The following is a 112,115-nucleotide window of genomic DNA, read 5'->3' as shown; positions in this document are numbered from 1 at the left end:
CCGAGGCCCAGGCGACGGCCGCGGCCCTCACCGGCTACGGCACGGTCGCCGGCGCCCGCGCGGACCTCATGCCCTTCGGGCCCGAGAGGGAAGCGATGCGGGCCGCGGCCATCAAGGCGCACTCCCTGGCCCAGGCGCTGGAGCGGGGCGAGCACTTCACCCCCGAGCGGTTCGAGCTGCTCGCCCGCCAGATCGACGACGAGATGGCCTTCGCGGGCGAGCAGCGCCTCCCCGAGCGCACGGGCGAGTGGCTGGCCATCTTCACCGGCTGAACCGCCCACGGCGCCCCGCCCGCCGGGCGGGGCGCCCCACCACCACCCACCCAGAGAGGTACCCCCGCCATGACCAACACGACCCCGGAAGTCGGCCAGCTCGAACTCGCCGGCGCCCTCGTCCTCGTGGCACAGGTCGTCCAGGGCCGCGCCATGCGCGACACCGGCGACCCGAGCGCCGCCGTCCGCGTCGACCGCAGGGTCTGCCTCCAGGTGGCCGCCGACATGCAGCCCACGCCCCGCTTCGACAGGCAAGCCTGGGTGAAGGCATGGCAGGACGCCCGCGAAGACGGCAGCCTCCCGTACCGCAAGGCGCTGTACCAGCAGCTCTGCCAGACGCTGGCCGACGAACTCGACTTCGACGGCGACAGCTGGGAGGGCGAGCACAGCCAGGCCGAGTTCCGCCGGATCGCCTCCCGCCTCCGCAGCGTCGATACGAAGGTCTGCATTGACGACATGCTCGGCCCGCTGGACGCCAAGGTCGACCCGCACAACCTGTGGAACGGCTTCGTCTCGCCCCGCTTCACCCTGGACGCCGCCCGCGAGCTGGCCGCCCAGACGCTGCGAGAGGCCGAGGAGCACGGCGCCGACGGCATGGACACGGTGCACGTCATCGATGTCGGCGGCAAAGGCCGGGACGGCAACCCGCTGGTGGTCGTCCTCAAGGTCTCCTGGATGTACCTGGAAGACGAGGGCGCACGGCAGGTCACCGACATCATCGAGCCCGACGACGACGGCCGGTACAGCATCGGCGGCTGGGAATGGTGCTGGAGCTACGCGGCCTGGTGGTGCCTATGCAGCACCGGCCACGACTGGCACGTCCCCCACTGCGAGGCCTGCGGCATGACCCGCGAGCAGTCCCAGGCGCTCAAGGAGGCCGCGCCCCGCGTCGGCGAGATCCTGCGCCGCCTCGCCCCCGAGGCGACCGCGGTCCTCTTCGAGGCCGACGGCGCACCCCGCATCGTCGGCGTGGTCGCCGGCGAGACCGAGCTGAACATCGGCGACGGCGGCCCGTTCGACACCGAGACGCTCGGCGAGGCCGACGCCGCCCTGCAGGCCGTCCTCGGCAGCGGCCTGACCGACAGCGGACCCCACTGGCTCCGCTTCACCGGCCAGACCGACCACTGACCCACCGCACGACGAGACAAGGACGTCACATGCAGAACCAGACCTCCCTTCCCCCCGCCCCCGAGGGCTTCCCGGCCGGAACGATGATCCTGACCCTGCGCGGCATCGTCCCCATCGAGACCGTCACCGCCGGGGACGAGGTGTTCACCCACGAGCGCCGGTGGCAGCCGGTCACCGAGACGATGAGCGCGATCGCCGACACCGTCCGCGTCCACTGCGCCTCGTTCACCTCCGGCCTCGTGACGACCGCCGACCACCCGTTCCACACGCGGACCGCGCCCGTCCTGCTGGACGGCGGCCCGGCCGGTGACCTGTCGGCCGCCGGCTGGACCAGGGCCCGCGACCTGACCGACCGCCACCGGCTGGCCTCACCGCTGCACTTCGGGGAGCCGCTGCCGATCCCCGACCTGCCCGCCCTGCTCGCCGACAGGGACCCCGTGGAGGTCTTCCGCATGGCCGGGGCCATGATCCGGCTCAAGGGCGCAGCGGCGGCAGCCGTCTGCCCCGAGCTGGTCGACTGGCTCGCCGAGCACTTCGGCGAGTACGGGGCCGGGCGCCGCTTCCCCGCCTGGGCGCTGACGATGCCCGAGTGGCTGCGGATCGCGTTCCTCGTGGGCCTCGTCAACGACGCACCGCACCGCCAGCAGAACGCGGTGCGCATGCACTCCAAGGCCTTCATGGTCGGCCTGCGCCTGCTCGTCTGCTCCCTCGGCTTCGCCGGCGGGTTCACCGACGGCCGCAAGCCGGGGAAGGCCGGGTGGCTGCTGTCCTGGAAGAACGAGGGCGGCCGACGGCCCGACTTCGACGGCTACCGCTGGCACCCCGCCCTGCGCGTCGAGCGCGGCCCCAAGGCCGAGGTATTCGCCCTGTGCGTGGCCGAAGACGGTTCATATCTGGCCGACGGCATCACGGCCTGACCAGCGGCTTTCCTGACGCTTCTTTGACCAACCTGACCGGGGTAACGAGGTTACCCCGGCAGGTGGGGTCAATGATCGAGGACGTAGCAACCACCCACACAGAACGGACACGGCATGACCCACCAGCCCCCTTCCCGCCCCGCCTACGAGCTGCCCGCCAGCAGCGCGCTCGGCGAAGCCGTCGACAAGGCCCTGAGCGACAACCGAACCGCCCACGAGCAACTCGGCCGCGTCATGCTCGTCGTCACCGCCGCAGGGGTCCGCGACATCCTCACCGGCCACCAGCCCGGCGCCCCGTTCGACGCCGCCAGGCTCGAACTGGTCGAAGGCGAGGACTCTCTGTTCCCCACCGGCCGCTACTGGACGACGGCGGGCGTCGAGCGCACCTTCGCCGAGGATGTCGGCCAGACCGAGGCCGGGAACGCCCTGCACGACCTCAGCGGCTGGACCGCGTACCTGGGCGAAAACACCCGGGGCCTCTGGCTCCCACTGTGCGAGGAGCGGCCCGACCGCGACGGCCGGCCAGTCTTCGCCCTCGACCTCCTGCGCGCGGCCTCCCTCACCCTCGACCCGCCCAGCCAGACCGCCGCGGACGCCGCCCCGGGCTCGATGGTCGAGGTTCTGGTGTGCGCCAACGACCGCGACCGCTACCCGGCCCTCGTGGACCCCGCCGACCAGCGAGACGGCTACGTGCGGCCCTGGTTCGACCTCCGCACCGTCCGCCGGATCGCCGCCAACACCCAGCGGGACGCCCGCAAGTACGGGCACGGCTCCATCGACACCGTTCACGTCCTGAGCGGCAAGGTCAACCGCACCAAGCACGCGGTCGTCATCGTCACCTGCTGGATGCACCTCGGCGGCGAGCAGCGCGAGCAGGCCGTCGAAGTCCTCCACCCGAACAAGGACGGCCGGTACGCCGTCGGCGGCCACGACTGGCAGTGGTACGCGCTCTCGCGGGACCTGAACCCGCTGATCCCGTTCCGGCCGGACGCCATCTGACCTGCGGCTTTAATGACGATTCTTTGACCAAACTCACCGGGATAACGAGGCTATCCCGGTGGATGTGGTCAATGAAAGAGGACGACACACCCACCCACCCAGAACGGAGCAGACCGAATGCCCTACATCTCCTCCACCACCCGGGCGATGGCCTCGGCCTCCAGCTCGGCCCAGACCTACGCCCTCCGCCGGCGAGCCAAGGTGTACAAACACGACGGCACCGAGCTGTCCGTCATGGACTGGTTCTGCGGGGCAGGCGGCTCTACCCAGGGCGCGGACGCCGTCCCGAACGTCAAGGTGACCCGGGCGGCGAACCACTGGAAGCGGGCGATCGAGAGCCACGAGCGGAACTTCCCGGGAGTCGCCCACTACATCGGCGACATCCGCAAGGCCCCGGTCTGGGCATGGCCGATCACCGACATCCACTGGGGCTCGCCCGAGTGCACCAAGTGGAGCATCGCCCAGGGCAAGAAGCGGGACTTCGCGAAGGCCGTCCAGGGCGACCTGCTCGACCTGTACGCGGAGCTGGAGGAGGGGAAGTTCCAGACCGAGGAGGAGCGCGACAGCGGCGGCCCCACCGAGGAGGAGCAGGCCAGCCGGGCGCTGATGGAGGAGATCCCGCTCTACCTGCGGGGTGTCCAGGAGCGCGGCGGGCTCGTCAAGGCGGGCGTGGTCGAGAACGTGGTCGACGTCCGACAGTGGGCCGAGTGGGACCGCTGGGTGGCGGAGTTCCACAAGCTGGGCTACCGGACAAAGCTGGTCGCGCTGAACTCGATGCACGCCGAGCCGCGCAGCGTCCACCGCGCCCCGCAGTCCCGTGACCGCCTGTACTTCGTCTACTGGCACGCGAGCCTCGGCCGGAACCCGAACTTCGAGAAGTGGCTCGCCCCCTCGGCGTTCTGCACCACCTGCGGCGAGATGGTCAAGGCCCGCCAGGTGTTCCGCAAGCCCGGCGTCGACATGGGCCGCTACAAGAGCCAGTACGACTACCGGTGCCCGAACACGAAGTGCGGCCACCAGATCGTGGAGCCCAAGACGCTCCCCGCGGCGGCTGCCATCGACTGGTCGATCCCGGGCGGCCGGATCGGCGACCGCAAGACCCCGCTGGCCGAGAAGACGATGAGGCGCATCCAGGCCGGACTGGACAAGTTCGCCCGCCCGCTGATGGTGCCCACCGGCGGCACCTGGCGGGACGCGGCCACCGACCTGCTGGAGCCCATGCCGACCCGCACCACCCGCGAGAACGACGCCCTGGCGGTGCCGCCGCTGCTGGTGCCCTGTGACGGCCGCGAAGGCAAGAACGCCCGCCCGATCTACGGGCCGATGCAGACCCAGACCGCCAGGGCCGAAGCGGGCCTGGCCTGGCTGCCGTTCATCACCGAGATCCGGGGCGGCAGCAGCGACGTCCGCGCGATCAGCGACCCGCTCGCGACGGTCTGCGCCAGCGGCAATCACCACGGCCTGGCCGCCGTTCCGATGCCGGGCATGATGATGCGGAACAACGGCAGCCGCGGCGATGGCGGGGAGCACTGCACCGACCTGGCCGAGCCGATGCGGGCCCTCACCACCACCGGCCACCAGTCCCTGGTCACGTGGGAACCGTTCCTGGCCCCGTACTACGGCAACGGGACGCCGCGCCCGGTCAGTGAGCCTGTCGGCGCCCTCTCCACCCGCGACCGGTTCGCGCTGGTCCAGGGTGACATCAAGATCGAAGACGTCCTGTTTCGGATGCTCCAGCCACACGAGATCCAGCGCGCGATGGCCTTCGCTGACGACTACGTGGTGCTGGGCTCGAAGCGCGACCGCGTGCGCCAGCTGGGGAACGCGGTCACCCCGAACGCCTCGGAGGTCTTGATCTGCATGCTCGCCGAGTGCATCACCGGCGAGGAAATCAGTCGCTACGACCTGGCCGCCTGACCTGCGGTTTCCTTGTCGTCCATTGACCAACTCGGCCGGGATAACGAGGTTATCCCGGCTGGTTGGCGGAAAGATGAAGGCGGGACACACCACCACTCACCAGGGACGGAGCGCAAGCCATGGACCAGACCCAGATCCCCCTCCTCCACCAGTACTGGGACCTGGAGGACAACGAGATCTCCGACGAGCTGTTCCAGGGTCCGTGGAACACCCGGACCCTGGCCTACGAACTGGCGGCCACGTTCAGCCCGAACGCGAGCAACCCGAAGCGGCGCCAGTTCCTCGCCGAGTACGAGTCGGACGGCTGGGGCGGGTGGGTGCGCGGCAACATCTGCCGGGCCCTGGCCGCCGAGGGCGTCATCCTCCACACCATCAACCGTCGGAAGTCCTGAGGTCGGGCGGCCAGCCGGCCGCCCCCGGAGCGGGCGGCGCGACGGGCCATCGGCCCGGTGCGCGCCGCCCGCCCTGGAACCGCCAGGCACGACACATCCCTCAACCCCCAGGGAGCAAGCCATGACCGCCACCCAGACCCCCGAGTTCATCATCGTCGGCCGCCAGGACGCCGCCAGCTACACCTTGTGGGACATCGCGCCCGCGCCGGCCGACCTCTCCCGCAGGCAGAGGGCGGTCGAGGAGCTGGAAGTCGAAGCGGGCGACGCCCTCGGTCAGGTCGACATCATCAAGGGCGCCACGGCGGCCGAGGCCCTCGACGGCTTCCTCGACGGCCTGCGGTGGGCGTCCGGCAACCCCGACTACGCACTCGCCCCGAACAGCAACACCAGCAACCTGGCCGCCGCCTCCGCTCACGCACACGGCGCCGCCAAGGCCGGGATGGTGCTGGTGGAGGCCACGGTCTGGCCCGGCACGGACAGCTTCCGCATCGCCGGATGGCACCACTACGACAGCACCCCGGACGCCCGGATTCGAGGCGCGATCGTGAGCAGCGGCTTCACCTTCCCCAGTGGCGGAGTGTCCGTCCAGATCGACAACCACCGCAACGTGTCGGGCACGCTCGACCTCGCGGCGGCCTGCACCATCCTCGCCGCCAGCGGCCAGCTCGACCCGCGCGTACTCGGCCAGGTCGTGCTCCTCGGCGAGCTGCGCGGCTTCGACGGGGCGATCGACAGCCTGCCTGGCATCACCGACGCGGCCACCACCGCGCACATCAACGGCCACCGCACCGTCCTCGTCCCCGCCCGCCAGGCCCACGACGTCCGCACCCTCGGCCTCGGCCTCAACGTCGTCGGCGTCCGCAACCTCACCGCGGCGGTCACCACCCTCCGGGCGCTGGCTGAGCTGGCCTGACTGGCGGCTTCACTGACGATTCTTTGACCAAACCTCCCGGTATAGGGAGGGTAAACCGGGAGGTTTGGTCAATGAATGAAGTGCGACACACCACTACAAACCCCCAGGGAGCACACGATGGCGATCCTCCTCATCAGCAACGCGAGCGGCTCGGTCACCGCGACGGTCAACGTCCGCCCCGCGCCCGTCCCGATCCCGGCGAAGCCGGTCGGCACCCCCCTCCCGGCGAACAACCTCGGCGAGTGCGAGGACTGCGGGTCGGAGCTGGCGGCGCTCACCAACAACAAGGGGGAGGTGCGGACCTCGTTCTGCGAGTACTGCGAGTTCGGAATCTGACCCGGCCGGGCGGCCCACCGGCCGCCCCCAGAGCGGGCAGCGCGACGGGCCCCAGCCCGGTGCGCGCCGCCCGCCCCGGAGCCGCCACCCAGCACTCCACTACCGATCGAAGGGACCGACCGTGAGCAGCATCCCGAACGCCGCCAACCACGACCACCGCGCCGTCCAGACCGACCCGATGACCGCAGCCCTCTCCCACGCAACCGCAGTCGCCCTCGGCCGAGCCCTCGACGCCCGCACCGTGCTTCACCGCATCACCGTCGACTACGCCGCCCGCCTCCTCCGAGAGGCCCTGCCCGAGGCGGCAGCCATCACCGCGGACACCGAATCCGGCGAACTGCACGAGGTCCGCGACGGCAACGGCAAGGCCATCTACCACGCTGAGAAAAGGTTCACCCAGGCCAGCCCGTTGAACGACAGCCTCGCCGACGACATCAGCGACCTGTTCCGGCAGGCGTTCCCGCTCGGCGGCCTGGTCGCGGCCGGCTGGGAAGTCGCCACCGAGGGCGAGCCGTACCGATCGATCCCCCTCCCCACCAACACCCAGCGCCGCACCGCGGCTTACCACTTCCCGCTGAGCCGGTCGCACGGCCAGATCATCGCCCAGTACACCCGGGGCGAGACCCCGGCATTCGAGCTCGACGGCCTGGACGACAAGTGCGTGCGGGAGACCCGCGACCGCATCCGCGCGGCCATCGCCAACAGCGACCTGGAATGGGAGCCGGGCCGCATGCGGATCACCGCCCACTGGACGGTCGCCTCCGGCTACAGCGCCGACCTCGCGCTCGCCTGCACGGCCCTCGCCGCGGCCGGCGCCTTCGCCCCGGCCGCACTGAACGGCGTGGCCCTCATCGGCGAGCTAGGGCTCGACGGCCGGGTCCGCCCCGTCTACAACGTCACCGCCGCCGTCCGCATGGCCCAGGCCGCCGGGTACCGGAAGGTCATCGTGGCCGCCGACGACTTCGACACGGCCAGCCGGAACGAGGACGTCACCGTGGTCGGAGCGAACAACCTCGCGGCGACGCTCGACTTCCTCGAGGAGATGCACGCCGACACCACCACCCCCGCAGCGGAGGCCCGGCCGCAGGGGACGCCGGGGGAGGACGCCGGAACCTGCGCCCAGTGTGACCGGCCGCTGATCTGGGACGCCAGCGGCCGGGGCGTAAACGACCGGATGGGCGAGAAGCTCTGCGCCGGGCCCCGCAGCGAGGGCGGCTCCTTCGTCCACGTCCTGGCCCAGTAGCAGCCGGCGGGCCGGGGAGCAGGCAGCGCTCCCCGGCCCGCCCTCATCCTCCACCCAACGCACGAGAAAGGGCGCCCCGATGGCCTGGGCACTGCGACCGATCCGCCTCCCCGACGAGCACCTTCCCAACGACCTGGACAGCGGCACGCCCACCTGCCGCCCCTGCGGCACCGCCTGGCCCTGCGAGACCGCGCGAGAGCACCTGCGGGAAAGCCGCTGCTCGTGCGGCGCCGCCAGCTGGTGGGAGAAGACCGGCCCCCGCAACTGGCACGTCGGCCTCCGCTGCTACACCCAACGCGACGTGATCAACGCCCAGGCCGCCGACCTCCGCGCCTACCGCGAGGCGCACCCCTTCTACCCGCCGAGCCACTACTACCCACCCAAGCCCGCCCGGCCGGTCCGCCAGCGCCCGCCCTACCGGCACTCCCCGGCCGGACCCGGCGACGTCGCCCTCGGCACGTGGGTCTGGGTCCGCCCAGGTGCACTGCACCCCGGATGGGGCGACATCACCCGGCTCGCGATGGTCACCGCGCTCGGCCTGCCCCGCTGCGAGGTCTGGCTGCACTGCGACGGCACCGTGCACACCGCCCCCGCTGACCTCCTCCTGCTCACGACGAACGGCGGCCAGCATGGCAGGACGGCGCTCGCCTGGACCAGGTGGACGGTCGCCGAGCACCTCGCCCATGCCCAGCCCGCCGCGCCCGAGGCGCCCGAGCCGGTACAGGCCGAGCTGTTCGGCACGCTGGAGGCCACCGGTGCCTGAGAACCCGGCCGGGCAGCTCGCCCTCTTCGGCGCCACACCCGTCTCCCCGCTGGCCACCCGGTTCGTGCCCGCGCCGGTGGGCGAGCTGATCCGCGATCAGCCGGCGAGGCCCCGCCGCAAGCCCCGCCGCAGGACGACGGCCGCCGACCTCCCGGCGCGGCTCGGTGGCGCCACCCACCTGGCGGTCACGTTCGCCCCCGGCATCCTGTGGCCGTGGCTGGAACGGCTGCGGCCCGAACTGGTGCGGGCCGACGGGGACCCGGCGCCCGTCCTGGAGCCTGGCACCCTCCACGTGCACGTCGGCCACCGTCCGCCCGAACCCGCTGACCTGCGGGTTTCCTGACGATCCTTTGACCAAATCTCTCAGTGCAGGGAGGGTAAACCGGGGGGTTTGGTCAATGAATGAAGTACGACAACAAACCACCAACCACCAGGGAGGGCCCAATGGCCACCATCTTCATCAGCAACGCGTCCGGCTCCTACACCGCGACGGCCACCATCAACCCCGCGCCCGCCCCGGCCCCGGCGAACCCCGGCCCCCTCGTGGCCATCGACTGCGGCACCTGCGAGTGCTGCGAGGGCCCCCTCGACATCCACTGCTCGCTCTGCAACTTCACCTGGTGCGAGAACTGCGAGCTCGGCTCCTGACCGGCGTGACCTGCGGGTTTCCTGCCGATCCTTTGACCAAATCCACCGGGGTAACGAGGTTGGCCAGGATGGTTGGCGGAATGATGAATGCACGACACACCACCACCCACCAGGGAGCGCACGATGGATCTCACCACCCTCCTCGAAGAGATCGAGCTGATCGCCGGCGCGGGCGACGCGGACGACGCCCTCAACCTCGTGAAGCGCCTGATCCGTACCGAGCAGGTCGCATGGGCGGTCGAGATCCGCCGGAGCGTCCACAAGGGGGAGCTGGACGCCGAGAAGCTGGTCGCGTCCGGTGAGAAGATCCGCCGGGAGGCCATCCAGCACCGCGTGCAGGCCCGCCGCGACCTGATGGCGGCCACCCGCGCTCTCCTGCGGACCGGCGAGGACAACGTCATCACCCGCGGGGCCCGCGAGCTGGCCCGCTTCATCTGACAGGCGCCCACCCGCCCGCGCCCCCGGGGCGCGGGCCCTCGGCAAGGCTCTGACCAGGGCATACTTGGCGATTCTTTGACCAAATCAACCGGGATAACGCGGATAATCCCGGATCGTGCGGTCAATGATGAATGCACGACACATCACCTACTCACCACCACGGAGCAGCCCATGACCGCCACCACCGCCACCGCCAAGGCCGCCAAGAAGGCCACCAGCAAGGCCCCCGCCCAGAAGGACGCGCCCAAGAAGCCGACCGCCCGCAAGGCCCCCGCCAAGAAGGCGGCAGCCCCGGCCCCGGCGGCGCCGGCCGAGATCAAGACGGTCTACAAGGTCATCGCCCTCGACCGCATCGACCGGGACGAGGCCCAGCCCCGCGAGATCTTCGACCAGGAGAAGCTGCAGGAGCTGGCCGACAGCATCAAGGAGATCGGCGTCCAGCAGGCGATCAGCGTGCGCTACAACGCGGCGACCAAGCGGTACACCATCATCGCGGGCGAGCGCCGGTGGAGGGCCTCCAAGCTGGCGGGCAAGGCCGACATCCCCGCGATCGTCACCCACGGCCTGGCGGGCGGCTCGGAGACGCTGGAAGGCTTCGAGCGGTCGGTGGCGGAGAACCTGAGCCGCGAGAACATGACCCCGCTGGAGGAGGCGCGGGCCTTCAAGAAGCTGATGGACTTCGGCCTGACCGCCGAAGACGTCGCCAAGCGGGTGGGCCGGTCCTGGAACTACGTGGACCTGCGGCTCTCCCTCCTCAGGCTCGTGCCCGCCGTGCAGGAGGCGCTGCTGAAGGGCCACCTGCCGGTCGGCCTGGCCTGGTACGCCTCGCAGATCAGCCCGGCCAACCAGAACGCGTTCATCGCCCGCTGGACTCGAGGCCAGTTCAACAGCCCCAGGGAGGCCGAGATGTTCTGCACGAGGGTCCGCAACGAGGAGCAGGAAGCGGCCAGCCAGAGCGTCATGTTCGTCCTGGCCGAGGACGCCCCCGGCGCCGACAAGGTGGACGACACGATGTTCCCCGAGCTGACCGTGGACGTCGACAAGCGCGAGCAGATCGTGGCCGACCGCAAGAAGCTCGTCAGCAAGATCGGCAGGCTGGAGGACGCGGGCAAGATCCTCCAGGAGATCGCCGACCTGGACCCGGACACCCTGGCGCTCCTCCTCTCCGGGGCGCACGGCGGCATCCCCGGCAACAAGATGCGCATCGACCACCTGCGGCAGGTCGCCACGAAGGCCGCCCAGAACCTGGCCAAGGCCGCCACCGCGGCCACCGTCCTCGCGGGAGCCCTCCGGGTCGCCCCCGAGGCCGAGGCCACCAACACCACCGAGACCAGCGCCTCCTGACCCGGGAGGCGCAGGGGTCCCGCACGGCGGGGCCCCATCGACCAAACCAATCGGGATTACGAGGGTAAACCCGGAGGCTTGGTGAAAGATGAAGGCAGGACACATCACCACAGAAGGGCAAGACCAGTGATCGACCTCAAGAGTCTCGGCCTCGACGGGCCCGAACCGCCCGTGGAACGGGTCGAAGTCCCGCAGCCGCTGCCGCTGGTGACCAGCCGTTACCAGAACTGGCGGGAAGACGCCGGAATCCCCATCGGGATCACCGTGGGACGGCCCCGCTTCGTCCGCTACAACTTCATTCAGATCAAGGCCCTGGCCCCGTGGGAGTTGATGAGGCCGCCGCTCAAGGGCATCGACGACATCCCCATCGAGCGCCGCGTGTACCGGCAGCGGCTCGTACGGCACGAGGCCGAGATCCTGGCCGCGCTGGACGAGGTGGCCCAGTCGTACCCGAACCTGCCGGGCGTCCTGATGTGCTTTGAGGACGTCAATGGCGGCGAGGCCTGCCATCGACGGTGGGCAGCCGAATGGTTCGACCAGCGCTACGGCTGGGAGGTCCTCGAACTCCCCAACCCGGCTGGGGCGGGAACGCGCCAGCCGACGGCCCCCCAGTCGAAGACGTCGGCACCGGAAACCCTGTTCTGACAGCCGGTCACCGCATCGGCCCGGGGGCCGGGGGAGCACCACCACCCCCCCGGCCCCCGGCCGCACCGCAGCCCAGAGCCCGCCAAGAGGGCATATCCGGCACACCGGTTGAACTGCTACCATCCCACCATCACCCGCGAGCAGCTCGATTGGATGGAGCACCGGTTCTCGTAGCCGGAGGTTGGAGGTTCGAGTCCTCCCTCGCGGTCCACCCCGCCCCCTATCCCCTGGGATAGGGGGCGTTCGCATACCCGGCAACATCCCAGCCTGGCGAACGGGCTCACCCCCGAGCCCTGACTGCAAGTCACATCCCCGCGGTTATCCACACGCAAGGACCGTACGCTGAACCTCAGCCCAGATACGAACGGGTGATTTCTGGAACGGCCAAAGGCCGCTGACCTGCGGCGAGTTGAAAAAGGCACGGTTACAACGGCTACCAACTACGGTCCCAAGTGGCGGATCGGTCCGGCCCGCGCTGTATCTTCTTGATTACTCCTTCAGGGGGACGGACCGCACCAACCACGTGGGGGCGCGACCGCGTTCCCTGTGGCGCGGGGTACGCCCCGCTTCATGGAAGGAGCCGGTCTTGAAGCTGCTGAAGTGGCTGACGGATCGGTGGCAGGAACACGTACGGCCACACGTCTCCTCGGAGCGTGTGAGCGCGAGCTGCGAGGTCTTCCTCGTGCTCGCGTGGCTCATCGAGCACCGTCCGTGAAACGCGTGAGCCCCAGCTGAGCGCTCAGCTCGGCCAGGGCCCACACCACCAAGCCAGGGCCTCGTCCTCGCGATCCGTAGGGTCGCAACCTGCGGGAGGGCGGGGCCTTGGTCGTTTCACCGATTACGCCATCGAAATACGTAACCAGGAAGCTGTTCCGAGACTACAGCAATCCTTGGAGTCATTGAATCAGACGTCTCGGATACATAGTTTGCAGCCAACTGCTGCACCGAAGACTGCGAACAGCATCGCGGATCTCATCTCGGAAACCATCGCGGACTGGACCAGCCGAAACAACGAAAACGACTGGAACACTCTGACGAAGCCCGGATGCAACATCGTCGCGAACCGTAGCCACCAGTCCCTAGCAGGTCAGCGACTACCCTTGCCCAACGCTGCTGGTTGTGGGCCGAGCGATCCGCCACCTTCCCCCAGGGACAGGCATGCCAGCAGGATTCGCCGCACCCGGAGTGCTGTTCGCCGGCAACTCCTCAGCGCCAGACCGCGCCTTCTACCGGCAGGTCTTCAACAAGCTCCCCCGCGACCAATACACCCGCTACGTCGAGGTCGGCGTCGGCTCGTTCGCCGCGGCCCTCGTCGCCGCCAACGCGGGCGTCCCGCCCTCGTGCATGGAGACCTCGGACGTCACCCTCTACACCGGCATCGTCGGCACCTGCGTGTCAGGCGGCGACCTCACGTCGCTGGGCATGACGCTCGACGGCGAGCCGGTCGAACTCCCCGACGCGCCGCTCGTGGAGCAGGCCGCACACATGCTGTACGTCCACTGGCTCGCCCGCATGCAGGCCAAGCCCGAGGTCGACTACTGGACGAACCTCGTCACCGACATGATCGAGCGGGAGGACGAGCACAAGGCCCGCCTGGTCGGCTCGCTCCAGCAGATCGCCGACCGGCTCCCCGGCGTCAAGTTCACCCCGAAGTGCATGTGGGACCACATCGCCGAGGCCGAAGACGACCCGCACGCGATCATCATCGCCGCGCCGCCGACGTACAAGGCCGGCTTCGAGAAGTTCTTCGACACCGGCGGCCGAGTCGAGTGGAACGAGCCCCCCTACTCGGTGTTCGACCCCGACGTCGACATGAAGCGGCTCGCCGACCACATGCGGGACAAGGCCGCCCTGCTGATGTTCCTGCAGGAGGAGCGGAGCGGCATCGCGGCCCACGAGACCCCGGTGTTCGCTCACCCGCTCGGCGACGTCGCCCGCGCCTTCGTCATCAGCAACCGCCCGGAGGAGATCTTCAAGCTCACCGGAGGCCCCAAGGTCGCCCTGGGCATGTCCCGGTCCACCGCGCCTACCTCCCTACCGATCATCCCCCCGGACCACCAGGTCACCGAACAGTCCCGCGTAGAGGTCGTCCCCGCCAAGGGAACCGAGGTCGACTACTACCGCGACCTGTGGATGCACCGCCTCGCTGCGGCGCCCGGCTCGTACAACATGCTCGTCATCGTGGACGGCTACGTCGCCGGCGTCATCGGCTACGGCGCCGAGACCATGACCCGCCCGTACCCGGGCGCGACGAAGTACACGACGCACCTGCTGATGCGGTTCGCGTTCGGCGCCCCCCACTACGAGCTCCGCCTGACCCGCCTGGCGACGATGCTCGCGCTGCGCCGCGACAGCGCCAAGCTCGTGTTCACAGGCGCCTCGGAGATCCTGCTGGCCGCATCGAACGGCCTCGTCACCGTCGAGTACACCCGGCACCCCGAAGCCAAGGGCCTACGCGGGCTCATGCAGCTGGAGTCGCGGGCGAAGCACCCGGACGGCTACAAGCTGTCGTACCGCGCCGACTGGTCCACCGACGACATCCCCACCACCCTCACCGCGTTCATCACCAAGGAGCAGGCATGGCGCGCCAGCCGCAGCAAGGCGAAGAAGAAGTGACCACCCCGGCCTCCCAGGACCAGGAGCCGGCGCAGGCCCCGGACCCCGGCCCGACAGGCATGTCCTGGAGCACCGAGAACCCGGCCCGCGACGTCATGCAGATCGGCGAGGACCTGTACATCCGCTGGGTCGACGTCGCCTCGCTCCGCGAGCAGGACATCAACGCCCAGGTCATGCAACCGCGGCACTTCGAGCGGCTCACCGGCAACATCCGCAAGCGGGGCATGGTCGAGTCCTTGCCGTACTGCCACCAGCCCGGCGGCACCGGCCCGATCGAGGTCATCTCCGGACATCACCGCTCCCGCGCCGCACGGGCCGCCGGCCTCCAGCAGATCCCCGCCATCATCGACACCCGCACCATGCGCCGCTCCGAGGTCATCGCCAAGCAGATCGCCCACAACGAACTGCACGGCGACCCCGACAAGGACGTCCTCGCACAGCTCGTCGCGATGATCGACAACGTGGACGACCTGATCGCCACCGGCCTGGACGAGGACCAGCTCCCCACCGTCGAACCGGACGACACCAAGCTGGCCATCCCGCACGGCGAGTTCGACTGGCGCTCCGCCACCCTCATGTTCCTCCCGCACCAGATGGAGGACTTCAAGGAGGCCATCACCGCCATCGCCAACGGCACCGACCTCGTCGGCGTCGCCCCCGTGGAGATGTTCGAGGACTTCGCATCAGCGGTGTACGCCTTCGGCCGCTGCAAGGACGTCCGCAACTTCACGACCATGATCGCCCTCCTCACCGACATCGCCCGCCGCGAAGTCCAGCAAGCAGCCGAGGAAGCCGCCAAGGCCGAGGCAGAAGCAGTCACCGCCTAGCCCACGCCCCACACGGCACCCACGCACGGCCACAGCCCGCAAAGCCCCCACACCGCTCACCAGCTTTGCGGGCTCAGGCCTACCCCCGGAGCACCCGCCCCCAGCCCACAGGGCGGAACGAAGGACCGTGAGCACCCATGAGCGACCGCATCACCCTCGACCCCACCCTCGACCCGTGGGAGCGACAGCCCGGCGAGACCCCCAAACGGCACTCCCGCTTCCTCGTCTTCCGCGACCTCGGCCTCACCAGAACCCTTGCAAAAGCGTCAGAGGGGCTAGCACTTTCGTACAGCCACGTACGGGCCCTCGCCGCCGAATACCGCTGGCAGGACCGTGCTGCGGCCTGGGACGCCCACCAGCAGCGCCAGTACACCGCCGAGATGGAGGAGGAGCGCCGCAAGTCCGCCCGCGATGACGCGAAGATCCTGCGGATCATGACCGGCATGGTCGGCCAGGCGCTGCCGCACATTCAGCAGCAGGTCGGCTCGATGACCGTCATGGAGTTCACGCGGTTCGTGGAGACGACGATGCGGCTGCGCAGGAACCTGTTCGGCGACCCGACGGAGACGATCGCGGTCACCGGGCCCGGCGGCGACCCGCTGACGGTCCAGGTGCAGGAGTTCGAGAAGCTGCCTCCGGAGCAGCGGCGCGTACGGCTCGCCGAGCTGGCCGCGACGGTCGCCCGCCGCGCGCAGGCCCTGGACGACAGCGACGACGAGGACGACGGCACGTACGACCTCGGCGACGACCAGGACGACGAGGAGGCCGGCGAGCGGGAGGCGGAGCCGGTGGACGAAGACAGCGGTGAGTCATGACCACGCTGACGCTCGCCCCGGAGTTGGGCCACCTGAACGACGCCGCGGTGTACGCGCGGCTGCAGGCCGCGAAGAGGGCAGCCGCCCGGGACCTGCTGCGGGACCCGGCGACGCTCGCTCGCGGCCTGGACTCCGGGTACCGGATGCGCCCGCACCTGAAGGTCATCAGCGATTCGCTCGTGGGCCTGGAGCGCGGCGAGTACGACCGGCTGCTGATCTACACCCCGGCCCAGGTGGGGAAGTCCACGACGGTGGCGGAGTGGTTTCCGTTCTGGTGGCTGCTGCTGCACGGCGAGGACCGTGTGGCCGTCGCCTCGTACTCCGATGACCTGGCGCTGCGGCGCGGTAAGGCGATCCGGCAGTACATCAACGAGTACGGCGGCGAGTTCGGGCTGTCGCTGCTGCCCGGGTCGGAGGCCGCGCAGGACTACGACACGAACCAGGGCGGCGGTGTCCGGTCGGTGCCGCTCGGCGGCTCGCTGACCGGCTTCCCGGTGAACCTGCTTGTGGTCGATGACCCGCACAAGGACCGCGCGGAGGCCGAGTCGAAGAAGATGCGCGACCGCGTGCACGACTGGTGGTCGTCGGCCGCGTTGAAGCGTCTGCAGCCGGACCGCAACGCCGTGGTGGCGATCCAGACCCGCTGGCATCCCGATGATTTCGCGGGCCGCCGGCTGGAGGAGGACGGCCGCCTGGAGGACGGTGGCCGGTGGAAGGTCGTCCACCTCCCGGCGATCGCCAACCCCAGCAAGTTCGGCCCGGATCCGCTCGGCCGCCAAGATGGCGATCCGCTGCCGCACCCGAAGATCCCGACGAGGAACCGGCGGGCGCTGCTGGCCTGGTGGAAGGACGTCAAGCGGACGTCGACGGTGCGGGACTGGCACGCCCTGTCGCAGGGTGACCCGCAGCCGTCCGAGGGCGCGCTTGTCTCCCGCGATCTGCTGCGCTCCATCCGCGACGGCGTGACCGTGGTGGAGCCGCAGAAGATCGCCGTGTCGATCGACCCGTCCGGCGGCGGCCGGGACACCGCGGGCGTCATCGGTGGCTTCCTCGGCTCCGACAACCGCGTCTGGATCACCCACGACAAGACGAAGGCCATGTCGTCGGCCGAGTGGTCCCGTACCGCGTGTCTGTTGGCGCACGAGACGAACGCCGGGGTGATCTACGTGGAGTGGAACTACGGCCGGGACATGTGCACGCTGGCGATCGGTACTGCCTGGCAGGCGCTGCAGGATGAGGGCCGCATCCCCAAGGGCAAGCTGATGCCGATGATCGACGCCGTCAGCGCCAAGCAAGGCAAGCTGCTCCGCGCGGAGCCGATCGCCCAGCAGATGGTCGAGGACCGCATCCGGCTGCGCGGAGCGTTCGTCGACCTGGAGAACGAGTGGGCGACGTGGCAGCCCACCGACTCCGACAGCCCCGGCCGGATCGACGCCTCCTGTGTCCTGGTGTACGGCCTGATCCCGGAGGTCAACCAGGGCGCTATCGTTCACGCCCCGCTGCCGACCGCGCCGCAGCCCGGCCAGTACGGGCGCGGCCGGCCACCCGGCGGCGCGGCCCAGGCGTACGGACGGAGGATCGGAAAGTGACCATAGACGGCAGCCCAGTCCGGCTGGATGAGGTGTGGGCGTTCTGCATGGCGCGGCTGGACGACGAGGACGCCGCAGCCCGCCGCGTCGGCTACGACCACATCGAAGCCGTCGAGTACCTGTGGGGAACCAAGCACCTCCTCCTACAGCGCGACGACGGCGGTGAGTCCAAGACGACCGCGGAGCTGGACGCCGACCTCGCCGACTACATCGGCCGGCACGACCCGGCCCGGGTCCTGGCCCGGACGGCGTTCCTGCGCAGCGTCGTTCTGGCAGAACACGAACCGGTGCTCGTCGCCGCTGACGACGGGCACGAGACGACGCCGATGGTCGTCTGCCGCATGGACGGCGACGATTGCCCTGTCACCCAGGGCTTCGCCGCTCTGTACGACAAGCACCCGGAGTACAAGGAGGCATGGCGCCCATAAGCGGCAGCACCTCCGGTCTGCCCCCACAGGTGGGCCACGATCAGCCCGGAGATGTCTCACCCATCTGCATCTGCCGGACCACCCCTGACTCGTAGGGGCTCGACAGACTGTGCTTCGAGTGCAGCCAATCGAGGGCAGCCTTGCTCGCGGCTTTGAGTGATGCCATAGCCGTAGCGAGGTCTGCCGCGCTGGGCACTGGAATATCCAGTGCCTCAAGTGTCTCTTCGCTGACCGGACGGGGCAGGGCCCAGCGTAGGACCGTCAGACTTGGGTTCTCGCGATTCAGACTGAACAGCACCGCCGTCGGCCAGCTGACGGCGCCTGAAATCGCCCCCAGCAGGTCGGTGTGGACGATTCCGGCGATGTGCCATTCGACGGAAGCAGTGCACCACTCGTGGTCACCGACGCGGTACGCCTGGATGTCTCGGACTGAGCCCAGATGTGCTGCGGCGGTGAGCCACGCCGACGCTGGAGCGACAATCGAGCGGTCGTCCGGCAGCGGGATGGTGCATTCGAATGCTGGGGCGAGGCCGATCGGAAAGGACGTCTCAGCCGTCTTCGCGATGTCCTGTAGGACAGTTGCGGACTTGAGGATCTCGATGACGAGTGCCTCATCCACCTCGGTCGGCTCGGTAAAGCGGCTCGCCACCTGGTCCAGGCTGGTGAAGTGCACGAACCGGTCGGCCACGTCGGCGACATCCTGGTCCATCGGGTAGGGGTACGAGGTGCCGTCGCCGAAGTCCCTCGTGTTGGCGCTGACGAAGTAGACCGTCTCATTGGGGTGCTCGTGCGCGTACTGCACCGCAGACAGCCAGATCGCCGCGTCCCGGGAACCGGTCTTCTGGCCCTTCGACTCCTTGCACGGCGGCAGGAGGTTCGCTTCCCGGAAGAGGGCCTCTCGCAGGGCTTCATCACTCGTGGGGATCGTGCCGAGGAACTGGCCCCACGTGTTCCGCCAGTGCTCCCGGACCAGATCGGTATCGCAGGGGTCGACCTCAACGTCCAGGCCCCACGGGCTGGCTTGTCGGAGCGCCTCGACGGCCTGTGTGGCCCGGTCGTGCAGCTCCTGGTACTTGATTGCCTGCTGAGCTGCCAACTCCTCCATCACCATCCACGGTGCCGCAATGCCCTCGTTGCAGGCGGTCCTGATGGTTCGTAGGAGGTCGGCGGTGCTGCTCTCCGGGCTGAACGACCGAAGAATGCTCGTGTCCAGAATGATCAACGAACTCAGCTCCCCCCCTGGCGCGCTGGTGCTCTGATCTTCAGGGTTTCAGCCAGTGCGCGCGCATGCACCCACTTTGATCAAACGACGTGGGGCAGTGATGCCGTAGCTGGCGCCACACTGGTCGGTGTGAAGCTGCCCCGAGTCCACTGCAAGGCGTGCACACGGTCCATCGCGGCCGGGATGGTCGCTGGAAGCCCTGGGAAGGGCCGGCTGTGGCGGCACGATCCGCCCGACCGGCGTGCTCGCTACGGCGACTCCCTGGTGTCCTGCCCCGGTTCGCTGGCCATCGTGGACCTGCCGCGCCCTGCCGAGCAGTTGGAGTTCGTGGAGGCCGGCGAGGGCCAGGAGCCGGAGGAGACGCCGCTCGGCCCGCTGGGCACCGTGGCGATGTTCTGATCCGGGCACTCCTGCTGCGTGATCAGTCCTTCTCTGCGCGGGTCTGGAGCGCAAGCACCTGCTTTTCGTGGCGGGTGAGGATGTTGTCCGCGAACTGCGAGGCGATCTTGACGTCGCCGTCGACGGTTATCTGCAGCACCTCGCCCACCTTCAGTTCGTTGCCCTCGGCGTAGTAGACCTTCTCGCCCTCATCGAAGATGTTCTGCGCGATATCGCTGGCGGCCATGCGTGGTCCTTCCGCTGCGGGTGGTACGTCGGAGTGCCAGTGTGAGGCAACGGTGACCGGCGGTGGTACCTGAGCCGGTCCCGGACGTACGCAACGCTGATGAAGGCAGACCCGGGCAGGTCGTTCCGCGCGTAGTCGCCCTTGACGAAGACCTCGCCGTGCATCAGCGGGGAGACGTCGACCTCGCCGTTGCCGACGTATCCCATCTCCCCGAATCTCCTCGCGAATGGAGGGCCGGCTGGGACTGCCTCGCACGTCCCAGCCGACACCGGGTCAGTGGTGCTCGACCCAGTAGGCCGCCGCCGCAACCAGGCCAGTTGTAGACGCCTTCACCGCCCATCGCACGAGTTCATCGCTCGCGGTGTCCAGCATCCGACGGGCTTGCGACCGGGCCGCACTCGGGTGCTCGCGCTGGGGCTTCTCCCCAAGAGGGGGGCCGTCGAGGTGCTGGTCAGAGTTGCTTTGACGGTGGGAGCCCGTAGGCTCGTGTTCGGTGGGAATCGTGACCTCCTTCGGTTGGCTGTTCCTGCTCCTGAAGTCGGTGGCCTCCTGTCTCGCACACAGGGGGCCGCCGCCATGTAGGCGGCGGGTCCCAACGGCCGCCGTGAAACATTGTGGTGGGTAGTGCTGACACACGCTGGGGTAGCCCCCGTGCAATGGGCCGCCCAAGTTGCGCATGTCACAGGCCCGGGTGCCGATAGAAGGGGCGTCCGGGCCGCGCTCGATTCCACCTGTAACAGGACGTAATGGGGCGGGTTCTCTAGCGGATCTCCTGCTCGCCCTTCGCTCTAGATCTCCACCTCGTAGAGGACCTCCGGGTCCCTGACCATGGGCGATGGGCGGGCTCGTTGGCTGGCTGTCGAAGGAGGTCGGGGTGTACGCGTCCGCCACCGAGGCTGTCTGTCCTCGACGTCGAAGTGCGGAACTTGTCGCCCTCGTACAGCTTGGAAGCCCGCGATGTACTTGCGTGCCCGCTTCCGGAAGACCTTCCCGAGCTTCTTGATCTGCGCGCCCCGCTCGGTGATGAACGCGATGACTCGCTTGCCCTTCGAACTTGGGCAGAGCTGGCGGGTCGCCGGCGGCTGGGGTTGCGCGACACCTGCCGTCCGGACGCTGTAGCGGCATAGCCGCCGGCGCCCCGCTCGTCACTCCGGGCCAAGGAGGACGGAGCCGGAACCGTAACAGAGCCGACAGACCAGGGCGAGCCACATAAGCCCGCCTGATGATCAAAACCTTGCTGTGGAAGATCAGTTCTGAAGCAGGATTTTCGGTGTGTGCCTATAGTGAGCCGCCGCATTCCGAAGGATCTTCAGCAAGGGGCTGGGAATGATCGGCGTTCCGGAGCTTGTCGTCCTCGCTGCCGCCGGGTATCGAGCGACCCAACTGGCCGTGCATGACTCCATCCTGGAGCCAGCGCGCGGCGCCGTCTTCGACTGGCAGACACGCAAGCCCGACAGCAAGCCCCGCGAGTGGGTGGTCTCCCTCATCTCCTGCGTGTACTGCATGGGCTGGTGGATCAGCGGCGCCATCCTCGCGACCTGGCTCCTCGCCTCCGGCCAGTGGGACCAGGCCCCGCTCGTCGTCCACGGCCTGGAGTGGCTCGCCGTCGCCGGCGCCTCCGTCTTCCTCAACCGCGTGGACGACACGCTCGGCGACCTCACGGCCCGCTGATGCGCGGCGAGATCGCAGCGGCAGCGTCCCGCTACATCGACCGGAAAGTCGGACGCGGCAAGGCCAGCGCCACCGACCAGGGATGGCAGAACCGCGCCTGGGACCTGTACCACCTCGTCCCCGAAGTCCGGTTCGCCGCCAACTACATCGGCAACGCCATGTCCGGCGCCGTCCTGTTCGCAGGCCGCCGCGCCGAAGACGGCTCGATCGAACGCGCCCCCGACAACCACCGCGCCTCGGAGATCGTCGCCCAGATCGCGGGTGGCCCCGACGGGCAGTCCAAGCTCCTCGGCGCGTTCGGCAAGCACTTGACCGTGCCCGGCGAGGGCTGGATCGTCATCCGCCCCAACTCGGAAGTACTCTCGCCGGACTCCCCGGAGGACGGGCACGACTGGCGGGTGCTGTCCACCCGCGAGGTACGCCCGCAGTCCGGCAAGCTCACCGCCGAGGTCGACGGCGACGACATCGTGATCCCGGCCGGCGACCCCGAGAACCTCGACCCCGACACCCCCGTGGCCCTGCGCGTGTGGGAGCCGGACCCCGAGCGCAGCATCGAAGCCGACAGCCCCGTCCGCTCCAGCATCGACCTGCTGGAAGAACTCCTGCTGCTGAACGCCGCGGTGAAGGCCATCGCCAGGAGTCGGCTCACCGGCCGCGGCATCCTCCTCGTCCCCAAGGGCACCAGGTTCCCGACCACCTCGACGCAGAACGACGCCGAGGACGACCTGATCGAGATCCTGATGACGGTCGCCGAGACCGCCATCCGCGAACCCGAATCGGCCGCAGCGACGGTGCCGATCGTTCTCGAGGTCCCCGCCGACAGCATCTCCGACTTCAAGCTCCTCACGTTCGAGAGCAGCTTTGACGAACTGGCGCTGAAGCTCCGCGAGGAGGCCATCAGGCGGTTCGCGAACTCGCTGGAGATCCCCGCCGAGATCCTCCTCGGCCTCGGCGACGCCAACCACTGGGGCGCCTGGATGCTCACCAGCGAGGCCATCCGCATGGGCATCGAGCCCAAGCTCGCCACCGTCTCGTACGCGCTCACACAGCAGTGGCTGCGCCCGCTCCTGCAGGCCGAGAACGTCGAGGACTGGCACCGCTGGCTCGTCTGGTTCGACACGGCCCCGCTGCGGGTGCGTACCAACCGGTCCGAGACCGCCCTGCAGGCGCACGACCGCGGCGTCATCTCCGACGAAGCCCTCCGCCGCGAGACCGGGTTCACCGAGGACGACGCACCCACCCCCGAGGAGATCGCCGAACGGCAGAAGAAGAACGCCGACCAGGCGCAGCAGAACCAGCCGCAGGACCAGCAGCAGGAGCAGAACCCGCCGACCAAGCCGGACCTGCCCGTGGACGAGACCGCCGACGAGCCGGCCACCCTGCCCGCCTCCGCCGCCACCAGGGCCAGCGACGGCCTCCTCGCCGCAGCGGACGGCCTGATCTGGGCCGCCCTGTCCTCGGCCGGCGACAAGCTGATGCGGACCCCAATCTGCCCGCGCCCCGAGCGAGCCAAGGCCCGCGAGATCCAGCCCGCCGCCCTCCACACCGTGTGGCGGGTCGAGCCCGGCCAAGTCGAGCAGTATCGGCTCCTGGACGGCGCATGGCGGCGCGTCCCCGAGATCGCCGAACGGTACGGCCTCAGCCCCGAGTGCCTGACCGCCTCGCTCGACTCCTACGCCCGGGAGCTGATCGCCGCCGGTATCGAGCACTCCTACGACGTCGTGCCCGGCGTCCTCACCTCGTGCCTGGGGCTGGCCGCATGACCGCCGCGCAGGGAGACCCGCCATGCCGCAACCAGCACCGCTCACCGTCGCCATCGACCCCGGCACGCCACGCGAGGACTGGTGCCCCGTCTGCAAGGCCTACACCCGGCTCGTCGGCCAGGTCGTGGTCCTCACTGCTGACGGTGTCTCCACGGTCGGCGACTGGGCGTGGTGCGAAATCTGTTCCGACCCGGACGACCGAGAGGTGAGCCGTGGCTGACCCCCAGTACCAGGCGCCCCTCGGGCACTCGGTGGCCTCCCACCGCGTGCACGGCTGGTGCTCCCACTGCCCGGACCGTTACCCGGTCGAGGAAATGGCGGCCTGGCGCCACCACGAGAACGACCGCTACGAGGTGGCGAAGCACGTTGTCACGCCCGCCCCGGAGACAGACGTCACCGTGGCCCACGAGCGGCTGTGCCCCGAGTGCGGCCGGGAAGCCCTCATGGTCGTCACCGCACGGGTCCGTGACGACGACGGCCCCAAGCCGGCCGGTGGCTGGGCGGTCTGCCTGCACTGCGACGCCCTGCCGCATCCGCGCTGGGAGCACGTGGGCCTGATCGCCGCCGTCGAGCGGCTGCGCGCCTTGCACACGGATGACTTCGGCGGCTGCGCCCACTGCACCCGCGACGAGTTCGTGCCGTACCCGTGCCCGACCATCACCGCCCTGGACGAGTTCAAGGAGTCCGACCGTGGCTGACCTGCATGCGCTCCTCGACCAGGCGGAGGAGGACGTCGCCCAGGAGGTGAGCGCCGTCCTCACCGAGGTGGCCGACGAGTTCGCCCAGCAGCTCGCCGACGCCACCGAGCTGGTCGCGGCCCGCTTCTCCGTCTCCCGGATCGCCCGCATGTTCACCGACCGGATGCCGCGCATCGTGCGCCGCCTCCTGCGGGTCTCCGAGACCGCCGCGCAGCAGGCCGCCGACGACTCGGGCGGCGAACTGCCCCCGGAGTGGAACGACCTGCCCGGCCGGTACGACGACGGCCGCGGCCTGCCCCCGCCCATGTCGAGCTACGTCACGACGACCGAGCACCTGATGCGGGCCGTCGGTGAGCGGCTCGCCGAGGCCGCCCGCCAGGAGCTGGCCGCCGGGGTCGACGCCGGCGACAGCATCGAGCAGCTGCGGGCCCGGCTTCGGGAGCGGTTCGCCCGCGAGGGGGCGCAGCTCGGCGACGCACGCGAGGAGCGCATCGCCCGCACCGAGGCAGGCCGGGCCTGGAACACGGCCACGCTGGAAGCAGCACGGGCAGTCACCGGCACGGACGCCCCGATCGTGAAGCAGTGGATCAGCCAGCGCGACGACCGCGTACGGCACGACCACAAGGAAGCCAACGGGCAGATCCGGCTCCTCGGCGAACACTTCACCGTCGGCGGCATCCCGATGGACGCCCCACACGACCCGACAGCCCCCGCCGACCAGGTCGTCAACTGCCGCTGCGTCCTTGCAGTCCACCCCGAAAGGCGGGCATCCGCCTTCGATCGTGACCAGGTCCCGCCGACCGGCGTCTTCGATCTGAAGGCCGTGGGCCGGATCGTGCAGGACGCGGTGCGCCGCGCACTGTCCACGACCCGCGCCGACTACCAGCTCGTACCTGCCAGCACCCCCGAGGCCGTCACCGCGGCGGGCGGGCACACCGGCGCGATGATCGCGCTCGTCCCGTCCGACGAGGACCTGGGCCGCCTCGCCGTCGACGGCGGCGAACCGGCCGACGAGCTGCACCTGACGATGTGGTTCCTCGGCAAGGCCGACGCCTTCCCCGCCCACCAGCGCGCCAGCCTCATCGACCTGCTCCGCCAGGAGCTACAAGACCGCGGGCTCGGGCCCGTGCCCGGCCGGATCTTCGGCGTGAACCGGTGGAACGGCAACGGCGACGAACCGTGCTGGGTGTGGGCCGTCAGCGACGACACCGGCGACGACCGGCTCGAGGCCAGCCCGTACCTGCACGAGCTGCGCAACGTGGCCAGGTACGCCATCCGCCAGAGCGAGCTGGACGACGAGCAGGTGCCCGACCAGCACTCCCCATGGGTTGCCCATGTCACCGCCACGTACGGCGACGGCGACCTCGCCGAGCTCGAAGACCGCCTCGGCCCCGTCCGCTTCGATCGCGTCCGCGTCGCCTTCGCCGGCGAGTACACGGACATCCCCCTCGGCCCCCAGCAGGAGGAAACCACCATGCCCGCAACCGCTCGGGCCGACGTCGTGGCCGAGCCGATCACGACGCGCGCGTGGTCGACGCCCGGCGATACGGCCATCGCGTTCGAGAACGAGCAGACCGGCGACGGCCGCGTGTTCACGCCCGGATCGCTGTACTGGGACCGCGACCCCAAGCCGCTGCAGTACGCCGAAGAGATGGGCATGGGCCACGACGGCGCCGAACTGTGCGGCGCCATCAACACGGTCATGCGCGACGGCAACCGGATCACCGCCAGCGGTGTGCTCTACCTGAACCGGCACACCGGGCAGGACGCGGTGATGCTGCTGGAGCAGGAAGCACCGCTCGGCGTGAGCGTCGACCTGGACGACGTCGACGTGGAGTTCGTGGACAAGACGCTCGACCCGGAAGACGCCGACTGGCTGTTCGCGTCCGCGCACCTCGCCGAGGCGAGCGTGATGCGCATGGAGGACGGCTCGATCATGCTGTCCGGCGCCACCCGCCCCGAGTGGACCGCCTCGACCGGCGGGCACATCGCCCGCAACCGGTTCGATCTGCAGGTCATCACCGGCCCCGGCGGCGTTGTTAACGCGGCCACGATCCGTACCGCGTTCGCCCGCTCCGGTGCGCTCACCGCGGCGGCCGGCGACCCGGACAACCTGGACGAGGGCCTGGTCGTCCACTCGGAGAAGTCCGGCGACTTCCTGATCCGCATCACCAAGGCGCGGCTGCGCGGCGCCACCCTCGTGGCGATGCCCGCCTACAACCGGGCCCGGATCGTCCTCGACCCCGCCGAACAGGCCGCGTCGGCGGCCCCGGCGGTCGTCCTCACCGCGGCCTCCGAGACGCACGAGCGGGTCGTCACCTACGTGTGCACGTCGCCCGTGGCGGTCGGTGCCCGGGAGGTCGCCAACGCCCTCGACATCAGCATGCAGTCGGCGCGCGGGCACCTCGGGCGCGCGGCGAAGAACGGCCGGATCGTCCGGCTCGCGCCCGGCCAGTACGTCGGCGCCTCCGACCTGCCCGAAGGCGAGGTAAGCGCGGCTGTCTCGGGCAGCACCGACCTGCCGGTCCACGAGGACCGCGAGGCGAAGTGGGACGGCGACAAGGCGCGCAGCCGCGTGCTGGACTGGGCCACCGACGACCAGGGCAACGTCGACCCGGACAAGCTCGGGTCCGCGTTCCTGTACCGCGACCCGGACGCCGACCCGGCCACCGCCGACGCGTACAAGCTGGGTTACGCCGACGTCTTCGACAACGGTGGCAGCCCGCGCCTGGAGATCGTCGCCAACGGTGTGTTCGCCGCCGCGGCGGTCCTGCAGGGCAGCATGGGCGGCGCCGACATCCCCGAGGACGAGATGCCGGATCTGCGCTCCCGCGCCGACGACCTGTACGCGGCGCTCGCCAAGGCCTACGAGGACGACTCGATCCGGCCTCCGTGGGCGGACGAGACCGCATCGCTCGGCTTGCCCCCGGAGATCGAGGCGTCCGCGTGGCACGCCCTGCAGCAGATGCCGCCCATGCCCGCCGCATGGTTCCAGGAGCCGACCGTCGAGGAGCTGCCCGACGGCTCCGGAGGCGTCCACTACAAGGACGGCCGCGTGTTCGGGTTCGTCGCCACCATGGACGAGCCGCACGCCGGCTACCCCGGCAAGAACCTGACCCTGCGCAAGCTGTCCGCCCACGGCCTGGACCTCACGCACTTCCTGCGCGCCAAGCGGCAACTGGACGACGGCACCACCGTGCGAGTCGGCGCGATGACGATGAACGTCGGCCACCACCGCGACGGCGCCGAATGCGAGACCGCGTCCTGCCAGTTCGATGACACAAGGACCGTCGGAGGGATCATCACCGTCGGCCTCAGCTCGCGCGGCCTGTGGTTCTCCGGCGCGGCAGCCCCGTGGCTGTCCGAGTGGGACCGGTCGGTGTTCGCGGCGTGCCAGCCCAGCTACCACCTGAAGCAGGGCCGAGACGGCAAGTGGCAGCTGCGGGCCGTCCTCACGGTGCCGGTGCCCGGTCACTCCTCGCCGCTCCTCGCCGCGATGCACGCCGTCGCCGAACGAGCCGAACTGGCCCTCGCCGCGTCGGCCGCCGGCCTCTTGCCCGCCCAGGACACCGTGTCCGGACAAGATCAGGACACCGCCCGGACAGCATCCGAGCCCGGCCCGGACACGGCCGTTGACCAGCCGGGACAGCGTACGGACAGCGTGTCCGGACAGCCGCCGGTCCCCGCTGCTGACGAGCTGGCCGCAGCCCTGCTGACCGACTCGTTCGTAGACCGGCTCCTCGACGCCATGACCCAGCGCGAGGCCGCCCGCCGCGCCGAGATCGAAGCCCTGCAGGCCTCCCTCGCCATCACTCCCGAAGAGATCACCGCAAGCGCCGCGACACCGAAGGAGAACAGCTGACATGGGATGCAACTGCGGCAAGAACCGCCAGGCCCGCCAGAACGGCGACACCACGAACCTGCCGAAGCCCGAGACGTTCGAGGCCGTCATCCCCGGCGACAAGGTGGTCTTCAAGCACTCCAACGTGGAGACGGTGAAGGCCATCGCCAACCGGTACGTGGACGCGAAGGTCCGTGAGCAGTCCAGCGGGCGCATCATCCACGAGTCCACGAAGAAGTCCGCCGCCGCCGGTCAGTAGCGAGAGGGGTCCTGGGGCGGTGTTGCTGCCCCAGGACCTCACCGCTGCCCTGCTACTTGTCGAGGCTGACTGCGCCGCTCTCGTCCGGGCCCGATCCAGGGTTCCGGCGGAGCACGAGAGCGACAACGGCCGTCGTGGCGCTGCTCACGGTGGACACGGCGGTCGCCTGGTCCGGGGTAACAGTGCCGGTCAGGACGCTGACGCCGAGGCCGAGACCGGCCACGGAGGCACCTCCAGCGAAGAGGAGATTCCGCTTCCGGGGCGTGAGCCTCGTCTCGTACGTCTTGCGCTCAGCGCGTCCACCACTACGGTTGAACACGGGTACCGACCTTTCAGGTCATCTACAGACACCCGGCGGCCCCCTGTTCCAGCAGGGGGCCGCAGTCATGACAGGGCACGACTGCGGCCAAAGGCCCGTGGGGGAACCCCGGTTGGGGTGCCGCAACAATTGGCGCACCCCTCACAGCGCAGAATCAAGGAAGGTGAAGTGGACCACAACTGTTCACGCGTGCCCCCGAAACCCCGTCCGACCAGGGGCCTCTGACGGTTCGCCGAGCCACCCCATGGCCTCCAACGTGCAGCGATATCCGGCGGGCGCACCTACACCATCTTGAGTTCGTTGTACAAGCCCGGTATTTTCCCGACCTGTACAAATGTGACGCAGGTCATGTGATCCAGGCGCCTGAGGGGGTACCGCACGCCCCCTTGCAGAGTTCTCCGCGCTGAACAGGTCCCGCCTCAATATGCGTGGTGAGGCTAAGATTCCGCTAGACGACCGCTGGTTTTGGGCCGGGTCTCCAAGATCGATCATTGGAGATCCGTCCCATGGAAGAGTTCTCCCTTCCCGAGGACATCACCGCCCTCACTGACGAGGAACTGGACAACCTTCTCGACGGAGCCGTCAAGGCCTTCGACGCCAAGGCGGGCAGTAGCACCGTCACCACCGACGACCTGGCCAAGCTCCGTGAGCTGGCCACCGCGGTCGAGAACATCCGCACCGAGAAGGCCGAGCGCATCGCCGCGGCCGAGCAGGCCGCCGCCGAGATCGAGCAGCTGGCCGCAGCGGTGCGCGGCGACGACCCGGAGGAGCCCACGGCCTCCGCCGACGAGCCGGGGGAGCCGGCCGAGCCCGAGCCGGTCGCCGAGCCCGAGCCCGAGAAGCCGGTCACCGCCTCCGGGGCGGTCGCCAAGGCCCGGGCCCTGGACCTGTCCCGCGTCCGTGTCCACCAGCCGCGCGTACTGCCTCCGGACCCGAACCCGCGCCCCGAGATCACCGCGTCCGTCGACGTGCCCGGCTACCAGCCCGGCCAGCCCCTCGACATGGAGGGCGTCACCGAGGGCATCATCCGCCGCGCCAACGCGCTCAAGACGGCCGGCGGCGGCGTCGGCCTGTGCGCCTCGTACCGGCTGCCGTTCGACAACAACCTCATCATCAACGACAGCTCGTCGGGCACCGAGGGCACCCGCGCGGTCCTGCTGGCCGCCGACCAGTCCCGCCTGCCGCAGGGCAACATCGTCGCCTCGGGCGGCTGGTGTGCGCCGTCGGAGACGGTGTACGAGCTGACCGACATCGCGTGCCCCGAGATGCTGTGGGACGCCCCCGAGATCCAGCTCGCCCGAGGCGGCCTGCGGTTCTTCAAGATCCCGTCGCTGGACGTCGGTTCGATGACGTTCGTCCACACCGAGGCCGACGACATCAGCGGCGCGGTGAAGCCCTGCTTCAAGATCCCCTGCCCGGAGCCGGACGAGATCCGCTGTGACGCGGTCGGCGTCTGCCTGGAGGCGGGCATCCTGACGCAGCGGCACTTCCCGGAGCTGGTCGCCTGGTACCAGCGCAACACGATGGTCGCCCACGAGCTGCGCGTCCGTCAGGTCCTCTTCGACCAGGCTGTGGCCGCGTCCACGCCGGTCACCATCGCCAAGACGTTCGGCGCGTTCTCCGCGATCTTCGCGGCGGTCGCCCTGCAGGCCGCCGACATGGTGGAGCGGCACTCCCTGTGTGAGTCGATCTCGATCGAGGTCGTCTTCCCGTGGTGGTCGAAGGCCATGTTCCTCGCCGACATCGCCCGCCGTAACGGCGTCGCCTGCGACGAGATCGACGAGTCCTGCATCGTCAACGCGTTCGCCACCCTGGGTGTCCGCGTTCAGTGGGCGCGTGGCCTGTCCCCGAACGTGCCGACCCAGATCGGCGGCCCGACCCCGGCCACCGACTGGCCGGACAGCATCCCGTTCCTGATCCACCCGGCGGGCACGTTCCAGATCGGCCGCGGCGGCGAGATCTCGCTGGGCGTGATCCACGACAGCACGAAGTTCCAGACCAACGACTACACCGCGGCCTTCTCCGAGGAGTGCGTGGCGCTCATCGCCCGCGGCCCCGAGTCCCGCGTCGTGACCGTCCCGGTCTGCCCGGACGGCCGCACCGGCGAGCAGCTCGGCATCGCCTGCCCGATCGCCTGACCAACCACCCACCCCAGCGCCGAGACCCGCCCCCGGCGGGCTCGGCGCGCACAGTATGAGGAGGTGGGCAGGTGCCACCCGCCGGCATGCGACGCCGCGTCGAGGCCATCCCGGGCCGCCCGTTGCCGTACGGGATCCTCGGCGGCTGTACCGAGGTCATCGACGTCACCGACGAGCACGAGCTGCTCGGTGTGGAGTGGATGGCACTCGGCTGCTCCCCAGTCCGTGACACCGACTGGTGCCCGCCCGACGAGTCGTTGGGCGACGAGAGCCCCGGAAGCCCGCCCACACAGAAGGAGTTCTTCCCGCCGATCCATGAAGAGGCCGACCCGGTCACGATCTACGCCGGGGTGAAGTGCTCCACGATCGGCTGGTCGTACCAGGAGGCCGTCGACCACGTCCGGGCGTCGCTGGAGCTGGGAGAGCAGCAGGCCGTCGAGTCGGCGTTCATGCGGTACACCCTCGGCCCACGCGCCATCGACCTGACCCCGTCGCAGGGGCCGGTGTCGATCGCGCAAGGCGTGGCCGCGCTGGAGGGCTGCCTCGCCGAGAACTACGGCGGCATCGGCACCCTGCACGTGCCCACCGGTGCCGCCGCCCTGCTGGGCTGCTGCAACATCGCCTACGTCAACGGCAACTCGCTGTCCACGCTCGCCGGGAACTGCGTCGTGGTCGGCTCCGGGTACAGCGCCGCCAACTCGGGCCCGGACGGTATGCCGGCCCCGCCCGGCACGGCATGGCTGTACATCTCCGGGCCGGTCGTCGTACGGCGCGGCCCGATCGACGTCATCCCCGACAACGCGGGCGCCTCCATCGACCGACGCGTCAACGACCGCCGGGTGCTCGCCGAGCGCACCTACGTGCCCGCAACCACCTGCACCGTGTGCGCGGTGCTCGTCACCACCTGCCCGTGAGGACCGCCATGCCACCCGAGCTGATCCGTGTCCAGCCTGCCGCCGCGCTGCGCCGCGAGTTCGCCGCCTGGGCGGTCGCCCAGCGTCCGAAGGTGCGCACCGCCTCGCACACCGAGTTCGCCGTACCCGCCAAGCAGTTCATCCACATGCCCGAGCACCTGCTGATCGGTTCGATCGTGGACGGCCACCGCTACGTAAGCCCCGACGAGGACGCCCAGGCTCAGGAGCCGGCCGACAGCGGCGGCGCCGAACTCCTCGGTGTCGGCCTGCCGGAGAGGGAGGGGATCCCCGGCGAGCCGCTGCACGAGGTGCCCGCCGAGGCGTACCCGGCCGACGCGCAGCCGATCCCGGCGCCGGACGCCGGGGCCCTCGAGGGCGCCCAGCCGGGCGAGGACAGCGACTCAAGCGACCAGGGCGACGGCAACGACGACCAGGGCGACGGCGGCGAGTTCACCTGCGACGTCTGCAGCCGCCCCTTCAAGTCCGAGCGCGGCCGGGACACCCACCGCCGCCAGGCACACCCGGAGGCGTAAGTGCCGGTCGAGCCGATCCCCTGCGCGCCCGGCGAGGGAGGCACGCCGGGCACCTGTGCCTGCGCGCCGTCGATCGCCTCCGCGCCGCTGTGCCGCGCCGACGGCACGACCGTTCTCCTCGTCATCCGTTCCGAATGCGCCGACTGCGGCAGTCCGGCCTCCGACCCGGCCGTGGTCGGCTGGATTGACCCAGCGAGCGGCGCGTACACGCCCGGCCCGGCCCCGGCCGACGCCGGGCCGTGCACGCTCGGCTGCAGCTGCTCGCCGTCGATCACGACGGCCACGCTGTGCCGGGCGGACGGGACGCCGATCCTGGTCGTGGTCCGCAACGACTGCGCCGACTGCGACACCCCGGCGCCAGACCCGTCGGTCATCGGCTGGATCGACCCGACAACTGGCATGTACACGTCGGGTGCGGTTCCGGCGGACGCCGGCCCCTGCACCACCAGCTGCGTCGACACCGTATGCCGCCAGCTCTGCGACGACACCGACGGCGACGGCCAAGCCGACGCCACCTACAGCGAACTGTGGTGCATCCGCGAGGACGGCACCGCCACCCTCGTCCTCACCTACCAGGACGACCCGTCGCAGCCCTACACGCCCACCAGCCCGGTGGACTGCACGTACGGCTGCCCCGAGACGGAAACGGTGACCCTGTGCGACGCAAGCGGCCCGTTCCTGCGCCGGTTCACCTGGCTCAATGGAGTCGGCACCTACGAGGACGTCGCCCTCGACGGGCAGACCCCGCACGTCGTCAACGGCACCGTCGGGGTGTGCACCGGCGGCAGTGGTAGCCCCACCACGCCGTGCGCCGAGCAGACCACCCCGGCCGCCACGCTCGGCCTGTGCCTCGCCGACGGCACACCGATCGCCGTCGTGGTCACCCGCGACTGCGACGGCACGATCACCCGGGACGGCTGGATCAACCTCACGACCGGCACCTACGCGGCCGGCGACCCGCCCGCCGGAACCACAGCCTGCGGCGACACCCGCTCCATCCAGGTGTCCGGCACCTTCTGCGACGTCGACCCGGCCACCGGCGACGTCCTCGGCCTGGTCCTGGTCGAGTACGCCTACGCCGCCGACGGCTCGATCGCCTCCGTCCGCCTGGTCGACGCCACCACCGGCACCACCTACACCCCGCAAGGCGAGGTGACGACCTGCCCGGCCGGAGTCGCCCAGCCCGAACACGACCTGGTGCAGCTCTGCGACATCGCAGCCAACGGTACTTCCACCCCGTTCGTGCGGGACTTCACCCGCGACGAGAACGGCACGATCACCGGACACAGCGACTACCGCCTCGACGGCACCCCGTACACCCCGGCCGGCACCGTCGGCGCGTGCGTCCCCCCAGCCGAGCCATGCCGCAACTCCAGCTCGCTCCTGCTGTGCGACCTGCCCGCCGACGGCAGCCCCGCCCCGACCATCACCGACACCCCCGGCGCGCCGTACTACCCCTACACCACGGGCGTGGCCACGGCCGGGGCTCAAACCCTGTGGGACGGTGGCACGCTGACCTTGCCGGACGCGGCGGGTCCGCAGCCAGGCACAGGAGGGACCGTACGCACCGCCGCGGCGATCCTCCAGGCTCCGCGGCCGGTCTGCGACGCCGGTACCGCGCACGTGACGGTCCACGTCGACGTCGCCCAGCTCGGCCCTGACGCAGGATGCCGCGTCACCGGCTTCCTCGGCCTCTACAACGGCCCCGGTGACGCGAACCGGGTGGCCCTCGCGCTCGCCCCGCCCAATACGCCTGTCGGGTGGAGCGGAACGCTCACCGCTGAGGCCGACGTCCCGGCCGCCGACCTCGCCGCCGGGAACATCGCCGTGCTGGTGGCGTTCGACGCCTACGACGACAGCGGCGCCGCCTGCCCGCCGCCGCGCCATACCAGGTGGCAGCTGTCCCAGTTCGGCGCCACGGTGGTCTACGACCAGACCGGATGCGCGCCGCAGTTCCTCCGCAACGTCACCACCGACTGTGAGACCGGCACCGTCACCTCCGTCACCGACACGACGCTGGACGGGCAGCCGTACACGGTCACCGGGCAGGCCGCCCAGTGCACGGCAACCGGAGGCGGCTCCTGCTGCCCCGAGCAGCCCTGCCCGGCGCAGAACGTCCTCGAGGCCTGCCGGTGCGACGACACCGACGGGGACGGCGTGCCGGACGTCGGCTACGTCGAACTCCTCGCCGTCGACTGCACCGGCGCCCTGACGAGCCTGGGCACCTACGGCGAAGACCTCGCCGCTCCGTACACGCCGGTCTCTCCGGTCGACTGCAGCACGCTGGACGACAGCGAAGGCGCTCCGCCCGCATTCGGTGTCCAGGCCCACCGCGTCGAGCTGACGGGCAGCGGCACCTGGACGGCCGACGCCTGGCCAACCCTCCAGTCCGTCACCGCCGTCGCCCACGGCGGCACCGGACGCATCACGACCACTGACGGCCCTTCGACCCTGCACCAGGGCGAGGCCGCCACCTGGAGCATCGCCCGCGACGAGGACGCGGCCCTGGTGGGCCCGCTCACCATCACCGCCGACACCGGCACCGTCACTGTCACGTGGACCCGAGGAGTAACGCTGTGAGTGGATGCTGCGGGCAGGGGCCCGTCATCGTCAGCGGAGCGGCGGCCACGCCCCGCGTGGACGTGGAGACCGTCTTGCTGTGCGACGTCCTCGCGGACGGCACGGTCGCCGGCGTCGCCCTGGTCGAGCCGGTCTACGACACGAGCAGCGGCGCACGGGTCGGCACGCGCACGGTCGACCCCACGACGGGCGCCGCCTACACGGTCCAGGGCACGCTGATGGACTGCGCTGCCGCAGGTGAAGACTGCGACCAGTTCATCGGGACGCTCTGCTACCAGGAGCCGACCACCCAGGACCCGGGCCTGACGCTGCACAAGTTCAACGACGCCGACCCGAACCATCCCGGCTGCCTGGTCGGGCTCGACGCCACGGACGGCGACCTCCCGTTCATCCAGTACACCGACCCGATCACCGCGTGGGAAGGCACCTACGAGTCGAACACGGGCACGGCGTCGAACGTCGAAGTATCCGCGCCCGAGCTCGGCGGATTCATCGACTGGAGCACGTTCAGCCCGCCGATCCCCTCAGTCCCCAACGCGGGCATCCCCGCCCCGTACACGGGCACCGCCGTTTTCAACGGCATCACGGTCACGCTGGAGGTCTTCACCGAGCAGGCACTCACCACCGGCACCCAGTACCTGCGGATGGGCGGCTCCCTGCACTTCAAGCTGTCGTTCTCGTCGCCGGTGACGATGAAGTTCGGCACCCAGGGCTTCGCTGACCCGGCCGCGGGCAACGACGAACGCTTCTGCGGCGTGACCGCGACCGGTGTCGTCACCGGGGCTGGTGAGATCCGGACGGCGTATGGGCTCCGCAACTGCAAGACCGGCGAGATGACATGGCGTGACCAGGTCAGCGGCGACGCAGTAGACCTCACACAGGCAGTGGTCGTTCCGTGCCCGCAGCCACAGCGGGACTGCGCCTCACCGACCGAGCCGACCGCCACGGTGGGCCTGTGCCTGGCGGACGGGACACCGATCGCGGTCACCGTGGTCCGCGACTGCGCGGGCGCCGTCACGTCCGAGGGCTGGCTCAACCTCACTACGGGCGCCTACAGCGCTGGCGCGCCCCCGGCCGGGACAGTCGCGTGCGGTGACAGCCGCTCGATTCAGGTCAGCGGGACGTTCTGCGACGTGGACGCCGCCGGCGACGTCCTCGGCCTGGTGCTCATCGAGTACACCTACGACGACGCCGGCGCGATCTCGTCGGTGCGCCTGGTCGACGCCACCACGGGCGGCACCTACACCCCGACCGGCACCATCACCACTTGCCCGGCCGGCGTCGAGCAGCCCGAGCAGGACATCGTCCAGCTCTGCGACGTCGCCGCCGACGGCACCACCACCGCGTTCATCCGGGACTACCGGCGCGACGAGGCTGGCGCCATCGTCGGTCACAGCGACTACACGCTCGACGGTGCCGCCTACACGCCGACCGGCACCGTGGGCCAGTGCGCGCCGGACGTGCCGGTTGACGTCGAGACGTACCCGCTGTGCGTGCTGAGCGCCACCGGCGCCGTCCTGCAGCGGGTACGGCGAGAGGTGGTGTACGACGCGGCCGGCACCGCCGTGAGTTCCCGTCTGGTGGACGCCGTCACCGGGACCGCGGTGTCCGTCCCGGCCGGGGCGAGCGTGGGCGTGTGCCCGAGTTGCCGGGACTGCGAGACGCTGCTCCTGTGCGATGACGGCGCCGACGACCCGGCCACCCTCACCGGCCTGGTCTCGGCTGGCACCCTGTCCAACGGCGTCGCCTGGACGGCGAAGGGCCCCGGCGCGTTCCCGGCGAAGGTGAGCAACGCGGACGGCGCCTGGTGGGGTCAGGGCACCTTCCCCAACCCCATCCTCGACAACACCACATGGACGTTTGACCGGCCGGTGGAGGTGGAGTTCAGCGTCGTCCTCCACTACTTCAACTTCACCGACGGCTCCCGGAACGCCGCTCAGCTTCCGGTCGGCGCGGTGCCGGTCTCCCTGCCGGCCGGGTACAGCTACAACGCGGCCACTGGCGTCCTCACGGGCGACAGCACCCTGACCGACTGTGCCGCCCTCACCGACCCCCATCAGGCGACGTCGGCGCGGTTCAGGCTCCCGAACCCGGTCACCACGTTCAGCCTCCAGTACCTCGGCGCGCGCGCCGCCGCTTGCGGCGTGTTCGACATGTGGCGGTTCGGCTCGATCACCGTCACCCCGGCCGGTCAGTTCCTCCGCACCATCTGCCGCTCCTGCGACGGCACGGTCACCAGCACCACGGACACCCGCCTGGACGGCGTCACCCCGTACACGCCGCTGGGCGCCGTCGGCCAGTGCACGCCCCCGGCCGAGGACCCCGAGCACCGGTATGACGTCGAGCCGCTGATCCTGTGTGACACGGCCCCAGACGGCACCGTGCGGCAGTTCCTCCGCCACTACGTCTACGACGACCTCACCGGCGCACAGAGCACCCACCGGGACACCGCCCTCGACGGCAGCACCCCGTACACGGTGAGCACGGGCGGAACGGTCGGCAAGTGCGGCGACTGCTGCCAGCCGGTCCAGGTCTGCATCCAGCAGGACCCCACCCAGAGCGTCGAGTTCATCTCGAATGAGGGTCACCGCAACGACAACTCGGTGGACCCGGTATGGAAGTGGACTCCGGACCTCAGCGTGGCCATTCCGCCCTGGTACGACATGTACGAGTACCAGTACTCGGCGGCCTGGTCGGTCACCGACTCCGACAGCGCACGCCCGGCCTGGTGGGTTTCCCCGCACCCGAACGGCACCTCGGCGCAGTCGAGCCCGGCGAAGCCGAACGAGGGCCCGTCGCTCCTCAACACCCACTGGTTCCCGCGCGCGTACTTCGACCTGCCGGACAACGCCGACCCAGCGACCATCCAGATCCAGGCCACGGTGTTCAACGCCGACCAGATCGGCAGGGCGTTCCGGCTGAACAACGGTGCCTGGCAGAGCCTGCCGGCGACGGCCACGCACAACGGGACCACGTACACCTTCGGCCCCGCCACCATCCCAGGCGCGCAGGCCGGCCGGAACTTCCTCTACCTCGACGTCGAGGAAACCGTGGGCGGCGGATCCGGCCTGATGGTGCACCTGAAGGTGTTCTACGAGGTCATCCCCGAGACTCGCTCGTGGACGCGGATGGTCTGCTGCGACAACTCGGTCTACTACCTGGACGAGGACGGGAAGCGCCAGGACGCCGTCCCGGACGGGTGGCATGTGGCGCCATGCGGCGGAGAGGCAGGAAGCAGCACCTCGTGCGCCAAGCAGGTGGTGGAGCGATGCGGCTGCGACGACACCGACGGCGACGGCATCGGTGACGTCCAGTACACCGAGCTGTGGGCCGTCGACCCCTGCGACGGTGCTGCCCCGACCCTGCTGGGCACCTACCTGGACGGCGACCTCACCAAGCCGTACACGCCGACCGCGCCCGTGGACTGCACCGCTGCCGAGGCGCTACCCGGGTCCCTGAGCACCGGCGTACGGGCCGTGACCGGCACCGCGGCGCAGAACATCGCCGGCACCTTTCCGGGCGTCCAGAGCGTCAGCCTCACCGTCCTCGCTGGCGCGGTCAACGTCACCATGTCGGACGGCGCGGCGGTGCCGATCCCGGCCGGGGTCACGATGACGTGGTCCGTCGCCCAGGACAGCGACACCGCCCTCGCCGTGGCCTCCTTCGCCGGGGCGACGTCAGCGGCGAGCTACCTCCTGAACTGGACGTACCGCTGATGGCCGCCCCCCTTCCCCAGACCGCCGACCAGGAGGCGCTGATGAGCGACGACACGACCGAGACCACGCCCGGCCCGGCGGCCGGTCCGCGCTACTTCACGAAGGAAGGCGAGGGCGTCCAGGTCGTCTACAACCTGAAGGACCCGGCACCGTACTTCGAGCTGGGCTACGAGGAGGTCGACGAAGCGGCCTACCTCGCGACCCTGCCGGACGTCCTTGCTTCGCCGCTCCCCACCGCCCCGGAAGGTGACTGATGGCCGGTAGCTGCTGCGGGTCCGTTCGTGTCCTGCCACGGCTGGACCCGGCGCCATGTAACGCCCTCGAACAGACAGCGTCAGGGCTGCTGGTGCCGCGCACCGCACTGACCGGCATCGCTCCCGGAACAGCAGTCGGCACGGAGCGCTCAGTCGACGTAGACGTGACCGCACCTGTGGCAGGGGCTTGCCCGGAGACATGGACGGTCGGCGCTCGGCTCACGCCCGTCTCCGGGCAGACGTCAGGGGCCGTGGCCCTTGACGCCGCCCCTGCCAACACGTGGGTGCCCGTCACCGGGGCGCAACTGGTGCTGCCGGAGGCCGGTGTCTACGAGGTGGTCGCCGACGTGCAGGGGTCCATCGGGTGGGCGGCCGGTGTCGGCAACGCGATCATCGACGCCCGAGTCTTCGACGTCACCGCTGGCGCCCAGGTCCCGCTGACTGCACGGCGAATCATCCTGTTCACCGATCAGACCGCCACGGGCACCACGGGCATCCAGGCCAACGCCTCGGCGGCAGCGCTGTACCAGGTGACCAGCCCGGCAACGATCCGCGTTGACGGGTCCTGGCGTACCGACGTCGGAACCACCTTTCAGAAGGTCGTCTGGGTCACGAATTTCCGGTTCAAAAAGATCTCGGACTGAGGGGGATCAGACCATGGCAGGCGGTTGCGGGCGCACGTACCGGGTCGACCCACGGCTGGACCCGGCGGCGTGCAACGCCCTGAAGGAGACGGCGGCCGGGCTGCTGGTGCCCGAGGTGCTGGTCGAGGTGGACCCGGGGCTGACGGTCACGCCTCCGGCCGCGGGCGACTGCCCGCAGGTGTGGCGGATCGGGGTGGACGCGGCATGGGTGCAGACGCCCGCACTCAACTTCCTGCACACGATCACCGGGGCAGTCCGGGCGTGGGAGGCCGTGCCCGAGGTGCCACTGCTGACCATCCCGCGTGCCGGCCTGTGGGAGGTCAACTACCAGGTGCGCGGCGTCGCGCTGCTCCCAGCACCGGGCGCAGCGAACATCGACACGGGCGTCGTCGCCGGCATGTACAAGAACGGGGCCGTCGTCCCTGGAACGGAAGCGATGGTGATCTACCACAGCGAACTCGCGGGCGACCAGGGCAAGCAGATCCAGGCGACGGCCTCGCGGCAGTTCATGCACCCCTTCGCCGCCGGGGACACGGTGGGCCTCGGCGCCTTCCGCCTGGGGGCGTCCGGCACCGCCTCGGTAGTCAGCAACGGCGACGGCCGCACGTACATCTCGGCCCACTGGGTCGCCCCGGAAGGAGATACCCCCGCATGACCGGAACCGCCGCCAGTCTCGACACCGGCGGTAGCGGCTTCGCCGTACTACCGGCAGGCGTTGACCTCGGGTCGGCCGCCTCTGGGGCATGGGTCAATCTCGGGCTGTCCCTCGCGCTGCCCACAGCGGGCACGTACCACCTGGACGCGGTGGTCCGGGGCAACTTGGGCAACATGTCCGCAGGTGAGAACGCGGTCGTCCTCGCCCGACTGTGGGATGTCACCGCGGGCGCCCTGGTCCCCAACAGTGAGGCCATCGTCGTACAGATCGCCGAGTACGCGCCGGGTGCAGCGACGGCCCTGCAGTGGAACAGCTCCACCGCGATCAGCGTCGAGTACAAGCCCACGTCGCCGAGGACAGTCCGGCTGGAAGCGGCCCGGGTCGACATCGCGGGCACCACCGAGGTGGCCGGGATCGGTTCCGACACTCTCCAGCGCACCACCCTGCGATACGCGCGCGTCGCGTAACCCCTCACCCCTCTCGGAGGTCTCCTCATGTCCGGTACCAGCGGCAGCGTTTCGGCGGCGGCAGCGGCCGATGCCGAGTACGAGATCCTGTGCGACGTCCAGGCCGACGGCACGAGCACGCCGTTCCTGCGGCACTACACGACCAGCGGCACCGGCGCCCCGTCCGTGTCTGACACCACGCTGGACGGCACCACGCCGTACGCGCCGACCGGCAGCGTCGTACGGTGCGGCACCAGCCCGAACCCGCAGATCGACTCGACGGTGCAGCGGCAGACCGGCGCAGGCACGGTCAACATCGCGGCCGGGGCCCGCTCGGTCACCGTCGTCGTCTACGCCGGGTCGCCGACCGTGGCGCTCAGCGGCGGCACGGCGGTTCCGATCGCGGCGGGCAGCTCTCTGACCTGGTCGGTGGACCAGGGCGGCAAGAACGGCGAGAAGCTGCAGGACTCCTTCGCGTTCACCGGCGTCGCCGGCTCGGACTTCGTGGTCCTGAGCACCCGGGAGCTGTAGGCGTGAGCGGAACCAACTCCGGGGTCTCCCTGGACTGTCCGACCACCCTGGCGAACGAGTGCTGGAAGATCCCCGGCTACCGGTACGTGACCTACGACAACAGCGCGGCCACCCCGTGCGGCGTCTCGAAGATCAACGGCACGGATGCCGGGATCTGCGGGCGCCCGAACGTCCGCGTCACGTCGTGGATCATCAACGGACGAAACGTGATCGCCGACCCGTTCACGGACGGCTGGGACAACTGCGGTGTCCCGTTCCTGTCCGACCTGGCCGCCACCCTCAACACGTGGGACCCGTTCGCCGGCGGGTGGACCGTCGCCGTCTCCGACTCGTGCGCCTACTTCATCCGCTCGCGGGCGCTGCCCCCCACTGGCACGAAGTACGGCGTGCTGACGGCCGTGGACATCGACAGCGGCGAGACGCTGACGTTCACGCCCGTCGACACTGTGGTGGCCGACCAGTTCTTCCGCCGGATCACAGAAGTCGACTGCTCGGGGACCTCATCCGTGCGGTGGGTGAACGACGCGGGCACCGCCGTGGCCGCCCCGGACCCCGCGCAGATCGTGGAGTGCTTGGTGCAGACCGCCCCGGGAGCCCGACCGACCCCGACTCAGCGGGTACGGCCGCGCATCCAGCGGTACACCGGCACCCAGAGCTCCATCGCCTTCGACAGCTACGGCGCCGACCCCCAGTCCGTCACCCTCACCGTCCTCGCCGGTGCCGTCCGCGTCCAGGCCGCAGGCTCCGGAGCGACGAGCACCAACGGCGGCCCGACCACGTACGCCGACGACGTCACCGTGCCCGCCGGGATCACCCTCACCTGGGCCGTGGACGGCGACACCACCGACCTCGCCCTGGACGGTGCCCTGCAGTTCACGGGGACGGCAGCGGGCGCGGACTTCCTCGTCCACTGGACCGAGCACATCTACACGGACTCCGACTGATGGCGACCTCCAGCAGTATCCGAATCCAAGAGGACGGCTTCGCCGTCCTCCCCGCGAACGTCGACCTCAACGCGTCCGCGTCGGGGACGTTCGTTGCCACCGGACTGGTCCTCACGCTGCCGAGCGCCGGCGCCTACCATCTCGACGCAACCGTTCGCGCATACCTCGGCACCATGACGACCGGCGAGGCCGCGTACATCGTCGCCCGCCTGTACGACGTCACCGCCAGGGCAGTCGTCCCCAATAGCGAGGTTCTCGCGCATCAGCTCGCCGTCGGGGCTGGCACTTCGGCGACGCTCCTGACCTGGAACCGCACAGCGTCCGTTCAGGTTCGGTACACGATCCCGGGCACGCGCACGATCCGGCTGGAAGCCGCCCGGTTCACTCAGACCGGCATCACCGACAGCGCATCGGTGGTCTCGGATGGCAACGGGCGTACGACGCTTCGGTACGAGCGGGTCGCATGAGCACGCGAGGCGCCTACGCGCAGCCCACGCCGCACGTCGAGCGCGCGACCGCCGTCACCGACTCCAACGGCGTGGCCACCTTCAACTGGCCAGCCGGTGCCTTCGCGGCGGCCCCAGTCGTCACCCTGTCCCTGGAAGCGGGTGCCGGGTTCCGGTCCTCCCGCATCTCGGCGAACACCGCGACTCAGACACAGGTCACAGTGCTCGCCTCGGCCGGGGTGACGGTCCTCGGCATCGGCGTCCTCGCCGCCGGCACCCCGGCCCCCGGGGTCACCGTCCACGCGCACGCCGTCGCCCCGTAGCGGGCCCGTCTGCGCCATAGACTCGATACGACGCCGCTGGTTGTGGGCCGGGCGCCTCCTCCCTCGCACCGAGCCAGGAGCGCCCTCATGAGCAAGTGCTGCGGCGTCAGCCCCTGCAACTGCCGCGTCACTGCCGGAACCGGGACCACCGTCACCGGCAACGGATCAGCGGCCAACCCCTACATCATCTCGGCGACCGGAGGCAGCGGCACGACCGCCCTCGCGGTCACCGACTCCGAGACCATCGACTTCGATCTCACCGGCACCGGCACGGCTGGTGACCCGTACGAGATCACCGGCAGTGCCATCCTGGACCCCACCCCGCCCGGCGGCGGCAGCAATCTCCTGCAGGCCGGTCCCGAGGGCCTGTTCATCGAGTGCGCGGACGTCCGGACGTGCTTCTCTGCCACGGACGGCGCGACGTACGACCCGGCCACGGGCCAGATCGGCGCGAAGGTGTCCACGGATGCCGGGAACCAGGTCAGTATCGGTACGGACGGCGGGCTGTACGCGCCGCCGGCCAGCAGCTCGTCGCCGACCGTCGTGCAGGCCGGGGACACCGACACGATCGACGCCACCGTGAGTGGCACAGGCACGGCGGCCGACCCGTACGTGGTGAGCGGCGCCGTGCGGCTGGACCCGACGCCGCCCCGGGGCGGCACGAACCTGATCGGCACGGGTCCGGAGGGCCTGTACCTCGAGTGCGCCGACGTGCGCGGCTGCTTCTCCGCGACCGGCCCGGCGACGTACGACCCGGCCACGGGCACGATCGGCGCGAAGATCTCGACGGACGCCGGGAACCAGACGAAGCTCGGCACCGACGGCGGGATCTACACCCCGGCCCCGCCCGGAACCGCCGTGCAGGCCGCCGACACGAACACTGTGGACACCACCATCACCGGCACAGGGGCCGCGGCGGATCCGTACGTCGTGAAGGCGGACGTCAAGGTCGCGCCGGGCTCGAACGGGCTTCAGGCCACTACGAACGGCCTCCTCGTCGCGCCGAGCGCAGACGCGGGCAACCGGCTCGCCTACGGCGCTGACGGCCGCCTGTTCGTGCCGCCCGTGCCCCCGCCCTCGGTCGGCTGCGGCCTCCAGGGCAACGGGACCGCGGCGTCACCGCTCGCGGCGTTCCCGATCGCCGGGTCCAAGGCATGGTCAACCGACTGGAGCTGTGACGCGGCGACGAACTCCACGCTGCACTGTGACCCCACGACGGGCGCCCTGTGGACCCCGCCCGAGCACACCAGCGCGGCCGTCACCGTCCAGCAGAACCACCCGGTGGGCACGCCGACGGTCGGCGTCACCGGCGGGTTCATCCTCGTGGACACCAACGCCTGGTCCGAGGGCGTCTACACCGCTGACAGCCTGTCCGCCTGCCGGGGCATCTCGTTCTCCACCCGGTTCACCGGGCACGTGGAACTCACCTGGCCGGCGAACGCCATCTTCGACCTCGGGTATGCCGTGCAGATCAACGGCGGCGGCCTGGCCGTGCGGCAGACCCACAGCGTCCTGGCCAACGGCCCGGCCCGTCACGAGCGGTATTCGTTCGGCGTCTCCCAGGCGACCGTGCTGGCCCCGCACACCGGCTACTCGGTGCGCGTCTACCCGGCGATCCGTGTGACGGCCGGCACCGTCACGATCAACCAGTGGATCACCGACACCGACCTGATCGCGATCACCCGGTAAGGAGTCACGAGCGTGAGCTACTACGTCAACGACAACGGCGGCTGGATGAGCGTCAGCGGTGACGCCGACGTGTTCCAGGTCGTTCCCGAGGGCTACCGCGAGGTCAGCGAGGCCGAGTTCAACCAGGTGGCCGGGGTCATCCTCCTCGACCCGCCCGAGCAGCCCGCCGACCCGGAGAAGTAGGCGGCATGCGGGTCCTCGCTCTGCTGCCGACGTGGGGGCCCAACCCGCCCACCGGAGCGCACGTCACCAGCCGTGAGTACCTCCACGGCCTGGTCGCGGCCGGGCACCAGGTCGACGTCGTCACCACCACCGCACAGGCGCCCGCCGCCGTCCGCACCGAGGACGGCGTGCGGGTGTGGCCGCTCGGCTACTGGTGGCGTGCCGTCCAGACGGCCAGGCCCGAGCTGGTCATCTCCCACCACGGCGACCGCCGCGCGCCCAGCATCCTCGGCCAGGTGCGCGGCGTGCCGCAGCTGCTCCTCGTGCACGGCATGTCCACCAACCGCCAGCTCGGCCGGCCCCGGCTCGCCTGGTTCCCGTCGCAGGCCTGCCGCGACCACTACGCGGCCTACCGCGGCCCGTCGCTCGTCCTGGCGCCGCCGATCGACCCCGGCCGGTATCTCACCAGGCCCGGCCAGCTCGTCACGTTGAACGGCTCCACCGTGGCGAAGGGCGCTGATGTCCTGGCCGCCGTCGCCGAGCAGCTGCCCGACATCCGGTTCCTCGTCGTACGCGCCGACGGCCGCCAAGTGCCGCTGCAGGAGCTGCCGAACGTCGAGCTGGTCGACCGGCAGGAGCCGCGCGACCTGTACGCGCGGACTCGGCTGCTGCTGATGCCGTCCGCGCGGGAGTCGTACGGCCGGGTCGGTGTCGAAGCGATGCTGTCCGGCATCCCCGTCATCGCCGCCCCGCTGCCCGGCATCCGGGAGGCGCTCGGCGACGCCGCGGTGTACGTGCCCCGCGAGGACCCCGCCCGGTGGGCCGCCGAGATCCGCCGCCTCACCGACCCCACCGCCTACACCGCGGCGGCGGCCACCGCCCGCGCCCACACCGCCGGCCTCGACCAGGCGGACAGCCTGCGCGCCTTCACCGAGGCGTGCGAGGGCTTGGGCCGCCCCTGGCCCGCCTCGCCCGCCCGCCGCCGACCAGCGCCGCCGCTGCCCGAACGGCCGGACGTCGTGGCTTGGGTGCACTACTCCGTCCCGTACCGGCGCGCGGGCTCGGAGACCATGCTGCAGACGATGATGCGGGCCCTGCAGACCGCCGGGCTGCGCGTCCTGGTCGTCGTCTCCCAGATGCCCGAGGCGCCCATGGCCTGGGACGTTGATGGAGTCCCGCACCGCAAGGCCGAACCACCCGTCGCGCGGGCCCTGATCCGCGCCGCGAGGCCGCGCGTCGTCGTCACGCACCACGGCTTCGCCGAGAGCGCGATCGTCCTCGCACGCGAGATCCATGCCCGGTCGCTGCTGCTCCTCCATTCCGACTTCGACCTCAACGCCCGCGCGCTGCGCCTGCGGCCGGACATGGTCGTCTACAACACCGAATGGGTCGTGCGGTCGTTGGCGCCCCGCTACGCGGAGGTCGACCGCATCCGCCGCCTGGTCGTGCACCCGCCGGTCGTCCCCGACGAGCACCGCGCCCAGGCAGCCGGCGGGCAGCACGTCACCCTCGTCAACCTCAGCCGGGAGAAAGGCGTCGAGACGTGGCGCGGCGCCGCCCGGCTCAGCAGGGAGCTGCCGTTCCTCGGCGTCACCGGCGCCCACGGGCAGCAGGTCCTCGGCCCGAATCCGCCGAACGCCCGGGTCATCGACCAGACGTCGGACATGCGCGGCGACGTCTGGGCCCGCACCCGCGTGCTGTTGGCGCCGAGCATCTACGAGTCGTACGGCATGGCCGCCGTCGAAGCGCTCGCCTCCGGCATCCCGGTCATCGCCCACCCGACGCCGGGCCTGCGCGAAGCCCTCGGCGGCGCCGCCACGTTCCTCGACCGCTCCGACGTGCCCGCCTGGGCCTCCACAGTCAAGGCGCTGCACCAGGACGGAGACCACCGCGACGAAGCCACCGCGGCGGCGCTCGCCCGCAGCGCCCTCCTCGCCGACCAGGCCCGCATGGAGCTGAAAGCGTGGACGGAGGCCGTGCAGGACCTGGTCAACGGCTGATCCGTGCCGCGCGGTAGGCCGGTGTTGCCGCGTGCCTCGTGGCTATGCTGGTGGAGTAGCGCCGCTGGTTGTGGGCCGGGCCTCTCTGCATCAGGGGAGGTTTGACGCCCATGACATGTCCGCTGATCAGTAACCTCGACACGGTTCGGGTTACCAGGGTGGACCAGTGTGGCCGTCCCGTCTGTGGCGACGACAACGGCTTCGTCTTCGACTGCCTGGCCAGCGTGGCCCTCAAGCCGGACACGGACGACGGCGACGACATCAAGTACAAGGCGGCGAACGGCAAGGTGTGCGGCTTCAAGAAGGGCTGCCCCACGCTGAACTCGTTCGGCGTGGAGATCAATTTCTTCTCCGTCAGCCCCGAGTTCCTGGAGATCACCACCGGCAACCCGGTCGTCTACGGGTTCGACGGCAAGCCGATCGGCTACGACGACTGCAGCGTGGCCTGCAAGAGTGGGTTCGCGCTGGAGTTCTGGGCGGAGGTCCTCGGTGACGACGTCTGCCAGACCGACGGCACGGGCGGCGCCTGGCTGTACTTCCTCCTGCCGTGGGTCACGAACGGGCTCCTCGGCGACCTGGAGATCGGCAGCGAGGCGGTCACGCTGCAGATGACCGGCAACACCCGGACCGGTGGCGGCTGGGGCGTCGGCCCGTACGACGTCATGCCGATCGACGCGGCAGGCACCGCGGGCCCGATGCTCACGCCGGTCGGCTCGAACTGCCACAAGCGCATGTTCCTGACGAACGTGGCACCGCCCGAGGCGACCTGCGAGTACACGACGGTCGCCGGCGACCTCTGCCTGGCGTCCTGACGGTGGAGGTCCTCGACCTGGTCGTGCCGGTGCGGGAGGGCGCGGTCAACCAGCAGCTCAGGTACGCCCTGCGCTCCTGGGAGGCCAACCTCCCGCACCGGCGCGTGTGGCTCATCGGCTACCGGCCGGCGTGGCTGGGCGGCGTCGGCCACATCGCGACCCAGCAGAAGGGCCGCACGAAGTTCGCGAACACCACGCTGGCGATGCGGTACGCGTGCACGAACCCGGAGATTTCCGACCCGTTCCTGTGGGCGAACGACGACATGTTCGTCATGGAACCGGTCGACGCCGTGCCGGTGCTGCACCGTGGCCCGGTCCGCGAGGTCGAGGACTACTACGCGGCCCGCGCGTCGGGCGCCTACCTGGACGGCATGCGCCGCACTCGCCAGCTGCTGGAGGAGCTGGGGCACCAGGACCCGGTGTCGTACGAGCTGCATGTCCCGCTCTCGGTCGGCAAGGCCGGGATGCTCCGCGCCCTGGAGGCCGGGCAGGGCGTGGAGGTGCTGCACAAGCGGACCGCGTACGGCGTGCTGAACCGGATCGGCGGCGAGCTGATCCGCGACGTGAAGGTGCTGCACCGCGGCCCGCGCTTCGACCGGTCGACGCCGTTCCTGTCGACCATGCCGGACTCCTTCACCAACGGCGAGGTCGGCCGGCTGATCCGCACACGGTTCGCGAAGCCGTCGGCGTACGAGACCACTCGGAGGCGCTGATGCCACTCCAGACAGGCCCGTGCCAGGCGTGGCCGACAGAACTGTGCTGCGACATCGAAGGCAAGGAACCCGAGGAGATCGCGCGCTGGACGCTCATCGCGTCACAGATCTTGTGGGCCTTGTCCGGCCGCCGGTATGGCCCGTGCCCGGTCACCGTGCGACCTTGTCACCGGGCCTGTCTGGAGTCTTCCCCGGTGAGCTTCCAGGCAGGTGTCGGCACCGGCCCGTGGATCCCGTACATCGGCGTAGACGGGGCATGGCGCAACGCCTCGGTGTGCGGCTGCAAGTCGGACTGCTCCTGCAGCGAGCTGTGCGAGGTGTACCTGCCGGGCCCGGTGTACGACGTCCAGGAGGTCAACGTCGACGGCCAGGTCCTCGCCCCCGGCTCGTACCGGGTCGACGCGTCCGGCATGCTCGTCCGGACCGACGGCCATTGCTGGCCGGACTGCCAGGACATGGCCGCCGCGCCGGGCCGGCCCGACACGTTCACGGTGACGTACCGGTGGGGGCTGGAGCTCGACGCTGCGGCGGTCGCCGCTGTGTCCGAGCTGACCTGCCACCTGATGAAGGGCTGCGGCAGCGGCTCGTGCGGCTGCAAGGCCACGCCGCGCGCCGCGACCCGGTTCATCCGCCAGGGCGTGGAGCTGGACTTCGGCGACCCGACCCTCATCTACAAGGACGGCCGGACCGGTCTGCCGCTGGTCGACATGTGGCTGATGGCCGTGAACCCGTACGGGCTGACCAGCCCGAGCCGGGTGTACTCGCCCGACTTCAAGCGGCCGAGGGTGCAGCAATGGCCCTGAGTCCTCTGATCGTTCACGACGTCGCCGAGCAGCTCCTGGCGTGCGTATGCGCCGAGCTGACCCTGACGGCCGCGAAGGTCGACGGGCAGCCCGGCTGCCCGTGCGTCGCGTGCGTGGTGCCGGGACGGCCCGCGTGGGACAACTGCACGGGGGACTGCTCGGGCGCGCAGACGCCGGGCCAGCTCACGGTGAACCTCGACCGGATCTACCCGACGTCGGCGTTCCCGACGGAGACGAAGGACGTCATCGGTAGCCGGAACTGCCTGCCGGTCAGGCAGGCCGCCGACTACGTCATCACGCTGCTGCGGTGCGCGCCGACGTACACCGAGAACGGCTGCCCGCCCTCCTGCGAGGAGCAGGCAGAGGCGGCCCGCATCCTGCACGTGGACGCCGTGAGCGTGATCAACGGGGTGATGTGCTGCTTCCCGCAGACCGGCGACGCCCGGCGCGGCCACCAGTTCCTGATGGGCGCGCTGCGCACCCTCGGCCCCGAGGGGCAGTGCGTCGGCATCGAGCAGCGGCTCACCGTGGCCCTGCCGTTCTGCGGCTGTACTGCTGGAGGCGAGTCGTGAGTGTTGACGTCCGAGTCGACCCGGGCCGTCTCGCCAGGCTGCTGCGGCTGCGCGGCGGCATCGTGGAACGCCGTCTGCGGGAGCGCACCAGCCGAGTGGCGGACATCGCCCGCTCGTTGGCTCCCGGCAGCATGCCGGCCTACATCAACTGGCACATCGAGGAGGGGCCGCGCGGCCTGCAGGGCGTCGTCACCTGCAACCACCCGGCGACGCTGTACGTCCTCGAGGGCACCCGCCCGCACATCATCCGGCCCCGGCGAGCCAAGGTGCTCCGTTTCGAGGTCGACGGCCGGGTGGTGTTCGCGAACGTCGTACACCACCCGGGCACCAGGGCGAACGACTTCCTCGGCAAGGCGCTGCGGCTTGGGCGGTAGCTGCCATACTGCTGTCCCTTTCACCATGGTCTTCGGGGGCGGACATGGATGCTGCCGTGGCGGGCATCTTGGGAGCTTTGGCGGGCGGCCTGCTGGGCGCTGGCGGAGCGATCGGCGCCAGCATCGTCGCCACACGGGGGCAGAGCAAAGGCACACACCTGCACTGGCTTCGCACCGTCAGACGAGACGCCTACCGGGAATTCCTCACGCACGCCGGCCAACTGCTGGACATCCTGATCGCCGCTGAGGCCGATCTCGCGAACCGTCGCCTCGCCGACGTCGAATCACGCCTGGCGGCGTACGACGACGAACAGCTCCGCAGGGCCTTGGCGCTTCTGCAACTTGAGGCGCCTCCCGAGGTAACCGACGAGGCGCTTCGCCTGCTGGGGACGTACAGGACGGCCCTCATGAATCTGCGCACGGAGGTCCGGAATGCCGGTGACCCCACCTACAGCATCGACCAGTCCGCCATGATGCGTTCGGACAGCAGGGCTGCGTGGTCGGCGTTCAAAAAGGCAGCGCAGCAGGACCTGCAGAGGTTCTGAGACTGGCAGGGGCGAGCGTTTGACTGTTGCGGCTACCCTTGCCCGGCACGCCGCTGGTGTTAGGCCGGGCGTAGCGCGGGAGATAGGGCACACCCGTGGCATCACGCGACTTCACAGTCCGCACCGAGAACCACGTCGCGAACCTCGGTGAGATGGGCAAGCTCGAATTCGTCCCCGAGGTCTTCGGAGACGAGTTCCTGGAGGGCTACAGCAAGGTCCAGGACGCACAGAAGGCGCTCGGCGAGGAGACCGACCTGACGAAGATGGACCCGGCCGTGCTGCGCGGCGTGTACGGGTCCATGCGCGAGTTCCTCGCCAGCCTGATGACCGCCGAGTCGGCCGACCGCTTCCTGCGGTTCGAGGTCATCAAGGGCGGCAAGGCTGTGGCGCACTTCCGCAGCCGGGCGGAGGCCGACGAGCACGCCGCCGAGCTGACCGGCGCGGTCCGCGTCGAGGACAAGAGCATGCGGCTGCCGGACCGGGTCCTGATGGAGCTGCTGGAGTGGACGACCGAGCTGTACGGGGGCGGCGACCGCCCTACTACGCCGTCCAGCGGATCCTCGCGAGCGTCGCGGAGGGCTGGGACGCCTGGGAAGGGCAGCTCGCGCTCCAAGGGGTCGACCTCCACCGCTGGACGCTCCGCACGCTGATCAACGCGGCGGAGCAGGCGATGTACATGAGCGCCGAGGACGAGACAGAGCGGAAGCGGATCGAGGCGCGGCTGTATGCCGTGCCGGTGGAGCTGCGCAGGCCCCGCCGAGCGCGCCGCACGGCCTCCCCTCCTCAGTCACAGCAGCCCCAGCAGTCTCAGGAGCCCCAGCGTGGGGTGATGACGATGGCGGACGCGCAGGCCCTGATGGCGCAGTGGGGCGCGGCGGACGCCCAGCTCGGGACGGGGTGAAGCGGCTAACCTGAGATCGCCGATGGTTTTGGGCCTGGCAACCGCACTCTTCCGTGAGGTTGCCCGGTGGCCGGCGAAGACGTGGACTTCGGGTCCGCCCACATCACCATCGACATCAACTCCGGCAACGCGGATGCCGAATCGCGCGCCGCCGGTATCCGCATCCAGCGTGCGTTGCTGCGGGCGACGCGGAACATCGGCGACCAGATGCGTCGCCAGATCCAACGTGGTCTGGCCGCATCGGCGGTCACTGTCAGGGTCGAGCCGGACCTGCGCCGGTTCGACGCGCAGTTGCTGGCCGGGTTCCGGGGGCTGGAGTCCATCAACATCCCGGTGGCGCCCGACGTCACCGGATTCGAGGAGCGGCTGCGGGCCCTCCTGGCGGACATTGAGATCCCGATCCGGGTCGTCCCGGACCTGGACGAACTCGACCGCCGTATCCGGGCGCACAACGCCCCGGACGTTCGGGTCAACGCGAACGTCAACGTCGACAACAACCGGCTGACCCGGTCCCTGGCCGGGCTCGCTGGCGCCGCTGGCCGCGTCGGCAGGGTCCTCGCGACGGGCCTGAAGTTTGGTGCGTACGGCATCGCCGCGGCGGGTGCAGCGCAGGGCGTTACGAAGTTCCTGGCCGCACTCGCCCCGGCGGCTGGCATCGTCGCCGCGGTCCCGGCGGCGATCGCCGGCGCGCAGGTTGCGCTCGGCACGTTCAAGCTGGCCGTCCTCGGCGTCGATGACGCCCTGAAGGCCGCGCTGTCCGGGAATGCCAAGGCGTTCAGCAAGGCGATCGAGAACTTGTCGCCGGCCGCGCAGAAGGCCGTCACGGCGATCCGGGATCTGCAGCCGGAGCTGAAGAAGGTCCAGCAGTCGGTCCAGCAGTCGTTCTTCAAGCAGTTCTCGGGCGACGTCACCGCGGCCGTCAAGAACCTGCTGCCGCTCGGCTCGGGACTCGACAAGATCGCTGTCGGGTTCGGCAGGGCGGCCGACCAGGCGCTGAAGTTTGGGACGTCGAAGACGGCGTTCAACGGCCTGCAGGGCATCGTCCAGGGCACCTCGGCCGCGGTCGGCGGCCTCTCTACGGCCGTCCAGCCGCTGGCGCGGGGCCTGCTGTCGGTCGCGAGCAGCGTCGCCACGGCGTTCGGTGCGCAGCTCGGCACGGCGATCGGGAACACCGGCACGCGGATCGGGAACTTCCTGACCCAGCTCGGCGACAGCGGCCGGGCGGTGTCCCTGGTCCAGGGCGCCCTCACGGTCTTCCAACAGCTCGGCGCCATCGCGCTGAACGTCGGCCGCATCCTCGGCAACGTCTGGAGGGCCGCCAACGTCAACGGCGGGGGGCTCCTCAACAACCTCAAGCAGATCACCGGGGCGTTCGCCCAGTTCACGGCGTCCGCCGCTGGGCAGACCGCCATCGGCAACATTTTCAAGACGGTCGCTCAGATCGCGGCGCAGCTCGGGCCGATCCTGTCCGCGCTGGTCACGCAGATCGGCGCCATCGCCCCCGCCCTGGGCCCGGTCTTCGTCGCCTTGGGTCCGGCGATCACCGGTCTGATCAACGCCTTGGGCCCTGCCCTGGCGGCGATCGCTCCGGTCCTGCAGACGGTCGCGACCGCCCTGGCGTCCGCCTTCCAGGTCATCGGCCCATCGCTCGCGCCAGTCGGCGCCGCGGTCGCCCAGGTCCTGTCTGCGCTGACGCCGCTGCTCCCGCTGGCCGGACAGCTGGTGTCCGTCCTGGCCCAGGCCCTGGCACCGGTGCTGTCGCTGCTGGCCGGCCTGTTCGCGCCGATCATTGAGGAGCTGGTCGGCGCGCTGATGCCGGTGCTGCCGGTGCTGGCGCAGGCCTTCGTGACGCTGGTGCAGGCGCTCACCCCGCTGGCAACCGGCATCGGTCAAGCCCTCGCCCAGCTCATCGCCGGGCTGGCGCCGGTCCTCGGCGTCCTGGGGCAGGCCCTGGCCCAAGTCGCCGCCGCCCTGGCCCCTGTCATCACGGCGCTGGTCAACGCCCTGCTGCCCATCCTGCCGCCGCTGATTCAGGCGTTCACGGCGATCCTGCAGGCGGTCATCCCGCTCCTGCCGTCCCTGGCCGGGCTGGTCGCCGCCGTCGCACCGCTCGCCGTCCTGCTGATCCGGATCCTGGCGCCGATCGTGCAGATCGCGGCGGCGTTCGTGTCGTGGCTGGCGATCAACGCCGTCGTGCCGATCATTCAGGGCGTCGTCGCCGTCCTGACCGGGCTGATCACCGGGGTATCGGCTGTCGTCTCGTTCATCGCCCAACTGCCAGGGCTGATCCTCGCGGGGCTGTCGGCGCTGGGCTCACTGCTGGCCACGTTCTTCACGAATCTGTTTACGTCCATCGGCCAGTTCGTGGTGTCCGGCTTCCAGACGGTCGTCGGGTTCTTCACCCAGCTGCCAGGGATGATCGTTTCCGGGCTGGCGGCGCTGCCAGGGCTGCTGCTGAACGCGTTCACCAGCGCCGTCGCCTACGTGGCGATCGGCCTGCTGACGGTCCTCGCGGGCATCGTCTTCACGTTCACCGAGCTGCCAGGGCGGATCGCGAGCGGGCTGGCCTCGCTGGGCTCCACCCTGCTCAACGCCTTCCAGTCCGGGTTCAACGCGGCCGTCTCGGCGATCTCGTCGTTCCTGTCGTCGGCGGCGACGTTCTTCTCCCAGCTCCCCGGCCGGATCGGCTCCGCACTCGCCGCCCTGCCAGGTCAGATCTCCGGCCTGTTCCGGTCGGCCGGTTCCCAGGCGCTGAGCGCGGCCAGTTCCGCCGGGTCGTCGGTGGTGTCGTTCTTCTCCGGGCTGCCCGGCCGGATCGGCAGCGCGCTGTCGTCCGTGGGCTCCAGTATCTCCGGGGCGTTCCACTCGGCTGCTGGGGCCGCCAGGAGCGCCGTGTCGAGTCTGATCTCGGGCGTCGTGTCGCTGTTCTCCGGTCTGGGCTCCCGCATCGTGAGTGCGATCGGGAATGTCGGCGGCCAGATCATGAGCAAGATCAAGAGCGGGTTGCCGTCCTCGGTCCGGAAGTATCTGCCCTTCGCGTCGGGCGGCATCGTGTACGGGCCGACCCACGCTCTGATCGGCGAGGCCGGGCCCGAGGTCGTCATCCCGCTCACGCGGCCGAAGCGGGCGGCCGAACTGGCGGCCCGTTCCGGCCTGCTCGACATGCTCGGCGTCGGCCAGGCCCGCACCCTCGCCGCGACCGCGACGACCGCCGCGGCGGGCAGCTCGGCGGCCAGCGGGGCGCTGTCCAGCCTGAGCAGCGCGCTCGCCGGGGTCGCGAACCTGCTGAACAACGTGGGCGCCCAGGTCGTGCAGGGCATGGTCGACGGCATCCGCGAGAACGCGGGGCTGATCGTGACGGCCGCGCAGGACATGGCCGGCACGGCGGTCACCGCGGCGGAGGACACCCTCGGTATCGCCTCGCCGTCCAAGGTCTTCGCGAAGATCGGCCAACTGGTCGGCGCGGGCTTCGTGAAGGGCCTGACCGGCACGGCCGCGCAGATCAAGTCCACGACGGACAGCATGGTCAAGGCGATCACCGACGCCTTCAAGGGCCAGAGGACACGGGTCGATGACCGGCTGGTGTCGCTGCTCAACTCGGGCAACAAGCGGCTGCAGACGCTCGCCGCCCAGCGTGACGCGATTGCCCAGCGGATCGCCGATGCGCAGAAGTTCGCCGCCGACACGACGAACTCGGCCCTGCAGGCGTTCTCGCTGCAGAGCCTGACGCAGGGCGGGAACGTCACCGTCCAGAGCCTGACGGCCGGCCTGCAGAACGCGGTGAACCAGGTCAAGACGTTCACCGCCGAGATCAACCAGCTGGCCAGGCGGGGCCTGTCCAAGAGCCTGCTGCAGCAGATCATCGGCCTCGGCCCGGAGCAGGGAGCCGGCATCGCCGCCGCGCTGTCGTCGGCGACGTCGGACCAGCTGAAGCGGCTCAACAGCCTGCAGGGCCAGCTGACCTCGGCCGCGGGCACGCTCGGCAAGACCAGCGCGGACGTGCTGTACGACTCGGGCACCCAGGCCGCGAAGGGCTTCCTGGCCGGGTTGAAGGGCCAGCAGAAGGCCATCGAGAAGCTGATGCTCGACATCGCGAAGGGCATGCAGACCGCGATCAAGGCGGCCCTACACATCAAGTCGCCGAGCCGGGTGTTCATGTGGATCGGCGACATGACCGGCCTCGGCCTGCACATCGGCTTCCTGCGGCGCCTGGCCGGCCTGCAGGACGCCTCCCGGGCGGCGGCCCGGAACCTGGCGGACGGTGTGACCGCCCAGCTGACCGGGCTCGGCGGGCGCGGCCAGGACGGCGTGGTCATCCCGCTGACCCGCGTGCAGCGCGCCCGCATGGCGGCCGACGGCACCGCGGCGGTCGCCGGGCGCGGCGCCCAGGCGGCGACCGGGGGCGGGCTGCATATGACGAACCACTGGACGATCAACGAGGTCGGCGACGGACACATGACGGCACACCGCGTACTGAACCGGCTGGTCCTCGCGGCGGGAGTGAGCTGATGGCGGTCGACTGGTACATGGAGTACGGCGGGGTGGAGCTGGTGAACCACTCGCGGCTCAACACCTACTTGGAGACGGTCGGGTCGCCGCTGACCGGCTGGAGCGGCTGCGGCTGCCCCACGTTCGGGGCGGACGTCCTCGAGCAACTGCCGTACACCACACCGGACGATCCGGCGTCCCCGGCGCCCTGGTACGACGCGGACGTGCCCGAAAGCGCGGAGTTCACGGGGCTGATGGTGCTCGACGTCGCCGGGATGGAGGACTTCCCCGTGCAGCGGTCGGTGACCGGCGGCATCGCCGGGGGCGGCTCGATCGGCCCGGCCCGCGCACTGCCCCGCACGATCACCGTGACCGCGCTCGTCCTCGGCTCCACCTGCTGCGGCGTGGACTACGGGCTGCACTGGCTGTCGCAGGTACTCCAGGGCTGCGTCAGCGGCGACTGTGACGGCGACTGCCTGGTCACGTACAACTGCTGCCCCGGCGAGACGGACCTGACCCCGGCCCAGTTCAACAGCAAGCACCGGCGCACCCTGCGACGGGTAGCCCTCACCGAGGGCCCCCGGGTGACCGCCCGCGCGGGCGACGGCTGCAGCACCGGACAGTGCCAGGCCGGAGCCGACATCCTGACCGTGGAGTTCGTGCTGACGGCCGCCGTGCCGTGGCTCTACACCGACCCCACGCCGGTGCTGCAGGTCGTCCCGCCGCTGGACCTGGACGGCTCCTGCGTCAGCTGGTGCCTGCACCCGGCCGGATCGCCCGAGCAGTGCCCCGGCGGCTGCCGGTTCGCGACCTGCGTCGACCCGGCCGCGGCGTGCGCCGACACCCGGTGCGCGCCCCCGGCGCCACCGCTGCCCGGCGCTCCGCTGAACACCTGCTACTGCCTGCCCCTGGCCGTCGAGCGGACCTGCTACACGATGGACCTGACGAGCCGGCCGACCTGGTCGTCGGACGTTCCGGTCGTCACCATCCGATCCGGGTCGACCGAGCTGCGGAACCTGACGATCGAGATCTACGAGCAGACCGAAGTCGGCATGACCTGCGAAGACCTCGCCGACTTCAAGCGGTGCGCCCCGCACAGCTACTGGCATGTCGGCTTCGTGCCAGCGGGCGGCGCCGTGACCCTCGACGGCCAGACCGGGCGGGCGCTCGTCGAGTGCAACGGCGTCTGCGAGAGCTCATCCGACGTCTACGGAATGGACGGCATGCCCGTGTCCTTCAACACGCTCGACTGTGCGAGCTACTGCGTGTGCCTCAGCACGGACGTGGAGGAGCCGCCGGCCATGGATGCCCTGGTGACGCTGAGCGTGTCGGGACGGGGGCGGTAATGGCCGTAGCCGGATGCGGGAGTCACACCGCGATGGTGCTGGACCGGAGCGGCGCGACCGTGGCGGTCGCCAACGTCCTGACCGAAGTGGAATGGCACAGGACGCTCGACGCGGTCAGCACGGCGCGGGCGGTCATCAATCCGGACGGCGACTGCTGCGGCAGGCTTGGCCGGGTCTCCAGCTGGAGGAACCGCCTCGTGCTGTTCCGGGACGACAAGTACGTGTGGGACGGGCCGATCACGAACATCAGCTGGACGCAGGGCGGGATCGAGCTGTCGGCGAAGGACATCCTGGCCTGGCTGGACCGGCGCGTCGTGCACGAGACGAAGGCCTTCACGGACGTCGACCTGATGGAAGTCGCCGAGTGGCTCATCGATGACGGGTTCCGGCCCGACGACCCGGGCCACACCATCCAGGTCATCGGCCCGGCCGGGGTGTCCGGGTCGCGGTCGTACAGCCAGGACATCGGGCAGACCGGTGACTGGCTGCGCCAGCTCGCCGAGGCGGGCCTGGACTACACGGCGATCGGGTCGAAGATCCTGCTGCTGCCCGAGACGTTCATGCAGAGCGTGGGCCGCCTCTCGGACGCGGACCTGCCCGACGGCCTGGTGGTCGCCGAGGACGGCGACTCGCTGATCACCCGGTGGATCGTCGCCGGAAGCGACAGCAGCGGCGCCATCGGCGAAGCGGGCGGCGCCGATGCCTACTACGGGCTGCACGAGCGGTACGTCGAGCAGAACGAGATCACCGACAGCGCGTCGGCGGAGCAGTCCGCGAAGGCCCGGCGGCGGACCTCGGCCTCCGTACCCGTCTTCATCGACACCCAGGAGGTGACGATCTCCCCGGAGGCCGCCATCGACGTGCCCAGCCTGGTGCCGGGCTGGTCGCTGGACGTGACGAGCGCCGAGACATGCCGGAAGGTCACGCAGCGGCTGAAGATCGTCGGGGTGAAGGTCGCCGAGACGGGCGGCAGCGAGAACTCGCCGGGCCGCGAGTCGGTACAGGTGCAGGTGGCGGCGACCGGGGCGGAGGCGGCCTGATGGCGATGCGTGGATCACCAGCGCGGAGGATCGTCGGCAACCCGCTCGCCGGGGTGCTCGGCCACCTCGATCACCGGGCGCGGACGGCAGCGCAGAGGCGTACGGGCGGCCAGCCGGTGGAGGAGGATCCGCCGTCGCACGAGCCGCAGCCGCTGGCCCTGGCTGGGCCTGCCGGGACGGTGCTGCTCACCGACGACGACGGCCGCGCACGCTGGACGTTCCCCGCGGCGTACGGGGCGGCCCCGGCGGTCACCGCGGTGGCGATCGACCCGACGCCGGACGACGACGACCGCACCGTGGTGGTGGCGTTGGAGGAGGTCACCGCCTGGTACGCGACCGTACGGGCGTGGCGCACCCGGGCGCGGCGCGGCAGCGGCGTTGCCGAGCCGGCCGGGCCGGGCGTGCAGGTCCACGTGATCGCGCTGGACGCGGGGCGGTCGGGCTAACCTCGTTGTCGCGCCGCTGGTTTTGGGCCGGGCTCACTTCGCACCCGAGGGGTGAGCTGTGGCATCGGTATGCGTGTGCTCGGACTACTTCACCGTCGGCGATGACGGGCGCCTGTGCCTGATCCCAGGTCAGCAGGGCCTGCGTCAGACCGTCACGTTCAGCCAGGCTGGCACGTTCACTTTCAAGAAGGCGGACTACCCGTGGCTCGCCCGGGTCTTCGTGAAGGTCCAGGCGGGCGGAGGCGGCGCTGCGGGAGCGAGGGCGAGCGCAGGCCAGTTGGTGGCGCAGCCTGGCGGGTCGGGCGGCGGCTACGCGGAGCGGCTGATCGACGTCTCCGCGCTCGGGGCGGTGGAGACGATCGTGGTCGGTGCGGGCGGCGCTGCGGGGACGGCCACCACCGACGGCGGCAACGGAGGCGGCTCCTCGTTCGGGGGGCTGTGCACGGCGAATGGCGGGGCGGGCGGGGCGGCCGTCATGCCGTCCGGGAACACACCGATGTGCCTGACCGGTACGCCCGGACCGTCGGCAGGCAACGGGAACTTCGCCCAGGGCGGCGGTCCCGGCGGTGGCGCGTTCCGGATCAACGGCAACGAGGGCCAGTCGGGGGAGGGCGGCGAATCGCGGCTGGGGCATGGTGGTTGGCAGCGTTCTTCGTCCGGTGGCGGCGGCGCGGCGCGCGGCTTCGGCGGTGGTGCGGCTGGCGCTCTCGCGCGGGACGGCGACACGGTGAACGGCACCGGAGGAGGTGGAGGCATCGTGATCGTGGAGCTGTGGGGCTGACCCACTGTCCTGATCTTGTCCGGGCGCGTTGTCCGGACAGTGTCCGTGCAGGTCAGCCAGGGTAGCGGCGGCCGTGTCCGAGCCTGTCCGGGCGGCCCGTCCCGATCTTGTCCGGACGCTGTCCCAGCCCTGTCCGGGCGGCCGTCGATAGACTCGGAGTCACGCCGCTGGTTCTGGGCCGGGCCCGAGCACAACCCCCGAGGACGGTGGGAGCAGTGGCGCGCTGTGGGTGCGGCGGAGGGCAGTGCAGTTGCACGGTGAAGGCCGGCACGAACACGTCGGTCAGCGGCTCGGGTTCAGCCGCTAACCCGTACGTCATCTCGTCCGAGGTGCCGTGCGAGACGGTCCGTTCGTGCTTGTCGGCCGGGCCGGGCGTCAACTACAACCCGGCGACTGGTGTGATCGGCGCCAAGGTGTCCACGCAGGCCGGGAACAACCTCGTCACGCGGCCGGACGGGTCCCTGTTCGTGCCGACCGGGGCCGCCACGGTGAGCACCGGGTGCGGCCTTGCCGGGAACGGCGCCGCCAGTACCCCGCTGCGGGCGAACACCGGGACGTGGCCGTATCCCTGCGATGCGACCGCTCGCGGCGGCGTGGTCGTCTGCGACAGCAACGGCGTCCTCCGCAGCGAGCCGCGCGGCATGGCCTCGTTCACCAACTACTTCGAGAACCGGACGTACAACAACATCGCCGTCCCAGCCGGCGCGGTGCAGGCCGTCGACAACTACAACGTGACGATCACGAACCCGGACCCGTGCAGGCCGGCCCTGGTCCTCACCGAGCAGGAGGTCGACGTCTGGCTTGTCGTGCCCGCAGGAGGGGCCGCCGCTACAGGCTTCGCGGGGGATGAGATGCAGTACCTCCGCAACACCGGGTCGAGCACGATGAGCAGCGTCCACACCCAGCACACGAAGCTCCTGTCACCGGGCACGATCCCCGCCGCGGGCACCATGTCGGTCGGTTTCGGTGCGGGCGCCGGTCGCGGTTCTGGGGGCGCCTACTACTACGCGATCTACTTCACCCTCCGTGTCCTGCTGATCAGCCTGTGAGGAGGCGCCATGCTGGATTCCCTGCCCTGGCCGTGGCCGGGCGACGACGACGGCGACACCCCGCCCCCACCGCAGCCCCGCAACTACTGGGCGGTGTACGACGATGGCACGATCGCTCAGATCACCGTGCCCGCCACCGATGAGGGTGAGCCGGAGCTGTCCCGGCCAGGACGGCTGATTACCGAGGCGGAATACGCGCTGCTGCAGGAGAAGATGACCGCCGATCGCGAAGCCCGCCTGGCGGCGCTGGAGGCGGCCGAGACGGCGAAGCGGCGCGCGGGGTACACCGCTCTGGTTGCGGTGGGCATCCCCGAGGCGGCTGCCCGCAGTCTGTCCGGCTACGAGCAGGCGCACGACGGGACCAGCACAGGCGGCGAGGGGTAACCTTCCGGGTAGCCGCTGGTTCTGGGCCGGGCAACTCGCTGAGTCTGCCCGGAGGTACCCGGTGAAGCTCGTACTGCGCGAGGACTGGGGCGCCCCGGCCTCGTCCCCGGCCGCCTATCTCGCCAGCGCACACGGCGTGAAGATTCACTACCTGGGGACGCCGTACACCAGCCGCACGCACTCCCTGTGTGACGACTACGTGCGCTCGATCCGCGCCTCGCACCTGGCCAACACCAAGGAAAACTACGTCGATATCGCGTACACCGCGCTCGTTTGCGAGCACGGCTTTGTGTTCGAGGGGCGCGGCCTGCACAAGCGGACCGGCGCCAACGGCAACCAGGAGCTGAACCGGCGGGACTACGCGGTGTGCGCGCTCCTCGGCGACGAGGGTCTGACCAAGCCGAGCGACGACATGCTGAACGGGCTGCGGGACGCGATCGAGTGGCTGCGCCGCAGCGGCGACGCCGGCGACTGGATCGGCGGCCACCGCGACGGCTACCCCACCGAGTGCCCCGGCGACGTCCTGTACGCGTGGGTGCAGCGCGGAGCCCCGCGGCCGTCGAGCGGCAGCGACCCCGACCCGGCCGGCGTCTACACGGTGCGCGAGCACGACACCCTCTCGGCGATCGCGAGCCGCCTTGACGTCGACTGGCGCGACCTCGCCCAGGTCAACGGGATCCGGCCGCCGTACACGATCTACCCGGGGCAGAAGCTCCACGTCCCCGAGAAGCACGCGCCGGCCATTCCGCCCTACCCGGGCGCTTCGGCGTTCGTGCTTGGCAAGGCGAACTCGGCCGTGCTGGACCTCGACGACTGCCTCATCGGGAAGGGCTTCACCCGGCACAACGACGGCAACGGCTACCAGCGCGGCCCCGTGTTCACCGAGTACACCCGCCTGAACGTGGCCGACTTCCAGCGGTCCAAGGCCGAACTGCGCGGCGACCCGGACGGCTACCCGGGCCCGCTGACCTGGCAGCTCCTCCACTCCTGAAAGGCGACCCGAGCCATGTCCCAGAGCTTCCAACTGCCCGAAGGCGGCGCCATCCTGCGCACCGCCGAGACGTACGCCAAGGACCTGTTCGAGCGGGTCGTCACGTCCGCCGCCTACGGCTTCGTCGCCGCCTTCGTCCCGGCCGAGGCCGCCGACGCGAGCATGTGGTACGCCGCCGGCGGCGCCGCGATCGGCGCGGCCATGGCCCTCGTGAAGGGCATGGTCGCCCGCGCCTTCGGCGACCCGAACTCCGCCAGCCTGTCCAGGAAGGTCTAGCAGCACGATGGAAGGAACCGGCATCCCCACCCTCGACGCCGCACTCGTCTGGGGAGGGGCGATCTCCGTCCTCGGCGGAGTGGGCACCGTCGCGTGGAGGATCGTCCGGGCTTCCACTCACCTCGGGGGCAGGGCCAGCCAGTTCTTCGATGACTGGTACGGGGAAGAGGGTCGGCCCGGCGTCCCATCCCGGCCCGGCGTCATGGAACGGGTCGCCGGGATCGAGGACCGGCTGAGCCGCGTGGAGCACGAGCTGTACCCGAACAGCGGCGGCAGCCTCCGGGACGCGGTGGACCTGGCGAACTCACGCCTGGCCCGCCTCTGCCCGGACCCCGACCCAGACTGCGTCGACCCCGTCGAGGGCCAGCCGGACAGTCCGCCGGCCCCACCGCCGGACGACTCGTCCGGCTCCTGATCGAACGGCCGCCCTAGCTCCGGGGGCGGCCGTTCTCGTTTGTGGCATCCTGTGCGGCCGTCGAATTCAGGAGGTGCTTCTTGACGACCCTTCACCTGACGCCGGTGGACGTGGCCTCTGTGTCGTCTGGAGCTGACGGAGCATGGCTGATCGACCTGACGAAGGTGGGTGAGGAGACGGTCGTCGCCGCGGCGGCGCGGCTGCTCCAGCTCGACCAGGTGCCGCCCGAGCAGCGGCGCGCGGCCTGGTTGCGGCAGCTGCCGAACGAGGAGCTGGTGGAACTGGCGACCGCGCGGCTCGGCGCTCCGGACGCGGAGGTCATGACGGAGGTCGTGCGCCGCATGAAGGAGCTGCTCCAGCGGATCGGCCCGGTCCTTGGATCGATGCGGAACGCCGGAATCCTGCCCACCTCCTGACGAGTTGCTGTCACACTGCCGTTAGGCCCCGCTGCAGACCCCCGTCAGCGGGGCCGCTCTCATCGAGGAGCATCGTGCCCGATCTGCAGGACCTCGAAGCCCTGCTCGCCGCCCTCCCACAGCCGACCCTCACCGAGCAGCTCGCCGAGCTCGAAGCGGCCCGGCGCGCAGACGCGGAGGCGCCGCCACCGGAGCCGACCATCATCCCGCCGTTCGTCTCCCCGTACCCACTGCACCATCCCAGGGCCGGGCTGCTGCAGTTCCCGTGTGCGCTGAACTGCGGCTGGTCCCATGAAGAGTGGCCGGCCGCCGAACTGTTCGCCCTGCCACCGATCCCGGTGGCTGCCGACGACGCTGAGCGCTCGCGCATCCTGAGCGAGCACGCGACGGCGCGCGAGGACGAGCGGAAGCAGCGGATCGAGGAGGCGATCCGCCGTCACTTCTCTGAGGTTCATCCGGGCCAGGAGCCGCCCGCCCGGGCCGATTGGAGGACGCCGTGAGGCCGTACACGAGGGCCAATCGCCGCCCGTACCCGAACCCTGAGCGTGCGGCGAGGCAGATCCGCCGCGCCGCACATGCCGAGCCGTGCCCGGTGTGCCGGCACCCGTGGAACCGGCACGCGCTCCACGACGGACAACGGGCGTGCACGCGCGGACGCGACGACGGACCGATCTCCTGCCGGGACTGCGCCGAGACAGCCGCGCGCATGCCAGCGGCGTTCGCCTTTGCCGAGTTCGCGCGGGTGTGGAACACCCGGCCGCCGCGGCTGCCCCGCGCTCAAGATGGCGTCTTCGCTGGTCGGGGCCGATGTCAGAGGGCGCCGCTAGGCTCGGACCGTCCAATGTAGGTGCTGCCCTACTCGGTGAGTCCGTGCCCCGCCCGACTTCGGGCGGGGCACGCTCGCGTCTCAGGCCGCCTCGGGGACCTGGCCGTCGGCGCCGTCCGCCCATGCGAGCAGCGCACGGTAGTAGTCGTCGGAACGCTGGCCGCTCGGCTCGGCGTCCATCAGCTGGCGAATGTGCTCGTTGACCTGATCCCGCGCAGGGGTGACCTGGCCGTAAGGCCTGGGGGAAGAGGACATGCCCCTACGTTACGAGATGTCACTGACGGTGCCATCCGCCAGGCGTGTTCTATTCTGTTCGAAATCTGCGGAGCAAGAGAACGGACACCGGCATGAGCGCGCCCACCGGTATTGAGCTGGGGAATTACCCGTCGCCCGTGTGGGGGGGGCAGGTGAAGAGGGCGTGTGTGCCCGGTGCTCCGAGAAGTGCAAGCGCTACGGCAACGGCGCGAACCCGCTTTGCCGCGACTGCTTCGCCGAGGTCGTCGCGAAGTGGGGGCCGGGCGTGAAGCAGATGGGTTACAGCGCCTGAACTCCCCATGTACGAAGAGCCCCACGCCTCGGGGGAGTGGGGCTCGTTCGTGACCCACGAAGCCGACCGCGGGTACTGTTCTGGTGTCGAAGCAGAACAGGAGCCAGTATGCACGCTCTGCCCGAAGACCACATCGGCGTGCGCATGCGGCGGCTGCGCCGCGAACGCCACCTCACCCAAACGGCAGTCTCGGAACTCACCGGGATCCCGTACAGCACGTACACGAAGACCGAGCAGGGTGTCATCGCTGCCACCCCACACGTCATCGCAGCTTTCGCCCGCGGCCTGCGGATCGAGGTCGCCACAGTGGTTGGCCAGCCCTACGCCGAGGAATTGCGTGCCGACGAACTCGACGTCCTGATCAGGCCCATCAGGGAAGCTCTGGATGTCTACGACCTCGGGGCGGACCCGGACATCCGGCCACGGCGACTCGAGGAACTCAAGGACGACGCCGAGGCCCTCCTGGTGGCTGTCCGCGCGGGCGAGATCAAGAAGGCTGCCAGCAACGTTGCCGGGCTCATCGAGGAGGGCACCACCGCGGCCCACTCGTTGAACAGCACGGAGGGGTGGCTGACGCTCGCCTCGTTCTACCGCACCGCCTACGACGTCGCCACCAAACTCGGGTTCTCGGACCTTGCCCAGCTCTCCCTCGCCCGCATGGACTGGGCGGCACAGCGAGGCTCCGATGCCGTGCTCGGCGGCATGTACCAGTACCTCCGCGCGCTCACCTACTTGCGAGAGGGCAAGTTCGCGATCGGTCAGCGTCTCGTCGACCGGGGACTGGCCACGCTGCAGCAGGCGGACGAGTCCCGCGAACGCGAAGTCGTTACCGGACAGCTCCACCTCGGCGGCTCGGTGATGGCCGGCCGGGCTCACGACCAGGACAAGGCTCTGGGCCACCTGGAAGAGGCTGATCGGATCGCCGGGGCGACCGGGGAAGCGGTCACGGTTCACTACCTCACGTTCGGACCGACCAACGTGAAGGTGCACAGGGTCTCTGTCCTCGCCGAACTCGACCAGTACGGGGAGGCAGTTGAGGCCACAAGCGACCTCGTGATCCCGCAGGACTGGCCGAAGTCGCGGACCAGCCACCACTACGCAGAGGTGGCACGCGCGCAGATGTGGACCAACGACCTGGAAGGCTCCTTCAAGAGCCTCCTCCAGGCCCGCAAGGCTGCACCGCAGCAAGCCAAGTACCACCCGACGGTCCGGGAGACGTACGCCGGTCTCGAAGCGGCCCACCGTCGGCTGCCGGAGAGCTTCCTGTCGTACGGATCCTGGCTGAGCGCTGGAACTGGGCAGGTCGCCTGACTATCCGTCACTTCGTGTGAGGCTTTGGCCCCAACTATCATCAACTCGTGATAGTTGGGGCCTAGTTGTGGGCCCACCATGTCGTCACTGGCCATTTCGACATGGAGCCGACCATGACGACCCACCTTGCGGACCAGGAGCGCACCCGTCGACGCGCGCCTGTTGACGCCGCCGAAGAAATGAGTTGCCCAGAGGGCATCCAGAGAGCCCTCGCAGTGTCGATCGAGCGCCGACCCGATCCTGACACCGAGGGCCTCTCCGAAGCTGACGCCGCCTGGCCGCAGCGACTTCGCCGCATCGCCCGCGCGGGCCTTACCCACTGGGGTCGTCCCGACCTGATCGAGACCGCGGAACTGCTCCTCACCGAACTGGCCACCAACGCCCTCCGCCACGGCAGTGGCCCCGACATCAGCGTCCGCGTCTTCCTCCAGGGCGACCGCTGCGTGATCGAGGTGAACGACGGCTCCCCCGATCGGCCCGAGCTGTGCCACGCCGGCCCCACCGATGAAGGCGGGCGCGGTCTCTTCCTCGTCGAGGCCCTGGCCGCGGAGTGGGGTGTCAGCCCCGATGGCACGACAACGTGGTGCACGCTCCCCCTGACCGAAGGACCCACCGACATGCAACCCGCCGCGGTGACCGCGCCGGTCCTGCGCGAGATCCCCATGGATCTCCCTGCCGATCCCAGCGCCGCGGGGTTAGCCCGCATCCAGGCGCGAACCCTGCTCACAGTGCTGAACTGGCCCGGTAACCAGCACCTCGCGATCGACGTCCTGCACGTCCTCATCGACAACGCCGTGCAGCACGCCCTCACCCCCGGGAAGACCGGACAGCACTTCGGTGCCCGCCTCATCGTCACCGAGGCCCACGAGCTGCTCATCGACGTCCAGGACCCCAACCCCACGTTTCCCGAGTTCGACAAGGCCATCGCCGGTGAACTGGGACGCGGTCTCTGGGACGTCGCGCGGCAGGGCGTGACCCTCACCTGGTTCGTCCGCCCAGAGTTCGACGGCAAGACCGTCCGCGCCGCCCTTCGCCCCGGGTCGGTGGACCTGTGACCGCCACGGTGACCAGCGCCGAGGAGGCATGGCGCCTGGTCGAGTCGGCTGGCACCGGCCGGGAGCCGGCCGCCGACATGGCAGACCTCGCCGAAGTCATCCGCACGCTCCTGGCAGTCGAGGCCCGCCGCGACACCCGCGTACGCCTCGGGAGCAACCTGTTCGACGTCGTCATCACCAGCTCGGGCGTACAGGCGCGCGCTGCTGTGGCCGTGATGGACCAGGTCCAAGGCGGATGCGGTCCCGTAATCGAGGACCCTGAAAGCGGCTGGTTCTACTGGCTGGTCCCGCCCGGGTCCTCCGCCAAGTGGGAGCCGCACACCCACGCCGTGTGCCTCGGCGCTCCCCACACGATCACGCTGCCGTCTCTGAACCGAAGAGTGCCGCCAGGCCCGTACTGGTTCCGGCCGTCGGCAAGTGACCGGCTCGTCCCGACAGGGCCACTCTGGAACACCCTGGCGCAGTTCCGGCCCGAGCCGACTCCGCACGCCGCACTCGCGGCGCGACTCGGCATCACCATCTGAGACCCCGTGCTCGTCGACGACTCCCCTCGGACGCCGGCGAGCACGGCCAGAACCCTGCGGCCGGGGAGGATCCGGCCCCGGCCGCAGGCCCTCATCCCGAAGCGAGCCCTCATGACGAAGCCGCTCCTCCTCGCTGCGCTTGCTCTCGCCGGCGTTGTTCTCGTGCACACAGCACGGCCCGCTCACGGCCCGGCCCCCATGGCACGCCTGCAGGCAGAGGAGAACCGGCGCTTCGCCGAGTTTTGCAGGAGGCAGGCATGAGACTGCGGCCCGTCTCGGCCGACGAGCTTGAGCCGTGGGTGCTGCCATGGAGGGCGTCGGAGCCGCGGTTCCGCCCAACCACCGACGCCAGGCTGAGCGCCTTACGCCGCACCGTTTTCGAGGACGCCTTGGCTGCCATCAAGCCCGGCCGCCCCATCAAGGTGACCACGTACGTCCTCGCCGACCGCGGAGTGGACGCCGAGGCCCTTCACGACCGCCTCGCGGAACACGCGCGCGATCGTGGGTGGATCGTCCACCGCGAGCGGTACACCGACCAACCCTCCACACTCGGCCTGCCCGATGCCCGGCCGCAGTTCAACCTCGCGTGCCGTCACGCCGCATCCGGCTTCGTCGACGGCGTTCTCGCGACCAGCCGGGGCGCCATGCCCAGCACTGACGAGGCGTACGAGTCGTACCTGCACTGGCTGCACCGCCACCACGCCTTCATCGCATTCCTGCAGCCGACCATCGGGGGAACAACGTGGACAGAGCGATAACGCCGTACGTGACGCCGTGGACGGGCGAGAGCACGCTGCCCGCCACCGTGGTGGTCACCGCCTCCGGTGTGGAGTACGCCGACCCTGTGCAGGACGCCCTCGCGCGGGACCTGGACGGCGCGCTGTGGGCGTTGTGCGGCGGTACGGCGACCGGCCGACCGGAGTACGCAGCCGAACTCCACCCCGAGCGGCAGCGGACCGCGATGGATGATCTCCTCTGTGCGGGCTGCAGCAAGCCGGCCGCCCGTGACGAGCGCGGAATGCTGTGGCTCCTTCCGCTCCTCGACGACGTCGCGGCAGCGAGCTGGGAAGGGGTGCGGTCTGCGATCCCGCCCATGTGCGAGGCCTGCGCGGAGGCGACACCGCGCCTGTGTCCCGTGCTGCGCGCTGGACACGTGAAGCTCCGCGTCCTGGAGGCCGAGCCGATCGGCGTGCGCGGGACGCTCTATCCCCGCCTCGGCGAGCTGGGCGAACCCGACCCGGACGCCCTGGTCCTCTACGACTCCCCCGACCTGCCGTTCGTCGTCGCCCGTCAGGCGGTGCGCGAGCTGCGCCGTACCACCGTGGTCGCCTTCGCGGCGGCCATCCCCTGATCGCCTGTCTGGTAGCCCGGATGACCTCCGGCGATCCAGTACCGGCTGGTCGCGCCGTTCGAACGACACAACGAAAACCCCAAGAGACAGGGAGCTCCGCATGTTCATCGAAATCCCGAGCGAACTCGAAGCCGCTCTGATCGACCTTCCTCTCCCGACGTGGAAACTGGACGGCTCGTTCCTGGCGACGTCCACCATGGAGCAGTACCGGACCGAGCTGTCGGCCACCCCTCGGTTCGAGGAGACCGTCGCGACGCTGCGCCACGCGCTGACCGGGGAGAGCGGCGGATACGCCGTGCTGCGACTAAGGAACCTCGCCAAGGCGCTGGGGATCGACGACGACCGGTTCCTGCGGCTGGTGACGGCCTTCGCCGCCGAGGTGGCGGTCCCCTTCTCGCCCTTCCCGCGGTGGCCCCTGTGGAAGGACATCGGGGTCAAGGTCGACAAGGACCCCGGCAAGTCCAGCGGCATCGGGTACAACGCGTTCCACATGGACCTGGTGAACGCAACCCGGCCCCCGGAGTACACCTCGCTCCTGTGCGTTCGTCCCGACTCGCTCGGCGGCGGCCTCAGCATCCTCTCCGACGCCCACGCGGCGGTGGCGCGGCTGTCGGGGGACAGCCGTGCCCTGCTGTCCGAGTCGGCCTACCACTATGGGACCTTCTTCGACCTGTTCGGCGTGGGCGAGGAGTACAAGCCGTTTCCGATCCTGGACGGCTCCGACCCGGGCGAGGGGTTCGTCCGGTTCACCGCCAAGATGCTGGAGAGGTCCGAGCTCGGCCAGGCGTACGCCGACGCCGCCAGGGAGCTCGCCGAGGAACTCGTCCTGGGCCAGGTCTCCTTGATGCTCCAGGCCGGGGATTACCTCATCGTGAATCAGCGCCGCTTCCTGCACGGTCGGGAGGCGCTCCACAGCGGTCAGGAGACCGTCCCGGTCTCCGAGCGGCGGCTGCTCCTCCAGTTGTTCCTGCGGGCGAGGGCCGGCGATGGCTCGGCCGCGTAGCTGGCCGGCAGCACCGGTGACTCACCGAGTCCCGCCCCCGGGTCCAGCCCCCGAGCACGTGGCATGGCCACGGGGCGGGGCTCGGTCGGGCACCCCCGGAAACGGTCGCGCACCGGACTCCCCGGGCCCGTGCACGGATCTAGATACGCGAGTTGCGCAGCGACTGCCAGACAGCGCCGGCCAGCGCCCGCGTCGCCCGGGGGACCGACAGATGCTCGTGCTCCCGGTACAGGGCCCAGTTGTATTGCACGAGCGACAGCTTGTTGGAGGACAGCGATCCCGCCTGGTGGGCCCTGTACACCGCAAGCGGCTCATCCAGGCCCCGGGCGTCAGCACCGTCCCGCATGATCGACAGCCAGAGGGCGTAGTCCTGGCGCTTGCGCATCTCCGGCATCAGCCTCGTGCCCAGGACAGTGCGGTCGTACATGGCGGTGAGAGCGCCGATGTGGTCTCGGACCAGCATCGCGCGGTAGTCCACGTGCTCCCGCGCATGGACCACCCGCCCGTTCGGGACCCAGTCGGTGCTCTCGCCGTCGTAGTCGGCGTCCATCTTGAAGTACGAGGTGAACGTCAGCGGCGCATCACCTTTCGCGGCGAAGGCGAGCTGCTTCTCGGTCTTCTCCGGAAGCCACATGTCGTCGCTGTCGAGGAAGGCGATGTAGTCCCCGCGGGCCCGCTGGATCGCGAGGTTGCGGGCCCGGCCCGCACCGCCCCGTTCGGGTGCCGACTCCGGCAGAACGCGCTCGTCCTGCTCGGCGAACTCGCGGAGCAGGTCTATGGAGCCATCGGAGGACTGGTCGTCGGTGACCAGCAGCTCCAGGTCGGTGTGGGTCTGCGTGAGCACCGATCGGACGGCTGCGCCGAGGGTGGTTGCCGAGTTGTACACGGGCATCACGACGGACACCAGGGGCACAGCGCTTCTCCTTGCCAGACCAGGAACGACGGTCCATTCAAGCACCGCAATCGAGTAGGAGCTGTCATGCAGATTGTTGTCGCTGGTCAGGGCTATGTGGGGCTTCCACTGGCCGTACGCGCCGCAGAGGTGGGTCATCGTGTCGTCGGCTATGACGTGGACACGTACCGCGTCCAGCAGCTCGCCGCCGGCCAGTCCTACGTGAGGGATGTGGATTCCTCGCGGCTGCGCGCAGTGCTGGACTCCGGGGCCTACTCCGCGACCGCCGACGCTGCCGCGCTGGTCGGCTTCGACATCGCGGTGATCACCGTGCCGACCCCGCTGCGGGATGGCGTGCCCGACCTGACCTACATCGAGTCCTGCGCCCGGACGCTGGGCGGGCAGCTTCGCCCGGGTGCGACGGTGGTCCTGGAGTCCACGTCCTATCCCGGCACCACCGAGGAACTGCTGCTGCCGATTCTGGAGAAGGCGTCGGGCCTCAAGGGCGGGGTGGACTTCCTGGCCGGATTCAGTCCCGAGCGGATTGGAAACAAGCGGTGGTCGTTCGACGGGACGCCGAAGTTGGTGTCCGGAATCGACGCCAAATCACTCGATGTGATCAAGGGGTTCTACGACGGCATTTTTCAGACCACGGTAGCGGTGTCCGGGACGAAGGTCGCCGAGCTGGCCAAGCTGATCGAGAACACCTTCCGGTTCGTCAATATCTCCATGGTCAACGAGATGGCGATGCTGGCCGCTTCCCTCGGCGTGAACATCTGGGAGGCGATCGACGCCGCCGCGACCAAGCCGTTCGGATTCACGCGGTTCACCCCGGGGCCGGGGGTCGGCGGGCACTGCTTGCCTGTTGACCCGATGTTCCTCTCGTGGAAGGCCCAGCAGGAGCTTGGCGTCCCTTTCCGGTTCGCGGAACTCGCCGCCGACGTGAACCGGCACATGCCCGACTACGTCGTCCGGCGTCTCGTGGAAGCACTCGATAAGCGCGGCATGCCCGTCAGGGGGTCTCGGGTTCTGCTGCTCGGCCTGACCTACAAGTACAACGCCACCGACCTTCGCAATTCCCCTTCGGCACGTGTCGCCGAACTTCTCACCGGCCTCGGCGCCGAGGTTCGCGGCGCCGAACCCAACATCCCGGACGACGCCAAGCTGAACGTGCCCAGGGTCGATGCGACCCCGGACGAGGTAGCCGCCGCTGACGCAGTGGTTCTTCTCATGGACCATCCGCGATTCGACCTCCCGATGATCGAGAAATGCGCGGCCTATGTTCTCGACTGCCGAAACCGCCTTTCCGGGCCGAACGTCGAGACTCTTTAGCTTCTCGCCCCGGCCCCGCCGATCCTCCATCCCTGGGAGTTGTCTTGCGCGACGAATGGGAACACGCCCACACGGACTACACCGTGCCCGCGCAGCGTCGCATTCCTGCCTCGCTGGCCGAAAGCGAGAGTGACTGGCGCCAATACCTGGAATGCTCAACCCCCAACGGCTGGCTGATACGGCACAACGCCATGACCGAAGCGCTCGTCAGCGGACAGCCGATGTACCTGCTGCACACCACCAAGGACATCGACGCCATCCGCGCCAGCCGGGAGTTGCACGTCTCCACCGGATGCCTGGTCGGGGCCCTGTACTGCTCGCCTCTCGCCAGTCAGCGCGAGGGGCTGCGCCCACACAACCTCGGTGCCTACCTGATGCGGACGAAGCCCTCCACCACGCCCATGGTCTTCGAGGTCACCCCGGATGCCCCGATCCGGCCCAAGGGCGTGGACTACCTGCATCTCGGCGCGATCCACTTGCGTACCTACCTGCGCTACCAGAGCTTCCTCACCCCGGCCGAGAACGACCAGCTCGACCGTGTTGTGCTGGCCGGGCTGCGCGCCGCGGCCGTGTTCCTCGACAGTGCCCTGCGCAACGCCGCCGGCCATGCCACTCCGGCACCCGAGTTCATCGACCAGTTGTCGGACGCCGTGGCCCACGTGCCGTTCCTCGGTTACCTGTACTTCGAGGTTCTGTCCGAATACCTGATGCTTCACTCCGCTACTCCGGAGACCAAGACCTACGCCCAGGCGGGAGAGCTGAACAACTGGCTCTACAAACGACTCGCCTTCGCCGCCGTGGACGGCATGGACCAGTTGTTCGACCTGGCCCGTTTCAATCCGCGCCATCACCGGCTCATCCAGATCATCGAAGGCATGGAACCGGCTCTCGGGCCGGGAGTCGCCGAGTACGTCCGGCGACGGCTGTCCCACCTGTTCGCCCGGACCGCGCTGCACCCATCTCAGGACGCGGCATCGGTCACCTTCCAAGGCGCCGATCTCAGCACGCTCCGGAAAGCCGCACCTGGACTGATCGGTCAGTTGATCTTCCGCGAGATCCGGTACATGCCGCGCTACCGGCAGTTGTACCACTGCTTCGAGAAAGCCAAGGCGCTGGAGGTATGGGACTACTGGAACAGTGAGGGAATCCCCACCCCCTTCAACGGAATCCTCCCCAAGGGAGAGATAGGGGTAAATCCCGTCTACCCCCGATCGACAGTCCGGGTATGGACAGCAGAACAGGACAGCAAGGGTTACTTACATCCGGCCGAGGAGGTCACGGCCGTCTTCACGCCGCACCTGGCGTCGTGGTGGGCGCCTCCCCGCCAGCGCGAGATGCAGAACACCACCGATGAATCACGAATCGAGTCGGCTTTGGAAGCCCTATCTCCGGTCCCCACCCAACGGTCATCCATGAATGGAGTTTCCGCATGGCCGCAAAACTCCTGAACATCCTGACCGGCATCAACCGCACTGCCGAGCCTTCGTCCGGGAGCATGATCCTCGTCAACGATCTGTACGGCGCGATGCCTCACGTCCACACGACCTTCCTGGGTAGGGAACCGGTCGATCAGGATTGGAAGGCTGCGTTCGAGCAGCTGATCACCCTCTCCACGACGAAACGCCCCCACGGCCCGGACTTCGACGATTACGTTGACGAGTTGACGCGTGAGGTCGGTGCGCTCATCGAGAAGATCCAGCCGAATGCCATTCACGCCCAGTACCTCGGGTTCGCTCTCAGCCTGGCCTTCGCCCGCACCGCCGGAAACATCCCGATCATCGCCATCGCCCACGGCCCCGACGTGATGGCTGCCGAGCACAGCGCATCGGAACGCGAGGCCATGAATGAAGTCGCTGCCGCAAGCGCCGCGATCGTTGCCCCGACCTCCGCCCTCGCCGACCGCATCGACCGGCTCACCGGACGCCGATTCACCGATCGGCTCACCGTCATCCCGTGGGGCATCCCGTTGAGCGATGCCCGGGTACGCGATCAACCGCCTACCGAAGCCGGACCCCTGTCTCTGGTGCACGCCGGGCGTCTGGACGACAACAAATCCACGATCACCGCCGTCGAAGCCCTCGCTATAACCGATCAACCGCACCATTTGACCGTGATCGGCGAAGGAAACCTGCGGGAGCATCTGGAACAGCGAGCAATCGAACTCGGGCTGCAGGACCGGGTTCATTTCGATCCGTTCCTGCCCCGCACCGAACTGTGGCGCCGCCTGCCGGCATTCGACGCCTTCGTCTTCACGACCAAGGGTCTGGAGGCTTTCGGGCTCGTCCTCATTGAGGCCCAGGCCCACGGACTTCCGGTTGTCTACTCCGATCTTCCCGGTGCAAGGGAAATTCTCGGGAGCAATGGCGTTCCCTACACTCCTGGCGACCCGAGCTCGCTGGCCGTGGCCCTAGACGAGATGGGCCGGGACTTCCACCGGCGCAAGACCCTGACCAAGGCGGCTCTCCATAACGCGCGCCGATACGACATCACTACCACCGGCCGCCAGCTTCGCGAACTGACGCTCCGCGTCACCTCCTAACCCCGACGTTTCTAGACCGGCCTGGCGGCCAGACGTGCCGTCAGCCCACCTGCGTCATGCGGCCCATTCCCGCGTGCTGTTGCAGTCATGCGCGTCGTTCTGACGGGTTCTTGCGCCCGTTCTCCTCCCACGGTCGGGGGCTCGGCACCGGTGCGCCAGGCCGTGCGCCAGATGGCGCACCATCCCGGTGTGAGCCGGTCTACGACGGGTTGAGACGGACCAAGGCGGGACCGATCGTGAGGGATTTCGGCAGGTCAGGCCGCTGACCTGCGGCGACGCGTCAACCCGGAAGGGGTTCAAGTCCGGTTCCGGGCACTTCCGCGCGCTCTCGGGGGCGGCGGCTCGTCCCCCGGAGTGTCGGCTCATCCCTCGTAGACGGTCAGGACCGCGCCGTCGACCTCGATGCGACGGCCCGCCCGCGTGCCGTTGCGGCGCAGCGCGTGCAGGCACTCCTCGAAGAGGGTGAGTTCGCCGGCGTCCAGGATGGCGGCGGCCAGGTCCAGGAGTTCGGTGACCGAGGCGTCGGTGAGGACCTCGGGCAGTTCCCCGGACAACAGGACGACGGACTCGCCGTCGGGTCCCCGGACCACGGCCGTCGCCGGTCCGCCGTGCACGAACAACACATCTCCCCCTGAGAGCCCGTGGTCGTGCGGCTCTCGCGTCCCGGGCAGGACGAGAGACTAGCCCTGGATCTTGGTGCTTTCGGGCGGAGTTGGATTCTTTTTCCGACTTGGCGGAAGACCGTCCGGGAACGTTCGAGGAGCGGTCCGCCGACGGACCGGAGGTGGCCGGGAGGCGGTCGTCACTCCTTGGCGGGCCTGGAGGAACGGTCCAGCAGGGACTCGACCAGGGCGGTGACATGGCGGCGGTCGTCCGCCGACAGCTTCTGGACACTCGCGATGAGCAGCGCGACCTCCGGGTCGGCGGCGCCGCCGTTCGCACCGGCGTCCGCGTCCGGCGAGGTGTCGTACACATGGATCCCGCACGCCTCGGCGGCGGCCCTGCGCACCCGCTCCAGCGGGAGCTCCAGCCCCTTGGCCAGGCCCTCCAGGGTGGTCGACTGGGGCATGCGGACCACCCGCTCGGTGGTGGCCAGGTGGTGGACGGTGGAGCGGGGGATACCGCCGCGCCGCGCCACGTCACCGTAGGACCAGCCCTTGCGGTCGAGGTGCTCACGGATCAACTGCTGCAGTGCGTTGGCCACTGACCGTCACTTCCTGCTCGCCGCCTGCGGAGTCCGCCATGTCGCGCCGATTCTACGGTCGCCACCGCGATCGGCCGAGAGGGTGATTTCTCGAACGGGTTGCGCAGGGGGTCCCCCAGGCCCTAGTGTCCAATCTCGTTGGACAGCTCGTCCGACAAGATTGGACAGAGTTCGGGGGGAACCTGACTCGGTCCGATCGGAAATGTCTATCCCTGAGGGGGAAAAGATCATGATGGACGCCCATGAGCTCGAGGCCGAGTCCGCGGAGCTGCTGCCGGGCCGCGAGGCCCTGGGCCGGCTGAAGTTCGGCTTCGGCAAGACGGTCAACGTCACCAAGCACGTCGCGAACATCTCCGCCCACAACGAGTCCGCCGCGCTGAACGACCACTCCTCGTGGTCGGTGGCCGACTCCGGCGCCGCCCAGACCATCAGCGTCACCCAGTAACACCGCCCCGGCGCACGGCGTCGGTGCCGACCTCAACCTCACCGCACACGAAACGAAAGGACATCCGTCATGAGCATGGACATGAACGAGCTGGAGAACGAGTCCGCCGAGCTGCTGCCGGGCCGTGAGGCCCTGGGCCGGCTGAAGTTCAGCTTCGGCAGGACCGTCAACGTCACCAAGCACATCGCCAACATCGACGCGTCCAACCAGTCCGCCGCCCTGAACGACCACTCGGCGTGGTCGTCCGCCACCTCGCAGGCCGCGCAGACGATCAGCGTCACCCAGTAGTCCCCGGGAGCGCCACCGCCCTCGCCCCGGCGGTGGCGCTCTTGGCGATCGGGGGGGAGCTGCATGCGGGATCCGGGGGGAGACCACATATGACGGTGCTCGGAGACGGGACCGCCGCACTGTACGACACGGGCCCGGTGCCCGGACCCGGCGGCTGGCCGGTCACCTACGAGCAGGTCGCTACGGGCAACCTGCCGGTGGTCGACCCGCCGTCGCCGGTCCCGAGGCTGAGCGCGGGACTGCGGCTGCACGGCGAGTACCAGGGATCGGGATTCACCGAGCCCAAGTACATCGCCCGTCGGGGGGACGGGCAGGTCGTGCAGCTGTCCAGGCTGCTGTACCTGGTGGCGTCGTCGGTCGACGGCGTCCGCGATGCCGAGGCCATCGCCCACCGGGTCAGCGCCCGCTTCGGCCGTGAGGTCAGCGGGGAGAACATCCGCTACCTCGTCGAGAAGAAGCTCGAACCGCTGGGAGTGACGGTCCCGGAGGGCCAGGAGGACGACGAGGTCGACGCCCCGCGCTCCGACCTGCTGCTCGCCCTCAAGGGCCATCGGGTGATCTTCGACGAGCGGCGTACGGCGCGGATCGCCCGTTCGCTGGCCTGGCTGCACCGACCGGTGGTGGTGGCACTGGTGCTGGCCTCGGCCGTCGGCATGGACGTCTGGCTGTTCGGGTTCTTCGGGGCGATAGAACCCGTCCTGGAGGTGCTCGACCAGCCGGTCCTGATCCTCGTCGTCTTCGTGCTCACCGTGGCCTCCCTCGTCTTCCACGAGTTCGGCCACGCCTCCGCGTGCAGATACGGCGGAGCCCGCCCCGGCTGTATCGGGTGCGGGCTCTTCCTCATCTGGCCCTCGATGTACACCGACGTCACCGACGTCTACCGGATCGGCCGGGCCGGCCGGCTCCGCACCGACCTGGGCGGCGTCTACTTCAACGTCGTCTTCATGCTGGCCATGGCCGGCGCCTACTTCGCCACCGGGGCGCAGTTCTTCCTGGCCACGGTCTACCTCGGGCACTTCGAGATCCTGGAACAGCTGATGCCGGCCGTACGGCTGGACGGCTACTACATCCTCGGCGACCTGGCCGGGGTCCCGGACCTGTACGGCAAGATCAGGCCGATCCTGCTGGCCCTGGTACCGGGACCGAAGGGGGACAAGGCCCGCGAGGAGGTCGCCGGGCTGAAGAAGTCGGCGCGTGCCATCGTCGCCACCTGGGTGCTCACGATGGTCCCGCTGATCATCGGCGAACTCGGGTACGCGCTGTGGAACCTGCCGCGGATCCTCACCACCATGACCCGCTCCCTGACCGCGCAACTCCTCGGCACCGGCTCGGCGTTCGTGGACGGGAAGATCGTCGAGGGGCTGGTCGGGACCATCGGCTGTGTGATGCTGCTGTGCCCGATGGCCGGTGTCGTCTATCTGTCCGTGAAGATCGGCGGGCGCATCTTCCGGGCCGCGAAACGCACCACCGCGGGCCGGCCGGGGCTGAGGCTCGCGGTCTGCGCCCTCGCCCTCGCCGGGCTCACCGGTCTCAGTTACGCCTGGGTCTCCGGGGTGACCCCGAAGCCGCTGCCCAAGCAGCCGCCGATCGCGCCGATCCTCCAGCCGGGGGTGCCGACCGAGGAACCGCCGGCACGGCAGGCCACGACCCCGGACCGTCAGACGGGTTCCGGCAGCCCGTCGGACCCGGCGGCCGGGCTGCCGGCCGCCTCGGCCGGGGCGAGCGCCGGGCCCTCGGCCACGGCGCCCTCGCACCGGGCGTCGGCTGCGGCGTCGCCGTCCGCCTCGGTGCCCGGCGGTCCCGGCGACGGCGTCACCAGGTCGCCGGTGCCGTCCAGCGGGGGAACGGTCGCCGATCCGGTGCCCTCGCCCTCGGGCGGGACCGGCACCACGGAGCCCGAGCCGTCGCCCTCGCCGTCGGAGAGCGTCCCGGCGTCCCCGACGCCCAGCCCGCCCCCCGCCGCCGGTGAGCGACTCGCCCAGCCCGGCCCCGGCCACGTCCTGACGAGCGGGCACCACGTCCTGACGCGCGGCACCGTACGGCCGTAAGCCGCACGGGCACCACCGCGCATGCCGTGCGCAGCACGGGAACCACCGCGCATGCCGTGCGCCGCACGGCCACCTGAACACCTACCGCAGAAGCACAGGAGCACTGGAGCATCCATGAGCAGTCACCGAAAACCACGCGCCACCTCAGGTCCGCTCACCCGGCGGGCCGTCCGGATCGGCCTCTTCGCCGCCGGGGTCGCCGGCGCGGCCACCGCGGTGCCCGCACAGGCGGCCACCGCCGCGCCGCACGCCGCGGTCGCCTCCGACCATGTCTTCAGCCACGCCGACCGCGGGCACCACACCCAGGTCAGTGACTCGTTCATGGTCCGCCAGTTCGGCAAGGTGAACGCCGCCGCCGTACGCAACCAGGCCAACGCCGTCTCGGCCGGCTGCTCGGCGGACGACCACTGCCGGTCGGTCGCGCTGTCCTTCCAGATCGTCACGGTCGCCGGGGAGCACACGCGGCTGAACGCCGGGAACCTCAGCGACGCCGCCAACAAGGAGTGCACGGGCTGCCAGACCCTGGCCGGCGCCTACCAGTTCGTGGTCTCCACGCCGAACCCGCTGCTCCTCGACGCCACCGCGCGGGGCAGGCTCGCGGACATCCACCGGCGGCTCGACGAGCTGACCCGCTCCACGCTGCCCGCCGCCGACCTGCGCACCCAGGCCGACGGGCTCGCCGCCGAGGTCACCACCGTCCTGCACGACGCGGTCGCGAACGCCCCGAAGGGTGACCCGCGGACCGACGTCACCCTGCACCGCCACCTGGACGGCTGGCCGGGCCGCTGACCCCCGCCCCGCCGCTCCGCACACCGGCCGCCCGGCCCACAACCGCCTCCGCGGGCCGGGCGGCCGGCCCGTGTGCGCCGGCGGACCTGGGCCGCGTCCATTGACATGAAGTACGTCCGGACGGAAACTCGGGAAACAAGTGAAGGAAGTTTCACTACACGAACAACATAGTCTCCGAACCGGGCAACGACGCCCCGTCCACGGAAGGAACGACCGATGCGTACCACCGTCGGCATCATCGGAGCCGGACCCGCCGGGCTCCTCCTCGCCCGGCTCCTGCACAACGCCGGCATCGACTCGGTCGTCCTGGAGAGCCGCGACCGCTCCTACGTCGAACACCGCCAGCGCGCCGGGATCCTGGAGCAGGGCACGGTGGACGTGCTGCGCGCGGCCGGCGCCGGGGAGCGCATGGACCGCGAGGGCCTGCGCCACGACGGCATCGAGCTGCGGTTCGCGAAACAGCGCCACCGCGTCGACTTCCCCGGCCTCACCGGCGGGCGGTCCGTGACGGTCTACGCCCAGACCGAGGTCTGCAAGGACCTCATCGCCCTCCAGCTCAAGGAGGGCGGCCCGCTGCTCTTCGAGGCGGAGGCGCTGGCGGTGGAGGGCGCCGAGAGCGAGCGGCCGCGGGTGCGGTTCCGGCACGAGGGGCGGGAGGACGTGCTGGAGTGCACGTACGTCGTCGGCTGCGACGGCTTCTGGGGGGTGGCCCGCACCGCGTTCCCCGAGTCCCTCTCCCGGGTCTTCGAGCGCACGTACCCCTACGCCTGGCTGGGCATCCTCGCCGATGTCGCCCCCTCCCACGACGAACTGGTCTACGCCCGCCACGACCGCGGCTTCGCCCTCCTGTCGATGCGCTCCCTGTCCGTCTCCCGCCTCTACCTCCAGGTGCCGGCCGGCACCGACGCCGGGGAGTGGAGCGACGAGGCGATCTGGGACGAGCTGGAGCGGCGCTTGGAGACCGGCGACGACTGGCGCCTGGAGCGCGGGCCGATCACCCAGAAGTCGGTCACGCCCATGCGGTCGTACGTCCACGAGCCCATGCGGCACGGCCGGGTCTTCCTCGCCGGGGACGCCGCCCACATCGTGCCGCCGACCGGCGCCAAGGGGCTGAACCTCGCCGTCGGCGACGTCGTCACCCTCGCCCGCGCCCTCGCCCACGAGAAGGAGACCGGCTCGCCCGAACTCCTGGAGACCTACTCGGCGACCTGCCTGCGCCGCGTCTGGCAGGCCGAGCGGTTCTCGTACGACATGACGACCCTGCTCCACCGCGGCCCCGAGGACACCCCCTTCGACGCCCGGCTCCAGCTGGCCCGGCTCGGCCGGATCGCCTCCTGCCGGGCGGCCGAGACCGACCTGGCGGAGGCGTACACGGGCTTCCCCCTGGACGCCTGAGGGATCTCTGGCCGGTTCCGGTCGTGTAGCGGCTTGGTCATGGAATGAAGCCCTCCATGGCCGGGAATCAGGGGTCCGCGTAGCGTGTTGGCCAGCACGGCGAGGGAAAGATCCTCCTCAAGTAGCAGGGTCGTTCTTTTGCCAATCCATTACTCTTGATGCCAAGGCGCACGCAAGGTGGCCATGGAGGAGTGAAATGAGGAGCAGTAACCCGGTCTTCTCGCGACGGGGGTTCAGCCGCGACAACGGCTACGCGGGTTTCAACACCGCGCCGCAGGCCGGGTACGCACAGGGCAACCCGTACGCGCAGAACCCCTACGCGAACAACCCGTACGCCCAGCAGGACGTCCAGCAGGGCGCACCGCCGCAGGCCCCGGCCACCACCGGCCGGATGACCATGGACGACGTGGTCCTGCGCTCGGCGATGACGCTGGGCACGGTCGCGGTCGGCGCGGCCCTCGCCTGGGCCCTGCTGCCCATCTCCGCGACCAGCTACGGCCTGGCCTTCGGCTCCGCGATCGTGGCGATGGTCCTGGCGCTGATCCAGAGCTTCAAGCGCACCCCGGTGCCCGCGCTGATCCTGGGATACGCCGCCTTCGAGGGCGTCTTCCTCGGCGTGATCAGCGAGATGTACAACAGCCAGTGGAGCGGCGCCCCGTTCCAGGCGGTGCTCGGCACCATGGCGGTCACGGCCGCGACCCTGCTGGTCTACAAGGCCGGCTGGATCCGCGTCACCGCCCGCTACGCCCGCGTCGGCATGGCCATCGCCATCGCCTTCGTGCTGGTGATGGCGGTCAACCTGCTGCTGGTCGCGTTCGGCGTCGCCGGCAACGGCGGCCTGCGCAGCTTCGGTCCGCTCGGTGCGATCGTCGGCATCATCGCGATCCTGCTCGGCGCGTTCTTCCTGACCCTCGACTTCAAGCAGATCGAGGACGGCATCGCGTACGGCGCCCCGAAGAACGAGGCCTGGCTGGCCGCGTTCGGCCTCACCCTGACGCTGGTGTGGATCTACGTCGAGATGCTGCGCCTGGTGGCGATCTTCAGCAGTAACGACTAGCTACCGCAAGTGAGCTGAGAGAAGGGCCCCGGGGCACCCCCCGGGGCCCTTCGCCGTCTGTGCGCGCCTAGAGAAGTTTGCGCGCGGCCCTCCTCAGGTCGTACTCGTGGATCAACGCCTTCGCGTGGCCGTAAGCGAGGTTGTGTTCGTGGCGGAGCCAGCTGACCTTCTCCTCGAAACGGAAGAGGGCCGGGCCTTCGGCGACGGTACGCAGCCAGTCGGACACTTCACGACCGGTGCAGTGGGGGATTCGGGCGAGCATGTTGCGATGGGTCTCCTCGGAGAAGACTTGGGACATCGGCGCCTCCGGTGCGCAAAGGGGGGTTGTAGCCGGTCCTTCACGTCACCGTGCCTGAGTGTTGGCGTGTTGGCAACAGTCGGGACAGGACAGCCCACGTCAGGCGTTACGCTCACGGCGTGGTTGATACGACGCCTCTTATCCGTGCCGTGGAGCACTTCGCCGACAAGTTGAGGGCGGCGCCGCAGAGTCGGTTGCAGAGGGGGGCGGCCGCGGAGGCGCTGGCGCTGGCCAGGCAGTTGGCCAACTGGTCGCAAGCTGTTGAGGAGCCGGGCGGTGCGGCCCGTGAGATGCCGGACGCGGGGATGTTCGCGGTGGCCGACCAAATCACCGTGGCCGGCAACGACTTGGCGGTGGTGCTGGAGAGCGACGCCGAGGTGGGGGATGCGGTGCGGCTGGTGGAGGAGGCGCAGAAGAGGGCGGGGGTTTGAGGAACGCCGGCGGGTGCGGCACCGTCGTGGCCGTTCGCGCAGTTCCCCGCGCCCCCAAAGAGAAGGGGCACTGCAGCAAGCGCCCCTCCAGGGGCGCGGGGCTGTGTCAGTTCGCGGCTTCGCCGCGTGGGCGCGAGCAACCACCACGCAGCCGTACCCGACGAAGCGCCTGTCAAAGAGACGCTATGACCCGGTCCGCCAGGATGTACACGTTCTCTTCCCCGCACGCGAACGTCAGCGTGTACGCGCCCGAGATCCCCGACCCGCCCAGCAGATACGGCGTCTCGCCGGCGCTCAGGGCGGCAGCCAGCCGTTCCGCCGTCTCCCGGTGCCCCGGCGTCATGCACAGCGTCGTGCCGTCGGCGAAGACATAGACGTCCAGCGTGCCCAGCGGACCGGGGCGCACGTCGGAGAGTCCGACCTGGGACTCGGCCAGCTGCTCCAGCGTCGCGACGGTGCGCTCATGGTCGTTCACCATCGGCGACTGCACCGGGACGAAGTCCGGGTGGGACGGGTGACGACGGCGGGCCGCGGCCAGCTCCGGCGACTCGGTGGAGGCGCCCCCGGCGAAGTCGTCGGCGTCCGTCGCCGGCTCGGCGACCGGCTCCAGGCCCACGAAGTCGCTGTGCCGGGGCAGGAACGGCTCACCGTCCGCCAGGCCCAGCAGCGAAGGCGTGTCGGAGGCGTCACGCGCCTCCTGCGCGGCCCAGAAGGCCCGCGCCTCGGCCAGCTCCCGCTCCCGCTCCTCGGCCAGCGCCTCGGCCACGGCGGACCGTATCTGCTCGGCGTCCGCATGGCTGCGGGCGGCCGGCAGCAGCGCGCGCATCGCGGCGGCCTGGTTCTCGGCAAGCTGGGTGTGCAGCTCGGCGACCTGACGGCGCAGCTTCAGTACGGTGCGCAGGACAGCGACGCCCACGGCGCCCGTGGCGGCCGTGGTGAGCAGCAAGGCGATCGGCATGGCGCTCACTGACGTACTCCCGGTTCAAAGTCGACCCCCGACTTCCTACATCAGCTTGAAGGGTGGACTATCAACCTGTCAGTGCGTAACGTCACGAAACGGGCAGGACTTTGGCCCTTGGGTTTAGCTGGACGGCCGCGCTGACCTGCGGTGATACCCCCTCAGGGGGAGATAGGTCACATCCTGGGGGAGATTGGATCACAAATCGGCCCGGTGTTCGGAGTTTCCTCGAACACCGGGCCGTGGCGTCACGGTGCGTCCCGTGACGGTCACTCAGGGGTTGCTGCCGGGTGGTGCGGTGGCTCAGCTCAGGCGCTCGATGACCATCGCCATGCCCTGGCCGCCGCCGACGCACATCGTCTCCAGACCGAACTGCTTGTCGTGGAACTGGAGGGAGTTGATCAGCGTGCCGGTGATGCGGGCGCCGGTCATGCCGAAGGGGTGGCCGACGGCGATGGCGCCGCCGTTCACGTTCAGCTTCTCCAGCGGGATGTTCAGGTCGCGGTAGGAGGGGATCACCTGGGCGGCGAACGCCTCGTTGATCTCGACCAGGTCGATGTCGTCGATGGTCAGACCGGCGCGGCGCAGGGCCTGCTGCGAGGCCTCCACCGGGCCGAGGCCCATGATCTCGGGGGAGAGGCCGGTGACACCGGTCGAGACGATCCGGGCGAGCGGGGTGAGGCCAAGCTCGCGGGCCTTGGTGTCGGACATGATGACCACGGCCGCCGCGCCGTCGTTCAGCGGGCAGCAGTTGCCGGCCGTGACCAGGCCGTCGGGGCGGAAGACCGGCTTCAGGCCCGCCACGCCCTCCAGGGTGACGCCGGCGCGCGGACCGTCGTCCTTGCTGACGACCGTGCCGTCGGGGAGGGTCACCGGGGTGATCTCGCGCTCCCAGAAGCCGTTCTTGATGGCTTCCTCGGCGAGGTTCTGGGAGCGGACGCCGAACTCGTCCATCTCCTGGCGGGTGACGCCCTTCCAGCGGGCCAGGTTCTCTGCGGTCTGGCCCATCGCGATGTACGGGTCGGGGACCAGGCCGTCCTCGCGCGGGTCGTGCCAGGTGGAGCCGGTGGACACGGCGGTGGCGGCGGTACGGGCCTGGGCCTCGGCGAACACCGGGTTCGTGGTGTCCGGGAGACCGTCCGAGCTGCCCTTGGCGAACCGGGAGACCATCTCGACACCGGCCGAGATGAACACGTCGCCCTCGCCGGCCTTGATGGCGTGCAGCGCCATGCGGCTGGTCTGGAGGGACGAGGAGCAGTAACGGGTGATCGTGCAGCCGGGGAGGTGGTCCATGCCCATCTGCACGGCGACGATCCGGCCGAGGTTGTAACCCTGCTCGCCGCCGGGGAGACCGCAGCCGAGCATCAGGTCGTCGATGTCCTTGGGATCCAGCTCGGGGACCTTGGCGAGGGCGGCCTGGATGATCGTCGCGGTGAGGTCGTCGGGGCGCAGGTCCTTCAGGGAGCCCTTGACGGCACGGCCGATCGGGGAACGGGCGGTCGAGACGATGACGGCTTCGGGCATCTCACGGCTCCATTGGCATGCGGGGTTGGCAGGGGTGCTTGGGAAGTTACCCGTACGTATGTCATCGGTCACCGGTGCCGGAGTGTGACACTGACCGCACTTTCTAAGCGCTTGCTTTCTGGTTGCCCCGCCCGCGGCGGAGCGGGGCCCGACGGGAGGGGCATTGATCCTCTCGGGCGCGGAGGGTCGTGAATCCACCGCGGGCACGTCGTGGCAGGTCGCGCAGTTCCCCGCGCTTCTTTTCGGGGCGCTGCGCGTGCCGTGCGTGCTCGGCCTCGGCCCGCCGCACCGGACAGCTCACAGGCGCCCGGGCGTCTTCGGCCTCGTCCTTTCAGTCGCTTGTCGCCGCCCTCGACCTCGCCTCGTCGGAGACCGCGTCGGACGGGGCGGTGGGCTCGTCGACGGGATGGCGCCGCCGGCGTTTCAGCAGGGCCCATGGTCCGCGCGAGCCCGTCGGCATCGCCGCCGTGACCTCCGTGCCGGCCTCGGCCGCCGCCTCCGCTGCCGCGCGGGCGACCGGGAGGAAGCCCTCGCGACGGGTGACGTCGGGGCGCTCTTCCTCCGCCGGCCACAGGCCGAGGGCCGCGCAGACCGTGGGGAGTACCGCCATCGCCGCGGTGGCGTACCCCTCGGCGGAGGGGTGGTAGCTGTCGGGGCCGAACAGCTCGCGGGGGTTCGCGGCGAACTCGGGGCCCAGCAGGTCGCCCAGCGACACCGTGCGGCCGCCCTGCTCGATCGTGCCGATCGTCTGGGCGGCCGCGAGCTGGCGGGACGCGCGCCGGGCCAGCCAGCGCAACGGCTGTCGTACCGGCTCGATCGTGCCCAGGTCGGGACAGGTGCCGACGACCACCTCCGCACCCGCCGTGCGCAGCCGCCGTACCGCTGCCGAGAGGTGGCGTACCGAGCGCGTCGGCGGCATGCGGCGCGTGACGTCGTTCGCGCCGATCATGATCACGCAGACGTCGGGGACGGGCGAGGCCGAGCCCAGGACCAGGGCGACCTGGCGGTCCAGGTCGTCGGACTGGGCGCCGGGCAGGGCCACGTTCCTGAGCTCGACCGGGCGTTCGGCCACCGCCGCGAGGCCCGACGCCAGCAGCGCGCCCGGGGTCTGCGCGGCCCGGTGCACGCCCTGCCCCGCCGCCGTCGAGTCGCCGAGCATGGTCAGGCGCAGCGGGGGCTCATCGGTGCCGTACGCGTCGCCGTAGCGGCCGTCCGCCGTCGGCACCCGGCCGCCGCTGTTGCCGTTGCCCACCCGGATCCTGGCCATCCGCACCTCGGCCAGCACCAGGCCCACCGCGGCCGCGCCGACCAGCCCGATCCCGCCGCCGCCGTACGCTGCCCCGGCTGCGATACGCCGGGCCACCCGCGCCCTCGACATGCTCGTCATGCGTCGCCGCCACCTCCTCGTTGCCGTACATCCACTCCTTGCCCGGTACAGCCCGTCCGTCAATCTCAACGGGGAGTGAACCTCCGAAGCGGGCCTTAGGCTGGCCGCACCACTAGAACCACTTCTTTTGAAAGCAACCGGAGACAACGGTGCGATTCCACGACTCGATGATCAGCCTCGTCGGCAACACCCCGCTGCTGAGGCTCAACAGCGTCACCCAGGGCATTCAGGCCACCGTGCTCGCCAAGGTCGAGTACTTCAACCCGGGCGGCTCCGTGAAGGACCGCATCGCGCTGCGGATGATCGAGGCCGCGGAGAAGAGCGGGGAGCTCCGGCCGGGTGGCACGATCGTGGAGCCGACCAGCGGAAACACCGGGGTGGGGCTGGCGATCGTGGCCCAGCAGAAGGGGTACAAGTGCATCTTCGTGTGCCCCGACAAGGTCAGCACGGACAAGATCAACGTGCTGCGGGCGTACGGGGCCGAGGTGGTCGTCTGCCCCACCGCCGTCGATCCCGAGCACCCGGACTCGTACTACAACGTCTCCGACCGGCTCGTCCGGGAGACCCCCGGCGCCTGGAAGCCGGACCAGTACTCCAACCCGAACAACCCCCTTTCGCACTATCACTCGACCGGCCCCGAGCTGTGGGAGCAGACGGAAGGGAAGATCACCCATTTCGTGGCGGGCGTGGGGACCGGCGGCACCATCTCCGGTACCGGCCGCTATCTGAAGGACGTCAGCGACGGCCGCGTCCAGGTGATCGGCGCCGACCCCGAGGGCTCCGTGTACTCCGGCGGTTCCGGGCGGCCGTACCTCGTCGAGGGCGTCGGTGAGGACTTCTGGCCGACCGCCTACGATCGGACGGTCGCCGACGAGATCGTCGCCGTGTCCGACAAGGACTCCTTCCAGATGACCCGGCGGCTGGCCAAGGAGGAGGGCCTCCTCGTCGGCGGCTCCTGCGGGATGGCGGTCGTGGCCGCGCTGCGGGTGGCCGAGCGGCTCGGCCCGGACGACGTCGTCGTCGTACTGCTGCCGGACAGCGGCCGTGGCTACCTCAGCAAGATCTTCAACGACGAGTGGATGGCCGACTACGGTTTCCTGGAGGACGAGGGCACCAGCGCCCGCGTCGCCGACGTGCTCAGCGACAAGGCCGGCGGCTCCATCCCCTCCCTCGTCCACATGCACCCGGAGGAGACCGTCGGGCAGGCCATCGAGGTGCTGCGCGAGTACGGCGTCTCGCAGATGCCCGTCGTCAAGCCGGGCGCCGGGCACCCGGACGTGATGGCCGCCGAGGTCGTCGGCTCGGTCGTGGAGCGGGAGCTGCTCGACGCGCTGTTCAGCAAGCGTGCCTCCCTGGAGGACCCGCTGGAGAAGCACATGTGCGCGCCGCTGCCGCAGGTCGGCTCCGGCGAGCCGGTCGGCGACCTGATGAAGGTGCTGGGCGCGGCGGACGCGGCGATCGTCCTCGTCGAGGGCAAGCCGAAGGGCGTCGTCAGCCGGCAGGACCTGCTGGCCTTTCTCGCCAAGGGCGGCAAGCACTAGCGAACGTCCGGTGAACTGCCCGTGAGCTCGGGGAACTTACTGTTTCCTGTCCACGTGACGGACTTCGCGGAAGTGGTACGAGCGTGTCACGTCCACGCAGCACACACTTAACACGCGTCCGGCACATTGGTGGGTGTCGGCAGGGCGGGAGCGGCTCCCCGCCTCGGCCGGCACCGAACGTCCAAGGACCTCCGGAGCGGCTCCCGGACCTCCATGGACGCCCGGACGCGCAAGCTCGGCCCTGACCCGGCTCGCGTCCCTCGCGGGGACCGCCGTCGTCCCGCCCCCCGGTAACGGGGGTGCGGCGGTCCCCGCGCATTACTCTTCCCGGCGCGTCCGCCGGTCTCCGGTGGTCCTTCCCGGCTCGGCGAGCGCGGTCGGTCTGCTGACCTCCGAGCGGTGCGGCCGGTGTGCCGGGTGGGCGGGGCGCCGAACTGCTGCTTGACCTCGGCGCAGACCGGGCCGGTCAGTCCTCGCCCCGGTCGCGCCGACCGAACAGGCCGGGGTTGAGGCGGACGGCCTGGGCCACATTGACGCCGACGATGCCCGCCCAGGTGGCCACCAGCCCCGGCAGGTGTGCGATGCCGCCGCCGATCGCCGACAGTGGGATCGCCAGCACCAGCGACACGATCCCGAAGCCGAAGCGCTCGCCCCAGGAGTCGCTGCCCTTGGCGCCGCGCGCACCCCGGGCCATCTGCATCTGCTGCTCGGCCAGCGTCCTGCGCAGCCGGCGCTCCACCGCGCCGTCGATACGCTGGTCGATCTTCTCCAGGAAGGAGTCGGCCAGCTCCGACTCGTACTCGGGCCCCAGGTCCCTGCGGGCGTGCAGGGTGGCGTCGAGTTCCTTCTTCAGGTCGGTGTCATGCGCGTCCGTCATGGAGCCCACGGTAGGGAGCCGGGGCGCCCGCCGCACTGGGGTGAGCCCCCGCAATTCTCCGGGGGCCCGCCCTCAGGGCAGCAGCGCCACCAGCCCGCTGTCCAGGTCGAACCGCGCCGCGACCACCGACGCCCGCGCGAACGCGGGGTCCGCCCGGATCGCGTCCCGCACCCATGCCGTGTGCGCCCGCATGGTGTGCTCGGCCCAGTCGCCGGGCAGCGCCCTGGTGCGGCGGGCGGCCGGGGTGATCTCCTCGACGAGGAGCTCCAGGTGGCCGGGGACGGGCGCGCCGGTGCGCAGCCGGCCGAGGGTGGCGGCGACGGCCCCGCAGCGCTCGTGGCCGAGCACCACGACCAGCGGGACGCGCAGCTCCTCCACGCCGTACTGGATCGAACCGAGCACGGCCTCGTCCAGCACCTGCCCGGCCGTCCTTATGCACAGCAGGTCGCCGAGGCCCTGGTCGAAGACCAGCTCGGGGACGACCCGGGAGTCGATACAGCCGAGGACGACGGCGAACGGGTGCTGTCCGCCGGCCAGCAGCCTGCGGTGGCCGACGATGTCGTGCGGGCGGCGCGGCCGGCCGGCCGCGTACCGCCGGTTGCCGGCGAGGAGTTCGTCCAGCGCGGCGGTGGCGGTGGCGGGTGCGGGGGAGAGGGGGCGGCCGGTGTCGGCCGTCGCCGGGGTGGCGGCGACGGCCGGCGCGCCGACGGCGATGGCTGTGGCGGCGGTTGCGGTGGCGCTCAGAAAGGCCCTGCGGTTCGAGGCCATGACGCTTCCTCAGAGGTCACACGGTTCAGGCGTGGTGCTGTTGGCACTCCATCACCGTATGCATACGCCTGGTCACTCCTCGTGCCTGTTTGCGGACATTTGGTACTTCCGTCATCAGGTCATCGATCTTGCGATACGCCTTTGTGATCAGGTCAGCCCGTGCTGCTTGGCGTATGCGTTCGCCACGTCCTCCGGGTCCTTCTTGTCGTTGTCCACCTGGCTGTTGAGCTCGGTGAGCTGTTCGGTGGTGAGGAGGTTGCCGAGCCGGGCGAGGGCCTTGCGGACGGTGGAGTCGGCCTTGCGGTCGGCGATCAGCGGGACGATGTGCTGGCTGGGGATCAGGTTCTTCGGGTCGGTCAGCACCACCCAGTCGTTGGCCGCGATGTCGGTGTCGGTGGTGAAGAGGTTCGCCACGTCCACATCGCCCTTCTTCAGCGCGCCCTTGACCAGCGGCCCGTCCGAGTCCAGCGACTTGAACTCCTTGAACTGGACGCCGTACACGTCCTGCAGCCCGACCGCGCCCACCCGCCGCTTCTTCACCTCGGGCGCGGCGCCGATGACCAGTCTGCCGTTCTGCCTGGCCAGGTCGGCGAGGGAGGTCAGGCCGTACTTCTGGGCGGTCGCCCGGGTGACGACGAAGCAGTCGGAGTCGGCCGCCTGCCCGTACGGCAGCACCTGGAGGCCGCTGGGCAGGGCGATAGCCAGCGCGTTCTGCATGGTGCCCGGATCCGCCGAGTTGTCCTTCGGGGCCAGGTAGTTGAGCAGGGCGCCCTGGTACTCGGGCAGCAGGTCGATGTCGCCGGCCTTGAGCGCGGGGATCACGATCTCCCGGGTGCCGAGGTTCGGGCGGACCTTCACCTTCACGCCGGCGGCCTTGAGGGCTGCCGCGTAGAGGTAGCCGAGCACCTGGTTCTCGGTGAAGTTGGCGGTGCCGATGGTGATCCCGCCCTTGCTGGAGCCGCCGCCGGCGGCCGAACCGCTCTGCTCGTTCAGTGAGGTGATGCCGCTGGAGCAGGCGGAGAGGGTGGGGACGGAGGCCGCCGCGAGGAGGCCGCCGAGGAGCGTACGTCGGTTCATCGAGGGGGTCCCTGTCCCTAGGCAGTGCGGTGGCGGAAGAGGAAGCGCTGGAGACCGCTCAGCAGCAGGTCCAGGACGATGGCGACGACCGCGACCAGCACCGCGCCGCCGAGCACCTGGACGAGGTCACGCTGGGCGAGTCCGTCGAAGACGTAGCGGCCGAGGCCGCCGAAGGAGACGTATGCGGCGATGGTCGCGGTGGCCACGACCTGGATGAGCGCCAGCCGCAGGCCCGTCATGATCAGGGGGAGTGCGAGCGGCAACTCGACCTGGAACAGCACCTGGTGGCCGCGCAAGCCCTGGCCGCGGGCCGCGTCGCGGACGTCCGGGTCGACGGCCGTCATCCCGGCGTAGGTGTTGGTGACGATCGCCGGCACGGCGAGGGCGACCAGCGCCACGTAGACCGGCAGCATCGACAGACCGCCGGCCAGGAAGACCAGGACGACCAGGCCGACGGTGGGCAGCGCGCGGCCGAAGGACGCCAGGTTGATGGCGACGAACGCGCCCTTGCCGGTGTGGCCGATCAGCAGACCGAGGGGCAGGCCGATCGCGGCGGCGATCAGGGTCGCGAGGAGCGAGTACTGGAGGTGCTCGGCGAGCCGGTGGCCGATGCCGTCCGGGCCGGCCCACTGGGAACCGCTGGTCAGCCAGGTGCCGAGGTTCTTGAACAGCTCGTACATCTCAGGCTCGCCTCCTGCGCCACGGGGTGAGGACGTACTGGAGGGCCACCAGCAGGGCGTCGGCGACCACCGCGAGCAGGATCGTGAGCACCACGCCCACGATCACCGGGGTCGGGAAGTCGCGCTGGAAGCCGTCGGTGAAGAGCTGGCCGAGGCCGCCGTCGCCGATGTAGGTGGCGACACTCACCAGCGAGATGGACATGACGGTGGCGATGCGGACGCCCGCCATGATCACGGGGAGGGCCAGCGGGAGCTCGACCGTGAGGAGGGTGCGCAGCGGGCGGGTGCCCATCGCCTTGGCCGCCTCCTTGGTCTTCGCGGGGACCGAGTCCAGCCCCTCGACCGTGTTCCGCAGCAGCACGACCAGCGTGTAGACGGTCAGGCCGATGACCGTGGTGGTGCGGGTCAGACCGCTGATCGGCAGCAGCAGGACGAAGATCGCGATCGACGGGATCGTGAAGAGCACGTTGGAGAGTCCGAGCAGGAAGCCGCGCAGCGGGCGGACCCGGTGGGCGACGACCGCGAGCGGGAGCGAGATCAGCAGACCGAGGAAGACCGCGGTCATCGCCGCCTGGAGATGGGAGAACGTGAGGCTGGTGAGGTCGTCGGTGTGGTCGCCTATCCACGACCAGTCGATGGTCATGCGGCCACCACCCGGGCCTCGGTGTGGGCCTGGCCGGCGTGCGCGTGGATGTCGTCGCGGGACGAGACGCCGGTGAGGACTCCCTGGAAGTCGACCCGGGCTATCAGCCCGGTCGGCGAGGCGATCGACTCGTTCAGCGCCGCCAGCAGGGAGTCGTCGTCCGTCAGCGGCCGTACGGGGAGTTCGGCGTCCTTCGAAGCCCAGTGCAGGGGCTTGTTCGCCGCGTCGCGTACGAGGGTCCAGTCGCCGCCCTCCGGTGCCGGGCCCTGCGGGAGGCCCGCGAGGGTCTTCAGCGAGAGCAGTTTCAGTCCGCGCTCGGCGCCCAGGAAGTCGGCCACGAAGTCGTCGGCCGGGCGGGCCAGCAGCTCGGCGGGCGGGGCGCACTGGACGAGATGGCCGCCGGTGCGGAAGACGGCGATACGGTCGCCGAGCCGGACCGCCTCGTCGATGTCATGGGTGACGAAGACGATCGTCTTGTTCAACTCCTTCTGAAGTCGGAGCAGTTCGACCTGGAGCTGGGCGCGCACCACCGGGTCGACCGCGCCGAACGGCTCGTCCATCAGCAGCACCGGCGGGTCGGCGGCGAGCGCGCGGGCCACGCCGACGCGCTGCTGCTGGCCGCCGGAGAGCTGGTGCGGGTAGCGCTTGCCGGAGTCGGCGGCGAGGCCCACGGTCTCCAGCAGTTCGGCGGCGCGGGCGCGGGCCTTCCTGCGGTTCCAGCCGAGCAGCAGCGGGACGGTGGCTATGTTGTCCAGCACCGTGCGGTGCGGGAAGAGCCCGGCCTGCTGGATGACGTACCCGATGGAACGGCGCAGCTCGGCCGCGTCCTGTTCGAGGACGTCCCTGCCGCCGACCTTGATGGTGCCGGAGGTCGGATCGACCATCCGGTTGATCATCCGCAGGGTGGTGGTCTTGCCGCAGCCGGAGGAGCCGACCAGGACGGTCACCCCGCCCTCCGGCATCTCCAGGGAGAGGTCGTGGACTGCTGTCGTGCCGTTGGGGAAGCGCTTGTGGACCGCGTCGAACTGGATCATGAGATGTCCCTTGCCCGGCTGTATAACGTCATGCAGAGTTCTTCGTAGGTGAATAGCTTGTCAACGGTCTGGCGTTAATCCGAGGTAACGGATGACCGCAAGGCAAGATCAGGTGTCCGTTTGAGGGGAGTTTGGGCGTGTTGTCGTCTCGCATCGTGGACGCACCCGGAATTGCGCATTCCGGCCTGGTGATCCTCGACGGCATCGGAATGGGCGTCGAGGACGTCGTACGACTCGCCGACGGCACCGCCCGGCCGGTCCCCGGCACGGACGGAATGCGGCGCGCGGAGGAGTCCTGGAACGCCGCCCGGCAGATCGCCGCGACCGGCCGCGTCTACGGCCGTTCGACCGGCGTCGGCGCCAACCGGAACGAGGACGTACCCACCGAGGCGGCCGCGGGGCACGGGCTGCGGCTGCTGCGCAGCCACGCCGGCGCGATCGGCGAGGAACTGCCGGCCCGGCAGGTGCGCGCGATGCTCGCGGTGCGGGCCAACCAACTGCTGGCGGGCGGCGCGGGACTGCGGCCGAGTGTCGTCACCGCCCTGTGCGAGGCGCTGGAGGCGGGGGCGTACCCGGTCGTCAACGAGTTCGGCTCGGTCGGCACCGGCGACATCGCCGCACTGGCCCAGGTGGGGCTGGCGCTGGCCGGGGAGCACCCCTGGCGGGGCGAGAAGGCCCCGGATCCCCAGCCCCTCGACAACAACGACGCCCTGGCCCTTATCAGCAGCAACGCCCTCACCCTCGGCCAGTCGGCGCTCGCCCTGCACGAGCTGCGCGGCCTGATCGAGGCCACCCAGGTCGTGGCCGCACTCTCGCTGCTGGCCGTCGACGGCTCCCACGAGGCCTACGCGGCGCCGGTGCACGCGGCCCGCCCGCACCGGGGCAGTGTCGAAGTCGCCCGCCGGATGCGCGAGTTGATCGGCGCCGCCGACCGGCCGACCCCGCCGCTGGGCCGTATCCAGGACCCGTACGGCTTCCGCTGCCTGCCCCAGATCCACGGTCCCGCGCTCGATGCCGCCGACGCCCTGGAGCAGGTTCTGGCCGTCGAGATCAACGCGGCCGCCGAGAACCCCCTCATCTCGTCGGAGGACCTCGCCGCCTACCACCACGGCGGCTTCTACCAGGCCCAACTCGCCCTCGCCCTGGACCACTTCAGGCTCGCCGTCACCCAGGTCGCGCGCCTGTCCACCTCCCGGCTGTCCTCCCTCAACGAGCCCGCCTTCACCCGACTGCGCCCCTTCCTCGCCGACCACGAGCCCGCCTCCTCCGGCGTGATGATCCTGGAGTACGCCGCCGGCGCCGCCCTCGGCGATCTGCGCGCCTTCTCCGCGCCCGCCTCCCTCGGGCACGCTGTACTCTCCCGAGGCGTCGAGGAGCAGGCCAGTTTCGCCTCGCTCGCCGCCCGTCAAACGCTGCGCGCCTGCCGTGCGTACCGTCTGGTGGTCGGTTGCGAACTCGTGGCCGCCGTAAGGGCGCTGCGCCAGCGCGAGCTTCGGCCCGAACCCGGGCTGGGGGTGGGGCTGGCGCTGGAGCTCGCCGAGGCGGTGCTTGAGGCGGAGGTGGCCGACCGGCCGCTCACGGACGACGTCACGGCGGCCGCCGGACTGCTCGACCGGTTCACGGACATCTGGAGGGGGAGCACGTCATGAACGTGACCGACAGCCCTGCGACACGGTTGCAGGCGCTCTTCGAGGGGCACCGGCTGACGCCGACCCAGCGGCGCATCGCGCACAGCATGGTGCGGCGCGCCGCCGACGTGCCCTTCCTGTCCAGCGTGGAGCTGGCCGAACTGGCCGGGGTCAGCCAGCCGTCCGTGACCCGGTTCGCGGTCGCCCTCGGCTTCGACGGCTACCCGGCGCTGCGCAAGCACCTGCGCGAGGTGGTGCCCCCCGAGCAGGCGGCCGGCAACGGGTCGTACAACGAGTACCAGCAGGCCGTCGAGGCCGAGATCGAGAACCTGCGGCACCTCGCCGAGGTGCTAGCCGATCCGCGCCCGGTGCAGCAGGCCGGCCGGATGCTCGCCGCCTCCCGGCCGCTGCCGGTGCTCGGCCTGCGCGCCGCCGCCTCGCAGGCCTACGGCTTCGCCTACTTCGCCGCCAAGGTCCACCCGGACGTCCGGCTGCTCAACGAGGGCGGCACGATGATCCACGACCGTATCGACGCGGCCGTACGCGCCGGCGCCTCGGCACTGCTGTGCTTCGCGCTGCCCCGGCATCCGCGCGAGGTCGTGGACATCCTGGGCTACGCCAAGGAGGCCGGGCTGACGGTCGTGACCGTCGCCGACTCCGCCTTCGCGCCCGTGGCCAAGGCCTCCGACCTGCTGCTGCCCGCGGCGGTCGGCACCGGGCTCGCCTTCGACACGGCGTGCGCGCCGATGCTGCTCGGGCGGGTGCTCCTGGAGGCGATGGCCGACGACCTGCCGGACGCCCAGGCCCGCCTGGAGGAGTTCGACGCGCGGGCGGCGGCCCGGGGGCTGTTCGTCGAATAACAATCAGTCGGACAACCCGCTTGTCGAACAGCCCGCTTTAAGACTCGTCTCACCTTCTCTGGTTAGCGTCCCGCCCTACGGACTGACTGGGCCGACACCGGCGAGGAGGCTGCGGACATGGCGCGTGCGGGACGAGGGGTACGAGGAGGACAGGGCCTGGCCCGGGTGGCCGTGGTCGTACGGGCCGGGGCCGCGCCGCTGTGGTGGTTCGGGGTGTTCGCGGCCGGGATCGGGGTGCTGCCCGAGGGGCTCACCGGGCGGCGGATCGGCGTCATGGCCGGGGCCGCGCTGTTCATCGTCGGCGCCGCCGTCGTGGCGCTCACCCGCCGCAAGCGGTACACCGCGCTGCTGCGCGGTGCCGCCCGGGCCGGCAAGCACGATGTGCTCCAGGACCGGGCGGTGACCGTGCGGAACTGGCGCCGGGGGCACCGCTGGTGGCTGCTGCTGGCCTTCGCCGTCGCGCTCGGCAGCGCCTTCGCGGTGCCGGCCGCCGGCGGCATGCTGCTCGCCGGGACCGGCACCGGGCTGCGGCTTAAGGCGGCCTGGCTGGGCCGCCGGGAGCGGGCCGAGGAGCAGCTGGTGTGGCTGCGCGTCGACTGGCTCGACGGGCGCGGCGGCCGTCCGGTGGGCAAGGCCGTCAAGGCGTATCGCGGCACCGGCATCGCGGCGGGCGACGCGGCCCCGGGCGGGGCGCGCCGCCGCACCGCGGCGCTGGTGTGAACCCGGAACCCGGGGGTCAGACCTCCAGGTCCTGCTCGATCCTCTTCAGCTGGTGCCGGGCCATCGCCAGGTTCGACCGGGAGATGTCGAGCACCAGGTAGAGGAAGAGACCGTTGCCGCCGCGGCCCTTGAGCAGCCGGATCAGGTGGTACTGGCTGGAGAGCGTGATCAGGATGTCCTCGATCTCGCCCTTGAGCCCCAGGTGCTCCATGGTGCGCATCTTGGCGCGGATCACGTCCGTGTTGCCGGCCGCGGCCACGTTGAGGTCGAAGGTCTTGCTGCCGCCCATCGTGCCCAGCGCCATCCCGCTGGTGTAGTCGACGAGCGCGACGCCGGTGGCGCCCTCGATGGAGGTGAGGGCCTCTTTCAGCGCGGTTTCGGTGTTGGCCATGACTCTCTGTTTCCCTTCAACTGTCGGTTGCGGTGCGCGCGTCGGTGGTGGTGCTGGTACGTGGCGTGCGCGTGGTTCTGGTCCGTGTGGCTGCTGTGGTGCGGGCCGGGCGCTGAGCCTTGGCGGCGGCCTCGGCGGCGTCGACCAGCTCTCCGACCCGGGCGGCGGCGCGGCGGCCCTCCAGGTGGAGCCGGCCGACGTTCACCCGGTCCTCGGCGAGCAGGGTGAGTACGGCGCTGCGGCCGGCGGCGTAGGTGGCGACATAGCCGTCCTCGCCGCGTACCAGCAGCTCCCTGAGCTCGCCCTTGCCGGTGGCGTCGGAGACCCGCACGGCGACGCCGAGTTCGGCCGCGGTGAGGGCGGCGAGGCCCTCCGGGTCGACGCCCGGACAGTCGTGGGCGACGACCAGGCCGTCGACGCCGGCCGCGAGGGCGCCGGTGAGCTGGGGCATCCGGGTGCGTAGCCGGCGTAGTTCGTCGAGGACGGCTGCTCTGTCGGAGCTGCCGGGTTCTGCCGCCATCAGCTGTCTCCTCTCGGCGGGGCGGTGCCGTTCAAAGGGCCTCCAGCGCATCCCTGAGCCTCTTCAGCAGCGCGATGTCGGGGTCGGTGACCGGGGGGAGCCGGGGCGGGGCGGCCGTGGTGCTCCTCGGGGCGAGGAGTCCGGCCGCCGCCAGCCGCCGGATGTCCACCAGGGTGTGGAAGGCCGGCCGGCCCAGCTCCCGGGCGATCTCCGGGGCGGTGCGGACGCCGTCCACCCGGTCCAGGACCGCCCGCTGGCGCTGGGTGACCGGCGGTGCCGCTACCGGGTCGACGCGGATCAGCGGGGCGCCGTCCGTCGACGGGTCGGGCCAGATCCGGTGCAGCAGCTCGCGTCGGCGCAGTGTCTCGCGCTCCAGGGCGGTGGCGGGGACCGCCTGGAAGGGGCCGGCGGCGGCCGGCGGGCCGTATCGGAACCGGCCCGGGGTGCTGCTGGGGGCGAGCGCGAAGTACCCGGCGTCGTACAGCGCGCCGAGGCGGCACAGTTCCAGAGCACCCTTCGGCAGCAGGCCGGCGTCCAGCAGCCGGTGCGTGGCGGCGGGTATGTCGTCGGTCCAGGGCCAGACCGCCGCGTCGAGCGTGCCGCGGGCCGTGAGGAGCACGTCGAGGCCGGGGGCAAGGGGGCTCTCGGCGTGCACCACGCGGCCCTCGGCCAGGTGCAGGGCGCCGTGCTCGCGGACCAGGACACCGGTGGCCCGCTCCTCGGCGAGGCGTATCAGCATCGGCGAGAGCGCGCCGGCCGCCCGGTCGTGCAGGGCCGCCCGGTCCCGGACCGGCAGCGGCGGAGGTATGTCGACCACGGTCATCCCAGCACCAGCCGCTCGGCCATCTCGCCGAGCCGGATCCGGGCGAGGGCGAGATTGCCGTCCTCGCGGGCCAGCCACAGATGCAGGAACACAGTGGCGTCGAAGGACGTGACCACGAAGCGCAGCAGGTGGTAGCTGTCCCGGTTGCTGACGATCAGGTCCTCCACCGGAGGGCTCACCTCGGTGTCGTCCTCCGTGCTGAACGCCCCGTGCTCGGCGGCCAGCCGGGCCAGTTCGGCGGCCTCCGCCGCGGTGGTCTCGTGATCACCGCCGGGCGCCTCCCCGACCGTGCCCAGGGCCAGGCCGCTCGTCCAGTCGACCAACGCGGCCCCCCGGGCACCGGGCAGTCGCATCGCTTCAAGTAAGCACTCGTCGATTCCGGGCACCGTGGCTCCCCTTCCACCGCCTGGCTCTCCGGTTGAGTGACGCCGACACTACGCAACGTGTGCGAGGGGAGTGATGCGTTTGGCATTTTCCAGTGGAACATGCGTCCGGCAGACTAGTGTTGGTCAACTGAGCTGCTTTTCACACCAGTTGATCCCTCTGTCCCAGGTGTCTCAACGGCTCCCGGTTGCGCGCAGGGTGGTGAGCGCGTCCGCGTGCGCCCCACCGGATTCGGCCACGATCTCCGCGACCATCTGCGGCTCCCGCACGACGGCGAACGCCACGCCTCCCTCACCGTCCGGCGCGAAGCCGTAAACCCCCGGCCGGGCCAGGGAGTTGTAGGAGTAGTGACTGCCGAAGTAGTACGCCCCGGTGTCCAGCGCCGCCGCGTAGTCCCCCTGCTCCAGCGCCGGCAGCGAGCGCCCCTCGGCGAGCAGGTCACCCGCGAAACAGGCCGGCCCCGCCACGTCCTGCACCACCGCCGGCCCCTCCTTCGGCCGCCCCTTGCCGTCGTAAGCGGCGATCCTGATCGGCCACGCCCCCGGCGCGTACACCGTCCGCGGCGCCACCTGCACGCCCGCGTGTGTCAACGCGATCCGCCGCCCGCCGGAGCTCTTGGCGTACTCCACCCTTGCCACCACCGTCCCGTGCCGGGCCAGCAGCGACCGCCCGAACTCCGTCACCAGCCCGTACCGCCCGTCGAACAGCCCCGGTACCGCCTCCGCGAGCAGCCGCGCGTACTGCGCGTACGTCGGCTCCGTCGCCTCCGACGCGAAGTTGACCGACAGCCCACCGCCGATGTCGAGGGTGTCGACCTGCTGCCGCCCCACGCGCGCGTTGATCTCCTCGGCCAGTTCGTACGTCTCCGCCACGCCCCGCGCCAGCAGCGGCAGCGAGATCCCCTGCGACCCGACGTGCGCATGCAGCCGCGTCAGCCACGGCCGCTCCGCGAACGCCCGTACGACCCACTCCCGCGCCCCCTCGTCCCGCAGCCCCACCCCGAACTTCGAGGTCGCCGTCGCGGTGGAGGTGGCGCCGATGGTCCCGGCCCCGATCTGCGGGTTCACCCGGATCCCGAGCGGCGAACGGGGACGGCCACCGGTGGGCACCTCCTCGTTCACCAGAGCGTCGATCCTGGCCAGTTCCTGCGGGTTGTCCGCGTTCACGGCGACGCCCAGTGCCAGCGCCTCGCGCAGCTCCGCCTCGGTCTTGGCGGGCGCGTCGAACACCGTCCGCTCCACCGGCACCCCGGCCGCCCGCGCCAGAGCCAGCTCGCCCGCGCTGGCCACCTCGGCGCCGATGCCCTCTCCGGCCAGCAGCCGCACCACCGGCACCAGCGGGTTCGCCTTCACCGCGAAGGCGTGCAGGATCGCGGTTCCGGGGGCCGCGACCGCCTCGAACGCCTGGCGCAACGCCGCCACCGACGCGCGGATGCCGGTCACGTCCAGCAGGCCTGCGATCGGCGCGTCCGGGCCCAGCAGCCCCTGCTCCACGGCCGCCAGTACGGCCTCGTCCCGCCGCACGACCCGCTCACCGTCGTCGGTGCTCGCTTCGTTGCCTGCTTCGTTCTCTGCCACGGCGTCCCCCGACATGTCGTCATCCGCTCCCTTAAGGTCCATAAGTCCAGCCAAACACCCGGAACGCGGCCACGCTGGCGGACCGATGTATTGACTAGTTCTATTCATCGGGACAGGATGTGAATAACCGAATAACCACAGGAACACTTCACTGGCCGTCATTCGCTAGGAGGCAGACCATGTCAGGACCCCGCCCCGTACGAGCACCGCGCGGTACGGAACTGAGCGCCCTGGGATGGCAGCAGGAGGCCGCCCTGCGGATGCTGCAGAACAACCTCGACCCCGAGGTCGCCGAGCATCCCGACAAGCTCGTCGTCTACGGCGGCACCGGCAAGGCCGCCCGCGACTGGCGCTCCTTCGACGCCATGGTCCGCACGCTGCGCACCCTCAAGCAGGACGAGACCATGCTGGTCCAGTCCGGCCGCCCGGTCGGCGTGATGCAGACCCACGAGTGGGCCCCGCGCGTCCTCATCGCCAACTCCAACCTGGTCGGCGACTGGGCCAACTGGGAGGAGTTCCGCCGTCTGGAGGCCCTCGGCCTGACCATGTACGGCCAGATGACCGCCGGCTCCTGGATCTACATCGGCACCCAGGGCATCCTCCAGGGCACCTACGAGACCTTCGCCGCCGTCGCCGCGAAGAAGTTCAACGGCACCCTCGCCGGGACCATCACCCTCACCGCCGGCCTCGGCGGCATGGGCGGCGCCCAGCCCCTCGCCGTCACCATGAACGACGGCGTCGCCATCTGCGTCGACTGCGACCCGCGTGCCATCGAGCGCCGCATCGAGCACCGCTACCTCGACGTGAAGGCCGACTCGCTCGACCACGCCCTCCAGCTGGCCACCGAGGCCCGCGACGCCCGCCGCCCGCTGTCCATCGGCGTCCTCGGCAACGCGGCCGAGCTGGTCCCGCAGCTGCTCGCGATGAACGCGCCCATCGACATCGTCACCGACCAGACCTCGGCGCACGACCCGCTGGCGTACCTGCCGGTGGGCGTCGCCTTCGAGGACATGGCGGACGCGGCGGCCAAGGACCCTGCGGGCTTCACGACCCGCGCCCGGGAGTCGATGGCCAAGCACGTCGAGGCCATGGTCGGTTTCATGGACGCCGGCGCCGAGGTCTTCGACTACGGCAACTCCATCCGCGGCGAGGCGCAGCTGGCCGGCTACGAGCGGGCGTTCGCCTTCCCCGGCTTCGTCCCGGCGTACATCCGTCCCCTGTTCTGCGAGGGCAAGGGCCCCTTCCGGTGGGCGGCCCTGTCCGGTGAGGCCTCCGACATCGCCAAGACCGACAAGGCGATCCTGGAGCTGTTCCCGGAGAACGAGTCCCTCGCCCGCTGGATCAAGCTGGCCGGTGAGCGGGTCCACTTCCAGGGTCTGCCGGCGCGTATCTGCTGGCTCGGCTACGGCGAGCGGGACAAGGCCGGTGAGCGGTTCAACGACATGGTGGCGAGCGGCGAGCTGGCGGCACCGCTGGCGATCGGCCGCGACCACCTGGACTGCGGCTCCGTGGCCTCCCCCTACCGCGAGACGGAGGCCATGCTGGACGGGTCCGACGCGATCGCCGACTGGCCGCTGCTGAACGCCATGGTGAACGTGGCGTCGGGTGCGTCCTGGGTCTCCATCCACCATGGCGGCGGGGTGGGCATGGGGCGCTCCATCCACGCGGGACAGGTGACGGTGGCCGACGGTACGAAGCTGGGCGGCGAGAAGATCCGCCGGGTGCTGACCAACGACCCCGGGATGGGTGTCATCCGGCACGTGGACGCCGGGTACGACATCGCGGAGTCGGTGGCGGACGAGCGGGGCGTGCGGGTGCCCATGCGTGAGGGTGAGTCGGCGTGACACGGAGCGGCGACGCTTCGGCGGGGGCTGAGGCCTCGTCGCCGAGCGCGGGCGCGGCCGCGCCCACCCGCTCCGCCCTGCGGAACGACTGCCCACAGCCTGTACAGCCGACGGCGGACGACGGGCCGGAGGCTGTGCGGGGCGGCGGTCGGCAGTCTGTGCGGGTTGTGGGCGACGGCGGGTCGGAGCCTGTGGGGGGCGAGGGTCGGCACCCTGTGCGGAGCGACCGCCCGCAGGCCGGGCCGGGCGGTCGGCCGCAGCCTGTCGGTGGTAGCTCCTTCCACTCCATGTGGCGGGAGCTGCTCCCCATCGGCCGGCATTCCGACTCCCACGGTTACCGGCGCTTCGCCTGGACCGGGGCCGATGCCGAGTGCCGGGCCTGGTTCGAGGCGCAGGCGGAAGCTCGCGGGCTGGTCTACGAGGTCGACCGGAACGGCAACCAGTGGGCCTGGCTCGGGGATCCCGCCGCCGGGGATGCCGTCGTCACCGGGTCGCATCTCGACTCGGTTCCGGACGGCGGGGCCTTCGACGGGCCCCTCGGTGTCGTGTCGTCCTTCGCCGCCCTCGATGAACTCCGCCGCAGGGGAGCGGAGTTCAGCAAGCCCCTCGCCATCGTCAACTTCGGTGACGAGGAGGGCGCCCGGTTCGGGCTCGCCTGTGTCGGGTCACGGCTCACCGCCGGGCAGCTCACCGTCGAGCAGGCGCACAGGCTGACCGACGGGGACGGGGTCACCCTGCCGCGGGCCATGGAGGCCGCAGGCTACGACCCCGACGCCATCGGCGCCGACCCCGAACGGCTCGCCCGCATCGGCGCCTTCGTGGAGCTGCATGTCGAACAGGGCCGGGCGCTGGATCTGAGCGGGGACCGGATCGGTGTCGCCAGTGCCATCTGGCCGCACGGACGATGGCGGTTCGACTTCCGGGGCGAGGCCAACCACGCCGGCACCACCCGGCTGGCCGACCGGCGCGACCCCATGCTGTCGTACGCCGAGACCGTGCTCGCCGCCCGCCGCGAGGCCGAACTCGCCGGTGCCGTCGCCACCTTCGGCAAGATCGCCGTCGAGCCCAACGGCGTCAACGCCGTCCCCTCCCTGGTGCGCGGCTGGCTCGACTCCCGCGCCGCCGACCAGGCCACCCTCGACACCGTCGTCGACGGCATCGAGAAGGCGGCCCGGGAGTACACGGAGGCGCACGGCATCGATCTCGATGTCATCCGCGAGTCGTTCACGCCGGTCGTCGAGTTCGATCACGCCCTGCGGGACGAACTCGGGCGCATTCTGGGCCGGGACACCGGTCTCACCGTGCCCGTCCTGGGTACCGGCGCCGGACACGACGCCGGAATCCTCTCCGGGAGCATCCCGACCGCCATGCTGTTCGTGCGCAACCCCACCGGTGTCTCGCACTCCCCGGCCGAGTTCGCGGCCGAGGACGACTGCGTGGCCGGGGTGAGCGCGCTCGCCGACGTACTGGAAAGGCTGGCCTGCGAGTGACGACACGGACGACGTACTGGTTGGAGTACGCCTGGCTGGACCCGCACGTCGAGCCGGGTGTCGCCGTGGAGGTGGCGGACGGCCGGATCACCGCCGTCCGCACGGACACCCCCACCCCGCCGCCGGGGGCCGAGATCCTCAGCGGTCTCACCCTCCCCGGCCTGGCGAACGCCCACTCGCACGCCTTCCACCGGGCCCTGCGCGGCACGGTCCAGGTCGGCTCCGGGACCTTCTGGACCTGGCGCGAGTTCATGTACTCCTTCGCCGACCGGCTGACCCCGGAGACCTACCACGCGCTCGCCCGCGCGGTGTACGCCGAGATGGCGCTCGCGGGTGTCGCCTGCGTCGGCGAGTTCCACTACGTCCACCACGCCCCCGGCGGCACCCCGTACGCCGACCCCAACGCCATGGGCGAGGCGCTGATCGCGGCCGCCGCCGACGCCGGTATCCGCATCACCCTCCTCGACACCGCCTACCTCTCCTCGGGCTTCGGCGAGCCGCCCAACGCCCACCAGCTGCGCTTCTCCGACGGCAGCGCGGAGGCCTGGGCCGAACGCTGTTCAGTTCTCAAGGAACGGGATCACGCGCGGATCGGTGCCGCCATCCACTCGGTACGGGCCGTGTGCGCCGACCAGTTGGCGACCGTGGCCCGCTGGGCCGAGGAGCGGCGGGCCCCGCTCCATGTGCACCTGTCCGAGCAGACGGCGGAGAACGACGCCTGCCTGGCCGCCCACGGCCGCACCCCCACCCGGCTGCTCGCCGACCACGGTGTCCTCGGGCCGCGCACCACCGGCGTCCACAACACCCACCTCACCGACGAGGACATCGCGCTGATCGGGGGGAGCGGGACCGGCACCTGTATGTGCCCGACGACCGAACGGGACCTGGCCGACGGCATCGGACCGGCCGTCGCCCTCCAGCGGGCGGGCTCGCCGCTCTCCCTCGGCTCCGACAGCCACGCCGTCATCGACCTGCTCGAAGAGACGCGCGCGATGGAGCTGAACGAGCGGCTGCGCACCCGCACCCGGGGCCACTGGACGGCCGCCGCCCTGCTGCGCGCCGCCTCCGCCGACGGCCACGCCGCCCTCGGCTGGGACCACGCCGGCACCATCGAGACCGGCATGCTCGCCGACCTGACGACGATCGCGCTCGACTCGGTCAGAACGGCAGGGACGCTGCCGCGTCTCGGCGCAGAGACGGCCGTATTCGCCGCGACGGCAGCGGACGTACGGCACACGGTCGTCGCGGGCCGGCATGTCGTACGCGACGGTGCGCACACGCTCGTCCCCGATGCGCCGCAAGCCCTCGCGCGGGCCGTCGAGGCCCTCCGCGCCTGACGGGCCGTCGAAGCCCCCCGCGCCTGACGACCACCCACGAGGACACCATGAGCAGCAGCACCGTCATCACCAACATCGCCACGCTGGTCACCAACGACCCCTCCCTCGGTGACAACTCCCCTCTCGGTCTGATCCAGGACGCGGCCGTCGTCATCGACGGCGACCGCATCGCGTGGACCGGTGAATCCAGCAAAGCACCCGCCACTGACAACCGGATCGACGCGGGCGGCCGGGCGGTGCTGCCGGGCTTCGTGGACTCCCACTCCCACCTGGTCTTCGCGGGCGACCGCACCCAGGAGTTCAACGCCCGGATGTCCGGCCGCTCCTACACCGCGGGCGGCATCCGCACCACCGTCGCCGCCACCCGCGCCGCGACCGACGCGGAACTGGAGGCGAACCTCACGCACTACCTCGCCGAGGCCCTCCGCCAGGGCACCACCACCTTCGAGACGAAGTCGGGCTACGGCCTGACGGTCGAGGACGAGGCGCGGGCCCTGCGCATCGCCGCCGCCCACACCGACGAGGTGACGTTCCTCGGCGCGCACATCGTCTCCCCCGACTACGCAGACGACCCGGCCGCCTACGTCTCCCTGGTCACCGGCGAGATGCTCGACGCCTGTGCCCCGTACGCCCGTTGGGTCGACGTCTTCTGCGAGAAGGGCGCCTTCGACGGCGACCAGGCCCGTGCGGTCCTCACGGCGGGCAAGGCGAAGGGCCTGACCCCCCGCGTCCACGCCAACCAGCTCTCCTACGGCCCCGGCGTCCAGCTGGCCGTCGAGCTGGACGCGGCGAGCGCCGACCACTGCACGCACCTCACCGACGCGGACGTGGACGCTCTCGCGAACAGCGGGACGGTCGCCACCCTCCTCCCGGGCGCCGAGTTCTCCACCCGCGCCGACTGGCCGGACGCCCGCCGTCTCCTCGACGCGGGCGTGACCGTCGCCCTCTCCACGGACTGCAACCCGGGCTCCTCCTTCACCTCGTCCGTCCCCTTCTGCATCGCCCTGGCCGTCCGCGACATGCGCATGACCCCGGACGAGGCGGTGTGGTCGGCTACGGCGGGCGGCGCGAAGGCCCTGAGGAGGGACGACATCGGCCGCCTCACCCCCGGCTCCCGCGCCGACCTGATCCTGCTCGACGCCCCGAGCCACGTCCATCTGGCCTACCGGCCCGGGGTTCCGCTGGTCGCCGGTGTGTGGCGCAGGGGCGTCCGGGCCGTCGGCTGAGTCAGCTCGCCCCGGCCCGCCAGCGCTGGGCCGTGCCGTCGTTCACCGGGTCCAGGGAGAGCTGGTCGTCACCGTTCGGGGTGAGGGCCGTCTCGATGGCGATGGCCGGGCGGATCTCGCCGTCGGAGACGACGGTGAAGCGGAGGTTGTCGCCGTGGTCGCCGTCCACCGACGAGCACTCCCAGATGCCGACGCCCTTGTCGACCGAACCCCGGCTGTCCAGGCAGAAGTCGGGGTCCGCGGCGGACTGCAGCACGCCCCGGTCCGTGTCGACCCGCCAGCGCTGGGTGGCGGAGGCGGAGCAGGCGGCCGTGACGACATCGGTGCCGTTGTCGAAGGCACCGCCCCGGACGTCCAGGCAGCGGCCGGTGACGGCGTTCACGACCTGGGCGTAGCCGGCGCCCGGGGGCCTCGGGGCGGGCGACGGGGCCGGTGACGCGGAGTGCGTCGGGGACGGGGTAGGGGTCGGAGTCGGGGTCGGGCTGTGTGACGGCTTCGCGGCGGAGGGCGACTGGGAGACGGTCGCCGTAGCCGTCACGGTCACCTGAGGGGTCGTGGGCGGTGCCGGAGTCGCGGCCGCCGGGTTCTGGGCGTGCGAGGCCGGCCGGGTCAGCAGCACGAGCATCAGCGGTACGAGGGCCACGCCCAGGGCCGTGGAGGTCAGCAGGAGACGGCGGGACGGGGACCGGCGTCCGCGCGCCGCGCCAGGGCCGGGGTCGGGGTCGGGGCCGGGGAGCGGCTCCGACGAGGTCTCCTGTCGTACGTACGCCGTTCCGCCCCATGGCAGCAGGCCCTCCGCCAGGGCCGTGCGCGGGCTGTCCCGGAGCGCGGTCAGGTCCTCGAACGCGGCCGTGCAGTGCGGGCAGTGGGCCATGTGCGCGTGCAGGTCGGCGCTGTGCCGGGGACTCTCCGGGCGTACCGACTCCTCGATCAGGCGCCGGAAGTCCGCGCAGCGGGGGTCGTCGGAGGCGGCCAGGCGGCCGCGGAGACAGGCCTGCGCCAGGGACTGGAGCGCGGGCGGGGTGTCGTACCGGACGTCCTCGGGGGTCAGGTCCAGGTGGGTGGCGGTCCGGGCCGGGGGTTCCTGGTCCAGTACGCCGTACCAGATCAGGCCCTGGGTGCGGGACGGCAGGGACTGGAAGGCCGCGAGCAGGGGCGGGACGGGCGGCTCGGGCGCGCCCGTCGAGCTCAGGACCAGGAGGAGAGCGGGGTCCAGGGCGGCGGAGCGTTCGTCGTGCGACCACTCGGCGGCCAGCCGCGCGGTCAGCAGGAGCAGATGGTGGCGCAGGGGGACGACCGGCTCGGCGCCGCGCGCGATGTCCCGGGCGGCGGTGGTGAAGGTCTGCGCGGCGAGCCGGCGGGCCGCCGCGTCACCGGCCGTGCAGAGCCGGGCGTAACCGAGGACCGCGGGCAGGTGGCGGGCGCGTAGTTCCTGGAGGGCCGGGTACGCGGTGGGGGCGGGCGTGCGCAGGAGTGCGGTCAGGCGTGCGTCCGAGGGTGGGTTGTCCTGGACCATCGTGCGCCCCTTCGTGCCGGCCGTCGGTGTCCCGCTCCTTGCTGACGTACCGGCCAGTTTGGGGTGTGGGTGGGGCGCGAGGGAGGTCTTTGGCGAAAAGAGACGGCCAGGGTGGGCGACAGGGCTGCGCCCGGCATACGACCGTGGGCGCGGGGGAGCGACCTGCTCCCGTGCGCCCACGGCCGTACGACCCCGGCAGCCGTTCCTGTCACTCGTCCAGCGTCAGCGCCTTCCGCAGCTGCACCAGCGTCCGGGACAGCAACCGGGACACATGCATCTGCGAGATGCCCAGTTCCTCGCCGATCTCCGACTGGGTCATGCCGGCGACGAAGCGCAGCGAGAGGATCGTCCGGTCCCTGGGCGCGAGTTCGGCGATCAGCGGCTTCAGGGACTCGATGTACTCGATGCCCTCCAGACCGTGGTCCTCGTAGCCGATGCGGTCCGCCAGGGCGCCCTCGGAGTCGTCCTCGTCCGGCTGCGCGTCCAGGGAGGAGGCCGTGTACGCGTTGGAGGCGGCCATGCCTTCGACGACCTCGTCGTTCGTGAGGCCGAGGCGCTCCGCGAGTTCCGCGACCGTGGGGGCGCGGTCCAGCTTCTGGGCCAGTTCGTCGCCCGCCTTGGCGAGGTCGAGTCGCAGTTCCTGCAGGCGGCGCGGGACCCGCACCGACCACGACGTGTCGCGGAAGTAACGCTTGATCTCGCCGATGATGGTCGGCATCGCGAAAGTTGGGAACTCGACGCCACGGGACAGTTCGAAGCGGTCGATCGCCTTGATCAGTCCGACCGTGCCGACCTGGATGATGTCCTCCATCGGCTCGCTGCGGGAGCGGAACCGGGAGGCGGCGAACTTGACGAGCGCAAGGTTCAGTTCGACGAGCGTGTTGCGTACGTACGAGTACTCGTGCGTGCCTTCCTCCAGCGACTCAAGTCGCTCGAAGAGGGTCTTGGACAGGGCTCGCGCGTCGACCGCGTCGACCTCGTCGTACGGGGGGATCTCGGGGAGGTCGAGCCCCGTGACGAATCCCTCGATGGCATCCAGTTGTTCCGGTGGGGGTGTCGACGTCGCCGTCCGGGTATACGAGGCGTCGAGCCGGGGTGACATGGTGTCCTCCATCGTTCTCGGCATAAGGGCTGCCGAAGCCGTGCGTGCACTGCGGTGTGCGGCGCCTCCAAAGCCGGCGTGTCGGTTTTCGTGTCGCTACTAGCCCTACCCGGTTCACTGAGCCACTCGCAAGTCCGTTCTATTAGCATTTGTCCAATTGTGGGAGATTGTTCGGGTGTCGGAGTGCGTGGAGAAGGCGTAATGTTCGATGGCGTCGCCGCCGCGTTCGGCGGACATCGGAGGACATCGTCAGACATCGGTCAGACGGTGGTAAAAGCGGTCACGACCTCGGGAGAGAGACGGCAATGGACCACGGGACGGTCGGCAGCGCACAGTCGGGCCGGCTGCTGGTGGAGGTGCGGGAAGTGGGCCCCAGCGCCGTCGTGATTCCGGCGGGTGAGCTCGATCACCACACCGCCGATCTGCTGCGCGAGCCGCTCGACGATCTCCTCGACAAGGGGTTCTCACGCCTTGTCGTCGACTGCTCACGTCTTGAGTTCTGCGACTCCACCGGGCTGAACGTGCTGCTCGGCGCCCGGCTGCGGGCCGAGGCCGCCGGAGGCGGGGTGCATCTCGCCGGGATGCTGCCCGTCGTCGCCCGAGTGTTCGAGATCACGGGAGCTGAGGCGGTCTTCACCGTCCATGACTCCGTCGGGGCGGCCCTTGCCGGCGAATCCGGCGAAACCGACAACGGGAGCTGAGTCTGGCCCCGTGTTCATAACCGGGGGGTGTCCCGGCGGATCGCCCGGGCAGGAGACATTCTGGATCTGTCGGCGACCGACCCGGCCCACGGTTGAGTGGGTCATGTGGACAGGCCCGTACGAACCGCAACAACGCGAAATTGTGAATCGTGAACCGGTGAAACGGTGAGGTGAAGCGCTGATGAGCACCACCCGGCCTTACCCGCCGGGCGACCGCGGCCCGGAGACCAGCGGCGTTTCCGAGGCGTCCGAGGCGGCGGCGTCCGACGTGCCGTCCGCCTCGTCGGGGGGTCGTCAGGTCCGCAGGCTGAGCCTCGTCGGCGAGAGCGGGGTCGTACCGCTCGCCCGTGACTTCACCCGCCAAGCGCTGCATGCGTGGGGCTGGCTGCCGGCCGCGTCCGCCGACCGCAGGGCCGCCGCCGAGGATGTGCTGCTGGTCGTCTCGGAACTCGTCACCAACGCGTGCCTGCATGCGGAGGGGCCGGACGAGCTGCTCCTGGTCTGCGACAACAAGGTGATCCGGGTGGAGGTGACCGACCGGGGGGCCGGGCAGCCGGCGCCCCGGACCCCGCATCGGGCGGGGCGGCCGGGGGGCCACGGAATGTTCATCGTGCAGCGGCTGTGCCTGGACTGGGGGGTTGTACGGGCGTCCGGGGCGGCCGGCAAGACTGTCTGGGCGGAGCTGGGGGCGCCCGCGTAAGGGGAGACGCCTCGTCCCCGTTCGCGATCCCGCGCCCCTTGCGGGGCGCTTCGGCATCCCCACACTTCCGTCACGCCCTTTCTCTTCCCTCCTCATGTGCCCCGGCGTACCTTGACGGCCGAATCTGATACCTCGTCAGTAGCGAATGGGGTGGACCGCCCGTGTCGTCGTACCCGAAACGCACCGCCGTGCTCGCGTCCGCCGCCGCCCTGGCCGGCTCGGCCGTGCTGCTCGCCGCTCCGGCGGCGCACGCCACCGTCGTCGACGTCAACTACGCCTGCAAGACGCCGATCGGCGACAAGAGCGCCGTCTCCCCGATCGACATCAAGGGCGTCCAGAGCGACAGCGGCTACAAGATCACGATGTCCTGGCAGAAGGGGGTCTCCTCCAGCCCCGTCGAACTCGGCAAGGGCGCGATGAACCCGAGCGCCACCATCAAACTGGGCGGCGCCGACAGCGGGACCCTGAACGTGACCGGCTCGCCCAACCAGGCCGCGATACCCGCCAACACCCCCATCAGGATCAATGACCTGAGTGGCACCTACACCCCGAAGAAGACCGGCAAGGTGACCTTCACGGCGGGCACGCTCACCATCAAGGCACTGGGTACGACGACGACCTGCACCCCCGGCAACAACCCGGGCCCGTCCCTCACCCTGGACGTGACCGCCGCGGGCGGTGGCTCCACCGGCTCCGGGTCGTCGTCCTCCGGCAACACCGGCGCCGACTCCGCGGGCACCCTCCCGAAGACCGGCCCCGAGGACTCGTTCGTCGCCCTCGGCACCCTCGGCGGCACCGTGCTGCTCGCGGGCGCGGCCGGCGCCCTCTGGCTGACCCGGCGGAACCAGCCCGTACGCCGCTGACCCCGAGGGTCCGACCGCTGGAGCCGCCCATGCCGTCCGCCCAGTCCGCCATCCGTGTGCTCGGCCTCGCCGTGCTGACCCTGCTCGCCACCGCCCCGCGCGCGGCGGCGGCCGAGGGCTGGTCACTCGCGCCCACGGGCGGCGGGCGCCCGTCCTTCTACGCCGAGGGCGCCCCCGGGGCGGTCCTCCAGGACACCGTGTCGGTGACCAACCGCGGGGGGCACCCGGTCACGGTAGGGCTGTCCGGCACCGGCGTCCCCGTCACCTTCGCCGAGCGGAGCGTCCGTGTCCCCGCCCGCACCCGCGCCGACGTCCCCTTCACGGTGACCGTCCCGGCCGGTGACGCCCCCGGCGACCGCCCCGGCACGCTCGTCGCCGAGGACGCCGACGGCCGCACCGCCACCGTCCGCGTCCGGCTGCGCGTCGGCGGCCCCACCCTCACCGCGCTGACCGTCGAACATGTCGCCGTCCACGGTGACCGCATCACGTACGAGCTGGTCAATCGGGGTACGACCGTCCTCGTACCGAAACTCGCGGTACACGCGGACGGTGTCTTCGGCCGGGGCCTCCTCGACCGGGCCCCGCGCACCCTCCCGGTCCGCCTGGCCCCGGGCAGCCGCACCGAACTCAGCGAGCCCTGGCTCGGGCACCCCGCCCTGGACGCGGTCGACGTCCGGCTGACGGCGACGGCGGCGGGCGGCGCGCACGACACGGCGGGCGCGCGGGCGCGGTTCGTGCCCTGGGGCGCGGTCGCGGGAGCCGCGGGCGCGCTGACGGCGGGCGCCGCCGTGACGGTCGTACGACTGCGCGGGCGCCGGGGCGACCCCATGACCGAACGCCTGCCGATGGAAGCCGAGTTGACGGGAGCGGCGAGGTGAGAGCGCGTGCGATCGCGATATCGACGGCGCTGGCGGCGTTGTTCTCGCTGCTTCTGACGCCCCTGGCCGCGGCCGCCGACGGGCCGGCCGTCAGGGTCTCCGAGTCCCAGGCCGGCACCGGCGGCTCGATCACCGTCAGCGGCACCGGCTGGCGGCCGCACACCCTGCTGATGATGCTGATCTGCGGCCAGGCCACCCCCGCCCGGGGCGTGATCGGCGGCACCAACTCCTGCGCCAACGCCGACGGCCGGGCCGTCACCACGGACGCGAACGGCGGCTTCGGCAAGCAACTCCCGGTCGCCGAACCGCCGGTGCCCTGCCCCTGCGTGGTGCACGTGGCCACCGTGACCGGCGCGAAGGCCGACGCGGACACAGTCTTCAAGGTCGCCGGGCACCCCGTGAAGGCGCTGCCCGCCGACCCCACCGGCGGTCGTCTCTCGATGCTCACCGACACCCGCCTCGACGGCTCCTCGGGCCTGCTGACCTGGTTCGGCGCACCCCCCTCCCGCACCCTCGTCTTCACCATCGGCAACGCGGGCTCCACCACCCTCAAGGACCCCGTCTTCCAGGTCGGCACCGCCCACGGCGTGTTCGCCCCCCAGTGGGACGAGCAGCAGTGGCGCGGCACCCTCGCACCCGGCAAGAAGGCGCAGGTCGAACTGCCCGTCGAACTCTCCGCCGGGGCGCACGGCGACTACACCGTCTCCCTCAGGTACGACGGCGAGGTGCTCGCCGAGCAGCCCTGGGGCGTCGGCCGCCCCTGGGGCGTGACCCTG

Annotated in this window: 117 protein-coding genes and 1 tRNA gene (2 of these 118 only partly in view); 94 read left to right on the top strand and 24 right to left on the bottom strand. The window is 70.6% G+C overall.

Going from position 1 to position 112,115, the window contains the following annotated elements:
* From ACZ7OO_RS18225 to ACZ7OO_RS18120, 22 genes are all read left to right on the top strand, one after another.
* A protein-coding gene (locus ACZ7OO_RS18225) for a hypothetical protein (protein WP_471505763.1) crosses the window boundary here: on the top strand, positions 1-272 show its 3' portion. Its footprint begins 34 nt before the window's first position; the window shows 272 of its 306 coding nt (coding positions 35-306); its start codon lies off the left edge, out of view; its stop codon occupies positions 270-272.
* Positions 273-341: 69 nt separating this feature from the next.
* A complete protein-coding gene (locus ACZ7OO_RS18220; RefSeq protein WP_471505762.1) occupies positions 342-1,400 on the top strand; it encodes a hypothetical protein in 1,059 nt (352 codons plus the stop codon).
* A gap of 29 nt (positions 1,401-1,429) precedes the next feature.
* Positions 1,430-2,317: a Hint domain-containing protein gene (locus tag ACZ7OO_RS18215; RefSeq protein WP_471505761.1), complete on the top strand. Its 888-nt coding sequence runs from the start codon at positions 1,430-1,432 to the stop codon at positions 2,315-2,317.
* A gap of 114 nt (positions 2,318-2,431) precedes the next feature.
* The gene (locus ACZ7OO_RS18210; protein WP_471505760.1) at positions 2,432-3,316 is read left to right on the top strand and encodes a hypothetical protein; all 885 of its coding nucleotides are present in this window, start codon (positions 2,432-2,434) and stop codon (positions 3,314-3,316) included.
* 117 nt (positions 3,317-3,433) lie between these two features.
* Positions 3,434-5,233 carry a DNA cytosine methyltransferase gene (locus ACZ7OO_RS18205; protein WP_471505759.1) on the top strand — a complete coding sequence of 600 codons (1,800 nt, stop codon included), beginning with the start codon at positions 3,434-3,436 and terminating at the stop codon, positions 5,231-5,233.
* Between the two features lie 119 nt (positions 5,234-5,352).
* Positions 5,353-5,625 carry a hypothetical protein gene (locus tag ACZ7OO_RS18200; RefSeq protein WP_471505758.1) on the top strand — a complete coding sequence of 91 codons (273 nt, stop codon included), beginning with the start codon at positions 5,353-5,355 and terminating at the stop codon, positions 5,623-5,625.
* 121 nt (positions 5,626-5,746) lie between these two features.
* Entirely contained in the window at positions 5,747-6,538 is a 792-nt protein-coding gene (locus ACZ7OO_RS18195) for a magnesium chelatase domain-containing protein (protein ID WP_471505757.1), read from the top strand.
* A gap of 117 nt (positions 6,539-6,655) precedes the next feature.
* Positions 6,656-6,874, top strand: coding sequence for a hypothetical protein (locus ACZ7OO_RS18190; RefSeq protein WP_471505756.1), 219 nt, complete (start codon positions 6,656-6,658; stop codon positions 6,872-6,874).
* A gap of 121 nt (positions 6,875-6,995) precedes the next feature.
* A complete protein-coding gene (locus ACZ7OO_RS18185) occupies positions 6,996-8,117 on the top strand; it encodes a magnesium chelatase domain-containing protein (RefSeq protein WP_471505755.1) in 1,122 nt (373 codons plus the stop codon).
* Between the two features lie 79 nt (positions 8,118-8,196).
* Positions 8,197-8,880, top strand: a complete 684-nt coding sequence (locus tag ACZ7OO_RS18180) for a hypothetical protein (protein ID WP_471505754.1) — start codon at positions 8,197-8,199, stop codon at positions 8,878-8,880.
* Positions 8,873-9,223 carry a hypothetical protein gene (locus ACZ7OO_RS18175; protein WP_471505753.1) on the top strand — a complete coding sequence of 117 codons (351 nt, stop codon included), beginning with the start codon at positions 8,873-8,875 and terminating at the stop codon, positions 9,221-9,223. The genes ACZ7OO_RS18180 and ACZ7OO_RS18175 overlap by 8 nt, the downstream gene beginning before the upstream one ends.
* A gap of 101 nt (positions 9,224-9,324) precedes the next feature.
* On the top strand, positions 9,325-9,528 hold the full coding sequence (locus ACZ7OO_RS18170) for a hypothetical protein (protein WP_471505752.1): 204 nt from the start codon (positions 9,325-9,327) through the stop codon (positions 9,526-9,528).
* A gap of 123 nt (positions 9,529-9,651) precedes the next feature.
* Complete coding sequence (locus ACZ7OO_RS18165; protein ID WP_471505751.1) at positions 9,652-9,966, top strand: hypothetical protein; 315 nt, start codon at positions 9,652-9,654, stop codon at positions 9,964-9,966.
* A 171-nt stretch (positions 9,967-10,137) separates the two neighbouring features.
* Positions 10,138-11,310 (top strand): ParB/RepB/Spo0J family partition protein, encoded by a 1,173-nt coding sequence (locus ACZ7OO_RS18160; protein WP_471505750.1) that lies wholly within the window; start codon positions 10,138-10,140, stop codon positions 11,308-11,310.
* 126 nt (positions 11,311-11,436) lie between these two features.
* A complete protein-coding gene (locus ACZ7OO_RS18155) occupies positions 11,437-11,955 on the top strand; it encodes a DUF488 family protein (protein WP_471505749.1) in 519 nt (172 codons plus the stop codon).
* Positions 11,956-12,089: 134 nt separating this feature from the next.
* Positions 12,090-12,166: transfer RNA gene (locus ACZ7OO_RS18150), tRNA-Arg, on the top strand.
* A 375-nt stretch (positions 12,167-12,541) separates the two neighbouring features.
* Positions 12,542-12,670, top strand: coding sequence for a hypothetical protein (locus tag ACZ7OO_RS18145; RefSeq protein ID WP_471505748.1), 129 nt, complete (start codon positions 12,542-12,544; stop codon positions 12,668-12,670).
* A gap of 443 nt (positions 12,671-13,113) precedes the next feature.
* Positions 13,114-14,571 carry a putative antirestriction adenine methyltransferase gene (locus ACZ7OO_RS18140; RefSeq protein ID WP_471505747.1) on the top strand — a complete coding sequence of 486 codons (1,458 nt, stop codon included), beginning with the start codon at positions 13,114-13,116 and terminating at the stop codon, positions 14,569-14,571.
* On the top strand, positions 14,535-15,398 hold the full coding sequence (locus tag ACZ7OO_RS18135) for a ParB N-terminal domain-containing protein (RefSeq protein ID WP_471505746.1): 864 nt from the start codon (positions 14,535-14,537) through the stop codon (positions 15,396-15,398). The genes ACZ7OO_RS18140 and ACZ7OO_RS18135 overlap by 37 nt, the downstream gene beginning before the upstream one ends.
* A gap of 137 nt (positions 15,399-15,535) precedes the next feature.
* Positions 15,536-16,213, top strand: coding sequence for a hypothetical protein (locus ACZ7OO_RS18130; RefSeq protein WP_471505745.1), 678 nt, complete (start codon positions 15,536-15,538; stop codon positions 16,211-16,213).
* Positions 16,210-17,802 (top strand): terminase large subunit domain-containing protein, encoded by a 1,593-nt coding sequence (locus ACZ7OO_RS18125; protein WP_471505744.1) that lies wholly within the window; start codon positions 16,210-16,212, stop codon positions 17,800-17,802. The genes ACZ7OO_RS18130 and ACZ7OO_RS18125 overlap by 4 nt, the downstream gene beginning before the upstream one ends.
* Positions 17,799-18,230: a DUF6221 family protein gene (locus ACZ7OO_RS18120; RefSeq protein WP_471505743.1), complete on the top strand. Its 432-nt coding sequence runs from the start codon at positions 17,799-17,801 to the stop codon at positions 18,228-18,230. The genes ACZ7OO_RS18125 and ACZ7OO_RS18120 overlap by 4 nt, the downstream gene beginning before the upstream one ends.
* A 40-nt stretch (positions 18,231-18,270) precedes the next feature.
* Here the strand turns inward: ACZ7OO_RS18120 and ACZ7OO_RS18115 are convergent, their stop codons facing one another.
* A complete protein-coding gene (locus ACZ7OO_RS18115) occupies positions 18,271-19,452 on the bottom strand; it encodes a PIN domain-containing protein (RefSeq protein ID WP_471505742.1) in 1,182 nt (393 codons plus the stop codon).
* A gap of 129 nt (positions 19,453-19,581) precedes the next feature.
* On the opposite strand from ACZ7OO_RS18115, the gene ACZ7OO_RS18110 reads away from it, so the two are divergent.
* Complete coding sequence (locus ACZ7OO_RS18110; RefSeq protein WP_471505741.1) at positions 19,582-19,851, top strand: hypothetical protein; 270 nt, start codon at positions 19,582-19,584, stop codon at positions 19,849-19,851.
* 22 nt (positions 19,852-19,873) lie between these two features.
* On the opposite strand, the gene ACZ7OO_RS18105 is transcribed toward ACZ7OO_RS18110, so the two are convergent.
* Positions 19,874-20,077, bottom strand: a complete 204-nt coding sequence (locus ACZ7OO_RS18105) for a hypothetical protein (RefSeq protein ID WP_471505740.1) — start codon at positions 20,075-20,077, stop codon at positions 19,874-19,876.
* A 1,326-nt stretch (positions 20,078-21,403) separates the two neighbouring features.
* Here ACZ7OO_RS18105 and ACZ7OO_RS18100 point away from each other — a divergent pair.
* The 6 genes from ACZ7OO_RS18100 to ACZ7OO_RS18075 are packed head-to-tail and all read left to right on the top strand — an operon-like array spanning position 21,404 to position 28,309.
* Complete coding sequence (locus tag ACZ7OO_RS18100; RefSeq protein WP_471505739.1) at positions 21,404-21,748, top strand: DUF1360 domain-containing protein; 345 nt, start codon at positions 21,404-21,406, stop codon at positions 21,746-21,748.
* Positions 21,748-23,511, top strand: a complete 1,764-nt coding sequence (locus tag ACZ7OO_RS18095) for a hypothetical protein (protein ID WP_471505738.1) — start codon at positions 21,748-21,750, stop codon at positions 23,509-23,511. Before ACZ7OO_RS18100 ends, ACZ7OO_RS18095 begins: the two co-directional genes overlap by 1 nt.
* Before the next feature lie 22 nt (positions 23,512-23,533).
* The gene (locus tag ACZ7OO_RS18090; protein ID WP_471505737.1) at positions 23,534-23,731 is read left to right on the top strand and encodes a hypothetical protein; all 198 of its coding nucleotides are present in this window, start codon (positions 23,534-23,536) and stop codon (positions 23,729-23,731) included.
* On the top strand, positions 23,724-24,209 hold the full coding sequence (locus ACZ7OO_RS18085; RefSeq protein WP_471505736.1) for a hypothetical protein: 486 nt from the start codon (positions 23,724-23,726) through the stop codon (positions 24,207-24,209). The genes ACZ7OO_RS18090 and ACZ7OO_RS18085 overlap by 8 nt, the downstream gene beginning before the upstream one ends.
* Positions 24,202-28,071, top strand: coding sequence for a phage minor head protein (locus tag ACZ7OO_RS18080; RefSeq protein WP_471505735.1), 3,870 nt, complete (start codon positions 24,202-24,204; stop codon positions 28,069-28,071). Before ACZ7OO_RS18085 ends, ACZ7OO_RS18080 begins: the two co-directional genes overlap by 8 nt.
* Position 28,072: 1 nt before the next feature.
* Positions 28,073-28,309 (top strand): hypothetical protein, encoded by a 237-nt coding sequence (locus ACZ7OO_RS18075; RefSeq protein ID WP_471505734.1) that lies wholly within the window; start codon positions 28,073-28,075, stop codon positions 28,307-28,309.
* A gap of 52 nt (positions 28,310-28,361) precedes the next feature.
* Here the strand turns inward: ACZ7OO_RS18075 and ACZ7OO_RS18070 are convergent, their stop codons facing one another.
* A complete protein-coding gene (locus ACZ7OO_RS18070) occupies positions 28,362-28,532 on the bottom strand; it encodes a hypothetical protein (RefSeq protein WP_471505733.1) in 171 nt (56 codons plus the stop codon).
* Positions 28,533-29,134: 602 nt separating this feature from the next.
* Between ACZ7OO_RS18070 and ACZ7OO_RS18065 the strand changes: the two genes are divergently transcribed.
* From ACZ7OO_RS18065 to ACZ7OO_RS17890, 36 genes are all read left to right on the top strand, one after another.
* A complete protein-coding gene (locus ACZ7OO_RS18065; RefSeq protein ID WP_471505732.1) occupies positions 29,135-30,766 on the top strand; it encodes a major capsid protein in 1,632 nt (543 codons plus the stop codon).
* An 86-nt stretch (positions 30,767-30,852) separates the two neighbouring features.
* On the top strand, positions 30,853-31,680 hold the full coding sequence (locus ACZ7OO_RS18060; protein WP_471505731.1) for a cupin: 828 nt from the start codon (positions 30,853-30,855) through the stop codon (positions 31,678-31,680).
* Positions 31,677-32,213, top strand: a complete 537-nt coding sequence (locus ACZ7OO_RS18055; protein ID WP_471505730.1) for a hypothetical protein — start codon at positions 31,677-31,679, stop codon at positions 32,211-32,213. The genes ACZ7OO_RS18060 and ACZ7OO_RS18055 overlap by 4 nt, the downstream gene beginning before the upstream one ends.
* On the top strand, positions 32,214-34,793 hold the full coding sequence (locus ACZ7OO_RS18050; RefSeq protein ID WP_471505729.1) for a hypothetical protein: 2,580 nt from the start codon (positions 32,214-32,216) through the stop codon (positions 34,791-34,793).
* Positions 34,790-38,509, top strand: coding sequence for a hypothetical protein (locus tag ACZ7OO_RS18045; protein ID WP_471505728.1), 3,720 nt, complete (start codon positions 34,790-34,792; stop codon positions 38,507-38,509). The genes ACZ7OO_RS18050 and ACZ7OO_RS18045 overlap by 4 nt, the downstream gene beginning before the upstream one ends.
* Positions 38,509-38,763: a hypothetical protein gene (locus tag ACZ7OO_RS18040; RefSeq protein ID WP_471505727.1), complete on the top strand. Its 255-nt coding sequence runs from the start codon at positions 38,509-38,511 to the stop codon at positions 38,761-38,763. Before ACZ7OO_RS18045 ends, ACZ7OO_RS18040 begins: the two co-directional genes overlap by 1 nt.
* Before the next feature lie 251 nt (positions 38,764-39,014).
* Positions 39,015-39,407 carry a hypothetical protein gene (locus ACZ7OO_RS18035; RefSeq protein WP_471505726.1) on the top strand — a complete coding sequence of 131 codons (393 nt, stop codon included), beginning with the start codon at positions 39,015-39,017 and terminating at the stop codon, positions 39,405-39,407.
* 13 nt (positions 39,408-39,420) lie between these two features.
* On the top strand, positions 39,421-40,062 hold the full coding sequence (locus tag ACZ7OO_RS18030; protein ID WP_471505725.1) for a hypothetical protein: 642 nt from the start codon (positions 39,421-39,423) through the stop codon (positions 40,060-40,062).
* Positions 40,059-40,529: a hypothetical protein gene (locus ACZ7OO_RS18025; protein ID WP_471505724.1), complete on the top strand. Its 471-nt coding sequence runs from the start codon at positions 40,059-40,061 to the stop codon at positions 40,527-40,529. Before ACZ7OO_RS18030 ends, ACZ7OO_RS18025 begins: the two co-directional genes overlap by 4 nt.
* 27 nt (positions 40,530-40,556) lie before the next feature.
* On the top strand, positions 40,557-41,039 hold the full coding sequence (locus ACZ7OO_RS18020) for a hypothetical protein (protein ID WP_471505723.1): 483 nt from the start codon (positions 40,557-40,559) through the stop codon (positions 41,037-41,039).
* A gap of 2 nt (positions 41,040-41,041) precedes the next feature.
* A complete protein-coding gene (locus tag ACZ7OO_RS18015) occupies positions 41,042-41,983 on the top strand; it encodes a hypothetical protein (RefSeq protein ID WP_471505722.1) in 942 nt (313 codons plus the stop codon).
* The gene (locus ACZ7OO_RS18010; protein ID WP_471505721.1) at positions 41,983-42,450 is read left to right on the top strand and encodes a hypothetical protein; all 468 of its coding nucleotides are present in this window, start codon (positions 41,983-41,985) and stop codon (positions 42,448-42,450) included. Before ACZ7OO_RS18015 ends, ACZ7OO_RS18010 begins: the two co-directional genes overlap by 1 nt.
* Complete coding sequence (locus tag ACZ7OO_RS18005; RefSeq protein ID WP_471505720.1) at positions 42,447-42,752, top strand: hypothetical protein; 306 nt, start codon at positions 42,447-42,449, stop codon at positions 42,750-42,752. Before ACZ7OO_RS18010 ends, ACZ7OO_RS18005 begins: the two co-directional genes overlap by 4 nt.
* An 87-nt stretch (positions 42,753-42,839) precedes the next feature.
* The gene (locus ACZ7OO_RS18000) at positions 42,840-44,441 is read left to right on the top strand and encodes a hypothetical protein (RefSeq protein WP_471505719.1); all 1,602 of its coding nucleotides are present in this window, start codon (positions 42,840-42,842) and stop codon (positions 44,439-44,441) included.
* Positions 44,442-44,453: 12 nt separating this feature from the next.
* On the top strand, positions 44,454-44,624 hold the full coding sequence (locus ACZ7OO_RS17995) for a hypothetical protein (RefSeq protein ID WP_471505718.1): 171 nt from the start codon (positions 44,454-44,456) through the stop codon (positions 44,622-44,624).
* Between the two features lie 5 nt (positions 44,625-44,629).
* Complete coding sequence (locus tag ACZ7OO_RS17990; protein WP_471505717.1) at positions 44,630-46,603, top strand: glycosyltransferase family 4 protein; 1,974 nt, start codon at positions 44,630-44,632, stop codon at positions 46,601-46,603.
* A gap of 158 nt (positions 46,604-46,761) precedes the next feature.
* Positions 46,762-47,415 carry a hypothetical protein gene (locus tag ACZ7OO_RS17985; protein WP_471505716.1) on the top strand — a complete coding sequence of 218 codons (654 nt, stop codon included), beginning with the start codon at positions 46,762-46,764 and terminating at the stop codon, positions 47,413-47,415.
* A 2-nt stretch (positions 47,416-47,417) separates the two neighbouring features.
* Positions 47,418-48,128, top strand: a complete 711-nt coding sequence (locus tag ACZ7OO_RS17980; RefSeq protein WP_471505715.1) for a hypothetical protein — start codon at positions 47,418-47,420, stop codon at positions 48,126-48,128.
* A gap of 194 nt (positions 48,129-48,322) precedes the next feature.
* A complete protein-coding gene (locus ACZ7OO_RS17975) occupies positions 48,323-48,931 on the top strand; it encodes a hypothetical protein (RefSeq protein ID WP_471505714.1) in 609 nt (202 codons plus the stop codon).
* Positions 48,922-49,503, top strand: a complete 582-nt coding sequence (locus tag ACZ7OO_RS17970; protein WP_471505713.1) for a hypothetical protein — start codon at positions 48,922-48,924, stop codon at positions 49,501-49,503. The genes ACZ7OO_RS17975 and ACZ7OO_RS17970 overlap by 10 nt, the downstream gene beginning before the upstream one ends.
* Positions 49,500-49,877 (top strand): hypothetical protein, encoded by a 378-nt coding sequence (locus ACZ7OO_RS17965; protein WP_471505712.1) that lies wholly within the window; start codon positions 49,500-49,502, stop codon positions 49,875-49,877. The genes ACZ7OO_RS17970 and ACZ7OO_RS17965 overlap by 4 nt, the downstream gene beginning before the upstream one ends.
* Positions 49,878-49,933: 56 nt before the next feature.
* Positions 49,934-50,422, top strand: a complete 489-nt coding sequence (locus ACZ7OO_RS17960) for a hypothetical protein (protein WP_471505711.1) — start codon at positions 49,934-49,936, stop codon at positions 50,420-50,422.
* Positions 50,423-50,517: 95 nt separating this feature from the next.
* Positions 50,518-51,072 carry a hypothetical protein gene (locus tag ACZ7OO_RS17955; protein ID WP_471505710.1) on the top strand — a complete coding sequence of 185 codons (555 nt, stop codon included), beginning with the start codon at positions 50,518-50,520 and terminating at the stop codon, positions 51,070-51,072.
* A gap of 26 nt (positions 51,073-51,098) precedes the next feature.
* Positions 51,099-51,323 (top strand): hypothetical protein, encoded by a 225-nt coding sequence (locus ACZ7OO_RS17950; RefSeq protein WP_471505709.1) that lies wholly within the window; start codon positions 51,099-51,101, stop codon positions 51,321-51,323.
* 66 nt (positions 51,324-51,389) lie between these two features.
* Positions 51,390-55,832 carry a hypothetical protein gene (locus ACZ7OO_RS17945; protein WP_471505708.1) on the top strand — a complete coding sequence of 1,481 codons (4,443 nt, stop codon included), beginning with the start codon at positions 51,390-51,392 and terminating at the stop codon, positions 55,830-55,832.
* Positions 55,832-57,157 carry a hypothetical protein gene (locus ACZ7OO_RS17940; protein WP_471505707.1) on the top strand — a complete coding sequence of 442 codons (1,326 nt, stop codon included), beginning with the start codon at positions 55,832-55,834 and terminating at the stop codon, positions 57,155-57,157. Before ACZ7OO_RS17945 ends, ACZ7OO_RS17940 begins: the two co-directional genes overlap by 1 nt.
* On the top strand, positions 57,157-58,197 hold the full coding sequence (locus ACZ7OO_RS17935; protein WP_471505706.1) for a hypothetical protein: 1,041 nt from the start codon (positions 57,157-57,159) through the stop codon (positions 58,195-58,197). The genes ACZ7OO_RS17940 and ACZ7OO_RS17935 overlap by 1 nt, the downstream gene beginning before the upstream one ends.
* Positions 58,197-58,643 carry a hypothetical protein gene (locus tag ACZ7OO_RS17930; RefSeq protein WP_471505705.1) on the top strand — a complete coding sequence of 149 codons (447 nt, stop codon included), beginning with the start codon at positions 58,197-58,199 and terminating at the stop codon, positions 58,641-58,643. The genes ACZ7OO_RS17935 and ACZ7OO_RS17930 overlap by 1 nt, the downstream gene beginning before the upstream one ends.
* Before the next feature lie 58 nt (positions 58,644-58,701).
* Positions 58,702-59,424, top strand: a complete 723-nt coding sequence (locus ACZ7OO_RS17925; protein WP_471505704.1) for a glycine-rich domain-containing protein — start codon at positions 58,702-58,704, stop codon at positions 59,422-59,424.
* Between the two features lie 257 nt (positions 59,425-59,681).
* Positions 59,682-60,473, top strand: coding sequence for a hypothetical protein (locus tag ACZ7OO_RS17920; RefSeq protein WP_471505703.1), 792 nt, complete (start codon positions 59,682-59,684; stop codon positions 60,471-60,473).
* Between the two features lie 9 nt (positions 60,474-60,482).
* A complete protein-coding gene (locus ACZ7OO_RS17915) occupies positions 60,483-60,857 on the top strand; it encodes a hypothetical protein (RefSeq protein WP_471505702.1) in 375 nt (124 codons plus the stop codon).
* 61 nt (positions 60,858-60,918) lie between these two features.
* Positions 60,919-61,848 carry a peptidoglycan-binding protein gene (locus ACZ7OO_RS17910; RefSeq protein WP_471505701.1) on the top strand — a complete coding sequence of 310 codons (930 nt, stop codon included), beginning with the start codon at positions 60,919-60,921 and terminating at the stop codon, positions 61,846-61,848.
* A gap of 15 nt (positions 61,849-61,863) precedes the next feature.
* Positions 61,864-62,124 carry a hypothetical protein gene (locus tag ACZ7OO_RS17905; RefSeq protein ID WP_471505700.1) on the top strand — a complete coding sequence of 87 codons (261 nt, stop codon included), beginning with the start codon at positions 61,864-61,866 and terminating at the stop codon, positions 62,122-62,124.
* Between the two features lie 7 nt (positions 62,125-62,131).
* Complete coding sequence (locus tag ACZ7OO_RS17900) at positions 62,132-62,539, top strand: hypothetical protein (RefSeq protein ID WP_471505699.1); 408 nt, start codon at positions 62,132-62,134, stop codon at positions 62,537-62,539.
* An 80-nt stretch (positions 62,540-62,619) separates the two neighbouring features.
* On the top strand, positions 62,620-62,955 hold the full coding sequence (locus tag ACZ7OO_RS17895; RefSeq protein ID WP_471505698.1) for a hypothetical protein: 336 nt from the start codon (positions 62,620-62,622) through the stop codon (positions 62,953-62,955).
* A gap of 74 nt (positions 62,956-63,029) precedes the next feature.
* Positions 63,030-63,455 carry a hypothetical protein gene (locus ACZ7OO_RS17890; protein ID WP_471505697.1) on the top strand — a complete coding sequence of 142 codons (426 nt, stop codon included), beginning with the start codon at positions 63,030-63,032 and terminating at the stop codon, positions 63,453-63,455.
* 407 nt (positions 63,456-63,862) lie between these two features.
* Here ACZ7OO_RS17890 and ACZ7OO_RS17885 read toward each other — a convergent pair whose 3' ends face one another.
* The gene (locus ACZ7OO_RS17885; RefSeq protein ID WP_471505696.1) at positions 63,863-64,036 is read right to left on the bottom strand and encodes a hypothetical protein; all 174 of its coding nucleotides are present in this window, start codon (positions 64,034-64,036) and stop codon (positions 63,863-63,865) included.
* A gap of 400 nt (positions 64,037-64,436) precedes the next feature.
* On the opposite strand from ACZ7OO_RS17885, the gene ACZ7OO_RS17880 reads away from it, so the two are divergent.
* The 6 genes from ACZ7OO_RS17880 (at position 64,437) to ACZ7OO_RS17855 (ending at position 69,572) form a co-directional block, all read left to right on the top strand.
* On the top strand, positions 64,437-65,639 hold the full coding sequence (locus ACZ7OO_RS17880) for a helix-turn-helix domain-containing protein (RefSeq protein WP_471505695.1): 1,203 nt from the start codon (positions 64,437-64,439) through the stop codon (positions 65,637-65,639).
* Positions 65,640-65,752: 113 nt separating this feature from the next.
* Positions 65,753-66,694 (top strand): ATP-binding protein, encoded by a 942-nt coding sequence (locus tag ACZ7OO_RS17875; RefSeq protein ID WP_471505694.1) that lies wholly within the window; start codon positions 65,753-65,755, stop codon positions 66,692-66,694.
* Positions 66,691-67,218 carry a hypothetical protein gene (locus ACZ7OO_RS17870; RefSeq protein WP_471505692.1) on the top strand — a complete coding sequence of 176 codons (528 nt, stop codon included), beginning with the start codon at positions 66,691-66,693 and terminating at the stop codon, positions 67,216-67,218. Before ACZ7OO_RS17875 ends, ACZ7OO_RS17870 begins: the two co-directional genes overlap by 4 nt.
* Positions 67,219-67,475: 257 nt before the next feature.
* Positions 67,476-67,976 (top strand): hypothetical protein, encoded by a 501-nt coding sequence (locus ACZ7OO_RS17865; protein ID WP_471505690.1) that lies wholly within the window; start codon positions 67,476-67,478, stop codon positions 67,974-67,976.
* Positions 67,961-68,569, top strand: coding sequence for a hypothetical protein (locus ACZ7OO_RS17860; protein WP_471505688.1), 609 nt, complete (start codon positions 67,961-67,963; stop codon positions 68,567-68,569). Before ACZ7OO_RS17865 ends, ACZ7OO_RS17860 begins: the two co-directional genes overlap by 16 nt.
* A gap of 100 nt (positions 68,570-68,669) precedes the next feature.
* Complete coding sequence (locus ACZ7OO_RS17855; RefSeq protein ID WP_471505686.1) at positions 68,670-69,572, top strand: TauD/TfdA family dioxygenase; 903 nt, start codon at positions 68,670-68,672, stop codon at positions 69,570-69,572.
* Positions 69,573-69,711: 139 nt separating this feature from the next.
* Here the strand turns inward: ACZ7OO_RS17855 and ACZ7OO_RS17850 are convergent, their stop codons facing one another.
* Positions 69,712-70,485: a glycosyltransferase family 2 protein gene (locus tag ACZ7OO_RS17850; protein WP_471505684.1), complete on the bottom strand. Its 774-nt coding sequence runs from the start codon at positions 70,483-70,485 to the stop codon at positions 69,712-69,714.
* A gap of 66 nt (positions 70,486-70,551) precedes the next feature.
* Between ACZ7OO_RS17850 and ACZ7OO_RS17845 the strand changes: the two genes are divergently transcribed.
* From ACZ7OO_RS17845 to ACZ7OO_RS17835, 3 genes are read left to right on the top strand one after another with little or no spacing between them, the layout of a single operon-like run.
* The gene (locus tag ACZ7OO_RS17845; protein WP_471505682.1) at positions 70,552-71,796 is read left to right on the top strand and encodes a nucleotide sugar dehydrogenase; all 1,245 of its coding nucleotides are present in this window, start codon (positions 70,552-70,554) and stop codon (positions 71,794-71,796) included.
* 44 nt (positions 71,797-71,840) lie between these two features.
* Positions 71,841-73,244, top strand: a complete 1,404-nt coding sequence (locus ACZ7OO_RS17840; RefSeq protein ID WP_471505680.1) for a hypothetical protein — start codon at positions 71,841-71,843, stop codon at positions 73,242-73,244.
* The gene (locus ACZ7OO_RS17835) at positions 73,226-74,335 is read left to right on the top strand and encodes a glycosyltransferase family 4 protein (RefSeq protein WP_471505678.1); all 1,110 of its coding nucleotides are present in this window, start codon (positions 73,226-73,228) and stop codon (positions 74,333-74,335) included. Before ACZ7OO_RS17840 ends, ACZ7OO_RS17835 begins: the two co-directional genes overlap by 19 nt.
* A gap of 362 nt (positions 74,336-74,697) precedes the next feature.
* Here ACZ7OO_RS17835 and ACZ7OO_RS17830 read toward each other — a convergent pair whose 3' ends face one another.
* Positions 74,698-74,949, bottom strand: a complete 252-nt coding sequence (locus ACZ7OO_RS17830) for a hypothetical protein (RefSeq protein ID WP_471505676.1) — start codon at positions 74,947-74,949, stop codon at positions 74,698-74,700.
* A gap of 188 nt (positions 74,950-75,137) precedes the next feature.
* Positions 75,138-75,539, bottom strand: coding sequence for a helix-turn-helix transcriptional regulator (locus ACZ7OO_RS17825; protein WP_352220256.1), 402 nt, complete (start codon positions 75,537-75,539; stop codon positions 75,138-75,140).
* Between the two features lie 229 nt (positions 75,540-75,768).
* Here ACZ7OO_RS17825 and ACZ7OO_RS17820 point away from each other — a divergent pair, with 229 nt between their 5' ends.
* The 6 genes from ACZ7OO_RS17820 to ACZ7OO_RS17795 all read left to right on the top strand — a co-directional run bounded on the left by ACZ7OO_RS17820 (position 75,769) and on the right by ACZ7OO_RS17795 (position 81,561).
* A complete protein-coding gene (locus ACZ7OO_RS17820; RefSeq protein WP_207921928.1) occupies positions 75,769-75,984 on the top strand; it encodes a hypothetical protein in 216 nt (71 codons plus the stop codon).
* Positions 75,985-76,053: 69 nt separating this feature from the next.
* Positions 76,054-76,272, top strand: a complete 219-nt coding sequence (locus ACZ7OO_RS17815) for a hypothetical protein (RefSeq protein WP_471505674.1) — start codon at positions 76,054-76,056, stop codon at positions 76,270-76,272.
* Positions 76,273-76,361: 89 nt separating this feature from the next.
* Positions 76,362-78,320: a zinc metalloprotease gene (locus ACZ7OO_RS17810; protein WP_471505672.1), complete on the top strand. Its 1,959-nt coding sequence runs from the start codon at positions 76,362-76,364 to the stop codon at positions 78,318-78,320.
* Positions 78,321-78,434: 114 nt separating this feature from the next.
* Positions 78,435-79,109 (top strand): hypothetical protein, encoded by a 675-nt coding sequence (locus ACZ7OO_RS17805; protein WP_471505670.1) that lies wholly within the window; start codon positions 78,435-78,437, stop codon positions 79,107-79,109.
* A 216-nt stretch (positions 79,110-79,325) separates the two neighbouring features.
* A complete protein-coding gene (locus tag ACZ7OO_RS17800) occupies positions 79,326-80,504 on the top strand; it encodes a 4-hydroxybenzoate 3-monooxygenase (RefSeq protein WP_471505668.1) in 1,179 nt (392 codons plus the stop codon).
* Positions 80,505-80,700: 196 nt separating this feature from the next.
* A complete protein-coding gene (locus ACZ7OO_RS17795; protein WP_471505666.1) occupies positions 80,701-81,561 on the top strand; it encodes a Bax inhibitor-1/YccA family protein in 861 nt (286 codons plus the stop codon).
* A 67-nt stretch (positions 81,562-81,628) separates the two neighbouring features.
* Here ACZ7OO_RS17795 and ACZ7OO_RS17790 read toward each other — a convergent pair whose 3' ends face one another.
* On the bottom strand, positions 81,629-81,859 hold the full coding sequence (locus ACZ7OO_RS17790; RefSeq protein WP_352220251.1) for a DUF4287 domain-containing protein: 231 nt from the start codon (positions 81,857-81,859) through the stop codon (positions 81,629-81,631).
* 119 nt (positions 81,860-81,978) lie between these two features.
* On the opposite strand from ACZ7OO_RS17790, the gene ACZ7OO_RS17785 reads away from it, so the two are divergent.
* On the top strand, positions 81,979-82,290 hold the full coding sequence (locus ACZ7OO_RS17785) for a hypothetical protein (RefSeq protein WP_471505664.1): 312 nt from the start codon (positions 81,979-81,981) through the stop codon (positions 82,288-82,290).
* Between the two features lie 172 nt (positions 82,291-82,462).
* Here ACZ7OO_RS17785 and ACZ7OO_RS17780 read toward each other — a convergent pair whose 3' ends face one another.
* From ACZ7OO_RS17780 to ACZ7OO_RS17770, 3 genes are all read right to left on the bottom strand, one after another.
* Positions 82,463-83,257, bottom strand: a complete 795-nt coding sequence (locus ACZ7OO_RS17780; RefSeq protein ID WP_471505662.1) for a hypothetical protein — start codon at positions 83,255-83,257, stop codon at positions 82,463-82,465.
* 294 nt (positions 83,258-83,551) lie between these two features.
* Positions 83,552-84,772 (bottom strand): acetyl-CoA C-acetyltransferase, encoded by a 1,221-nt coding sequence (locus ACZ7OO_RS17775; protein ID WP_352220248.1) that lies wholly within the window; start codon positions 84,770-84,772, stop codon positions 83,552-83,554.
* 331 nt (positions 84,773-85,103) lie between these two features.
* Positions 85,104-86,159, bottom strand: coding sequence for an SGNH/GDSL hydrolase family protein (locus ACZ7OO_RS17770; RefSeq protein ID WP_471505659.1), 1,056 nt, complete (start codon positions 86,157-86,159; stop codon positions 85,104-85,106).
* Positions 86,160-86,308: 149 nt separating this feature from the next.
* Here ACZ7OO_RS17770 and ACZ7OO_RS17765 point away from each other — a divergent pair, with 149 nt between their 5' ends.
* A complete protein-coding gene (locus ACZ7OO_RS17765; protein WP_471505657.1) occupies positions 86,309-87,700 on the top strand; it encodes a cystathionine beta-synthase in 1,392 nt (463 codons plus the stop codon).
* Between the two features lie 466 nt (positions 87,701-88,166).
* On the opposite strand, the gene ACZ7OO_RS17760 is transcribed toward ACZ7OO_RS17765, so the two are convergent.
* From ACZ7OO_RS17760 to ACZ7OO_RS17735, 6 genes are all read right to left on the bottom strand, one after another.
* Positions 88,167-88,577: a hypothetical protein gene (locus ACZ7OO_RS17760; RefSeq protein ID WP_471505655.1), complete on the bottom strand. Its 411-nt coding sequence runs from the start codon at positions 88,575-88,577 to the stop codon at positions 88,167-88,169.
* A gap of 72 nt (positions 88,578-88,649) precedes the next feature.
* Positions 88,650-89,345, bottom strand: a complete 696-nt coding sequence (locus tag ACZ7OO_RS17755) for a carbonic anhydrase (RefSeq protein ID WP_471505653.1) — start codon at positions 89,343-89,345, stop codon at positions 88,650-88,652.
* 147 nt (positions 89,346-89,492) lie between these two features.
* Complete coding sequence (locus tag ACZ7OO_RS17750) at positions 89,493-90,422, bottom strand: ABC transporter substrate-binding protein (RefSeq protein ID WP_471505651.1); 930 nt, start codon at positions 90,420-90,422, stop codon at positions 89,493-89,495.
* Positions 90,423-90,439: 17 nt separating this feature from the next.
* A complete protein-coding gene (locus ACZ7OO_RS17745; protein ID WP_471505649.1) occupies positions 90,440-91,102 on the bottom strand; it encodes an ABC transporter permease in 663 nt (220 codons plus the stop codon).
* A gap of 1 nt (position 91,103) precedes the next feature.
* Positions 91,104-91,745 (bottom strand): ABC transporter permease, encoded by a 642-nt coding sequence (locus tag ACZ7OO_RS17740; RefSeq protein WP_352220241.1) that lies wholly within the window; start codon positions 91,743-91,745, stop codon positions 91,104-91,106.
* A complete protein-coding gene (locus ACZ7OO_RS17735) occupies positions 91,742-92,779 on the bottom strand; it encodes an ABC transporter ATP-binding protein (RefSeq protein WP_471505646.1) in 1,038 nt (345 codons plus the stop codon). The genes ACZ7OO_RS17740 and ACZ7OO_RS17735 overlap by 4 nt, the downstream gene beginning before the upstream one ends.
* Before the next feature lie 140 nt (positions 92,780-92,919).
* Here ACZ7OO_RS17735 and ACZ7OO_RS17730 point away from each other — a divergent pair, with 140 nt between their 5' ends.
* From ACZ7OO_RS17730 to ACZ7OO_RS17720, 3 genes are all read left to right on the top strand, one after another.
* On the top strand, positions 92,920-94,428 hold the full coding sequence (locus tag ACZ7OO_RS17730) for an aromatic amino acid ammonia-lyase (RefSeq protein WP_471505963.1): 1,509 nt from the start codon (positions 92,920-92,922) through the stop codon (positions 94,426-94,428).
* Complete coding sequence (locus ACZ7OO_RS17725) at positions 94,425-95,267, top strand: MurR/RpiR family transcriptional regulator (protein WP_471505644.1); 843 nt, start codon at positions 94,425-94,427, stop codon at positions 95,265-95,267. The genes ACZ7OO_RS17730 and ACZ7OO_RS17725 overlap by 4 nt, the downstream gene beginning before the upstream one ends.
* Before the next feature lie 117 nt (positions 95,268-95,384).
* On the top strand, positions 95,385-95,987 hold the full coding sequence (locus ACZ7OO_RS17720; protein ID WP_471505642.1) for a hypothetical protein: 603 nt from the start codon (positions 95,385-95,387) through the stop codon (positions 95,985-95,987).
* A 16-nt stretch (positions 95,988-96,003) separates the two neighbouring features.
* On the opposite strand, the gene ACZ7OO_RS17715 is transcribed toward ACZ7OO_RS17720, so the two are convergent.
* The 5 genes from ACZ7OO_RS17715 to ACZ7OO_RS17695 form a co-directional block, all read right to left on the bottom strand.
* The gene (locus tag ACZ7OO_RS17715) at positions 96,004-96,378 is read right to left on the bottom strand and encodes a hypothetical protein (protein WP_471505640.1); all 375 of its coding nucleotides are present in this window, start codon (positions 96,376-96,378) and stop codon (positions 96,004-96,006) included.
* Between the two features lie 16 nt (positions 96,379-96,394).
* Positions 96,395-96,898, bottom strand: a complete 504-nt coding sequence (locus ACZ7OO_RS17710) for a roadblock/LC7 domain-containing protein (protein ID WP_471505638.1) — start codon at positions 96,896-96,898, stop codon at positions 96,395-96,397.
* A gap of 31 nt (positions 96,899-96,929) precedes the next feature.
* Positions 96,930-97,721 carry a transcriptional regulator gene (locus ACZ7OO_RS17705; RefSeq protein WP_471505636.1) on the bottom strand — a complete coding sequence of 264 codons (792 nt, stop codon included), beginning with the start codon at positions 97,719-97,721 and terminating at the stop codon, positions 96,930-96,932.
* Complete coding sequence (locus tag ACZ7OO_RS17700) at positions 97,718-98,107, bottom strand: hypothetical protein (protein ID WP_089102296.1); 390 nt, start codon at positions 98,105-98,107, stop codon at positions 97,718-97,720. Before ACZ7OO_RS17700 ends, ACZ7OO_RS17705 begins: the two co-directional genes overlap by 4 nt.
* A 171-nt stretch (positions 98,108-98,278) precedes the next feature.
* Positions 98,279-99,697: a type III PLP-dependent enzyme domain-containing protein gene (locus ACZ7OO_RS17695; RefSeq protein WP_471505633.1), complete on the bottom strand. Its 1,419-nt coding sequence runs from the start codon at positions 99,695-99,697 to the stop codon at positions 98,279-98,281.
* 164 nt (positions 99,698-99,861) lie between these two features.
* On the opposite strand from ACZ7OO_RS17695, the gene hutU reads away from it, so the two are divergent.
* From hutU to hutI, 4 genes are all read left to right on the top strand, one after another.
* Positions 99,862-101,526 (top strand): urocanate hydratase, encoded by a 1,665-nt coding sequence (hutU, locus tag ACZ7OO_RS17690; RefSeq protein ID WP_471505631.1) that lies wholly within the window; start codon positions 99,862-99,864, stop codon positions 101,524-101,526.
* Positions 101,527-101,813: 287 nt separating this feature from the next.
* The gene (locus ACZ7OO_RS17685) at positions 101,814-103,016 is read left to right on the top strand and encodes an allantoate amidohydrolase (RefSeq protein ID WP_471505962.1); all 1,203 of its coding nucleotides are present in this window, start codon (positions 101,814-101,816) and stop codon (positions 103,014-103,016) included.
* Positions 103,013-104,353 (top strand): formimidoylglutamate deiminase, encoded by a 1,341-nt coding sequence (locus ACZ7OO_RS17680; protein WP_471505629.1) that lies wholly within the window; start codon positions 103,013-103,015, stop codon positions 104,351-104,353. Before ACZ7OO_RS17685 ends, ACZ7OO_RS17680 begins: the two co-directional genes overlap by 4 nt.
* Before the next feature lie 47 nt (positions 104,354-104,400).
* Positions 104,401-105,579: an imidazolonepropionase gene (hutI, locus tag ACZ7OO_RS17675; RefSeq protein ID WP_471505627.1), complete on the top strand. Its 1,179-nt coding sequence runs from the start codon at positions 104,401-104,403 to the stop codon at positions 105,577-105,579.
* 1 nt (position 105,580) lies between these two features.
* On the opposite strand, the gene ACZ7OO_RS17670 is transcribed toward hutI, so the two are convergent.
* Positions 105,581-107,095, bottom strand: coding sequence for a ricin-type beta-trefoil lectin domain protein (locus tag ACZ7OO_RS17670; protein WP_471505625.1), 1,515 nt, complete (start codon positions 107,093-107,095; stop codon positions 105,581-105,583).
* A gap of 208 nt (positions 107,096-107,303) precedes the next feature.
* Positions 107,304-108,197: an RNA polymerase sigma factor SigF gene (locus tag ACZ7OO_RS17665; protein ID WP_471505623.1), complete on the bottom strand. Its 894-nt coding sequence runs from the start codon at positions 108,195-108,197 to the stop codon at positions 107,304-107,306.
* Positions 108,198-108,502: 305 nt separating this feature from the next.
* On the opposite strand from ACZ7OO_RS17665, the gene ACZ7OO_RS17660 reads away from it, so the two are divergent.
* The 5 genes from ACZ7OO_RS17660 to ACZ7OO_RS17640 all read left to right on the top strand — a co-directional run.
* Entirely contained in the window at positions 108,503-108,898 is a 396-nt protein-coding gene (locus ACZ7OO_RS17660) for an STAS domain-containing protein (RefSeq protein WP_471505621.1), read from the top strand.
* A 181-nt stretch (positions 108,899-109,079) separates the two neighbouring features.
* A complete protein-coding gene (locus ACZ7OO_RS17655; RefSeq protein WP_471505619.1) occupies positions 109,080-109,598 on the top strand; it encodes an ATP-binding protein in 519 nt (172 codons plus the stop codon).
* A 161-nt stretch (positions 109,599-109,759) separates the two neighbouring features.
* Positions 109,760-110,461, top strand: coding sequence for an LPXTG cell wall anchor domain-containing protein (locus ACZ7OO_RS17650; RefSeq protein ID WP_471505617.1), 702 nt, complete (start codon positions 109,760-109,762; stop codon positions 110,459-110,461).
* Between the two features lie 29 nt (positions 110,462-110,490).
* Positions 110,491-111,339: a COG1470 family protein gene (locus ACZ7OO_RS17645; RefSeq protein WP_471505615.1), complete on the top strand. Its 849-nt coding sequence runs from the start codon at positions 110,491-110,493 to the stop codon at positions 111,337-111,339.
* On the top strand, positions 111,336-112,115 hold the 5' portion of the coding sequence (locus tag ACZ7OO_RS17640; protein WP_471505613.1) for a hypothetical protein. It continues 291 nt past the right edge of the window; 780 of the gene's 1,071 nt are visible here — the first part of the coding sequence; it begins with the start codon at positions 111,336-111,338; the stop codon falls past the right edge of the window. Before ACZ7OO_RS17645 ends, ACZ7OO_RS17640 begins: the two co-directional genes overlap by 4 nt.

It is taken from the genome of Streptomyces sp. NPDC111744 (genome assembly GCF_055634995.1).
This window is presented reverse-complemented; position numbering and strand designations above follow the sequence as displayed.

Excerpts from the sequence above, each read along its gene's own strand:
- ACZ7OO_RS18220 (WP_471505762.1), top strand. The coding sequence starts at position 342 with ATGACCAACACGACCCCGGAAGTCGGCCAGCTCGAACTCGCCGGCGCC.
- ACZ7OO_RS18215 (WP_471505761.1), top strand. The coding sequence starts at position 1,430 with ATGCAGAACCAGACCTCCCTTCCCCCCGCCCCCGAGGGCTTCCCGGCC.
- ACZ7OO_RS18210 (WP_471505760.1), top strand. The coding sequence starts at position 2,432 with ATGACCCACCAGCCCCCTTCCCGCCCCGCCTACGAGCTGCCCGCCAGC.
- ACZ7OO_RS18205 (WP_471505759.1), top strand. The coding sequence starts at position 3,434 with ATGCCCTACATCTCCTCCACCACCCGGGCGATGGCCTCGGCCTCCAGC.
- ACZ7OO_RS18200 (WP_471505758.1), top strand. The coding sequence starts at position 5,353 with ATGGACCAGACCCAGATCCCCCTCCTCCACCAGTACTGGGACCTGGAG.
- ACZ7OO_RS18195 (WP_471505757.1), top strand. The coding sequence starts at position 5,747 with ATGACCGCCACCCAGACCCCCGAGTTCATCATCGTCGGCCGCCAGGAC.
- ACZ7OO_RS18190 (WP_471505756.1), top strand. The coding sequence starts at position 6,656 with ATGGCGATCCTCCTCATCAGCAACGCGAGCGGCTCGGTCACCGCGACG.
- ACZ7OO_RS18180 (WP_471505754.1), top strand. The coding sequence starts at position 8,197 with ATGGCCTGGGCACTGCGACCGATCCGCCTCCCCGACGAGCACCTTCCC.
- ACZ7OO_RS18170 (WP_471505752.1), top strand. The coding sequence starts at position 9,325 with ATGGCCACCATCTTCATCAGCAACGCGTCCGGCTCCTACACCGCGACG.
- ACZ7OO_RS18165 (WP_471505751.1), top strand. The coding sequence starts at position 9,652 with ATGGATCTCACCACCCTCCTCGAAGAGATCGAGCTGATCGCCGGCGCG.
- ACZ7OO_RS18160 (WP_471505750.1), top strand. The coding sequence starts at position 10,138 with ATGACCGCCACCACCGCCACCGCCAAGGCCGCCAAGAAGGCCACCAGC.
- ACZ7OO_RS18140 (WP_471505747.1), top strand. The coding sequence starts at position 13,114 with ATGCCAGCAGGATTCGCCGCACCCGGAGTGCTGTTCGCCGGCAACTCC.
- ACZ7OO_RS18135 (WP_471505746.1), top strand. The coding sequence starts at position 14,535 with ATGGCGCGCCAGCCGCAGCAAGGCGAAGAAGAAGTGACCACCCCGGCC.
- ACZ7OO_RS18130 (WP_471505745.1), top strand. The coding sequence starts at position 15,536 with ATGAGCGACCGCATCACCCTCGACCCCACCCTCGACCCGTGGGAGCGA.
- ACZ7OO_RS18125 (WP_471505744.1), top strand. The coding sequence starts at position 16,210 with ATGACCACGCTGACGCTCGCCCCGGAGTTGGGCCACCTGAACGACGCC.
- ACZ7OO_RS18105 (WP_471505740.1), bottom strand. The coding sequence starts at position 20,077 with ATGGCCGCCAGCGATATCGCGCAGAACATCTTCGATGAGGGCGAGAAG.
- ACZ7OO_RS18100 (WP_471505739.1), top strand. The coding sequence starts at position 21,404 with ATGATCGGCGTTCCGGAGCTTGTCGTCCTCGCTGCCGCCGGGTATCGA.
- ACZ7OO_RS18095 (WP_471505738.1), top strand. The coding sequence starts at position 21,748 with ATGCGCGGCGAGATCGCAGCGGCAGCGTCCCGCTACATCGACCGGAAA.
- ACZ7OO_RS18090 (WP_471505737.1), top strand. The coding sequence starts at position 23,534 with ATGCCGCAACCAGCACCGCTCACCGTCGCCATCGACCCCGGCACGCCA.
- ACZ7OO_RS18075 (WP_471505734.1), top strand. The coding sequence starts at position 28,073 with ATGGGATGCAACTGCGGCAAGAACCGCCAGGCCCGCCAGAACGGCGAC.
- ACZ7OO_RS18065 (WP_471505732.1), top strand. The coding sequence starts at position 29,135 with ATGGAAGAGTTCTCCCTTCCCGAGGACATCACCGCCCTCACTGACGAG.
- ACZ7OO_RS18060 (WP_471505731.1), top strand. The coding sequence starts at position 30,853 with ATGCGACGCCGCGTCGAGGCCATCCCGGGCCGCCCGTTGCCGTACGGG.
- ACZ7OO_RS18040 (WP_471505727.1), top strand. The coding sequence starts at position 38,509 with ATGGCCGCCCCCCTTCCCCAGACCGCCGACCAGGAGGCGCTGATGAGC.
- ACZ7OO_RS18030 (WP_471505725.1), top strand. The coding sequence starts at position 39,421 with ATGGCAGGCGGTTGCGGGCGCACGTACCGGGTCGACCCACGGCTGGAC.
- ACZ7OO_RS18025 (WP_471505724.1), top strand. The coding sequence starts at position 40,059 with ATGACCGGAACCGCCGCCAGTCTCGACACCGGCGGTAGCGGCTTCGCC.
- ACZ7OO_RS18020 (WP_471505723.1), top strand. The coding sequence starts at position 40,557 with ATGTCCGGTACCAGCGGCAGCGTTTCGGCGGCGGCAGCGGCCGATGCC.
- ACZ7OO_RS18010 (WP_471505721.1), top strand. The coding sequence starts at position 41,983 with ATGGCGACCTCCAGCAGTATCCGAATCCAAGAGGACGGCTTCGCCGTC.
- ACZ7OO_RS18005 (WP_471505720.1), top strand. The coding sequence starts at position 42,447 with ATGAGCACGCGAGGCGCCTACGCGCAGCCCACGCCGCACGTCGAGCGC.
- ACZ7OO_RS18000 (WP_471505719.1), top strand. The coding sequence starts at position 42,840 with ATGAGCAAGTGCTGCGGCGTCAGCCCCTGCAACTGCCGCGTCACTGCC.
- ACZ7OO_RS17990 (WP_471505717.1), top strand. The coding sequence starts at position 44,630 with ATGCGGGTCCTCGCTCTGCTGCCGACGTGGGGGCCCAACCCGCCCACC.
- ACZ7OO_RS17970 (WP_471505713.1), top strand. The coding sequence starts at position 48,922 with ATGGCCCTGAGTCCTCTGATCGTTCACGACGTCGCCGAGCAGCTCCTG.
- ACZ7OO_RS17950 (WP_471505709.1), top strand. The coding sequence starts at position 51,099 with ATGAGCGCCGAGGACGAGACAGAGCGGAAGCGGATCGAGGCGCGGCTG.
- ACZ7OO_RS17940 (WP_471505707.1), top strand. The coding sequence starts at position 55,832 with ATGGCGGTCGACTGGTACATGGAGTACGGCGGGGTGGAGCTGGTGAAC.
- ACZ7OO_RS17935 (WP_471505706.1), top strand. The coding sequence starts at position 57,157 with ATGGCCGTAGCCGGATGCGGGAGTCACACCGCGATGGTGCTGGACCGG.
- ACZ7OO_RS17930 (WP_471505705.1), top strand. The coding sequence starts at position 58,197 with ATGGCGATGCGTGGATCACCAGCGCGGAGGATCGTCGGCAACCCGCTC.
- ACZ7OO_RS17915 (WP_471505702.1), top strand. The coding sequence starts at position 60,483 with ATGCTGGATTCCCTGCCCTGGCCGTGGCCGGGCGACGACGACGGCGAC.
- ACZ7OO_RS17905 (WP_471505700.1), top strand. The coding sequence starts at position 61,864 with ATGTCCCAGAGCTTCCAACTGCCCGAAGGCGGCGCCATCCTGCGCACC.
- ACZ7OO_RS17900 (WP_471505699.1), top strand. The coding sequence starts at position 62,132 with ATGGAAGGAACCGGCATCCCCACCCTCGACGCCGCACTCGTCTGGGGA.
- ACZ7OO_RS17885 (WP_471505696.1), bottom strand. The coding sequence starts at position 64,036 with ATGTCCTCTTCCCCCAGGCCTTACGGCCAGGTCACCCCTGCGCGGGAT.
- ACZ7OO_RS17880 (WP_471505695.1), top strand. The coding sequence starts at position 64,437 with ATGCACGCTCTGCCCGAAGACCACATCGGCGTGCGCATGCGGCGGCTG.
- ACZ7OO_RS17875 (WP_471505694.1), top strand. The coding sequence starts at position 65,753 with ATGACGACCCACCTTGCGGACCAGGAGCGCACCCGTCGACGCGCGCCT.
- ACZ7OO_RS17865 (WP_471505690.1), top strand. The coding sequence starts at position 67,476 with ATGAGACTGCGGCCCGTCTCGGCCGACGAGCTTGAGCCGTGGGTGCTG.
- ACZ7OO_RS17855 (WP_471505686.1), top strand. The coding sequence starts at position 68,670 with ATGTTCATCGAAATCCCGAGCGAACTCGAAGCCGCTCTGATCGACCTT.
- ACZ7OO_RS17845 (WP_471505682.1), top strand. The coding sequence starts at position 70,552 with ATGCAGATTGTTGTCGCTGGTCAGGGCTATGTGGGGCTTCCACTGGCC.
- ACZ7OO_RS17835 (WP_471505678.1), top strand. The coding sequence starts at position 73,226 with ATGGCCGCAAAACTCCTGAACATCCTGACCGGCATCAACCGCACTGCC.
- ACZ7OO_RS17820 (WP_207921928.1), top strand. The coding sequence starts at position 75,769 with ATGATGGACGCCCATGAGCTCGAGGCCGAGTCCGCGGAGCTGCTGCCG.
- ACZ7OO_RS17815 (WP_471505674.1), top strand. The coding sequence starts at position 76,054 with ATGAGCATGGACATGAACGAGCTGGAGAACGAGTCCGCCGAGCTGCTG.
- ACZ7OO_RS17810 (WP_471505672.1), top strand. The coding sequence starts at position 76,362 with ATGACGGTGCTCGGAGACGGGACCGCCGCACTGTACGACACGGGCCCG.
- ACZ7OO_RS17805 (WP_471505670.1), top strand. The coding sequence starts at position 78,435 with ATGAGCAGTCACCGAAAACCACGCGCCACCTCAGGTCCGCTCACCCGG.
- ACZ7OO_RS17800 (WP_471505668.1), top strand. The coding sequence starts at position 79,326 with ATGCGTACCACCGTCGGCATCATCGGAGCCGGACCCGCCGGGCTCCTC.
- ACZ7OO_RS17795 (WP_471505666.1), top strand. The coding sequence starts at position 80,701 with ATGAGGAGCAGTAACCCGGTCTTCTCGCGACGGGGGTTCAGCCGCGAC.
- ACZ7OO_RS17790 (WP_352220251.1), bottom strand. The coding sequence starts at position 81,859 with ATGTCCCAAGTCTTCTCCGAGGAGACCCATCGCAACATGCTCGCCCGA.
- ACZ7OO_RS17775 (WP_352220248.1), bottom strand. The coding sequence starts at position 84,772 with ATGCCCGAAGCCGTCATCGTCTCGACCGCCCGTTCCCCGATCGGCCGT.
- ACZ7OO_RS17770 (WP_471505659.1), bottom strand. The coding sequence starts at position 86,159 with ATGACGAGCATGTCGAGGGCGCGGGTGGCCCGGCGTATCGCAGCCGGG.
- ACZ7OO_RS17760 (WP_471505655.1), bottom strand. The coding sequence starts at position 88,577 with ATGACGGACGCGCATGACACCGACCTGAAGAAGGAACTCGACGCCACC.
- ACZ7OO_RS17755 (WP_471505653.1), bottom strand. The coding sequence starts at position 89,345 with ATGGCCTCGAACCGCAGGGCCTTTCTGAGCGCCACCGCAACCGCCGCC.
- ACZ7OO_RS17750 (WP_471505651.1), bottom strand. The coding sequence starts at position 90,422 with ATGAACCGACGTACGCTCCTCGGCGGCCTCCTCGCGGCGGCCTCCGTC.
- ACZ7OO_RS17745 (WP_471505649.1), bottom strand. The coding sequence starts at position 91,102 with ATGTACGAGCTGTTCAAGAACCTCGGCACCTGGCTGACCAGCGGTTCC.
- ACZ7OO_RS17740 (WP_352220241.1), bottom strand. The coding sequence starts at position 91,745 with ATGACCATCGACTGGTCGTGGATAGGCGACCACACCGACGACCTCACC.
- ACZ7OO_RS17735 (WP_471505646.1), bottom strand. The coding sequence starts at position 92,779 with ATGATCCAGTTCGACGCGGTCCACAAGCGCTTCCCCAACGGCACGACA.
- ACZ7OO_RS17725 (WP_471505644.1), top strand. The coding sequence starts at position 94,425 with ATGAACGTGACCGACAGCCCTGCGACACGGTTGCAGGCGCTCTTCGAG.
- ACZ7OO_RS17720 (WP_471505642.1), top strand. The coding sequence starts at position 95,385 with ATGGCGCGTGCGGGACGAGGGGTACGAGGAGGACAGGGCCTGGCCCGG.
- ACZ7OO_RS17715 (WP_471505640.1), bottom strand. The coding sequence starts at position 96,378 with ATGGCCAACACCGAAACCGCGCTGAAAGAGGCCCTCACCTCCATCGAG.
- ACZ7OO_RS17710 (WP_471505638.1), bottom strand. The coding sequence starts at position 96,898 with ATGGCGGCAGAACCCGGCAGCTCCGACAGAGCAGCCGTCCTCGACGAA.
- ACZ7OO_RS17705 (WP_471505636.1), bottom strand. The coding sequence starts at position 97,721 with ATGACCGTGGTCGACATACCTCCGCCGCTGCCGGTCCGGGACCGGGCG.
- ACZ7OO_RS17695 (WP_471505633.1), bottom strand. The coding sequence starts at position 99,697 with ATGTCGGGGGACGCCGTGGCAGAGAACGAAGCAGGCAACGAAGCGAGC.
- hutU (WP_471505631.1), top strand. The coding sequence starts at position 99,862 with ATGTCAGGACCCCGCCCCGTACGAGCACCGCGCGGTACGGAACTGAGC.
- ACZ7OO_RS17685 (WP_471505962.1), top strand. The coding sequence starts at position 101,814 with ATGTGGCGGGAGCTGCTCCCCATCGGCCGGCATTCCGACTCCCACGGT.
- hutI (WP_471505627.1), top strand. The coding sequence starts at position 104,401 with ATGAGCAGCAGCACCGTCATCACCAACATCGCCACGCTGGTCACCAAC.
- ACZ7OO_RS17670 (WP_471505625.1), bottom strand. The coding sequence starts at position 107,095 with ATGGTCCAGGACAACCCACCCTCGGACGCACGCCTGACCGCACTCCTG.
- ACZ7OO_RS17665 (WP_471505623.1), bottom strand. The coding sequence starts at position 108,197 with ATGTCACCCCGGCTCGACGCCTCGTATACCCGGACGGCGACGTCGACA.
- ACZ7OO_RS17660 (WP_471505621.1), top strand. The coding sequence starts at position 108,503 with ATGGACCACGGGACGGTCGGCAGCGCACAGTCGGGCCGGCTGCTGGTG.
- ACZ7OO_RS17655 (WP_471505619.1), top strand. The coding sequence starts at position 109,080 with ATGAGCACCACCCGGCCTTACCCGCCGGGCGACCGCGGCCCGGAGACC.
- ACZ7OO_RS17645 (WP_471505615.1), top strand. The coding sequence starts at position 110,491 with ATGCCGTCCGCCCAGTCCGCCATCCGTGTGCTCGGCCTCGCCGTGCTG.